Origin of the sequence: Mycolicibacterium sp. MU0053 (assembly GCF_963378095.1) — a bacterium.
Lineage (GTDB): Bacteria > Actinomycetota > Actinomycetes > Mycobacteriales > Mycobacteriaceae > Mycobacterium > Mycobacterium burgundiense.
Window position 1 is genome coordinate 2,275,973 of sequence record NZ_OY726397.1, and the last position, 112,747, is coordinate 2,388,719.

The window sequence follows — 112,747 nt, forward strand, 5'->3', positions numbered from 1 at the left end:
CGGCCCAGCGCTATCGCCGGTACCCCGCTGACGCGGTTGGCCGAGACCATCGGCGCCGGCCTGGCCGCCCCGTCGGCCGGGGCCGTCACCGTGACGGGGGTGACGCTGCGGGGCCAGGACGCCCGGCCCGGCGACCTCTTCGCGGCCCTGCCCGGATCGCGCGCGCACGGCGCCAAGTACGCCGCCGACGCGGTGGCCCGCGGTGCGGTGGCCGTGCTCACCGACCCGGCGGGCCTCGAGGCGCTGGCCGCCGAGCCGCCCGCACCGGTGTTGGTGCATCCCGACCCGCGATCCGTGCTCGGTCCGCTGGCCGCGCAGGTTTACGGGCGGCCGTCGGACCGGTTGGCGGTCATCGGCATCACCGGTACCTCGGGCAAGACCACCACGGCGTATCTGGTGGAGGCCGGCCTGCGCGCCGCCGACCGGCGCGCCGGTCTGATCGGCACGGTCGGGGTGCGGATCGACGGCACCGATGTGCCCAGCGCGCTGACCACTCCGGAGGCCCCCGCGGTGCAGGCGCTGTTGGCGCTCATGGCCGAGCGCGGCGTGGACACCGCCGTGATGGAGGTCTCCAGCCATGCGCTGTCGCTGGGCCGGGTCGACGGGGTGGACTTCGCGGTCGCGGGGTTCACCAACCTCTCGCGCGACCATCTGGACTTCCATCCCACGATGGCCGACTACTTCGAGGCCAAGGCCCGGCTGTTCGCGGGCGAATCGGGGCTGGCCGCGCGCCGGGCGGTCATCTGCATCGACGACGACGCGGGGCGGGCGATGGCGGCGCGCACCGACGACCCGGTGACGGTGAGCACCACCGGCCCCGCGGACTGGACCGTCACGGACATCCTGGTGCTCGGCGACGGCACCCAGGAGTTCACCGTCGTCGACCCGGCCGGCGTGCACCACCTGGTGGGGATCCGACTACCCGGCGCCTACAACATCGGGAACTGCCTGGTGGCGTTGGCGCTGCTCGATGCGGTCGGGGTGGCGCCGGAACAGGCCGCGCCCGGTTTGATCCGAGCCACCGTGCCCGGCCGGCTGGAACCGGTCGAGGCCGGTCAGGATTTTCTGGCACTGGTGGACTACGCCCACAAACCCGGCGCGCTGCGCGCGGTGCTGGAAACGTTGCGCGCCCAGCGCGGCGCGGGACGCGTCGCGGTGGTGTTCGGCGCCGGCGGCAACCGCGACGCGGGCAAACGCGCGCCGATGGGTCAGGTGGCCGCCGAACTCGCCGACCTGGTGGTGGTCACCGACGACAACCCCCGCGACGAGGATCCGGCGGTCATCCGCGCGGCGGTGCTGGCCGGCGCGCGGGCGGCAGGTGCAGCCGCCGAGATCGTCGAGGTGGGCGATCGCCGCGCGGCCATCGAGCACGCGGTGCGCTGGGCGCGCGCCGGTGATGTGGTGCTGATCGCGGGCAAGGGCCACGAGACCGGACAGACCGCGGCGGGGGTCACCGTGCCCTTCGATGACCGTGAACAGTTGGCGGCCGCGCTGGCGGCCCGACGGGAGCACCCATGATCGAGTTGTCGCTGGCCGAGATCGCCGAGATCGTCGGCGGTGAACTCGCCGACATCGATGCGGCCGCCGCGGCGCGGGTCGTGGTCACCGGCGCGGTCGAATTCGACTCGCGCGCAATCGGACCCGGCAGCCTGTTCCTGGCGTTGCCCGGGGCGCGCAGCGACGGACACGACTTCGCGGCCGCCGCGGTGGCCGCGGGCGCGGTCGCGGTGCTGGCGGCCCGGCCGGTGGGGGTGCCGGCGATCGTCGCGGCGCCCGTCGGGGCCGGTGATCGCAGCGCCGGCGTGCTGGAACACGACCGCGACGGCTCCGGTGCGGCCGTGTTGGCCGCGCTGGCCGCGTTGGCGGCCGAGGTGGCCCGGCGGCTGACCGCCGACGGGCTGACCATCGTCGGGGTGACCGGCTCCGCGGGCAAGACCTCCACCAAAGACCTTCTGGCCGCAGTGCTTTCGCCGCTGGGGGAGGTGGTCGCGCCGCCCGGCTCGTTCAACAACGAACTCGGCCACCCGTGGACCGTGCTGCGAGCGACACCGGCCACCGACTATCTGATTTTGGAGATGTCGGCGCGCCACCCCGGCAACATCGCGGCGCTGGCCGAGATTGCGCCGCCGCGCATCGCGGTCGTCCTGAACGTCGGCACCGCGCACCTCGGCGAGTTCGGCTCGCAAGAGGTGATTGCCGCTACTAAATCCGAACTGCCGCAAGCTATTCCGGAGACCGGCGTGGTGGTGCTCAACGCCGATGACTCGGCGGTCGCCGCGATGGCCGAGGTCACCGCGGCCCGGGTGGTCCGGGTCAGCCGGTCGGCGCCCGCCGACGTCTGGGCCGACCAGCCGACCCTGGACCCGATGGCCCGGCCCCGCTTCACGCTGCACTGGGACGACCGGTCCGTCGACGTGCAGTTGGCGGTGCACGGCGACCACCAGGTGTCCAACGCGCTGTGCGCGGCCGCCGTCGCGCTCGAATGCGGCGCCACCGGCGAGCAGGTCGCGGCGTCGCTGGCCGCGGCGGGACCGGCGTCCCCGCACCGGATGGCGGTGGCCGACCGGCCCGACGGTGTCACCGTCATCAACGACGCCTACAACGCCAACCCCGACTCGATGCGCGCGGGCCTGCAGGCCCTGGCCTGGATCGCCCGGGCCGGCGGCGCGAAGCGGCGCAGTTTCGCCGTGCTGGGCGAGATGGCCGAACTCGGCGAGGACGCGATTACCGAGCACGACCGCATCGGCCGACTCGCGGTGCGCTTAGATGTCTCTCGACTTGTCGTAGTGGGAACCGGGAGGGCTATGGGCGCCATGCATCAGGGTGCGGTCATGGAGGGATCGTGGGGCGCCGAGGCGACCCGCGTCGACGACACCAGGGCGGCCCTGGCGTTGCTGCGGGCCGAACTGGAACCCGGCGACGTGGTGCTGGTCAAGGCCTCGAACTCGGCCGGCCTGGCCGTGCTGGCCCAGACCCTGCTCGAGGACGCCGGATGAGGCTCATCCTGATCGCCGTCGGCATCTCGCTGGCGGTGTCGATTCTGCTGACGCCCGCGCTGATCCGGCTGTTCACCAAGCAGGGCTTCGGCCACGAGATCCGCGAGGACGGCCCGCCGAGCCACCAGACCAAGCGCGGCACCCCGTCGATGGGCGGGGTGGCGATTTTGGCCGGCATCTGGGCCGGCTACCTGGGCACCCACCTGGTCGGTGTGGCGCTGCACGGCGAGGGTCCGACGGCCTCGGGGCTGTTGGTGCTGGGCCTGGCCACGGCGCTGGGCCTGGTCGGATTCCTCGACGACCTGATCAAGATCCGCCGGTCGCGCAACCTGGGCCTGAACAAGACCACCAAGACCATCGGACAGGTCTCGGCCGCGGTGCTGTTCGGCGTGCTGGTGCTGCAGTTCCGCAACGCCGACGGCCTGACCCCGGCCAGTACGCAGCTGTCCTACGTCCGCGAGATCGCCACCGTCGCGCTGCCGACGCTGCTGTTCCTGTTGTTCGTGGTGCTGGTGGTCTCGGCCTGGTCGAACGCGGTGAACTTCACCGACGGCCTCGACGGGTTGGCCGCCGGCAGCATGGGCATGGTGAGCGCGGCCTATGTGCTGATCACCTTCTGGCAGTACCGCAACGCGTGTGCCACCTCGCCCGGGCTGGGCTGCTACAACGTCCGCGACCCGTTGGACCTGGCGTTGATCGCGGCCGCCACCGCGGGTGCCTGCATCGGCTTCCTGTGGTGGAACGCGGCCCCGGCCAAGATCTTCATGGGCGACACCGGTTCGCTGGCGCTCGGCGGCATCATCGCCGGGCTCTCGGTCACCAGCCACACCGAGGTGTTGGCCGTGGTGCTCGGTGCGCTGTTCGTCGCCGAGATCGTCTCGGTCGTCGTGCAGATCCTGGCGTTCCGCACCACCGGCCGGCGCGTCTTCCGGATGGCGCCGTTCCACCATCACTTCGAGCTGGTCGGTTGGGCCGAGACCACGGTGATCATCCGGTTCTGGTTGCTCACCGCGATCGCCTGCGGGTTGGGCGTCGCGTTGTTCTATGGCGAGTGGCTGACCGCGATCGGTGCCTGACGTGCTGGGCCCGTTGGTGTCGGGGGAGCGGGTGCTGGTCGTGGGGGCCGGTGTCACGGGCCGGGCCGCGCTGGCCGCGCTGCGCCGGCTGGACGCCCGCGCGGACCTCACCGACGACCGCCCTGCCGCGCTCGCGCCGTATGCCGCCGACGGCGTCGCGGTGATCGACCCCGGCGCCGCCGCGGCGCAGATCGCCGACTACGCGCTGCTGGTGATCAGCCCCGGTGTGCCGCCCAACGCTCCGGTGCCGGTCGCGGCAGCGGCGGCCGGGGTACCGGTGTGGGGCGACATGGAGCTGGCCTGGCGGCTGGATCAGTCCGGCCACTACGGGCCGCCGCGGCGCTGGCTGGTGGTCACCGGCACCAACGGCAAGACCACCACCACCTCGATGCTGCAGGCGATGCTGACCGCCGGCGGGCAGACCAGCCTGCTGTGCGGAAACATCGGCGACCCGGTGCTCGACGTGCTCGCGCAGCCGTCGCAGCTGCTGGCGGTCGAGGCATCGAGCTTCCAGCTGTTCTGGTCGGAGTCGGTGCGGCCGGCGGCCGGGGTGGTGCTCAACGTCGCCGAGGACCATCTGGACTGGCACGGTTCCCCGGCGCATTACGCCGCGGCCAAGGCCAAGGTGTTGACCGGCCGGGTGGCCGTCGTCGGGCTCGACGACCCGTGGGCGGCGAGCCTGCTGGGCCCCGCGCCCGCCCCGGTGAAGGTCGGGTTCCGGCTCGGTGCGCCGGGACCGGGTGAGCTCGGTGTCGTCGACGGCATGCTGGTCGACCGGGCGTTCGCCGACGGGATCGCGCTGGCGCCGCTGGATTCGATCCCGGTGGCCGGGCCCGTCGGCGTGCTCGACGCGTTGGCCGCGGCCGCCCTGGCCCGCTCGGTGGGCACCCCCGCCGCGGCGATCGCCGCCGCGCTCGCCTCGTTCACGGTGGGCCGGCATCGTGCCGAATTGGTGGCGGTGCGGGACGGGGTCAGCTATGTCGACGATTCCAAGGCCACCAATCCGCACGCCGCCGAGGCATCGATCCGGGCCTATCCGAAGGTGGTGTGGATCGCCGGGGGTTTGCTCAAGGGGGCGTCGGTGGACGCGCTGGTCACCGCCGTCGCCGACCGCCTGAGCGGGGCCGTGCTGATCGGCCGGGACCGCGCCGCGGTTGCCGAGGCGTTATCACGACACGCACCCGATGTACCCGTCGTTCAGGTTGTGACGGGGGAGGATGTTGGGGTGCCTGGGACAAATGAGTCTTCTGTGACTCGTGTGATTGACGCCGGGTCGCCCGGCGCAGCGGTGATGACCGAGGCGGTGACGGCCGCACGGGCGCTGGCCCGCCCCGGCGACACGGTGCTGCTGGCGCCCGCCGGCGCCTCGTTCGACCAGTTCAGCGGCTATTCCGATCGTGGCGATCGGTTTGCCGCGGCGGTTCGCGCGCTGACCGACGCCGGACAGTAGGCCCGCGCGATGGCGGCCAATGTGATGAGCCGATGGTGGGGCCGGGTACGTCCCGGGCGCGAGGACACCCCCGCCAAGACCTCGACCGTGGCGACGGCTCCGGTGCCGCGCACTCGGTTCGGGGCGTGGCTGAGCAAGCCGATGACGTCGTTCCACCTGATCGTGGCCATCGCCGCGCTGCTGGTCACGCTCGGCCTGGTCATGGTGCTGTCGGCCTCGGGCGTGCACTCCTACGACGCCGACGGTTCCCCCTGGTCGATCTTTGCCAAGCAGGTGCTGTGGACCGTCATCGGGCTGGTCGCGTTCTACATCGCGCTGCGGATGCCGGTCGCGCTGATGCGCCGGCTGGCCTTCCCGGGCTTCGCCTTCTCGATGGTGTTGCTGGTGCTGGTGCTCATCCCCGGTGTCGGCACCCTGTCCAACGGTTCACGCAGCTGGTTCGTGGTCTCGGGGTTCTCGATGCAGCCCTCGGAGCTCACCAAGATCGCCTTCGCGATCTGGGGTGCGCACCTGCTGGCATCGCGACGGCTGGAACGCGCCTCGCTGCGGGAGATGCTGATCCCGCTGATCCCGGCGGTAATGATCGCGTTGGCGCTGATCCTGCTCCAGCCCGACCTCGGCCAGACGGTGTCGCTGGGCATCATCCTGCTGGCGCTGCTGTGGTATGCGGGCCTGCCGTTGAAGGTGTTCCTCACCTCGACGCTGGCGGTCTTGTCCGCCGGGGCGGTTCTGGCGGTTTCGGCGGGCTACCGCAGCGCGCGCGTGCAGTCCTGGCTCGACCCGTCCGCCGATGCCCAGGGCTCCGGCTATCAGGCCCGGCAGGCGAAATTCGCGCTGGCCAACGGCGGCATCTTCGGCGACGGACTGGGCCAGGGTAGCGCCAAGTACAACTACCTGCCCAACGCGCACAACGACTTCATCTTCGCGATCATCGGCGAGGAACTCGGGTTCGTCGGGGCGATGGGGCTGCTGGGCCTGTTCGCGCTGTTCGCCTACACCGGCATGCGGATCGCGCGCCGCTCGGTCGATCCGTTCCTGCGGCTGCTCACCGCGACCACCACGCTGTGGATCCTGGGCCAGGTCTTCATCAACGTCGGGTACGTCGTCGGACTACTGCCCGTCACCGGTCTGCAGCTGCCGCTGATCTCCGCCGGCGGAACATCGACGGCAACAACGCTTTTCATCATCGGCGTGATGGCCAACGCCGCCCGGCACGAGCCCGATGCGGTGGCCGCACTGCGGGCCGGCCGCGACGACCGGATGAACCGGCTGCTGCGGTTGCCGCCGCCCGAACCCTATGTGCCGAGCCGGGTGGAGGCGCTGCGCGACCGGTTGCGCACCCAGAAGCCGGCCAGGAAGGCACCCCCGAAACCCGTCAAGAAGGGCGCGGCCAAGGGTAAGCAGAGCGCCCCGGCGCCGGCCCGGCGGCCCGCCAAGGCGCGGGCGGATGATCGCGGCGCGCGCAGGTCGGTGCATCATGGAGACGGTCAACGCCGCGCGAGGTCCACCCCGCAGGCGCGAAAGCAATCGGCTGCTGCGGGCGCGGGTACTCCCAAGCCCCGCCGGGCCAGAGCAACGGAAGGTCAGCGTTACGGGTGAAAGACTCGATCTCGGTAGTCCTGGCCGGCGGCGGGACCGCGGGTCATGTCGAACCCGCGATGGCGGTCGCCGATGCGCTGCGGGCCCTGGACGCCGAGGTGCGTATCACCGCGCTGGGCACCGCGCGTGGTCTGGAGACCCGACTGGTGCCCGAGCGTGGCTACGACCTCGAACTGATCACGCCGGTGCCGCTGCCGCGTAAACCCAACGCCGATCTGATTCGGTTGCCGCTGCGGGTTCGACGCGCCGTCCGCGAGACCCGCGCCGTGCTCGACGCGGTGCACGCCGACGTCATCATCGGATTCGGCGGCTACGTCGCGCTGCCGGCCTATCTGGCCGCGCGCGGGGGACTCACCGGCCGGCGCCGGGTGCCGGTGGTGATCCACGAGGCCAACGCCAGCGCCGGTATCGCCAACAAGGTGGGCGCGCGCACCGCGGCCCGGGTGTTGGCGGCGGTGGACGGATCGGGCCTCAACGGCGCGGAGGTGGTCGGGGTGCCGGTGCGCTCGACGATCACCGGCCTGGACCGGGCGGCGTTGCGCGCGCAGGCGCGGGCCCACTTCGGCTTCGCCCCGGACGCGCGGGTGCTGCTGGTCTTCGGTGGTTCCCAGGGCGCGGCGTCGATCAACCGGGCGGTGTCCGCGGCCGCGGCTGCGTTGGCCCGCAACAATATTGCCGTGCTCCACGCGCACGGCCCGAAGAATGTGCTGGACCTGCGCACGCCCGCGGCCACCGACGCCCCCTATGTCGCGGTGCCGTACCTGGACCGGATGGATCTGGCCTATGCCGCAGCCGACCTCGCGATCTGCCGGTCCGGGGCGATGACCGTCGCCGAGGTCTCGGCGGTCGGGCTGCCCGCGGTGTATGTGCCGCTGCCGATCGGCAACGGCGAACAGCGCCTCAACGCGCTGCCGGTCGTCAACGCCGGCGGCGGGGTGCTGGTCGCCGACGACGAGCTGACCCCGGAGTTCGTGGCCGACACCGTCGCGGGGCTGCTCACCGACGACGCGCGGCTGACGGCGATGACCGCGGCCGCGGCCGCGGTGGGCCATCGGGACGCGGCGACCCGGGTCGCCACGGTTGCGCTGGAAACCGCACGCTCGGCCCGGCCGCGGGTGCACCGATGACCGCGCAGCTGCCCGAGGAGCTGCGCCGGGTCCACATGGTCGGCATCGGTGGCGCCGGGATGTCCGGCATCGCCCGGATTCTGCTGGACCGCGGCGCGCTCGTATCCGGTTCGGACGCAAAGGAATCCCGTGGCGTGATCGCGTTGCGGGCGCGCGGCGCACTGATCGACATCGGACACGATGCGGGCGCCCTCGACCTGTTGCCCGGCGGCCCGACGGCGGTCATCAGCACCCACGCGGCGATCCCGAAGACCAACCCCGAGTTGGTCGAGGCGCGGCGACGCGGAATCCCAGTGGTGATGCGCCCCACCGTGCTGGCCAGGCTGATGGACGGCCACACCACCGTGCTGGTGTCCGGTACCCACGGCAAGACCACCACCACCTCGATGCTGATCGTCGCGCTGCAGCACGCCGGCATGGACCCGTCGTTCGCGGTCGGTGGCGACCTCGGTGAAGCGGGCACCAACGCCCACCACGGCAGCGGCGATTGCTTCGTGGCCGAGGCCGACGAGAGCGACGGTTCGCTGCTGGAGTACACCCCCGATGTCGCGGTGGTCACCAACATCGAGGCCGACCACCTCGACTTCTTCGGCAGCCCCGAGGCCTACACCGCGGTGTTCGACGAATTCGTGGACCGACTGACCCCCGGGGGCGTGCTGGTCGTGTGCGTCGACGACCCCGGCGCCGCCGCGTTGGCCGACCGGATGGCCGCTCGGGGGGTGCGGGTGCTGGCCTACGGCAGCCCCGGCGGGCGCGAATTGGCCGGCGCGCTGCTGTCCTGGCAGCAGCAGGGGACCGGCGCGGTGGCCGAGATCCAGTTGGCCGGGGAATCGCATCCGCGCGCGATGCGGCTGTCGGTGCCGGGTCGGCACATGGCCCTCAACGCGTTGGCGGCGCTGCTGGCCGCGATCGAGGCCGGCGCGCCCACCGAATTGGTCCTCGACGGGCTGGCGGGTTTCGAAGGGGTGCGGCGGCGCTTCGAATTGGTGGGCGCCGCCAACGGTATTCGGGTCTTCGATGACTACGCCCATCACCCGACCGAGGTGCGCGCGGTGCTGTCAGCCCTGCGCACGGTCGCCGAGCACAGCGGGGGCGGTCGGACACTGGTGGTGTTCCAGCCGCACTTGTATTCGCGTACAAAGACTTTCGCCACCGAGTTCGCCGACGCGCTGAGCGCCGCCGACCAGGTGTTCGTACTTGATGTGTATGCCGCCCGGGAGCAGCCGATCGTGGGGATCAGCGGTGCGACCATCGCCGGGCAGGTCAGCGCCGCGGTGCGGTATCTGCCCGATCTGTCGACGGTGGCGCCCACCGTGGCCGAGGTGGCCCGGCCCGGCGACGTCATCGTCACCATGGGCGCAGGCGATGTGACGATGCTGGGCCCGGAGATCCTGATCCAGTTGCAGGTGCGGGCCAATCGCGGCGCACCGGGCGGGACCGGAGCCTCCTGGTGAGCGGGCCCACCGAGCCGACGCCACCGGCCGAGGAGGCGGAACCGATCCTCGAGCGCGACGCCCAGCTGGACACCGGACCCGTCGCGCAACCGGCCGCCGAGGCGGCTGCCGAACCGCCAACCGCACCGGAGAGTGCCGAGGGCCAAACCGACTCGGAGGAAATCGATTTCGAGGGTCCGCGGCGGCGGGCCCGCCGGGAGCGCGAAGAGCGCCGGGCGGCCCAGCAACGCGCCCGCGCGATCGAGGACGCCCGCCGCGAGGCCAAACGCCGGGCCAGCGGACTCGTCCCGCCGGGGGCGCCCACCCCGCGCGGCAGGGTGCGCGGCCTGCGCGCGGCCCTGCTGACCACGCTGGTCGTCATCCTCGGGGTCGGCGTGGGGCTGATCCTGTACTTCACCCCGGTGATGTCGGTGCGCGACGTGCTGGTCGTGGGCACCGCCGAGGTGCCGGTCGAGGAGGTGACCGAGGTCGCGCAGGTCGCGTTGGGCACCCCGCTGCTGCAGGTCAACACCGGTGCGGTGGCCGACCGGGTGGCGGAGATCCGCCGGGTCGCCAGCGCCCGGGTGCAGCGCGAATATCCCTCGACGCTGCGCATCACGATTGCCGAGCGGGTGCCGGTCGCGGTGATGGACTTCCCGGACGGTCCGCACCTGTTCGACCGCGACGGCGTCGATTTCGCCACCGCGCCGCCGCCGCCGTCGCTGCCGTATCTGGAGGTCGCGACCCCGGGGCCGGCCGATCCGCCGACCCAGGCCGCGCTCGCGGTGTTGACCTCGCTGCGTCCGGAGGTCGTCGAGCAGGTGGGTCGGGTGGCCGCCCCGTCGGTGGCCTCGATCACCCTGACCCTGGTCGACGGCCGGGAAGTGGTGTGGGGCACGCACGGCCGTACCGAGGAGAAGGCCGAGAAGCTGGCGGCGTTGCTGACCCAGCCCGGACACACCTATGACGTGTCGAGTCCGGACCTTCCCACGGTCAAGTGAGACCGAAATTGCCTCCCGACACGTCGGCGCGCCTGCCGGACTAGCTGCCGCGACACCCATACCGTCTTGGTTACGCGGAACTACTTGACATAACTCTAAGCCTGTGGTTGAGGTTGAGGGTTTGCAGGTCAAGGGTTCTGCACCGAGTTCGGCACAACCCGTCCCATGGGAGGAAGACATGACCCCCCCGCACAACTACCTCGCCGTCATCAAGGTGGTCGGCATCGGCGGCGGCGGCGTCAATGCCGTCAACCGCATGATCGAACAGGGCCTCAAGGGTGTCGAGTTCATCGCGATCAACACCGACGCTCAGGCGCTGTTGATGAGCGATGCCGACGTCAAGCTCGACGTCGGCCGCGATTCGACCCGCGGTCTCGGCGCCGGCGCCGATCCCGAGGTCGGTCGGAAAGCCGCCGAGGACGCCAAGGATGAGATCGAAGAGTTGCTCCGCGGCGCCGACATGGTGTTCGTCACCGCGGGCGAAGGCGGCGGCACGGGCACCGGTGGTGCACCCGTGGTGGCCACCATCGCGCGCAAGCTCGGTGCCCTGACCGTCGGCGTGGTGACCCGCCCGTTCTCGTTCGAGGGCAAGCGCCGCTCGAATCAGGCCGAGATCGGGATCACCTCGCTGCGCGAGAGCTGCGACACCCTCATCGTGATCCCCAACGACCGGTTGCTGCAGATGGGTGACGCCGCGGTATCGCTGATGGACGCGTTCCGCAGTGCCGACGAGGTCCTGCTCAACGGCGTGCAGGGCATCACCGACCTGATCACCACACCGGGCCTGATCAATGTCGACTTCGCCGACGTCAAGGGCGTGATGAGCGGCGCCGGCACCGCGCTGATGGGCATCGGCGCCGCGCGCGGCGACGGTCGGGCGCTCAAGGCCGCCGAGATCGCGATCAACTCACCGCTGCTCGAGCAGTCGATGGAGGGCGCCCAAGGCGTGCTGCTGTCGGTGGCCGGCGGCAGCGACCTGGGGCTGTTCGAAATCAACGAGGCGGCCTCGCTGGTCCAGGACGCCGCCCATCAGGACGCGAACATCATCTTCGGCACGGTCATCGACGACTCGCTCGGCGACGAGGTGCGGGTGACGGTGATCGCGGCGGGCTTCGAGGCCGGTGCGCCGAGTCGCAAGCCGGTGGTGAGTCCGGGGGCCGCGCCCGGGTCGACCCAGCCCATCGCCGCCGGTAAGGCCGGCAAGGTGAGCTCACCGCTGTTCGACCCGGTCGACGCCGCGAGCGTGCCGCCGCACTCCAACGGCGCCACGGTCCGCGTCGGCGGCCCGGACGACGGCGGCATTGCCGACGACGACGTCGACGTGCCGCCCTTCATGCGTCACTGACGGGTGTTTCGCGTACGGCGCGTGCTGACCACGCGGGCTGGTGGCGTTTCGAAGCCGCCCTACGACACCTTCAACCTGGGTGACCATGTCGGCGACGACCCGGCCGCCGTGGCGGCCAACCGCCGGCGGTTGGCGACGGCCACTGGCCTCGGCATCGACCGGGTGGTCTGGATGAATCAGGTGCACGGCGTCCGCGTCGAAACCGTCGACGGCCCCCGGGCCGTCGCCGTCGACGACACCGACGCCCTGGTGAGCGCGACGCCACGGCTGGCGCTGGCGGTGGTGACCGCCGACTGCGTTCCGGTTCTGCTGGCCGATGCCCGGGCCGGCGTAGTGGCCGCCGCGCACGCCGGTCGCGTCGGTGCCCAAAATGGCGTGGTGCCCGAAACCGTGGCAGCGATGCTGCGCGCGGGCGCACATCTCGCCGATATTTCGGTGTTGCTCGGACCGGCGGTCAGCGGCGCCAACTATGAGGTGCCGGCCGCCATGGCCGACGAGGTCGAGGCGGCGCTACCCGGCAGTCGCACCGTGACCGCGCGGGGCACCGCCGGGCTGGACCTGCGCGCCGGAATCGCCCGTCAGCTCAAGGATTTGGGTGTGGCGGCCATTGACATCGACCACCGTTGCACGGTGGCCGACCGGAACCTGTTCAGCCACCGGCGTGGCGCTCCGACCGGTCGACTCGCGTCGTTGGTGTGGCTGGAATGACCGAATCAACGGGCCGTGCTATCGAGCTGGCAAATTCATTGGCGGCACTTCGAATTCGATTGTCAACGGCCGCGGAAAATGCGTCCCGCAAAGTCGAAGAAATTGAATTACTGCCAATTACCAAATTCTTTCCGGTAACCGATATTCAAATGCTGGCGGAGTTGGGGTGTCGCGCATTCGGGGAATCGCGCGATCAGGAGGCCCGCGCCAAGATCGAGGCGCTGCAGCGGGTGTGGGACTGGCCCGCCGACGCGCGTTGGCACATGGTCGGGCAGATCCAGCGCAACAAGGCCCGCTCGATCGCCGCCTGGGCCGCGACGGTGCATTCGGTCAGCAGCGCGCGGGTGGCCGCGGCGCTGGATCGGGGTGTGGCCGAGGCCCGTTCGGCCGGCCACCGCGCCGACCCGCTTGGGGTCTACGTCCAGATCAGTCTCGACGGCGACGTCTCGCGCGGCGGCGTGGATGTGCACCAACCCGCCGCGGTCGACGCATTGTGTGCGCAGGTCGACGCCGCGGCCGGGCTCGAACTCGTGGGGCTGATGGGCGTCCCGCCGCTGGGGGCGGACCCCGACGTGGCCTTCGCGGCGCTGGCGGCCGAATTGCGGCGGGTCCAGCGCAGCTATTCGCAGCGCCTCGGGCTGTCCGCGGGCATGACCGAGGATCTCGAAATTGCCGTCAAACATGGATCAACTTGCGTGCGTGTCGGTACCGCGCTTCTGGGTCCACGACCGCTAACGTCACCGTGAGTAGTCACTCCAGTCACATCTTCATCACAGGCACCAAGACTTTAACCCATCGAGAGGGTCCACGATGAGCGCACTTCACAAGGTCAAGGCCTACTTCGGGATGGCACCGTTGGAGGACTACGACGACGAGTATTACGACGACGACGACCGCGGTCCCCGCGCCGCCTACCCACGCCGCGAACGCTTCGACGACGGGTACGAGCGGGGTCGCTACCCGGAGCGCGACCACGAGTACAGCGACGAGCCCGAATACGCCGGCGCCTACCGCGGCGGCTACGGCGACGACGCCCGGTTCCGGCCGCGTGAGTTCGAACGTCCCACGCCGCCGCGCCTCGGCGCGCTGCGCGGCCCCACCCGCGGCGCGCTGGCGATGGACCCGCGCCGGATGGCGATGCTCTTCGAGGAGGGCAGCCCGCTGTCGAAGATCACCACGCTGCGGCCCAAGGATTACAGCGAGGCGCGCACCATCGGCGAGCGCTTCCGCGACGGCACCCCGGTGATCATGGACCTGGTGTCGATGGACAACGCCGACGCCAAGCGGCTGGTCGACTTCGCCGCCGGCCTGGCATTTGCGCTGCGCGGATCGTTCGACAAGGTCGCCACCAAGGTGTTCCTGTTGTCGCCGGCGGACGTCGAGGTGACGCCCGAGGAGCGCCGCAAGATGGCCGAGGCCGGCTTCTACGCGTACCAGTAGGGGCTGCCGGTAGGCTGACCGAGGCGTCGACCGACCGGTGTCGGCAGCATCACCACCTCGTCAGTAAGGTCACTCTCGGTTGAAGATCGTCTTCGAAATCCTGGGCTTTGCGCTGTTCATCTTCTGGCTGCTGCTGATCGCCCGAGTGGTCGTCGAGTTCATTCGCTCGTTCAGCCGGGACTGGCAGCCCAAGGGGCCCACGGTGGTGATCCTCGAGATCATCATGACCCTCACGGATCCGCCGGTGCGGCTGCTGCGTCGCCTGATCCCGCCGCTGAATCTCGGGGCCGTGCGGTTGGACCTGTCCATCATGGTGCTGTTGCTGTTGGCGTTCATCGGTATGCGAGTGGCGTTCGCCGCGGCTATGTAGTTGCCGTCGGCGGGCCGTTCCGGACTACTGCAAGCTCGGCAATATCGCAGCCGAGTAAGATTGAAATTCGCTCTTAATTATCGGGCTGCTTAGCTACCGACGGTTCTGGTGTGACAGGATGGGCGGTAGTTACAAACCGGGCTACCAAGTTCGTAGACCGTCCTAAACTTGTCAGATCGGTTGGACCGTCCAGACTCAAGGGGACAGATAATGCCGCTTACACCAGCCGACGTTCACAACGTCGCGTTCAGCAAGCCGCCCATCGGTAAGCGCGGCTACAACGAAGACGAGGTCGACGCATTCCTCGACCTGGTGGAAAACGAGCTGACCCGCCTCATCGAGGAAAACGCCGATCTGCGTCAGCGGGTCGCCGAACTCGATCAGGAGCTCGCGGCCGCCCGCGCCGGTGGCGGCGGACAGTCCACCCAGGCGGTGCCGCTGTACGAGCGCGAGCCCGAGCCCGCCCAGCCGGTATATGAGCCGCCGCCCGCAGCGGCTGCGCCGGCGGCCCCGCCCAGCGAAGAGGCCCACATCAAGGCGGCCAAGGTGCTGGCGCTGGCCCAGGACACCGCAGACCGGCTCACCGGAACCGCGAAGGCGGAATCCGACAAGCTGCTCGCCGATGCCCGCGCCAACGCCGACGCGATGGTCAGCGAGGCCAAGCGCACCGCGGAGACCACCGTCTCCGAGGCCAAGGCCCGCGCCGACGCGATGCTCGCTGATGCGCAGACCCGCTCGGAGACCCAGCTGCGCCAGGCTCAGGAAAAGGCCGACGCGCTGCAGGCCGATGCGGAACGCAAGCACTCCGAGATCATGGGCACCATCAACCAGCAGCGGACCGTTCTCGAGGGCCGGCTGGAACAATTGCGGACCTTCGAGCGCGAATACCGGACCCGGCTCAAGACCTACCTGGAGTCGCAGCTCGAGGAGCTGGGCCAGCGCGGTTCGGCGGCCCCGGTGGACTCGAGTGCCGGCGAGGGCAATTTCAACCAGTTCAACCGAGGCTCCAACTAACCGACCGGCGGGGAGTTTTCGATGTTGATCGTTGCGTTGGTATTGGCTGTCATCGGGCTGGCGGCACTGGTGACCGCGGTGGTGACCAGTAACGAGCTCATTGCGTGGGTGTGCATCGCGGCGAGCGTCATCGGGGTGATCCTGCTGATCATCGACGCGATCCGGGAAAAGCAGCGCACTGGCGGAGCAGAGCCCGAAGCGGCACCGGCCGACGAGGTGGCCGATCCCGACGCGGATTCCGTCGATCAGACCTATCAGACCTTCGACGCCGACTACCCCGACGAGGGCGCGGTCGGCGACAGCGCCGGCGAGGCCGGCCTGGAGGCCGGGACCGACACCGCGCTCGACACCTCCGACGAGAACAAGCCGACCAACCCCTAGCTCAGCAGCGCACGCACCTCGTCGTCGCTGGTCTGGTCGAAGTGCTCGTAGGACAGCCCGACCGCGAGGAACGGGCTCGGCGTGTGCGGACACACGAAGGCATCGGCGACATCCCGGAAGTCCCCGACCACGTCGGCGGGTGCGGTCGGCACCGCGATGACGACCCGGGCCGCTCCCTGATCGCGGGCATCCAGGGCCACCGCACGCATGCTGGCTCCCGTAGCGATGCCGTCGTCCACCAGGATCACCACCCGATCCCGCATCGCGGCGGGTCCTCGACCGCCCCGGTAGGCGGTCTCGCGGCGACGCAGTTCCCGACGCTCGGCCGCGACCACGGAATCGATCGTGTCGGGGGAAATCCGTAACGACCGCACCAGGGCATCGTTGAGCACCATCCGGTCCCGGGTGATCGCGCCGAGGGCGAGTTCCTCATGCCCCGGGGCGCCCAACTTGCGGACCACCGCGACATCGAGTTCGGCCCCCAAACCGCGGGCCACCTCGGCGGCCACCGGAAGACCGCCGCGCGCCAACCCCACCACCAGCGAGTCCGCGTCAGCGCGCCCGGCGGACTGCAGCGCCGCCAGGACGGCCTGACCCGCCTCGGCTCGGTTGCGGTAGCGCGGTCGGTGCATGGCGGGCGGCGAACGCAGTCGCTACTTCTCGACCGCGACCAACTCGGCGCCGCAGGTGCACCGGTATGCGCCCGCGGCATCCGGGCAGTCGCACGGCGCCTCGATCCGTACCCGACATCCGCAGCCCTCGTGCGCACACGTCAACACCGTGCCGGCCTCATTCGTTGACATCGAATCACCCTCCCTTACCGTTTGTTCGATCGTGCCTCACCCACGTTGCGCCGCGGGCGACTTTGGGATGCGGTCGAGAATTGGCTGCCAGGACCGCAGCGGCCGCAGCAGTTGGTTCTTCTTGTAGTGGTGCTCGCTCATCCGATGCAGGATGTCGTCGAGTGCGGCGACCGCATCGCGGATGTAGGGGCCCTTGTTGAGCATCACGCATTCGGCGCGTTCGCTCATCGCGGCGTCGCTGATCTCGGCCCGCGACGGGTTACCGGTCTTGGCGAGCTGCTCGAGCACCTGGGTCGCCCAGATCACCGGCAGATGCGCCGCCTCGCACAGCCACAGGATCTCCTCCTGCAACTCCGCGAGCCGTTCGTAGCCGCATTCCACCGCGAGGTCCCCGCGCGCGATCATCACCCCCACCTTGGGGCGGCGCATCGCGGTGATCAGCAGGCGCGGCAGATGCTCGAACGCGCTGGGCGTCTCGATCTTGAGCACCAGGCCCATCTCATGGGCACCGAGCCGGTCGAGCTCGCCGAGCAGCCGTTCGACGTCGCCGGGGTCGCGCACGAACGACATCTCGATGAAATCGGCGAACTCGGCGGCCACCGCGGCATCGGCGAGGTCCTGTGCGGTGGGCGCCGACGCCGACAGCGTGGAGTCGGGCAGGTTGATGCCCTTGTCGGCCCGCAACTTCGAGCCGCCCGCGCCCGCGTGGGTGATCCGGATCCGCAGTCGCTCACCGCCGTCGCGGTCGGTCACGGTGCCGGCGATCTTGCCGTCGTCGAACAACACCCGGTGACCGACCTGGGCGGCGTCGATCACCTCGGCGTGCGTGCAGCCGATCCGCGCCCTCCCGTGCGTCACCGGAGCCGGCCGGCAGTCCCGGGTCAGCTCCAGCACATCCCCGCGGCGCAGCCGCAGCGCCTGTCGGACCTGCGGCAGCTCACCGATCTCGGTGCGATCCCGGCCTCCCCGTACCCGCAGCCGGGTACCGGTGGCCACATAGGTGGTGTTCGGGACGGTGACCAGGCACCCGGCCGCCGCGACATGCTCCACGACCGTGAGCCGACGCCGGGAGCCACGGGTATCGCGCAGCATCAGCACATCGCCGGGCCGCCGACGGGCCAACCAGGCGCCCGCCACCGGGAGCACCGACATGCCCTCCACCGGCGCCGGGGCGGGATCCTGAATCGAGGTCAGCCACGCCCGCGCGGGTTCGACGACCCGGCCGAGGTCGTTGCGTCGCGGCCGCAGCTTGACCCGGCGCGGCCCGGATTCCAGCGGTCCCGTGCGGACCTTGGGTCCGGCCAGATCCGCCGCGACCAGACACGTCCGCCCGGTTTCCCGGGCCGCCCGCCGCACCTGCCCGGCGATGGCACGCCAGGTGTCGGGGTCGTCGTGGGCGCAGTTGATCCGCGCGATCTCCATGCCCGCCGCCACCAGGTCGCGCACCAGCGCGGAGTCGGTGGCCGCGGCCGAGGGCATGGTCACCATGATCCGGCTCGCGCGCTGTCGCGGCGCGGGCCCCAGCAACGCGGCGGCGTGCTTGGCCAGCAGCACCGCGCCGTCCCCGATCGGCACCGCGCTGTCCTGCGGGGCCGCCGCGTCCGCGCCGGACATCGCGGTCAGCGCGGCCCGCACGGCGCGCAGGGTGGCCTGCACGTGCGGTTCGCTGCGGCCCAGCGAGGACAACCCGAGCCGCGCGAGTCGGTGCTGGGTATCGCGCAGATCGCGGCGCCGAATTGCCAAGTAGTGCACCATGTTCCGGGCCGAGTCCTGATACTCGGGGGCGGCGCGGTCAATGAGGTCGGACCAGGCCGCCTCGCCCTCGGCGAGGTCATCGAGGAGGCCGTCGACGACATCGCGCAGGGCGCTGACTTCGGCTTCGTCGGTCATCCTTCGAGGTTAGCCGTCCCCGGCCGCGCGCGGTCCGGGCTCACGCGGGACCAATTTGGGATGTGAGGCACTAGTGACACCGCGGTCACGCTCGTGCAATCGGTGCGGAATTGCCGGCCAGTACACCTGAGGCAAGCAGCAGCGAACACCCGGAGGCAACATGTCAGCACTGTCGTTCACCCGTAACCGCGATATCGACGACTGGGACGCCGAAGACGTCGAGGCGTGGGAGGGCAAGGACGGCAAGGTCGCCGGGAAGGACATCGCCAAACGCAATTTGATCTGGTCGATCGTCGCCGAACACGTCGGCTTCTCGATCTGGTCGATCTGGTCGGTGATGGTGCTGTTCATGCCCGAGGACGTCTACGGCATCGACGCCGCGGGCAAGTTCTATCTGGTGGCGGTGCCGACCCTGGTCGGCGCGTTCATGCGGATTCCGTACACCGTCGCCCCGGCCCGCTACGGGGGCCGTAACTGGACCGTGGTCAGCGCGTTGCTGCTGCTCATCCCGACGGCGTTGACCTGGTACTTCATCACCACGCCCGGCACCTCCTACACGACGTTCATGGTGGTGGCGGCGTTCGCCGGCCTGGGCGGGGGCAACTTCGCCTCATCGATGACCAACATCAATGCGTTCTATCCGCAACGGCTCAAGGGCTGGGCCCTGGGCCTGAACGCCGGTGGCGGCAACATCGGGGTGCCGGTGATCCAGTTGGTGGCACTGCTGGTGATCGCCACCGTGGGCAACACCGCACCGGAGATCGTGTGCGCCGGGTACCTGGTCGCGATCAGCCTGGCGGCGCTGGGGGCGGCGTTGTTCATGGACAACCTGCGCAACCAGCAGTCCAACCTGGGCGCGCTCGCGGAGGCGTTGCGCCACAAGCAGTCCTGGGTGATGAGCTTTCTCTACATCGGCACCTTCGGGTCGTTCATCGGGTTCTCCTTCGCGTTCGGACAGGTGCTCCAGATCAACTTCCTGGCCGGCGGGGACAGCCCCGCGCAGGCCGCGCTGCACGCCGCCCAGATCGCTTTCCTCGGACCGCTGTTGGGCTCGATCGCCCGCCCGTATGGCGGCAAGCTGGCCGATCGGGTCGGCGGCGGCCGCATCACCGCCTACACGTTTGTCGCGATGACCTTCGCCGCCGGAATCCTGGTGGTCACCGGGATGCTCGACGACGCGGCCCCCGGCGCCCCGACGGGCGCCCAGATGAGCGCCTATGTGGCCGGATTCATCCTGCTGTTCATCCTCTCCGGAATCGGCAACGGCTCGACCTACAAGATGATCCCGTCGATCTTCGAGGCCAAGGCGCAGGATCGGGACGACCTGGACCGGGCCGGCAAGGCCGCGTGGTCACGCAGCATGTCGGGTGCGCTGATCGGATTCGCCGGTGCCGTCGGTGCCCTGGGCGGGGTGTTCATCAACGTCGTGCTGCGCGCCTCCTACGTCAGCGACGCGAAATCGGCGACCAACGCCTTCTGGGTGTTCCTGGGCTTCTACGTGGTGTGCGCCTTCGTCACCTGGTTCGTCTTCCTGCGGTTGCACCGCGCGCACACCGGCGAGCACATTGGCCGCTCCGATGGCCGCCCTGCCTCGCTGGCGGTGCGGTGACGCCGGCGGCAGCGCGCACCACCCGCACGGCCTGCTCCTATTGCGGGGTGGGGTGCGGGATCACCGTCACGACCGCGCCCGACCCGGGCACCGGGGCACCGGTGATCGCCCGGGTGGCCGGGGACAAGCTGCACCCGGCCAACTTCGGCCGGTTGTGCACCAAGGGCGCCACCCACGCCGAGCTGATGGCCGCCGACGGTCGGCTCACGACCGCGCTGGTGCGTCCCTCGCGGACCGCGGCGCCGGTGCCCACCCCGCTGGACGACGCGGTCGCCGAGGCGGCCCGGCGACTGCGGGCCGTCATCGACGAACACGGGCCCGACGCCGTCGCGCTCTACGTGTCCGGCCAGCTGTCGATCGAGGCCCAGTACCTGGCGACCAAGCTGGCCAAGGGATTTCTGCGCACCGTGCACCTCGAGTCGAACTCCCGGCTGTGCATGGCCAGCGCCGGAACCGGCTTCAAACAGTCGCTGGGCTCCGACGGCCCGCCGGGCTCCTACACCGACTTCGACCACACGGACCTGTTTTTCGTGATCGGCTCCAACATGGCCGACTGCCATCCGATCCTGTACCTGCGCATGCTCGACCGGGTCAAGGCCGGCGCCAAGCTGATCGTGGTGGACCCGCGCCGCACCGCCACCGCCGACAATGCCGATCTGTACCTGCCGATCCGGCCCGGCACCGACCTCGCGCTGCTGAACGGCCTGCTACACCTGCTGGTCCAGAACGGCGACACCGACCGGGAGTTCATCGCCGAGCACACGCAGGGCTGGGAGGCCATGCCGGAATTCCTCGCCGATTACCCGCCGCGGCGCGTCGCCGAGCTGACCGGACTGCCCGAAGCCGACATTCGCGCCGCCGCGGCCATGATTGCCGCGGCGGGGGACTGGATGACGTGCTGGACGATGGGTCTCAACCAGAGCACCCACGGCACCTGGAACACCAACGCGATCTGCAATCTGCATCTGGCCACCGGCGCGATCTGCCGCACCGGTTCCGGACCGATGTCGCTGACCGGGCAGCCCAACGCCATGGGCGGACGCGAAATGGGTTACCTGGGGCCGGGTTTGCCCGGCCAGCGTACGGTCGCCTCCGCCGCGGACCGCGAGCTCGTCGAACGGCTGTGGGAGCTGCCGGCCGGCACCATCCGCCCGGACGTGGGGCCCGGCACGGTCGAACTGTTCCGCCGGCTGTCCACGGGCGAGATCAAGGCCGTCTGGGTGATCTGCACCAACCCCGTTGCGACCGTGCCGAACCGGGACACCGTGATCGCCGGGTTGCGGGCCGCCGAGCTGGTGATCACCCAGGACGCGTTCGCCGACACCGCCACCAACCGCTATGCCGACATCGCGTTGCCGGCCGCGCTGTGGGCCGAATCCGATGCCGTGATGGTGAATTCGGAACGCACGCTGACCCTGCTGCAGCAGGCGGTGCCGGCCCGCGGTGCGGCCCTGCCGGACTGGGAACTGATCTGTGCGGTTGCCGACCGGCTGGGATTCGGGGCGCACTTCGACTACAAGTCCAGCGAGCAGGTCTTCGACGAGATCCGCCGATTCCACAACCCGGCAACCGGATACGACCTGCGCGGCGCCAGTTACGAGCGGCTGCGCGAGACGCCGCTGCAGTGGCCGGTGCCGCCCGAGGACGCCCGCGGTGGCGAGGCGGACCGTCATCCGATCCGATACCTCAACGACGGCGTCAGCCAGGACCTGTTCATCGATTCCGACGGCCACCGACCGCGACTGGCCTTCGCGACCCCCACCCGCCGCGCCGCGTTCCACCCGCGGCCGCATCTGCCGGCCGCTGAACTGCCCCACGAGCACTATCCGTTGGTGCTCAACACCGGTCGGCTGCAGCATCAATGGCACACCATGACCAAGACCGGGAAGGTGGCCAAGCTCAACAAGCTCAACGGCGCCCCGTTCGTGGAGGTCCACCCCGACGACGCCGCGGCCCTGGGCATCGCCGCCGGCGCGGCGGTGGCGATCCGATCGCGGCGCGGGCAGGCGGTGCTGCCGGCCGTGCTGACCGATCGGGTCCGGCCGGGAAACGTCTGGGCGCCGTTCCACTGGGACGACGCCGACGGCCGGGCACGCAACATCAACACGGTCACCAACGACGCCGTCGACGCCGATGCCCTGCAGCCGGAACTCAAGTACTGCGCGGTACGGCTCGAGCCGGTCGCCGAGAACCCCGTCGCCTCCTCGCCGGCCGTGGTCCCCGACACGGCGCCCGCGACCGGGCCGCTGCTGCTGTGGGCCTCGCAGACCGGCAACGCCGAGGAGTTCGCCGCGACCCTCGGCGGCCGGCTCGGCGGTGTGCGGTTGCGGACGCTGAACGAGACGGCGCTGGCGGACCTGCCGGACGCCGGCGAGGTCGTGATCGTCACCAGTACATTCGGCGACGGCGGCCCGCCGGATAACGGGGCGGACTTCTGGGCCCGGCTCGCCGCGCCGGCGGCGCCCGCCCTGGCGGGCGTGCGGTTCGCGGTGCTGGGCCTCGGCGACCGCGCCTACGCCGACTTCTGCGGGTACGCGAGAGCACTGGATGCCCGGTTGGCCGAACTGGGCGCCACCCGAGTGCTCGAGCGCGCCGAGCACGAAGTGCACGACGACGAGCCGCTGGGGCGGTGGGCCGACAAAATCGTTGAGCTGGTGGCGGATTCACCCAGCCCCGCGACCGGCACGGCGCCGCGCGCGCCCGCGCCGTTCACCCGCACCCGGCCGATCGCGGCGCCGCTGTGCGGCAACGCGCGGCTCACCCCGCCGACCGCGGCCAAGGAGGTCCGGCAGTTCGGCTTCGACCTCAGCGGCCACGACGTCGAGTATGCCGCGGGTGATTCGCTGGGCGTCTACGTCGCCAACAGCGCCGATGTCGTGGACGAGTGGCTCGCCGCCACCGGACTGTCCGGTGCGACCGGCGTCGTCGTCGACGGCGCGGAAACCGAACTGCGGCAAGCGCTCACATCCCATTACGACCTCTGCAAGGTGACCCCGAACCTGCTGGACTTCGTCGCCGAGCACAACCCGGACCGGGCGGTGGCCAAGCGGCTGCGTCGGCGCGATGTCCTGGAGAAATGGTTGGTGGATCGCAACGGCCTCGATGTGGTGCGGGAGTTCCCGGTGCGCGCCGAGGCCGAGCAGTGGCAGGACGTGCTGGTGCGGTTGACCCCGCGGCAGTACTCGATCTCGTCGAGCCCGCTGGTCAGTCCGGGCGAGGTGCAAGTGACGGTCTCGGTGCTGCGGTACCGCAGCCCCGAGGGCGCGCCACGCGGCGGGGTGGCATCGACCTACCTGGCGGAGCTGCCCGTCGGCACCGGCGTGGACGTGTTCCTGCAGCGGTCGCCGCATTTCCGCCCGCCGCGGGACCCGGCGACCCCGATGATCATGGTGGGGCCGGGCACCGGCATCGCCCCGTTCCGGGGTTTCCTGCAGGAACGGCGGGCGCTCGGGCACACCGGCGCCAACTGGCTGTTCTTCGGCGATCAGCATCGGGAGCAGAATTTCTATTACCGCGCCGAACTCGAGGACATGGTCGACGACGGTTTCCTCACCCGGCTCGATGTGGCGTTCTCGCGCGATCAGGCCAAGCGGGTGTACGTGCAGCACCGGATGCGCGCGGCCGGCGCGCAGCTGTGGCGCTGGCTGGCCGAGGGCGCCCATTTCTACGTGTGCGGGGACGCCGCCCGGATGGCCCACGACGTCGACGCCGCGCTGACCGACATCATCCGCGCCCACGGCGGCATGAGTGCGGAGGCCGCCCGGGATTACAAGCGCGAACTGATCGCCGAGAAGCGCTACGTGCGCGATGTGTACTGAGGATGCACGGGGTGTGATCGCGGCTTCGCCGCTCAACACTCTCCATCTGGGTGTCCGAGGGGGGACTTGAACCCCCACGCCCGTTAATAGGGCACTAGCACCTCAAGCTAGCGCGTCTGCCATTCCGCCACTCGGACATCGCCCGCCGCGACAGCTGCGCAGCGGGCAGCTAAGGCTAACGGATCGGGTTGCGTTGCCCCAAACCCAACCCCCGCATTCGCGGCGAGAACTGGTAGACAGGGCACTGTGACCCCGCCTAGCCCCGCCGTCGACGAGGTGGTCGACCTCGTCAGCACCCTGATCAGGTTCGACACGTCCAACACCGGGGTGCCCGAGACCACCAAGGGCGAGGCCGAATGCGCGCAGTGGGTGGTGCAGCAGCTCGAGGCCGTCGGCTACGAGTGCGAGTGCATCGAATCGGGTGCGCCGGGCCGGGCCAACGTCTTCACCCGGCTGCCGGGCGCGGACCGCACCCGGGGGGCGCTGCTGCTGCACGGGCACCTGGACGTCGTCCCGGCCGAGGCCGCGGACTGGAGCGTGCACCCGTTCTCCGGGGCCGTGGAGAACGGCTACGTGTGGGGCCGGGGCGCGATCGACATGAAGAACATGGTTGGCATGATGATCGCGGTCGCCCGGCACTTCAAGCGGGCCGGCATCGTCCCGCCGCGGGACCTGGTGTTCGCCTTCGTCGCCGACGAGGAGGCCGGCGGCAACTACGGCTGCAAATGGCTCGTGGAGCACCGGCCCGACCTGTTCGACGGGATCACCGAAGCGATCGGGGAGGTGGGCGGCTTCTCCCTGACGATCCCGCGCCGCGACGGTGGTGAGCGTCGGCTGTATCTGATCGAGACCGCGGAAAAGGGCATGCTGTGGATGCGGCTGACCGCGCGCGCCCGCGCCGGGCACGGCTCAATGGTGCATGACGACAACGCGGTGACGGCCGTGGCCGAGGCGGTGGCCAAGCTGGGCCGCCACCAGTTCCCGATCGTCATGCACGACGCCGTGGCCGAATTCCTGGCCGCGGTCACCGAGGAGACCGGCTACACCTTCGACGCCGACTCGCCCGATCTGGACGGCGCCATCGCCAAGCTCGGTCCCATCGCCCGCATCATCGGGGCCACCCTGCGCGACACCGCGAATCCGACGATGCTGTCGGCCGGATACAAGGCCAACGTGATCCCGGCGACGGCCGAGGCGGTGATCGACTGCCGGATAGTCCCGGGTCGGCAGGCCGCGTTCGAACGCGAGGTCGACGAGATCATCGGACCGGACGTGACCCGCGAATGGATCACCGCGTTGCCCTCGTACGAAACCACTTTCGACGGCGACCTGGTGGCGGCGATGAACTCCGCGCTGCTGGCCGTGGACCCCGAGGCCCGGACCGTGCCCTACATGATGTCCGGCGGGACCGACGCGAAACACTTTGCCCGCCTGGGTATTCGGTGTTTCGGTTACGTTCCGTTGCGGCTGCCACCCGAACTGGACTTCGCGGCACTGTTCCACGGCGTCGACGAGCGGGTGCCGGTGGATGCACTGAGGTTCGGCACCGAGGTGATGGAACACTTCCTGAAGAACTGCTAGGCCCGATACAACTCAACCAGAAAGGGACACCATGGCTTTTCCGTACAACCCGTATGACCACCTGCCGAAGCTGCCCGGTTTCACGCTCACCTCGACCTCGGTGACCGACGGCCAGCCCCTGGACAACGCCCAGGTCAGCGGACTGATGGGGGCCGGGGGAGAAGACGTGTCCCCGCAGCTGAGCTGGTCCGGCTTCCCCGAGGAGACCCGCAGCTTCGCCGTGACGGTCTACGACCCGGACGCGCCGACGGCCTCGGGATTCTGGCACTGGGCGGTCGCGAACCTGCCCGGCACCGTCACCGAACTGCCCGCCGGCATCGGCGATGGCAGCGAGTTGCCCGGTGCGGCAATGACGCTGACCAACGACGCCGGAATGCGCCGGTACGTCGGCGCGGCCCCGCCGGCCGGCCACGGGGTGCACCGCTACTTCATCGTGGTGCACGCGCTGCAGGTCGAGACGCTGGAGCTGGACGAGAACGCCTCGCCGGCCTACCTGGGTTTCAACCTGTTCATGAATGCCATTGCCCGCGCGGTCATCCACGGCACCTACGAACAGAAGTAACACCGCTCCCTTTTCGCGAGCGCCCGAGGTTCTGCGGGCAAACCCGGGCGCTCGCCGGGCCGGGGCGATACCGTAGCCGAGATGGTGGATGACGCACTTCGGGAGCGCCGGCTGTCGGTGATCCGCGAGCACATGGAAACCGAGGTCACCAAGGAGTTCGACCGCACGCTGGCGACCTTCAACGGCCATCCGCGCTACGAGATCATGGCCACCGGGCAGATCTTCGACGGCGCGGACGAGGTCATGGGCTACTACCTGACCACCCGCACCGCGTTCCCCGACCAACGCCACGAGAATGCGCGCTTCCACGTCGCGGACGACGCGGTGATCGTCGAATTCGACCTGCTGGGAACCAATCTGGGGGAGTTCTACGGGTTGCCCCCGACGGGGAAGTCGTTCCGGGTGCCGATCATCGCGGTGTTCTTCTTCGAGGGGGAGCGAATCGTCAACGAGCGCATCTACTTCGACTCGGCGAGCCTGGTCTCTCAGATCGGCCGCGCCGAGTTGCTGTCCGCCGCCGGGGACGGCGGGGGATGACGGTCCCTCACCTCAACCGCGGCTCGCCGAGCCCACCGCGTCGCTCAGCGAGGCGAAGCCGCCCGCCCGCAAACGCTGTGCCAGGCCGTCGTGAATGTTCTTGGCCCACCTGCCGCCGCCGTAGATGAAGCCGGTGTAGCCCTGCAGCAGGGTGGCCCCGGCCGTGATGCGTTCCCACGCGTCGTCGGGGGTCTCGATGCCTCCGACGCTGATCAGCACCAACCGCTTTCCCACCCGGGCGTACAGCCGCCGCAGCACCTCCAGCGAGCGGGCGGCCACCGGTGGTCCGGAGACCCCGCCGGCACCCAACTCGTCCACGCCCGGGGTGCGCAGCCCCGCGCGCGACACCGTGGTGTTGGTGGCGACGATGCCCGCCAACCCCAATTCCAGTGCCAGGTCGGCGATGTCGTCGATATCGGAGTCGGACAGATCCGGCGCGATCTTCACCAGCACCGGGGTGGTGGTCTCGGCCAACACCGCGGCGAGGATGGGCCGCAGCGTCTCCACCGCCTGCAGATCCCGCAGGCCCGGGGTGTTCGGCGAGCTCACGTTCACCACCAGGTAGGCGGCCAGCGAGCCCAGCAGGCGGGCGCTGGCCCGATAGTCGTCGACCGCCTGCTCCGGCGGCGTCACCTTGCTCTTGCCGATGTTGACACCGATCGGCACGTCCGGACGGTGCCGGGCCAACTGCAGTGCCAACTCGCCCGCGCCGTGGTTGTTGAAGCCCAACCGGTTGAGCAGGCCCCGGTCCGCGGGCAGCCGGAACAGCCGCGGCTGCGGATTGCCGGGTTGGGCCTGCGCGGTGACGGTGCCCACCTCGGCATAGCCGAACCCGAGCGCGCCCCAGGTGTGCAGACCGCGGCCGTTCTTGTCGAAACCGGCGGCCAGCCCCAGCGGTCCCGGAAACCGGACGCCGAAGACGGTGCTGGCCAGGATCGGGTCGGTGGGCGCGAGCATGGCGTGCAGTCGCCGGCGCGCGGGCCCCAGCGCGGTGGCCGAGCGCAACGCGGCGAACACCACCGTGTGGATGCGTTCGGCGGGCACCGCGAACAGGCCGCGGCGTAGCGTCTGGTACACCTACAGCTCCGGGATCGGATCGGCGTGCGGGTTGAGCACGCGGGACTTCTTGCGGCGCAACAAAACCCGACGGCTACCGTCGCTGTACAGGCGCACCTTGGACAGCTCCCAACCGCGATACTCGGCCTCGATCGACAGCCGGGTCGAGGCCGTCAGCCGGGTGACATCGGGCGGCAGCCGCAGCGGAACCCATTCGTACTCATCGGACAGGTCGACGTCCCACCCCACTGGAAGTCGGGTGCGGGCGGACCGGCGGGTCAACGCGAACCCGTCGCGTCGCCGATCACCTGAACCCCGGCGCCCGACCCCGACACCACGTACAGGGTGTCGGTCGCGGGGTCGTAGCCCAGGCTGTTCGGTTGCTGCACGGTCGGATAGCGGACCTTCTCGACGGGAATACCGGTGGACAGATCGTAACCAACCACGGAGTTGGCCGCCGTCTGCGACACCCACGCCAGCTGCGCCGACCCGGCCAGGCCGTACGGCGCGGAGGCCACCGGATAACGCTGCCGCATGATCAGCGGGTTCGCCGAGAACACCAGCAGTTCCTCGCCGCGGGTGTCGGCGACCAGGATCCGGCCCACCGGATCGGCGACGATCGTGGTGGCGCCGTCGCCGGCCCGCAGCGCCTGGGCGGCCTCGCCGTCGGCGTTGATCGCGGTCACCGAGGTCTGTCCCCGATCCAACACCACGGCGGTATCGCCCGCGGTGACAATGGAATCCACCCGCGCGAAGATCTTCCGCTGATGGCTCACGGTCGCCACCGAACCCGTGGTCGGGTCCAGGATGAAGATCGCGCCGTCGGCGCTGCCGAGCACCATGCGGCCGTCGGCGCGCCGCGCGATCGCGGTGAAGTCGGTCTCGGACTGATCGCCCACCTCGACGCGGGCCGTCGTCGCCGACCGATCCGCAGCGCCGATATCCACGATGAAGTAGCCACCGCGGGTCGACAGGTACACCTGCCCCTCGCCGTTGCCGGCCAGCGCGGTCGCCGGCCCGGGCAGTTCGATGACCCGGCCGGGCCCGCTGCCGCCGCCGAACACCGTGAGGACGGCCGGGGCCGCGGGTTCAGGTCCGGGGCTCAGCACCACGAGTGCGGCGCCGACCGCATCGAAGGTCGCGGCCTGCGGCGTTCCCGCCAGCGGCCGCACGACGCCCGCGGGCGGGTTCACCGCCGGCGGCGACACCGCGGGGGAGGCCGGCGGGATGGTCGGCGGGGCCACCTCGACCGCATCCTGCGAGCACGAAACGCCGCCCAGCAACGCCAGCGCGGTGATCACCGCGGCGGCCCGGCGCCGGACCGGCGGTTTGCTGGGGGCGGAGCTGGGAAACGACACGGGCAACTTTCGCTGGTGGGGCATCGGGCACCGACTCTATCCGCCGGGGTCGTCGACCCGGCCGGGCCCGGCGGTATGGTCGGCGCATGTCGTGGACCGCAGACCCCGGACCCGACGGGGAGTTCGTCGTCGAGGTCATCGCCACCGGGCTGCACGCCAGCGGGTTCGGCGCGCTCGGCGACGGCCGGCCCTTCGCGTTCAACGTGCGTGACCGCCAGGATCTGGTCGTCGAGGTCTACCGGCCGCGCCTGGTCGGCCCGGTGCCGCAGGACGAAGACGTGGTGGCCTCGCTCACCCGCAACTGCAAGGACATCGACCTGACCGACGAACGCAGCCTGATCGCGGCGGTACGCGACGCGGTCGCCGAGGCGACGGCCGGCCCGGCGCGCTGAGCGCCTCGGGCGACTCGTCACGTACGGTCGTCGGCGTGGAAGTGGCGGCGATGTCCTGGCTGCAGGTGGTGGTGCTGTCCATCGTGCAGGGACTGACGGAGTTTCTGCCGGTGTCGTCGTCGGGCCATCTGGCGATCACCTCGCGGCTGTTCTTCTCCGACGACGCCGGTGCCTCGTTCACCGCGGTCACGCAGCTGGGCACCGAGGCTGCGGTGCTGTTGTACTTCGCCCGGGACATCAACCGGATCGTGCGGGCCTGGTTCACCGGGATCTTCGACCGGACCCGCCGCGACAACCTCGATTACCGGATGGGCTGGTTCGTCATCATCGGCACCATCCCGATCTGCGTGCTCGGGTTGGCGTTCAAGGATGAGATCCGCACCGGCGCCCGCAATCTGTGGCTGGTCGCCACCGCGCTCATCGTCTTCTCCGTGGTCATCGCCGTCGCGGAGTACGTGGGGCGCCAGACCCGCCACATGGAGCAGCTGACCTGGCGCGACGCGGTCATCGTCGGCCTCGCGCAGTGCCTGGCGCTGGTCCCCGGGGTATCGCGGTCCGGCGCCACCATCAGCGCGGGCCTGTTCCTGGGCCTGGACCGGGCACTGGCGGCCCGGTTCGGTTTCCTGCTGGCCATTCCCGCGGTATTCGCCTCCGGGCTGTTCTCGCTGCCGGACGCGTTCGCTCCGGTCAGCGCCGGGATGAGCGCGACAGGTCCGCAACTGCTGGTGTCCGTGCTGATCGCCTTCGTGGTGGGATTGGCGGCGGTCGCGTGGCTGTTGCGCTTCCTGGCCCGTCACAGCATGTATTGGTTCGTCGGCTACCGCCTGGTGCTGGGCGCGGCGTTGTTGGTCCTTCTCGGAACTGGAGTGATGAGCGCGACATGACCGTAATCCTGCTGCGGCACGGCCGCTCGACCTCCAATACCGCGCACACCCTGGCGGGCCGCAGCGCCGGCGTCGACCTCGATGACCGCGGCCGCGAACAGGCCGCGGCCCTGGTCGATCGGTTGGCGACGCTGCCGATCAAGGCGTTGGTGCGGTCCCCGATGCTGCGCTGCGAACGCACCCTGGAGCCGTTGGCGGCCGCACTGGCGCTGGACCCGACCGTCGACGAGCGGATCAGCGAGGTCGATTACGGCGCCTGGACCGGCCGGGCCATCGGCGAGTTGGTGAAGGAGCCGCTGTGGAAGGTGGTCCAGCAGCAGCCCAGCGCCGCGATCTTTCCCGACGGTGAGGGCTTGGCCGAGGTACAGGCCCGCGCGGTGTCCGCGATCCGCGAACACGATCGGCTGCTGGCCGAGCAGCACGGCGGCGACGCGCTGTGGGTGGCATGCACCCACGGGGACGTGATCAAGGCCGTGGTGGCCGACGCGCTCGGCCTGCACCTGGACGGCTTCCAGCGCATCACGGCCGACCCGGCCTCGTGCAGCGTCATCCGCTACACCGCGCTGCGCCCGTTCGTGGTCCACGTCAACCACACCGGACCGGCGCTGGCCAGCGTCCTGAGCGCCCCGCCCGCGGCCGAAACCAACGGTGAGAACCCCGCGGCAGGGGACGCTGTCGTCGGCGGCTCCACGGACTGAAACCTGACCCGCCGGTGGCAGCCGGTATTTTGGAGGGGCCATGGCCCGAGCAATTCATGTTTTCCGCACGCCCGACCGCTTTGTGGCCGGGACGGTCGGTGAACCCGGAAACCGGACGTTCTACCTGCAGGCGGTCCACGACAACCGCGTGGTCTCGGTGATGATCGAGAAGCAGCAGGTGGAGGTCCTCGCCGACCGGATCAGCGCGCTGCTGGTCGAGGTCAACCGGCGGTTCGGGACGCCGCTGCCGCCGGAGACCGCGGAGGTGGAGGACCTCAGCCCGCTGGTGATGCCGGTGGACGCCGAATTCCGGGTCGGCACCATGGGCCTGGGCTGGGACTCCGAGGCCCAGACCGTGGTGGTGGAGTTGCTCGCGGTCACCGACTCCGAGTTCGACGCCTCGGTGGTGCTCGACGACGCCGAGGAGGGCCCGGACGCGGTCCGGGTGTTCCTGAGTCCGCAGTCGGCGCGGCAGTTCGCCAACCGGTCCCAGCGGGTGATCTCGGCGGGTCGGCCGCCGTGCCCGCTGTGCGACGAGCCGCTGGATCCCGAGGGCCACATCTGTGTCCGCACCAACGGCTACCGGCGCGCCGAACTCTTCGGGTCTGATGATGACCCCCAACCGTGAGCCCGCGGAAGTCCTGCAGCACGGAGAGCTGACGGTCCTCGGCAGGATCCGTTCGGCGAGCAACGCCACCTTCCTGTGTGAGGCCGAGCTGGACGGGCACCGGACGCACTGCGTGTACAAACCGGTCGCCGGCGAACAGCCGCTGTGGGATTTCCCCGACGGCACGCTGGCCGGACGCGAGTTGGGAACGTTTCTGATCTCGGCGGCGCTCGGCTGGGACATTGTGCCGCACACCATCATTCGATCCGGTCCGGCCGGTGAGGGAATGGTGCAACGGTGGGTGGACCAGCCCGAGCCCGAGCCCGACACCGAGTCCGAGTCCGAGCTGGACCTGGTCGACCTGTGCCCGGCCGATCAGCTGCCCGCGGGCTACCTCCCGGTGCTGCGCGCCCAGGACTACGCCGGCGCCGAGGTGCTGCTGATCCACGCCGATGACCCACGCCTGGCCCGAATGGCGGTCTTCGACATCCTGGTCAACAACGCCGACCGCAAGGGCGGCCACATCCTGTCCGGCATCGACGGTCAGGTCTACGGCGTCGACCACGGCCTGTGCCTGCACACCGAGGACAAGCTGCGCACGGTGCTGTGGGGCTGGGCGGGCAAACCCATCGACGACGCCGTCCTCGAGGCGGTCAGCGGTCTGCAGCGCGACCTCGACGGTGCGCTCGCCGAGCAGCTGGCCCCGCTGGTCACCGGCGCGGAAATCGCGGCGCTGCGGACCCGGATCCGCGAGGTGCTCGACGACCCGGTGATGCCCTCGCCGCACCGCTCGCGGCCGATTCCCTGGCCGGCCTTCTGACTCAGGCCGGTCGCCAGGTCAGGATTCCGCCGTCGGCCAGCTTGGACAGGTGCAGCTCGTCGTCGGTGACCAGGTAGGTCCGCACGAACTGCAGCGACGTGGTCACCTGCTCGTCCATCGACGGTTGCGCGCAGAACATCTCGGTGACGGCGATCGGGCCGAACGTCAGCGACCCCGAGGTGCCGTCGGCGCTGGGCTCGGCGGTATACGGGCTGGTGCCCCGGTTGCAGTCGAGCTGGAAGGACGCCCGCCCGTCGGCGCCGAATGCCACGGTGAACTTGCTGGGATCGGGCACCGAGGTGGGCTGCTGGTCGGCCATCGACTGGATCGACACCAGCTGCCAGCTGGTCCCCGTCAGGGTGCGGGTCGGCTGCTCGTTTGCGCAGGCCACCAGCGCCGCGGCGGCGGTCAGGATGATCGCGGCCGACTTCGCTGTTGTACGCATGTGCCGAATTTACCGACAGCCCAACCCCAGCTCAGCGCCACCACACTCATCGCGGATACTGACACGGTGACAGTGGCAGCCGGCAGCAGCACGAATCAGACGGATGCCGCCCTTGCCGCCGACCTCGCTGTCGACGCCGGCAAGCTGCTGCTGGCGGTGCGCGAAGAGGTGGGGTTCGACTATCCCTGGATGCTCGGCGACGCCGGTGACAGCCGCGCCAACACCCTGCTGATGCGGCGGCTGGCCGCCGAACGCCCCAACGACGCGGTGCTCTCCGAAGAGGCCCCCGACAATCTGCGCCGACTGCAGTCCGACCGGGTCTGGATCATCGACCCGGTCGACGGCACCCGCGAATTCTCCACCCCGCACCGGCCGGACTGGGCCGTGCACATCGCGCTGTGGCAACGCGTCGGCGGTCCCGACGGCCGCATCACCGACGCCGTGGTGGCCCTGCCCGCCACCGGTGAGGTGTTCCGCTCCGACACCGTGCAGGCCGCGCCCCGGCGCGATCCCGGCGCGCCGATCCGCATCACGGCCAGCGCCAACCGACCACCGGCCGTGCTGTACCGGATGTCCCAGTACGTGGACTTCGAGCTGGTTCGGATCGGATCGGCCGGCGCCAAGGCCATGGCGGTGGTCCGGGGCGACGTCGACGCCTACATCCACGCCGGGGGCCAGTGGGAGTGGGACTCGGCCGCACCGGGCGGGGTCATCCAGGCGGCGGGTATGCACGCCTCCCGGCTCGACGGATCCCCGATGCTCTACAACCGGCCCGATCCGTATCTGCCGGATCTGTTGATGTGTCGGGCCGAGCTCGCTGACGTGCTCCTCGGCGCGATCCGGTCGGCCAGTTGATGAGCGCCGGCGGAGCCCGAATAGAGTTCGAGGCTATGCAATCGTGGTCGGGGGCTTCAGTTCCGGAGTTGCCTGGGCAGGCACCGCAGTTGCGGCTCTACGACAGTGCGGACCGGCAGGTCCGTCCGGTCTCGCCGGGGCCCACTGCCACCATGTACGTGTGCGGGATCACCCCGTACGACGCGACGCATCTGGGGCACGCGGCGACCTACCTGGCGTTCGACCTCATCCATCGGATGTGGCTGGACTCCGGGCATCAAGTGCACTACGTCCAGAACATCACCGACATCGATGATCCGCTGTTCGAGCGCGCGGCCCGCGACGGCGTGCACTGGCGCGACCTCGGCGAGCGCGAGACCCAGCTGTTCCGCGAGGACATGAGCGCGCTGCGGGTGCTGCCGCCGCGCGACTACGTGGCCGCCACCGACGCGATCGACGAGGTCATCGAACTCGTCGAGAAGATGCTGGCCTCCGGCGCGGCCTATGTGGTCGACGACGCCGAGTTCCCGGACGTGTACTTCCGGGCCGACGCGACCGCGCAGTTCGGCTACGAATCCGGCTACGACCAGGACACCATGCGCGCCCTGTTCGCCGAACGCGGCGGCGATCCCGACCGGCCCGGCAAGGCCGACCCGCTCGATGCGCTGGTGTGGCAGGCCGCCCGCGAGGGCGAGCCCAGCTGGGATTCGCCGTTCGGTCCGGGGCGCCCCGGCTGGCACATCGAATGTTCGGCGATCGCGCTGACCCGGCTCGGCATGGGTTTCGACGTCCAGGGCGGCGGCAGCGACCTGATCTTCCCGCACCACGAGTTCTCGGCCGCGCACGCCGAATCCGTGACCGCACAGCGCCGTTTCGCCCGGCACTACGTGCACGCGGGGATGATTGGCTGGGACGGCCATAAGATGTCCAAGAGCCTCGGCAACCTGGTGCTGGTGTCGGGGCTGCGCTCCGACGGGGTGGATCCGGGGGCCATCCGGCTCGGGTTGTTCGAGGGGCACTACCGCGCCGACCGGTCCTGGAGTCCGCGGGTGCTCACCGATGCGCAGCAGCGGCTGGCGCGCTGGCGGGCCGCGGTCGCGCTCCCGGCCGGTCCGGCCGCCGCCGATGTGCTGGCCCGGGTGCGCCGCTACCTCGCCGACGATCTGGACACCCCCAAAGCGCTTGCCGCTCTTGACGGCTGGTGTACCGACGCGCTCGAGTACGGCGGGCACGACGAGCAGGCGCCGAAACTGGTGGCCGCCGCCGTCGACGCGCTGCTCGGGATCGCCCTCTAGCGTCCGAACCCCGGACTGCCGCCGGGACCGCGCCGACGCAGGTACCGCTCGAACTCGGCGGCCAGCGCGTCGCCGTCGATCTTGCCCAGCGCCTCGTTCATGTCGACCTCGGCGTCGCCGCGCTCCTCCAGGGATGCGACGTACTCGGCGACCTCGTCGTCCTCGGAGGTCATCTCGGTGACCGCCTGCTCCCACTCCTCGGCCTGCTGCGGCAGATCCGCCAGCGGCACCTCGATGTCGAGCACATCTTCGACCCGGCGCAGCAGCGCCACGGTGGCCTTCGGATTCGGCGGGTGCGACACATAGTGGGGGACCGCGGCCCAGAACGTCACCGCGGGGATGCCGGCGGCCACGCACGCGTCCTGGAACACCCCGGCGATCCCGGTCGGCCCCTCGTAGCGGGTCTCCTCGAGACCGAAGTACTCCGCGGAGTCCGACGAATAGGCCGCCCCGGACACCGGGACCGGCCGACTGTGTGGGGTATCGGCGAGCAACGCGCCCAGGATCACCACGGTGTCGACGTCCAGCTTCTCGGCGATGGCCAGCAGTTCCGCGCAGAACGAGCGCCAGCGCATGTTGGGTTCGACGCCGTGCATCAACACGATGTCGCGGTCGCTGCCGGGTGGGCGGCAGTGCGAGATCCGCATCGAGGGCCAGACCAACTCCCTGGTCACGCCGTCCAATTGGCGGATCACCGGGCGATTGACCTGATAGTCGTAGTAGGACTCGTCGTCGATGTCCATGATCTTGGCGGCTTCCCAGATCGCATCCAGATGCTCGACGGCATCGCTGGCGGCGTCGCCGGCATCGTTCCAGCCTTCAAAGGCCGCCACAATGATGGTCTTGTGGAGTTCGGGCAGATCAGCTCTGCGGGAATCCGGCGAGGTCACTTACCCAGCGTACGACGTTGGGTGCGTGCTGAGTGCGGGCGCGCGCAGGCCGCGGGGGAATGGCACCGATCCGTCGAGGTGACCGCCGCGAAAACGACTCCCGGGGCGTGGGGTGTTCAGACGAGGACCGGGTGACCACGTAGACTTTTTCTGCCGAGAGGCGTTGCAACGGTTAATCGGGGCCTGGCACCTTGATATCCGCCACGCTCGGCAGAGTCAAGGACGCCTTCCGTAACGGAAGGATGTTGTGTGAATACCACTGAGCAGCAGACATCTGAGTCCACCACGGTGCAGCCGAACACTCGTCCCGACTGCACCGAGGAACTCACGGCGGCACTGCGCCAGCGGATCATGGTCATCGACGGGGCCATGGGCACCGCCATCCAGCGCGACCGGCCCGACGAGGCCGGCTACCGCGGCGAACGGTTCCAGGATTGGCCCAGCGACCTGCAGGGCAACAACGACCTGCTCAACCTGACGCAGCCGCAGATCATCGAGGCGATCCACCGCGAGTATCTCGAAGTCGGCGCCGACATCCTGGAAACCAACACGTTCAACGCCACCGCGATCTCGTTGTCGGACTACGGCATGGCCGAGTTGAGCTACGAGCTGAATCACGTCGGCGCAGCGCTGGCCCGGGCGGCGTGCGACGAGTTCAGTACTCCGGAGCGGCCCCGCTATGTCGCCGGGGTCCTGGGGCCGACGACGCGGACCGCGTCGATCTCGCCGGATGTCAACGATCCGGGCGCCCGCAACATCTCCTATGACAAGTTGGTCGCCGCCTACCTCGAGGCCGCCAACGGCCTGGTCGATGGCGGTGCCGACATCATCCTCGTCGAGACGATCTTCGACACCCTGAACGCCAAAGCGGCGGTGTTCGCCATCGAGACGCTGTTCGAGGAGCGGGGACGCCGCTGGCCGGTGATCATCTCCGGCACCATCACCGATGCGTCCGGGCGGACGCTGTCCGGCCAGGTCACCGAGGCGTTCTGGAACTCGATCAGGCACGCCAAGCCGCTGGCCGTCGGACTCAACTGCGCCCTGGGCGCACCCGAGATGCGGCCGTACATCGCCGAGATCTCGCGCATCGCAGATACTTTCGTGTCCTGCTACCCGAACGCGGGCCTGCCCAACGCCTTCGCCGAATACGACGAGACTCCGCAACGTCAGGCCGCGTACCTCGCCGACTTCGCCGACGCGGGCTTTGTCAACCTGGTCGGCGGCTGCTGCGGAACGACGCCGGCGCACATCGCCGAAATCGCGAAGGTGGTCGAAGGCAAGCCGCCGCGTCAGGTGCCCGAGATCCCGGTGGCCACCCGGTTGTCAGGTCTGGAGCCGCTCAACATCGACGACAACTCGCTGTTCGTCAACATCGGTGAACGCACCAACATCACCGGCTCGGCGCGGTTCCGGAACCTGATCAAGGCCGAGGACTACGACACCGCGGTGTCGGTCGCTCTGCAGCAGGTCGAGGTCGGTGCGCAGATCATCGACATCAACATGGACGAGGGGATGATCGACGGCGTCGCCGCGATGGACCGCTTCACCAAGCTGATCGCGTCCGAGCCGGACATCAGCCGGGTCCCGGTGATGATCGACTCGTCCAAGTGGGAGGTCATCGAGGCGGGCCTGAAGAACGTGCAGGGCAAGCCGATCGTGAACTCGATCTCCATGAAGGAGGGCGAGGAGAAGTTCATCCGGGAGGCGCAGCTGTGCCGCAAGTTCGGCGCAGCCGTCGTCGTCATGGCCTTCGACGAGCAGGGCCAGGCCGACAACCTGGAGCGCCGCAAGGAGATCTGCGGCCGCGCCTACCGGATCCTGACCGAGCAGGTCGGCTTCCCGGCCGAAGACATCATCTTCGACCCGAACTGCTTCGCGCTGGCCACCGGGATCGAGGAGCACGCGACCTACGGCATCGACTTCATTGAGGCCTGCGCCTGGATCAAGGAGAACCTGCCCGGGGTGCACATCTCCGGCGGTATCTCGAACGTGTCGTTCTCGTTCCGGGGCAACAACCCGGTCCGCGAGGCGATCCACGCGGTGTTCCTGTTCCACGCCATCAAGGCCGGCCTGAGCATGGGCATCGTCAACGCCGGTGCGCTGGTGCCCTACGACTCGATCGACGCCGAGCTGCGGGAGCGCATCGAGGACGTCGTGCTGAACCGGCGCGAGGATGCGGCCGAGCGGCTGCTGGAGATCGCCGAGCGATTCAATAGCAACGACAAGCCCGAAGATCCCGCGGCCGCCGAGTGGCGATCCCTGCCAGTCCGCGAACGGATCACGCACGCGCTGGTCAAGGGCATCGACGCGCACGCCGAGGAGGACACCGAGGAGCTACGCGCCGAGATCGAGACCGCCGGCGGCCGTCCCATCGAGGTGATCGAGGGCCCACTGATGGACGGTATGAACGTCGTCGGGGACCTGTTCGGCGCCGGCAAGATGTTCCTGCCCCAGGTGGTCAAGTCGGCCCGGGTGATGAAGAAGGCCGTCGCCTACCTGCTGCCGTTCATCGAGGCGGAGAAGGAAGCCAACGGCACGTCCTCGGTCAAGGACACCAACGGCACCATCATCATGGCGACGGTCAAGGGCGACGTCCACGACATCGGCAAGAACATCGTCGGAGTCGTCCTGCAGTGCAACAACTTCGAGGTGATCGACCTCGGGGTGATGGTGCCCGCGAAGAAGATCCTGGACGCGGCCAAGGAGCACCAGGCCGACATCATCGGGTTGAGCGGTCTGATCACCCCGTCGCTGGACGAGATGGTCAACTTCGCTGTCGAGATGGAACGCGAAGGCCTGCAGATCCCGCTGCTGATCGGCGGCGCGACGACGTCGCGCGCGCACACCGCCGTGAAAATCTCCCCGCGTCGCAGCGGCGCGGTGGTCTGGGTCAAGGACGCGTCCCGCTCGGTTCCGGTGGCGGCCGCATTGCTCGACGACAAGCAGCGTCCGGCGCTGCTGGAGGCCACCGAGAAGGACTACGCATCGCTGCGGGAACGGCACGCCCAGAAGAACGAGCGGCCGATGCTGACGCTGGAGAAGGCCCGCGCGAACCGGACACCGATCGAGTGGGGCGGCTACACCCCGCCGGTGCCCGCCCAGGGCGTCGGGGTGCGGGAGTTTCTCGATTACGACCTCGCCGAGTTGCGCGAAGTCATCGACTGGCAGCCGTTCTTCAACGCCTGGGAGATGAAGGGCCGCTTCCCCGACATCCTCAATAATCCGGCTTCGGGTGAGACCGCCCGCAAGCTGTACGACGACGCTCAGGAGATGCTCGACACCCTGATCAAGGAGAAGTGGCTGACCGCCAACGGGGTGATCGGGTTCTTCCCGGCGAATGCGGTGGGTGACGACGTCGAGGTCTACACCGACGAGACCCGGACCACGGTGTTGACCACGCTGCACAACCTGCGCCAGCAGGGCGAGCACCGCGCGGGCATCCCGAACCGGTCACTGGGCGATTTCATCGCCCCGAAAGAAACCGGGGCCGCCGACTTCGTCGGCGCCTTCGCCGTCACCGCGGGCCTGGGCAGCCAGGACAAGATCATGGAGTTCAAGGCAGACCTCGACGACTACAGCGCGATCCTGCTGGAGTCGCTCGCCGACCGGTTGGCAGAGGCCTTCGCCGAACGGCTGCACCAACGGGTCCGCAAGGAGTTCTGGGGCTACCAGCCCGACGAGCAACTCGACAACGAGGCCCTCATCGGCGAGAAGTACGTGGGAATCCGACCGGCGCCGGGCTACCCGGCCTGCCCCGAGCACACCGAGAAGGCCACCCTGTTCGAGTTGCTGGACGTCACCGAGCGCACCGGCATCGAGTTGACCGACTCGATGGCGATGTGGCCCGGTGCCGCGGTCAGCGGCTGGTACTTCTCGCACCCGCAGTCGCAGTACTTCGTGGTCGGCAGGCTGGCGCAGGACCAGGTCGCCGACTACGCGCGGCGCAAGGGCTGGACGCTGCAGGAGGCCGAGCGCTGGCTGGCGCCCAATCTGGGCTACAACCCGGAGGACTGACCCCGCATCCGAGCGCAGCGCGGACCGTCGGTGTGCGATATCGTTGGCGCCCGGCCGGACAGCTGTGGATCGTTGCGCACGCCGGCGGCGCCACCGGTGCACAATGCAGCCATGTTCGAGGACGAGTTGGACGCCCTCTACGCGGGCCGGCCGGAAGATTTCGTCGCGCTGCGCAACGAGCTGGCGGCGGCCGCGAAGGCCCGCGGCGAACCGGACCGCGCCAGGCTGATCCGCGCGGCCCGAAAACCCACCGTTGCCGCGTGGGTGGTCAATCGGCTGGTCCACACCAATCCCGATGCCCGACGGGCCCTCACCGACCTCGGCGAGCGACTGCGCACCGCGCACACCGAGATGGACGGTGCGGCCATTCGGCGGCTGTCCACCGAACAGCGCGGACTGGTCAACGAGCTCGTGCGGGCTGGATTCGACGCCGCCGAGCTGCCGCGGCCGTCGGAGGCCCTGCTCGACGACGTGGCGGGCACATTGCACGCCGCCATCGCCGACGCGGAACTCGCCGCCCAGCTGGGCCGGCTGAGCAAGCCGCTGCGCTGGTCGGGTTTCGGCGAGTTCCTGGTGGGTGAGGTGGCTGAGGCCGAAAGTGCCATCCCGGACACCACGCCGGAGGAGGCGGCGGCGGATGCCTGCCTCGGGGCCAAGATTGCGCTCGCCGACGCCAAACGCGCACACACGGAGGCCGAACGAGCGGCGTCTCGTCTCCGCGACGAGCTCAGGGAAGCCGAGCACTACCTCGACGCGTTACGCAAGCAACTCCCCGTCGCGGAGGCTGAACTCGCCGCCATCACCAGCCGCCACGACCAGGCGGAGCAGCGCAGCCGCGAGGCCGCCCAAACTCTGAAAGACCTCAAGGCGCGGGTGCGAGAACTGTCGAGACAGTGATGCGTGTCAGGCAAACAGTTCGGCATTGCGCGCCGCCCACTGGGCCACCGACTCGGCCGGCGTGCCGGTCAGCTCGGCTACCAGGGCGTTGGCCTGCTGCGGTCGGTCGCTGCCCTTCGCGATCTCGTCGAGATACCAGCGCGCGTACTCACCCATGGCCGGACGCAACACCGCCTCACCGTCGGCGCGGCTGCACTGCTCGCACGTGACGTCGACCCCGATACCGACACCGACCTGCTCGGCGATCTGCGCGCGGTTCAGCGCCACCGGCCCGGTGATCGGATACACCTTCCCGTGGTGCGCGTCGCGGGGGTCGACCAGCAGTGTCGCCGCCACTCGGGCGATGTCGTCCATCGAGATCGGCGCCTCGACCACCGACGGATAGGGGTCGCGCACCGTGCCGGTGGTCCGGATCTGGTCGGCCCAGATGGTGAAGTTGTCAGTGAACTCGCCCGGCCCGAGCTGGGTGTGCGCCAGCCCCGACGCCGTGATCTTGTCGGCGTGTTCCTGCCAGTCGCCGGCACCGGACAGGGCCACCACGTAGTCCACCTTCGCGCTCCTGACCATGTCCAGTGTGGCGTCCAGCGTGGCCGGCAGCGGCGCCAGATACATTCGTTCCACGCCCTCGAGTGCGGCCGGCAGCGATTCGGGCGCACCGAGATAACCGGTGATCGTCGTCACCGTGTCGGGCAGACCCGCCTTGCGGGGGTTTTTGGTCAACGCCCGGATATCTTTGGCGCCCAGCTCAATCAAATGGTCCACGACGCGGCGCCCGATGTTGCCGGTGGCGCCGGTCACAAGTATCGCCATGCCCTCCACGGTAATCGGGGAGACCGACACCGCAAGGATTTCGACTTCGCATCCGGCGATGACACAATCGGGGCCATGCGTGCGGTGCTCTGGGACATGGACGGCACGCTCGTCGACTCCGAAAAACTCTGGGATTTGGCGCTGCAGGAGTTCTACCGGCAGCACGGCCGCGAACTCACCCCCGAGGTACGCACCTCGACGGTCGGTGGATCCAGCGATTCGGTCATCGCGATCCTCTACGCCGACCTCGGATTGGCACCCGACCCCGCAAAGATGGCGCACACCGCCGACTGGATGCACGACTACGTCGGCGAACTATTCGAGACCGGCCTGCCGTGGTGTGCCGGCGCCCAAGAGATGTTGGATGCGCTCACCGCGGCCGAGGTGCCGATGGCGCTGGTCACCAACACCCGCCGCGACCTCACCGAGAAGGCGCTCAACAGCATTGGCCGCCATTATTTTTCGGTGTCCGTCTGCGGCGACGAGGTGCCCAGCGGAAAACCGGCCCCGGACCCGTACCTGCGCGCGGCGCAGCTGCTCGGCCTGGATCCGGCGCACTGCCTGGCCATCGAGGACTCGGCGACGGGCACTGAAGCGGCCGAGGACGCGGGGTGCGCGGTTCTGGTCGTCCCCAACGAAGTGGTGGTGCCCGGCAGTCCACGACGCCGACACCTCGAGGCCCTGACCGATCTCACGGTCGCGGATCTGCGCGCGATGTACGCCGAGGTCGACGGCCGCGCGCGCAAGGCTGGTTAGAACGGCCTGTCCCGCGCGGCGGCAAGTGCTTAAATGTGAGGCAACTCACGCACTCGGCGTCGTCGGGAAGGGGATCGATGTCCCAGGGTCCGGAAGTTGACGCGGAATTCTCCAGCGGGCGCAGTGCGGTTCGGATCGCGTCCGTCGCTGCGTTGGGTGGTCTGCTCTTCGGCTACGACAGCGCGGTGATCAACGGCGCCGTCGATGCGCTGCAGAAGCATTTCGAGATCGGCAACGCGTCACTGGGTTTCGCGGTGGCCTCGGCCCTGCTGGGCGCGGCCGCGGGTGCGATGACCGCGGGCCGGCTGGCCGACCGGATCGGCCGACTCGCCGTGATGAAGATCGCCGCGGTGCTGTTCCTGCTGAGTGCATTGGGAACGGGGCTGGCGACCGACATTTGGATGGTCGTGGTGTTCCGGATCGTCGGCGGCATCGGAGTCGGGGTGGCGTCGGTGATCGCGCCCGCCTACATCGCCGAGGTGGCGCCGCCCCAGATCCGTGGCCGGCTCGGGTCGCTGCAGCAGTTGGCCATCGTGTCGGGCATCTTTTTGTCGTTGGCCATCGACTGGGTGCTGGCGCACCTCGCCGGCGGCTCGGATCAGGAGCTGTGGCTGGGCTTGGAGGCCTGGCGATGGATGTTCCTGATGATGGCCATTCCCGCCGTGGTCTACGGCACGCTGGCCTACACCATTCCGGAGTCGCCGCGTTATCTCGTTGCCACCCACCGGATTCCGGAGGCGCGCCGGGTGCTCACCCGGCTGTTGGGCACCAAGAACCTGGAAATCACCATCAATCGGATCAAGGAGACGCTGGAGCGCGAGGACAAACCGTCCTGGCGGGACCTGCGTAAGCCGACCGGCGGCTTGTACGCCATCGTCTGGGTGGGCCTGGGACTGTCGATCTTCCAGCAGTTCGTCGGAATCAACGTGATCTTCTACTACTCGAACGTGCTGTGGCAGGCGGTCGGATTCGACGAGAGCTCGTCGTTCACGATCACGGTGATCACCTCGGTGGTCAACATCCTGACGACGCTGATCGCGATCGCGCTGATCGACAAGGTCGGTCGCAAACCGCTGCTGCTGGTGGGCTCCTCGGGCATGGCGATCACGCTCGCCACCATGGCGATCATTTTCGCCAGCGCACCGCTGGTCGACGGTCAGCCCCGGCTCGAGGGCGCGACCGGGACCATCGCACTGATCGCTGCCAATCTGTTCGTCGTCGCGTTCGGGATGTCGTGGGGCCCGGTGGTCTGGGTGCTGCTCGGCGAGATGTTCCCGAACCGGATTCGGGCCGCGGCCCTCGGCCTGGCGGCGGCGGGCCAGTGGACAGCCAACTGGTTGATCACGGTGTCGTTCCCCGAACTGCGCAACTTCCTGGGTGCCGCCTATGGGTTCTACGCCCTGTGCGCGGTGCTCTCGTTCCTGTTCGTGTGGCGCTTCGTGCGGGAGACCAAGGGTGTCTCGCTGGAGGACATGCACGCGGAATTGCTGCGCGAGGGCAAGCCGACCGACGAGCCTCAGGTCACCTAGCGGTCCCGCCGATCGAGGGCATGAAAGAATCACTGCCCGTGAAGACGTTCGAGGAGCTGTTTGCCGAACTGGGCGAACGTGCGCGCACCCGACCCACCGGCAGCGCGACGATCGCCGCGCTGGACGCCGGCGTGCACACCATTGGCAAAAAGGTCCTCGAGGAGGCCGGCGAGGTCTGGATGGCCGCCGAGCACGAGTCCGACGAGGCGCTGGCCGAGGAGATCAGCCAGCTGCTGTACTGGGCGCAGGTGTTGATGCTCGCGCGCGGCCTGACGCTTGATGACGTCTACCGGAAGTTGTGACCGCCATGCTGCGAGTAGCCGTACCCAACAAGGGCGCCCTGAGCGAATCCGCCGCCGAGATCCTGTCGGAGGCCGGGTACCGCCGTCGCACCGACCCCAAGGATCTGACGGTCATCGACCGGGACAACAACGTCGAGTTCTTCTTCCTGCGGCCCAAGGACATTGCGATCTACGTGGCCTCGGGTGAGCTCGACCTGGGGATCACCGGCCGCGATCTGGCCGCCGAATCCGGGGCCCCGATCGTCGAACGGCTGGCGCTGGGCTTCGGCTCGTCCACCTTCCGGTACGCCGCGCCGGCGGGCCGGGATTGGGCGGTGGCCGACCTGGCCGGCAAGCGGATCGCCACCGCCTATCCCAACCTGGTGCGGAAGAACTTGTCCGATAACGGGATCGAGGCCACGGTCATCCGGCTCGACGGTGCGGTCGAGATTTCCGTCCAACTCGGCGTCGCCGACGCGATTGCCGACGTCGTCGGGTCCGGCCGCACGCTGCGCCAACACGATCTGGTGGCCTTCGGCGAATCGCTCTGCGACTCCGAGGCCGTCCTCATCGAGGCGGCCGACCGGCCGGCCGACCGCGCCCGCGATCAGCTCAAGGGCCGGGTGCAGGGGGTGGTGTTCGGTCAGCAGTATCTGATGCTCGACTACGACTGCCCGCGGTCGCTGCTGGATCGCGCGGCCGAGGTCACCCCTGGTCTGGAGTCGCCCACGATCTCGCCGCTGGCCGACCCCGCCTGGGTGGCGGTGCGAGCACTGGTGCCTCGCAAGTCCGTCAACACCACGATGGACGAGCTTGCCGCCATCGGGGCAAAGGCCATTTTGGCGTCCGACATCAGGTTCTGCCGCTTCTGATCGTGTTAGCGTCCCGGTGTGACGACGCACGTTCTGGTCCTCCTGCTGGCGCTGCTGATCGGGGCGGTCGCCGGGCTGCGGGCCTTCACCGCCCCGGCCGCGGTGTCCTGGGCGGTGGTTCTGCAGTGGATCAACCTGGACGGCACCTGGGCCTCCTGGCTGGGTAACTGGATCGTCGTCGCCCTGTTGACCGTGCTGGCCGTCGCCGAGTTGGTATCCGATCAGCTCCCCAACACCCCGAACCGCACCTCGGCGGCGCCCTTCGCGGCGCGACTGGTCACCGGCGCCTTCTCGGGTGCGGCGCTGGGCACGGCCTGGGGCTACACCTGGGGCGGCTTGGGCGCCGGGATGATCGGCGCGGTACTGGGCACCCTCGGCGGCTTCGAGTTGCGCCGCCGGCTGACCGACAAGGTGGGCATCGACCTGCCCGTCGCGCTGACCGAGGATGTCGTCGCGGTGTTGGCCGGTTTCAGCATCGCGGCCCTGACAGCGGCGCTGTGACCGAGCGCTTCGACGCGATCGTCGTCGGAGCGGGACAGGCCGGCCCGCCGTTGGCCGGGCGACTGACCGAGGCCGGGAAGACGGTCGCGGTAGTCGAACGCAAACTCGTCGGCGGCACCTGTGTGAACTACGGCTGTATCCCGACCAAGACCCTGGTCGCCAGCGCGTACGCCGCGCACACCGCGCGTCGCGGCGCCGAATACGGGGTGGGCACCGGGGACATCGCCATCGACATGGCAAAGGTGAAGGCGCGCAAGGACAAGATCATGCTCGACGACCGCCACGGTCTCGAGTCGTGGCTCGACGGCATGACCGGGTGCACCTTGATCCGCGGCCACGCCCGGTTCATCGGACCCAAGACCCTGCAGATCGACGGCGCCGACCCGGCCGTCATCGAGGCGGACCGGATCTTCCTCAACACCGGCGGGCGCGCCGTCGTCCCGGAGATTCCGGGCCTGGCGGACTGCGACTATCTGACCAACGTTGGGATACTCGAACTGGACACGGTGCCAGCGCATCTGGTGATCGTGGGCGGTAGTTACATCGCGCTGGAGTTTGCGCAGATGTACCGGCGCTTCGGTGCCGAGGTCACGGTCGTCGAACGGGGCGCGCGCCTGACCTCCCGCGAGGACGAGGACATCTCCGCGGCGATCAAGGACATCCTCGAAGCCGAGGGCATCAACGTCGTGCTCAACGCGGCCGATATGCGATTCGACCGGTGCGACAACGGGTTCGAGCTGACACTCGGCGCCGGCGCCGCACCGATTGCGGGCAGCCATCTGCTGATGGCGACCGGACGCCGACCCAACACCGACGACCTCGGACTGGAGGTGGCCGGGGTCGAGTGCGACGAGCGGGGCTACGTCAAGGTCGACGATCAGCTGCGCACCAGCGCGGATGGGATCTGGGCGATGGGGGACTGCAACGGCCGGGGTGCGTTCACCCACACCTCCTACAACGACTTCGAGATCGTGGCGGCCAATCTGCTCGACGACGACCCGCGCCGGGTGTCCGACCGCGTCATGACCTATGCGCTCTACATCGATCCGCCGTTGGGGCGGGCCGGGATGAGCGTGGATCAGGTACGACGGTCGGGCCGGCCGGCACTCGTGGCCACCCGACCGATGACCAGGGTGGGTCGCGCCGTGGAAAAGGGTGAGTCCCAAGGCTTCATGAAGGTGGTCGTCGATGCCGAGACCGAGCAGATCCTGGGCGCGGCGGTGCTGGGCGTGGGCGGTGACGAGGTCATCCACTCGATCCTCGACATCATGACCGCCAAGCTGCCCTACACCGCGATCTCGCGCACCATGCACATCCATCCGACGGTCAGCGAACTGGTGCCGACCCTGCTGCAGGATCTGCAACCGCTGAGCTGACTCAGGTGCAGCAGTTCGGATCCAGGACCACGCACAGCGCCTGCAGCGCCTCGGGGCGCACCCGGTGAAAGACGTTCATCCCGCGACGGTCCGAGATCACCAGTCCGGCTTTGCGCAGTTGACTCAGGTGATGGCTGACGGTCGATTCGGTCAGATCCAGCAGGGCGGCCAGCTCACCGCTGATCTCCTCGCCGGTAGGGGAGTTGAACAGGTGCGCGAGGATCTTGACCCGGGCCGGATCGGCGATGGCCTTCAAGCGCATGGCGATCTGCAGGGCGTCGTCGTCGCTGATCGGCCCGGCCGCCACCGGTGCGCAACACACCGGTGCGCTCATGTCGATCACGGGTAAGGCCTTGGGCATGGATCCATCTTGCCAGGGATATTGACATATATCAAAAAGGGGAGGATTCTGGCGATTGTCCGAAGTTCGATATATGTCACAATCCTCTCGAGGAGGTTCCCATGTCCCGGGTTCAACTCGCCCTCAACGTCGACGATCTCGACCAGGCGATTGCGTTCTACACCAAGCTGTTCAACACCGCGCCGGCGAAGGTCAAGCCGGGCTATGCGAACTTCGCGGTCGCCGAACCGCCGCTGAAGCTCGTGCTGTTGGAGAACCCCGGCCGCGGCGGCACCCTCAACCACCTCGGCGTGGAGGTCGGCAGCAGTGAGCAGGTGCACTCCGAGATTGCCCGACTGTCGGGCGAGGGGCTGTTCACCGCCGAGGAGATCGGCACGACGTGCTGCTTCGCCACCCAGGACAAGGTGTGGGTGACCGGACCTGCGGGCGAGAAGTGGGAGGTCTACACCGTGCTGGCCGATTCGGAAGAATTCGGCAGCAGTCCGCAGCACCTCGACCCGGAGGCCCAGGCGGCCACCTGCTGTGGCGGCCAGTCCGGCGCGGAGGACGCGGCGGAGGCGGCGGAGGCCGCCACCGCCTGCTGCTGACGATCACTGGCTCGACTTGCGCCCTGCTTCGACAACCATCAATATAGATGAATGTCGAAGCCAGGGTCGCGGGTCGCCGATGCGCCAGGCTGTCCGCCCGGGGCGCTGCTGCCGGAACCGCTGTCGGCCACCGCGGCGACGGAGATGGCGGTGAAGCTCAAGGCGCTGGCCGATCCAGTGCGCCTGCAGTTGCTCTCCGCGATCGCGAGCCGCGCCGGGGGCGAGGCGTGCGTGTGCGATATCGCGGTCGGGGTGGAGGTTTCACAACCGACCGTCTCGCATCACCTCAAGGTGCTGCGCGATGCCGGTCTGCTGACTTCGCAGCGTCGTGCCTCGTGGGTGTACTACGCGGTGGTGCCCGACGCCCTGGCCAGCCTGGCTGTGCTGCTCGGGGTGGCTGACCCGGTCGGGGCGCGCGGATGACCGCCGCCGCGCCGGCGGTGGTCGGCAGAATGTCCACCCTCGATCGCTTCCTGTCGGTGTGGATCGGTGCCGCGATGATCGCCGGCCTGCTGCTGGGGCGGTGGGTTCCCGGTCTGAACACCGTCCTGGAAAGCGTTCAGATCGACGGCATTTCGCTGCCGATTGCACTCGGACTGCTGATCATGATGTATCCGGTGCTGGCGAAGGTGCGCTACGACCGCCTCGATACCGTCACCGGTGATCGCAAACTGCTGCTGTCGTCGCTCGTGCTCAACTGGGTGTTCGGCCCGGCGTTGATGTTCGCGCTGGCCTGGCTGCTGCTGCCCGATCTGCCCGAGTACCGGACCGGGCTGATCATCGTCGGGTTGGCGCGGTGCATCGCGATGGTCATCATCTGGAACGACCTGGCGTGCGGCGACCGCGAAGCCGCCGCCGTGCTGGTGGCGCTCAACTCGGTCTTCCAGGTCGTCATGTTCGCGGTCCTGGGCTGGTTCTACCTTTCGGTGCTGCCCGGCTGCCTCGGCCTCGATCAGACCACCATCGACACCTCGCCGTGGCAGATCGCCAAGTCCGTGCTGATCTTCCTCGGCATCCCGCTGATCGCCGGATACCTGTCCCGGCGGATCGGCGAGCGAGCCAAGGGCCGCGACTGGTACGAGTCGACCTTCTTGCCGCGCATCGGGCCGTGGGCGCTCTACGGCTTGCTGTTCACCGTCGTGATTCTCTTTGCGCTGCAAGGCGAGCAGATCACCAGTCGCCCCCTCGACGTCGCCCGCATCGCGCTGCCGCTGCTGGCTTACTTCGCGATCATGTGGGGTGGCGGCTACCTGCTGGGCGCCGCGCTGGGGCTGGGCTACGCCCGGACCACCACCCTGGCCTTCACCGCGGCGGGCAACAACTTCGAGTTGGCCATCGCGGTCGCCATCGCGACCTACGGCGCGACCTCCGGCCAGGCGCTGGCCACCGTCGTCGGCCCCCTCATCGAGGTGCCGGTGTTGGTCGCCTTGATTTACGTCTCGCTGGCGTTGCGAAAGCGGTTCCGCGACGCCATTTCATCGAGCCCGCACCCGTCTGCCCCCGAACCTGGAGTCCGCCCATGACCGATCTCGCCATCGACCAGCAACTCGCACTGCGCACCGCCGCGACCCGGCTGCACGCCGAGTTCGCCGACACTTTCGGTACTGAAACCATCGAACGATTCCTGCACTCCTCCTATGACCAATTCGCCAGCCGCGCCACCATTCCCAACTTCCTGCCGCTGCTGGCCGAGCGCTTCGCCCGCCAACGCCTGCAGGCTTTGGCCCGGGTGGAAGGCAAAGTCAGCGACGGCAGACCCACCGTGCTGTTCCTGTGCACCCATAACGCCGGCCGCTCACAAATGGCCCTGGGTTTCTTCGCCCACCTCGCCGGCGACCGCGCTGTGGCCTGGTCGGGCGGGTCCGAACCCGGAAGCGAAATCAACCACGCCGTCATCGCCGCCATGCGTGAGGTCGGCATCGACATCACCGGCGAATACCCCAAACCCTGGACCGATGAGATCGTGCAAGCGGCTGATGTTGTGATCACCATGGGATGCGGCGACGCCTGCCCCATCTTCCCCGGGACCCGTTACGAGAACTGGGACTTGCCCGACCCGGCCGGACAAGACCTTGACACCGTGCGACCCATTCGCGGCATCATCGAGACCCGGGTACGAAATCTGCTGGCCGACCTGAACGTCGCTGTCGACTAACCGCAGCAGTGCTGACCGCGCCAGGCCTCCACGCCCTCGCGGGCGGCGACCGCGGCGATCACCAGTGCCGCAACGGAATCGCTCCACCACCAGCCGAACAGGCTGTTGAGCGCCAGGCCGGCCAGCAGGACCGCCGACAGGTACGTGCACAACAACGTCTGTTTGGAATCGGCGACCGCCGACAACGATCCCAGCTCCCGGCCGGCGCGGCGCTGCAGCCACGACAGCACCGGCATGATCGCCAGACTCAGGGCGGCCAGAACGATGCCGATCGTCGAATGTCGTGGCGGCTCGCCGACGCCGACCAACGACTGCACCGCGTCGACGGTGACATAGGCGGCCAGCGCGAAGAACGAAAATGCGATCACCCGCAGCGCCGTCTTCTCCCGCGACTCGTGATCGCGCCCGGCGAACTGCCACGCCACCGCGGCCGCCGAGGACACCTCGATCACCGAGTCCAACCCGAAGCCGATCAACGCGGTCGAGCCGACCCGTGCACCCTCCGGGATCGCCACCGCGGCCTCGATGATGTTGTAGGTGATGGTCGCGGCGACGAACCAGCGGATGCGCCGGGTCAGTAGCTGTCGCCTCGCCAGGTCCAACTCGGCCGCCATCAGCAGCACCCGTCCCCGGTGCCGATCGAACAGCAGCACTCCGGATCCACCGTCAGGACCAACCCAACGAGGTCGTCGAGGGCTTTGGCGATCCGGGCGTCGGCCAACTCGTAACGAGACCGGCGCCCCTCCGGCACCGCGACCACCAATCCACAACCGCGAAGGCAGGCAAGGTGATTCGACACAATCTGACGAGACACGCCGATTTCGTCCGCCAGATCGGACGGGTAACGCGAGGCCGTCCGCAGCGACATCAAGATCTGGGCCCGCGTGGTATCGGATAGGGCATAGCCGAACCGGGCCAACGCGTCGCGATGCATCACCGGCACTGTTTGCATGCCGGCCATAATACATATCTTTCTGAATTCAGAACATTATGGATCTAGCGCGGCTGCACCAACAGCGTCTGCGCCGAGGTGCCGATGAAACCGGAGTGGTCAAAGATCTCGGCCGTGGTCACGCCGAGGCCGTCGGGGCCGATGGAGCCGCGGGCCCGCACCGCGAACTCGTCACCGGTCGGCAGCCGATGCAGATGCACCGTGGTGTCGGTGTTCATGAAGATGAACTCCTCGGGGTTCAGCGCCGAGCCGATGCCGTTGGCCGAGTCGACCACCATGGCCAGTCGCTGCAGGGCCGTGGTGGGCTCGTCGTCCACCAAGGCGACTGTCGGTCGCAGCCAGAAGATCCGGGCGCCGGCCTCGTCCTGCTGACGCTGCCAGGCCACCGACTCCAAGTAGCCCGGGGCGTCCCACCAGAACTCCGGCAGCGGTATCGCCTCGTTGCGGACCAGCGGGGGATACCGGTCCGACGCCCCCGCGGAGGTATCGCTGGTGGCCAACGCCCACGCCGACACCCGGGCCACCGGTCGATCCGGATCGGCCACCGGTGCCATCTCCGCACAGACCAGGCTGATGCGCTTACCGGGACGCGGAACGAAGGTCCGGACCGTCAGCGGTACCACCGGGATCGCGCCGAGGATGTCGAGAACCAACCGCCCGATTCGCAGGCCCGAACCCTCGAGGTGGTGTTCGATTTCCCGGGTCAACAGTGCCAGCGGGGGAGAGCCGTGTTGGATTTCGGGGGTCCAGTTGCTGCGTGTCAGGTCGGTCGACTCGTAGGAGTCCGGCGACACCCGCCGGTAGTAGCAGGTCACGCGGCCACCACCGGCCAGCCGGGGTACGGCGGCGGCGTGCCGCCGAAGGCCGGACAGTGCGCCTGATGGCTGCACCAGTTGCAGAGCCGCGACGGCTTCGGCGGGAAATCGCCCGTCGCACCGGCTGATTGAATGGCACGCCACATCGCGATCAGCGTCTTCTCGAAGCGCAGCAGTTCCTCGCGGTCGGGCGTGTAGTCCAGCACTTGGCCATCAGCCAGATATACCAGTCGCAGCCGCGCGGCCAGCACCCCCCGCGATCGCAGCAGCGCGATCGCGTAGAACTTCATCTGGAACATGGCCTTGGCCTCGGCGAAGCCGCGGGCCTCCGGCGGGGCCTTGCCGGTCTTGTAGTCCACGACGCGCACTTCGCCGGTGGCGGCGACGTCGATCCGGTCGATGAACCCCCGCAACAGGGTCCCGTCGTCGAGTTCGACCTCGACGCGTTGTTCGCAGGAATCCGGATCGAAGCGGGTGGGATCCTCCAGCCGGTAGTACCCCGACAGCAGCGCCTGCGCCTCGGCCAGCAACTGCTCGCGTTGCTCGGCGCCGAACGCCTCGGCGAATTCGGGCTCCTCGGCCGCCAACAGCTCCCAGGCGGGCTGGACCAGCGCGAGCGCGGTCTGCGGATCGCGTTGCGGTGCCGGCAGCGCGTAGAGCTGTTCCAGGGCCGTGTGCACGACCGATCCGCGCGCCTGGGCGGCCGAGGGTGGCTCCGGCAGCCGGTCGATGGCCCGGAAGCGGTACAGCAGCGGGCACTGCTTGAAGTCGGCTGCCCGCGATGGTGACAGAGCGGGACGGTGCATACCCCGCAGCCTATGCATCGGCACTGACAAGGCATGGCAGGCTGATGAGCTGTGTCTGACGCAACCGGTCCCTTCCGCGTGGGTGACCGCGTGCAACTCACCGACGCCAAGGGGCGTCACTACACGATGCTGCTGAGCGAGGGCGGTGAGTTCCACACCCATCGCGGCGCCATCGCCTTCGACGACGTCATCGGCCAACCCGAGGGCTCGGTGGTGAAGTCCACCAACGGCGATCAGTTCCTGGTGCTGCGCCCGCTGCTGATCGACTACGTGTTGTCGATGCCGCGCGGCGCCCAGGTGATCTACCCGAAGGACGCCGCGCAGATTGTGCACGAGGGCGACATGTTTCCCGGTGCGACGGTGCTGGAGGCCGGCGCCGGATCGGGCGCGCTGACGTGTTCGCTGCTGCGTGCGGTCGGCCCGATGGGACGGGTGATCTCCTACGAGGTGCGCGCCGACCACGCCGAGCACGCGGTGCGCAACGTCGAGACGTTCTTCGGCGAGCGGCCACCGAACTGGGAGCTGGTACTCGCCGACCTCGTCGACTACCCAGCCGAGCCCGAGGCTCCGCAGGTCGACCGGGCGGTCCTGGACATGCTCGCACCGTGGGACGTGCTCGACACCGTGGCCCGCGCGCTGGTGCCCGGCGGGGTGCTCATCGTCTATGTTGCGACCGTCACCCAGCTCTCCAAGGTCGTCGAGGCGCTGCGCGCCCAGCAATGCTGGACCGAACCGCGGTCCTGGGAGACCCTGCAGCGCGGCTGGGACGTCGTCGGGCTGGCGGTGCGTCCGCAGCACAACATGCGCGGACACACGGCGTTTCTGGTGTCGGCACGGCGGCTGGCGCCGGGGACCGTCACCCCGACCCCGCTGCGGCGCAAACGCCAAGTCTGAGTCAGTCGTCGCTGCGGGTGAGACCGCGGCGCGTCGACAGCAACTCGATCTCGGGACGCGCGGCCACCAGCCGTTCGGCGGCGTCCAGCACGTCCACTACGTGTGCCCGGTCGCCGGCCACGGTCGAGATCCCGATGCCGGCCCGACGGTGCAGCTCAGCCGAGCCGGTCTCGCCCGCGGCGACGGCGAATTTGCGGCGCAGTTCGGCCACGATGGGCCGGACCACCGAGCGTTTCTCTTTCAGCGAACGCACGTCGCCGAGCAGGACATCGAACTCGAGCCAGCCGATCCACATGCCGCTCAACCGGGTGGCCCGGGCGCCTGTGTGGCCTGGCCGCCGAAGGCCAGCAGCAGTTCGGCGGTGTCGCGGGTCAGCTGCCAGCCGCCCGCGGTCGGTTGGAATTCCATCGGGAAGGTCAGCGGTCCGGACTCGGGCCGGACGGGCGTGGCGGTCACCGTCGCCCACACATTGCCCGGCTCGGTCTCGGACCAGGCCAGATCGCTGGCGGTGAAGGTGACTGGCAACAGGTGATTGTCGGCCAGCGCCTTGGTGAAGTCGTCGAGGACGTCGGTTTGAGCTGCGGTCGCGCCCTCGACGAGCGCAAGCTTCTCCGAACCGGGCACGGCCGGATCGGCCAAGCGGGCGAGCACGTCGGTCAACGCCGCCGCGTCGGGCAGCGGCGTGGCCGGGGCAGCCGGCTGCGCCGTGCTGGTCGCAGTGGTCGGGACGCGGGCCGGCTCGGCGGTGTCCTGCGAGCACCCCGACAGCCCGAACGCCGCCACGAAAATCGTGGCGGCGCTCAGGACTGCGGAGAAGCGGTTGTTCAACTCATCCGGCGAACATGGACAGCACCTGCGAGGCCGAACCCCGCGAGAGCTTCCAGCCGCCCTGGTTGACGAACGTGATGTTCTGCGTGGTGGATGCCATACCGGGCCCGGAGGCCGTGACGTTGGCGGTGGCCGCGCCCGGTCCGGCCGGTGCGATGTCGGCAATCGTGAAGTTCAGCGGCAGCAGGCCCTTGGCGACGGCGTTCTTCATCAGCCGGTCGGCGGTCTTGCCTTCGATGATCCCGATGCCACCCTCGACCAAGTAGCCCTTGCTGCCGAACGGCACACCCGGATTGGCCAGACCATTGAGCACGCCGTACAGGTCGCTGTCGGTCGGAACCGCGGCCGCGGGGTTCTGCGGCAGCGGCGCGCCGAAGACGGCGAGCTGAGCCTGCGGCGCCGGAGCGCTGGCTGAAATGGAAGTCACACCCGCGGCTGCGGCGCCGGCGATAACCGCGGCACCCGCAATGGCTGCCACGCCTGTGGCTAGGAATTTCATGGTCAAGGCGTCCTTTCGTTGCCGACTCAATCAGCAGAGGCTAACAGTGGGTACTGGTGTGTCGAATGGCTACACCACACACAAAGGCTGAATCGCCGGTAGCGTTGAAGTTGTTACTGCGCCAACTTTCGGTGCGGGAGAGGAGCGCAACATGAGTGAGTCGGAGCGTTCAGAAGAATACTCGGACGGCGTCGGCATGGGCATGTCCAGCGAGGATGCCGCCGAGCTCGAGCAGCTGCGGCGGGAAGCCGCGGTGCTGCGCGAGCAGTTGGCCGAGGCCGCGGGCAACCTCGGAAGCGCCCGCAGCGCACGCGATGTGCATCAACTCGAGGCCCGGATCGACTCGCTCGCCACGCGCAACGCGAAATTGATGGAAACTCTTAAAGAAGCCCGTCAGCAACTCCTCGCCCTGCGCGAAGAGGTGGACCGGCTGGGGCAGCCGCCCAGCGGTTACGGCGTGGTCCTCGACGTGGCCGACGACGAGACCGTCGACGTGTTCACCTCGGGCCGCAAGATGCGTCTGACGGTCTCGCCGAATATCGACGTCAACACCCTGAAGAAGGGCCAGACCGTCCGCCTCAACGAGGCGCTGACCGTCGTCGAGGCCGGCAACTTCGAATCCGTCGGCGAGATCAGTTCGCTGCGCGAGATCCTGGCCGACGGCAAGCGCGCCCTGGTGGTGGGGCATGCCGACGAGGAGCGCATCGTGTGGCTGGCCGAGCCGCTGATCGCCGCCAACGACCTGCCCACCGAGGTCGCCGAATCGCTGACCGCGGCCGAGTTAGAGCTGCGGCCCCGCAAGCTCCGGCCCGGGGATTCGCTGCTGGTCGACACCAAGGCAGGCTACGCCTTCGAGCGCATTCCCAAGGCCGAGGTCGAGGACCTGGTGCTCGAGGAGGTGCCGGATGTCAGCTATCACGACATCGGTGGCCTGACCCGGCAGATCGAGCAGATCCGCGATGCCGTGGAACTGCCGTTCCTGCACAAGGATCTCTACCGCGAGTACTCGCTGCGCCCGCCCAAGGGTGTGCTGCTCTACGGTCCGCCCGGCTGCGGTAAGACGTTGATTGCCAAGGCCGTGGCCAATTCGCTGGCCAAGAAGATGGCCGAGTTGCGGGGCGAGGAATCCCGGGAGGCCAAGTCGTACTTCCTCAACATCAAGGGCCCCGAGCTGCTGAACAAGTTCGTCGGTGAGACCGAGCGTCACATCCGGCTGATCTTCCAGCGGGCCCGCGAGAAGGCCTCCGAGGGCACTCCCGTGATCGTGTTCTTCGACGAGATGGACTCGATCTTCCGCACCCGCGGCACCGGCGTGAGCTCGGACGTGGAGACCACGGTGGTCCCGCAGTTGCTCAGCGAGATCGACGGCGTCGAGGGGCTCGAGAACGTCATCGTGATCGGCGCGTCCAACCGCGAGGACATGATCGATCCGGCGATCCTGCGGCCGGGTCGGCTCGACGTCAAGATCAAGATCGAACGTCCCGATGCCGAGTCGGCCCAGGACATCTTCAGCAAGTACCTGACCGAGGCCCTGCCGATCCACGCCGACGACCTCGCCGAGTTCTCCGGCGACCGGTCGCTGACGATCAAGGCGATGATCGAGAAGGTCGTCGACCGGATGTACGCCGAGATCGACGACAACCGGTTCCTGGAAGTCACCTACGCCAACGGTGACAAGGAAGTCATGTACTTCAAGGACTTCAACTCCGGGGCAATGATCCAGAACGTGGTGGACCGGGCGAAGAAGAACGCGATCAAGGCGGTGCTGGAGACCGGTCAGAAGGGTCTACGGATCCAGCATCTGCTGGACTCGATCGTCGACGAGTTCGCCGAGAACGAGGACCTGCCCAACACCACCAATCCCGATGACTGGGCCCGGATCTCGGGCAAGAAGGGCGAGCGGATCGTGTACATCCGCACCCTGGTCACCGGCAAGAGCAGCAGTGCCAACCGGGCGATCGACACCGAGAGCAACCTGGGGCAGTACCTCTAGGTGGCCGTGTAGGTCCGGTAGCGGTCCCGCGCCACCAGGGTCAGCCGCAGGTCGTCGATCAGTGGGTCGAGAAACTGCGCGCGATATTCGGCGTCACCGACGGCGCGGGCCGCGAGGTACATGAACGTCAACGCGGTCAAGAACATGGTGACCTGGATCAGGGCGTCCGGTATAGGCAGCGTCATGCCGAGCACCTTGCCGTCGGAGGGCCCGCCGTGGGTCCACGCGGCCAACAGTTCCGGACTGATCAGGATCAGACCGAACACGCAGAAGATCATCCCGGTGGCCACCGCGACGGTGAGCACCTGAACCAACTGCGACAACGCCACCACGTAGACCACGTTGAACCGTTCCGGCCCGGACAGCGGTACGCGACGCGGCCGGTCCGGCAGGTTCTCGAACGGCGTGCCCGCCAAGGCCTTTGCGTCTTCGGCGCTCTTGGCGGCGGGTTCGAGGATGGGCCGGACCCGGTTCAGGGTGTTCGACACGAGGAACACCGCCGCGATGGCGAACAGGAACAGCAGCGCGAACCAGAGGCGGGCCCGACTGATCGTGGACGCCATGGTCCACACCGGTGAGTTGAAGAACACCAGCACGGTCAGCAGCATCACCGGCAGCGCCCGCACCACCAGCGCGCCGATCGAGGCGAGATTGGCCAGGGTCATGCGGCCGGCCCAGCCCACGAAAGCGCCCACCCCCGTTGCCGTGCACAGCAATATCACCGCGATGACCACCGCGTCGAGCGCGATGTCGAAGAACACCAGCGCGGACGGCCCGCCGAAGACCGCGCCGAGTATCGCGGCACCCACCGCAACCGCGGAGGCGACGCCGCGCCACCGCGCGGGCTCGATGCGGTTCACCAGCCAGCCCGCGAGGGCCGCGGCCGGCAGCACGGCGACGACGACGAACAGGACGAACCATTCGGTGCGCGTGGGTGACCCGTCGATGTCGATGGTGTGTTGACCCGTGACGGCCACGATGAGGATCGACGACGCCATCATGACGCCGAACGCGGCGAGCGCGGGCGCCGATCGGGACCACACCCGACGCACCAGGGTGCCGGGCCGCAGCACGTAGGGCAGGCCGTGGCGCAGGAACCACCGTTCGACGGCGACGCGCTGGGCGGCCTCCGTGGCGGGCATCAGCGGCGTCCGGGGAGCGCGAAGTCGGTGGTCATCTCGCCGTTCACTCCACCCTGTCCGGCCGGACAGCGCAAGCATCGACACGGTTGGCGGGTGGGGGTGCTGCGCGGCCTCGTTCCGCGGCCGCTGCGCGGCCCTCTAGGCTGGGCCTTATGCAAAGGATCATCGGCACCGAGGTGGAGTACGGCATCTCGTCGCCGTCCGACCCGACCGCGAACCCGATCCTGACCTCTACGCAGGCGGTGCTCGCCTATGCCGCGGCGGCCGGAATTCAGCGGGCGAAGCGGACGCGTTGGGACTATGAGGTGGAGTCGCCGCTGCGCGATGCGCGCGGATTCGACCTGAGCAGGACCACCGGGCCGGCACCGATCGTCGACGCCGACGAGGTAGGGGCGGCGAACATGATCCTCACCAACGGTGCCCGGCTCTACGTCGACCATGCCCATCCGGAGTACTCCGCGCCCGAGGTCACCGACCCGATGGACGCGGTGATCTGGGACAAAGCCGGCGAGCGCGTCATGGAGGCCGCGGCGCGCCACGTGGCGTCGGTGCCCGGTGCGGTCAAGCTCCAGCTCTACAAGAACAACGTGGACGGTAAGGGCGCGTCCTACGGTTCGCACGAGAACTATCTGATGAGCCGGCAGACCCCGTTCTCGGCGGTCATCGCGGGTCTGACACCGTTCCTGGTGTCCCGGCAGATCATCAGCGGCTCCGGGCGGGTGGGGCTCGGCCCCTCCGGCGACGAGCCGGGATTTCAGCTGTCCCAGCGGGCGGACTACATCGAGGTCGAGGTCGGCCTGGAAACCACGCTCAAGCGCGGCATCATCAACACCCGCGACGAACCGCACGCCGACGCCGACAAGTACCGCCGACTGCACGTCATCATCGGCGACGCCAACCTGGCCGAGACCTCGACCTACCTGAAGGTGGGCACCATGTCGCTGGTGCTCGACCTGATCGAGGAGAACGTCGACCTGTCGGATCTGGCGCTGGCCCGCCCCGTGCACGCGGTGCACGTGGTCAGCCGCGACCCGTCGTTGCGCGCCACCGTCGCGCTGGCCGACGGACGTGAGTTGACCGCCCTTGCGCTGCAACGTATCTACCTGGATCGGGTAGCGAAGCTGGTGGACAGTCGCGATCCCGACCCGCGGGCCTCGCACGTCGTCGAAACCTGGGCCCACGTGTTGGATCTGCTGGAACGCGATCCGATGGAGTGCGCCGAGATCCTGGACTGGCCGGCCAAGCTGCGCCTACTCGAGGGCTTCCGGCAGCGGGAGAACCTCAGCTGGAACGCCCCGCGGCTGCACCTGGTGGACCTGCAGTACTCCGATGTCCGGCTGGACAAGGGTCTGTACAACCGGCTGGTGGCGCGCGGCTCGATGAAGCGTCTGGTCACCGAGCAGCAGGTGCTCGACGCGGTGGACAATCCACCGACCGACACTCGGGCCTACTTCCGGGGTGAATGTTTGCGGCGGTTCGGCGCCGACATCGCGGCCGCGAGCTGGGATTCGGTGATTTTCGACCTGGGCGGCGATTCGCTGGTGCGCATTCCCACCCTGGAACCGCTGCGGGGGAGCAAAGCGCACGTCGGAGCGTTGTTGGATTCCGTGGACAGTGCGGCCGAGCTGGTCGAACAACTCACGAACTGACTGCTATCCGGGGCAATGCGGTTATTGCCCGGTAGGGTGAAGAGACATCTGGCGTTGCACAGGAGGATTAGCGATGGCTCAGGAGCAGACCAAGCGTGGCGGTGGCGGCGGCGATGACGACGACGTCGACTCCGGCACTGGTGGCGGCCAGGAACGTCGCGAGAAGCTGGCCGGGGACACCGACGATCTACTCGACGAGATTGACGACGTTCTCGAGGAAAATGCCGAAGATTTCGTGCGTGCATACGTGCAAAAGGGCGGCCAGTGAGCTGGTCGTTCAACGCTCCCAATGATCGTCTGGCCCCTCAGTCACTCATAACTGACCTTTCGTCGTTTGCTGATCTGCTGCGCCGGCAGGCGCCGGATCTGCTTCCGAATGTCCGTGATGCGGTCGGGTCCGGTGCGGATTTTCCGCATGGCACCACGATCGTGGCGTTGAAGTATCCGGGCGGCGTGCTGATCGCCGGTGACCGGCGCTCGACGCAGGGCAACATGATCGCCGGCCGCGATGTGCAAAAGGTCTACATCACCGACGATTACACCGCCACCGGCATCGCGGGGACCGCGGCCATCGCCGTCGAGTTCGCGCGCCTCTATGCGGTGGAGTTGGAGCATTACGAGAAGCTCGAGGGTGTGGCCCTGACCTTCCCGGGCAAGGTGAACCGCTTGGCCACCATGGTGCGCGGCAACCTCGGGGCGGCCCTGCAGGGGTTCATCGCGCTGCCGCTGCTCGTGGGGTACGACCTGAGCGATCCCAACCCGCAGGGCGCCGGCCGGATCGTGTCGTTCGACGCCGCCGGCGGCTGGAACATCGAGGTCGAGGGATACCAGTCGGTGGGCTCGGGTTCGCTGTTCGCAAAATCGGCGATGAAGAAGATGTATTCACGGGTCACCGATGCGGACTCCGCGCTGGCCGTGGCCATCGAGGCGCTCTATGACGCGGCCGACGACGACTCGGCCACCGGCGGGCCGGATCTGGTGCGGGGCATCTATCCCACCGCGGTCACCATCGGCGCCGAGGGTGCCGAGGATGTGCCCGAGCAACGCATTGCCGAACTCGCCCGCGAAGTGATCGCCGGGCGGTCCCGCTCCGATACGTTCGGTCCCGACGACAACTCCGGGATCAACGCCGCGCCGCGAGGTGACGCATGAGCTTCCCGTACTTCATCTCGCCCGAGCAGGCGATGCGTGAGCGCAGCGAATTGGCGCGCAAGGGCATTGCCCGCGGGCGCAGCGTGGTGGTGCTGGCCTACGCCGACGGCGTACTGTTCGTCGCCGAGAACCCCTCGCGGTCCCTGCAGAAGGTCAGCGAACTGTACGACCGCATCGGTTTCGCCGCGGTGGGCCGGTTCAACGAGTTCGACAACCTGCGCCGGGGCGGCATCCAGTTCGCCGACACCCGTGGCTACGCCTACGACCGCCGCGACGTCACCGGTCGGCAGCTGGCCAACGTGTACGCCAACACGCTCGGCTCGATCTTCACCGAGCAGGCCAAGCCCTACGAGGTGGAACTCTGCGTCGCCGAGGTCGCCCACTTCGGTGAGTCGAAAGCGCCTGAGCTGTACCGGATCACCTACGACGGCTCCATTGCCGACGAGCCGCACTTCGTCGTGATGGGCGGGGTCACCGATCCCATCATCGCGGCGCTGAAGGACACCTACACCGAGAATGCCGAGCTCGCCGATGCCGTGCGGACCGCGGTCGCCGCGCTGCAGGCCCCCGAGGGCGACGCCGAACCGCGGGTGCTCGGCGCCGCGACCCTGGAGGTCGCGGTCCTGGAAGCCACCAAGCCACGGCGGGCCTTCCGACGCATTGTCGGACCCGCTGTGGAAGCGCTGCTGCCGCAGCAGGACGCGTGACTCAACCGGAATCATGGCGGGCCCGCTCGGATTTGATCCGCTGAGCCTGTTCGGCTCGTCGGGTGCGCTTACGTCTGGGCATCTGTAGGCCACGGTTCGCGATCGGCGCAGCCGGTCGGGTCGCGTCGGGTGCCGGCAGGGGCGCGGTGGTGGTGTCCCAGTGCGGAAACACGGCTTTACTGCCCGGGTAGGTGGTGTAGGTCTTCCCGGTGGGCGTGGTCCAGGTGATGGAGCCGTCCGGATGTTGGGTTTCGGACCATTCGCTCCAAAAAGTTTTGAGCAGGTGGTGTTTTCGGCAGAGGCAAGCCAGGTTGGACGGATGGGTCGGCCCGCCTCGCTCGTCGGGGATCGTATGGTCGACGTCGCAGATCTCGGCGGACGCGCTGCAGCCTGGGAACCGACAGGTCAGATCGCGGGCGCGGATGAACCTCGCCAGCTTGGCCGAGGGGCGGTAGCGCGGTTCGGCGGTCTGATCCGGGGCCCGCAGCGGGCTGATCTTGGCGCCGGCGTCGATGAGTTCGGCCAGCTGCGCCGGCGGGACCACTCCACCGCCCTGCAGCACCGCCGCGTAGTACGGATCCTTAGTCGGCGTGGCTTCCGGCTTGGCCGTGTGCGCGCTCTGGACGGCGCGCTCATCGGCGACCACGTGGATGACCACTGAGTCGGCCCGTGAATCGGTTCCGGCGCCGACACATTCGGGCTTGCCGCAGCGGCATGCCAGCCGATCGGAGCCGGCGAGAAGAGCTCCGACGGCATCGGAGCGCCGCTCGCCGATGGTGCGCGGATCGTCGGAGCACACGCCGCGGATCATCGCGCGCAGCCGACGATCGAAGAGCACAGCATCCGGGCTCTTGAGGCTGCCGTACAGCGACGAGGTCCCGGTGGCGTCGTCGGGCTTGCCGAATTGCACATCGCGATAACGGATGGCGGCGTTGTACTCATAGCGCGCCGACGGGTCATGTTCTTCGAGCACGGCGTCGATGGCGTTGTCCAGGCCCTTCTCCGAAAGTGGGCCCCACCGGGTGGCCTGGATGGCCAGCTCGGAATCGATGGTGGCCATCGCGTCGCTGTCCACCACCAGTCTGGTGCGCCACGCGATGGTGGCCGCGATGGCCAGCGAGATGGCACCCTCAGCCAGGCGTGCAGCGGTCCTGGGAAGGCGGGTGCGCAGGGCGTAGGCCAGGTGCATCTGGCTCGAGGCCCGGCGATGGCTGATGCCGAGCGCGGCGGCGATCTCGGCTGCGGCACTGTCCCACCCGTCGCAGGCCCACAGGCCACGCTCATCCTCATCGTCGCCCAGCCGGCGTTCCATCAGCTCGGCGATCGCCGCCAATCGTGTGGCTGCGGCCCCGCTTTCGGCGCGGGACCCCGCCTCGATGGCGGCCACCACGGCCGCATCGTCGGCGCCGGCCAACGATGCGGGTGAGGGCAGTGATTCGAACATGCTTTCGATGCTAATTGGGCTGGTGGTGGTGCGCCGCCCGGATCTGGCGGATTGTGGATGAAGGCGCAACTGTGGATAACCGGCGATGAGTTCCATCCACGGGGTAGGTCTGTTCCTGGGGACAGCCAACCGATCTAGGGGATTACATGCAGACACTCGAGGGCAAGGTCGTGCTGGTCACCGGCGGCGCGCGTGGGCAGGGCCGGGCGCACGCCCGCACGCTGGCACGTGCGGGCGCCGACATCGTCGTCTGCGATATCGCCGAACAGGTCGGGGGTCTCGATTACCCCCTGGCCTCGCCGGCCGACCTGCGCGAAACGATCGGCCTGGTGGAGTCCCTCGGACGACGATGCGTCGCGCTGACCGCCGACGTCCGCAGCCTCGCGGATATGCGGCGGGTGGCCGACGGGGCCGCAGAGGTCTTCGGCGGGATCGACATCGTCATCGCCAACGCCGGCATCGCCAGCTCGGCACCCATTGCGGAGATGAGCGAACAGCGTTGGCGCACAATGATCGACGTCAACCTCACCGGAGTCTTCAATACCTTCCGGGCGACGCTGCCGCGGCTGCTCGAGCGCGGTTGCGGGCATCTGATTGCGACGTCGTCGATCGTCGCTCGGACCGGCGCGGCCAACTCCGGCCACTATGCCGCGGCCAAGGCCGGGGTGGTGGCGCTGGTGCAGTCGCTGGCGCACGAGGTGGCCGAGCACGGCATCGTCGTCAACGCGGTGCTGCCGGCCGGCGTGAACACGCCGATGATCCACAACCCGACGACGTATCGGATGATCCGACCGGACCTGGAGAACCCCGGCCGCGCGGACGCCGAGGAGATGTTCGCGCAGGGTCGCCCGCGGCCCGGACTGCTGGAACCCGAGGATGTGGCAAACGCCGTGCTGGCTTTGGTGACCGGCCAGGTGCGCTGCCAGTCGGGGGAGTCGCTCACGCTGTCCAACGGACTGTTCTAGCCAGTCCGACTCTGGTGCCCTCGGTGAGACTCGAACTCACACTGGACGGGTTTTGAATCCGTTTCCTCTGCCAATTGGGATACGAGGGCAAGCACCGTTGGTGCGAGATACCACCTTAGATGATGCCCAAAACCGTGCCCGCGCTCGCCCATCGTTGAACCTCACGCGACAATGGGCGCTATGACCGAACCCCACGTCGACGGCAGCAAACCGCATCGCGTTCTCATCGCCGAGGATGAGGCGCTGATCCGCCTGGACCTGGCCGAGATGCTGCGCGAAGAGGGCTATGACGTCGTCGGGGAGGCCGGTGACGGCCAGGAGGCCGTCGAACTCGCTGAAGAGCTCAAACCCGACCTGGTGATCATGGACGTCAAGATGCCCCGTCGGGACGGCATCGACGCGGCAGCCGAGATCGCTGCCAAGCGGATCGCGCCGATCGTGGTGCTCACCGCGTTCAGCCAGCGTGATCTCGTCGAACGCGCGCGCGACGCCGGCGCCATGGCCTACCTGGTCAAGCCGTTCTCCATCACCGACCTGATCCCGGCGATCGAGCTGGCGGTGAGCCGGTTCGGCGAGGTCAGCGCGCTCGAGCTGGAGGTCGCCACGCTGTCGGAACGCCTGGAGACCCGCAAGCTCGTCGAGCGCGCCAAGGGCGTGTTGCAGGTCAAGCAGTCGATGACCGAACCAGAGGCCTTCAAATGGATTCAGCGGGCCGCCATGGACCGGCGCACCACGATGAAGCGGGTCGCCGAGGTCGTCATCGAGACTTTGGACAGCCCGGACGGCGCGGCGCCGACCAGCTGAGGCGCTTCTATAACAGATTGGTCACGAGGCCCCTAGCTGACGTCGTTGGTAACAACCACGCATTAGCGTCGAGTTTCGAATGTGCCCTGGGCGTCTAGGACAACTGATTAGGAGCGTTTCTCGATGAAGAATCGGACCCTCGCTCGCGTCTTCGCCGTGGCCGGCGTAGCTGCGCTCGCCATGACCGGCTGCTCAGCCGAGGAGAGCGATGACACCGCAACCGGTGACGGCGCGGAAACCACCACGGAGACCGAGGCCGAGGTCGCCTCGACCGAGTGTGAGCCGCCGCAGGCCACCGTCGGCGCGAATCCCGACACCAGCCCGCTGAAGTTCGGCACGCTGTTGCCGGAGACGGGAACGCTGGCGTTCCTCGGGCCGCCCGAGGTGGCCGCCGTGCAGGTCGCCGTCGCGGAGATCAACGACGCCGGCGGAGTGCTCGATCAGCCCGTGGGCCTGGTGACCGGCGACTCCGGTGACACCACCACCGACACCGCCAACACGACGGTGGACCGGGAACTCGCCGAGGGGGTCGACGTCATCGTCGGCGCGGCATCGTCGGCGGTCTCGCTGAAGGTGATCGACAAGATCGCCAGTGCCGGTGTGGTGATGTTCTCGCCGGCCAACACCTCCGATCAGTTCGTCTGCTACCCGGACAAGGGCATGTACTTCCGCACGGCGCCCACCGATGTGCTGCAGGCGCAGGCGCTCTCGCAGTTGATCACCGGCGACGGTGCGCAGCGCGTGGCGATCCTCGCGCTCAACGATCCGTACGGGACCGGCCTGGCCGCCAACACCGTAGAGAACCTGGAGACCGCGGGCATCGCGTCGGATCAGATCACCAAGATCATCTACGACCCGAATGCACAGTCCTTCAATGCCGAGGTGGACCGGGTCAAGGAGTTCAACCCGGACGCGGTCGCGGTGCTGGGCTTCGAGGAGACCGCCAAGATCGTGACCCGGATGCACGAGATCGGGATCGGCCCGTCGGACGGCATGCTGGTGTACGGCACCGACGGCAACATGGGTAACGCGCTCGGTGAGGGCGTGGCGCCCGGTCTGCTGACCGGGATGAAGGGCACCACACCGCTGACCGACGTCGGTCCGGAGTTCGAGGCGCGGCTGACTGCCGTCGATCCGGGGCTGGTCGACTTCAACTACGGCGGTGAGGCTTTCGACGCGGTGGTGATTTCGGCGCTCGCCGCCGAGCAGGCCAAGTCGACGGCCGGCGTCGATATCGCCGCCAACATCAACGCGGTCACCCGGGACGGCACCAAGTGCACGTCGTTCGTCCAATGCCGGGACCTGATCCGTGCCGGCGAGGACATCGATTACGACGGCGTCACCGGCGAGTTGGCGTTCGGGCCCGCCGGGGAACCGTCCGTCGGGTCCTACGGTCGACTCGAGTTCGGTCCGGACAACAAGCTGACGACCACCGATTTCATCGTCGTGCAGGGCTGATCGGCGACAAACACTGCGGGCCGGGCGTATTCGCCCGGCCCGCATTGGCTTTCGTGAGCTACTTCTCGCTGCGGCCGGCAAGCGTTCCCAGATACAGCTCGATCACTTTGGGGTCGTTCATCAGGTTCCGGCCGGTGCCGGTGTAGGCGTTGGTGCCCTGGTCCAGCACATAGCCGCGGTCGCAGATCTGCAGGCAACGCCGAGCGTTCTGCTCGACCATGATGACCGAGACTCCGGCGGCGTTGATCTGCTTGCAGCGGATGAACACCTCGTCCTGGAACATCGGTGACAACCCCGCGGACGGCTCGTCGAGTAGCAGTACCGAGGGCTCCATCATCAGCGCACGGCCGGTGGCCACCATCTGCCGTTCGCCGCCCGACAACGCACCGGCCTTGACCTTTCGGCGCTCGGCGAGCAACGGAAACAATTCGCTGACGAACTCGAATCGTTCGCGAAACTTCGCCGGGCGCAGATAGATCCCCATCTCGAGGTTCTCCTCGATGGTCAGCGACGGGAACACATTCTGGTTCTGCGGGACGTAGCCGACCCCCTTCGTGACGAGGACGTGTGCGGGGGCGGCCTTGATGTCCTCGCCGCGCAGCGTCACCGTCCCCGCGCGCACCGGGATCAACCCGAACAGTGTCTTGAGCAGGGTCGACTTACCGGCGCCGTTGGGTCCGATGATCCCCACGATCTCGCCCTCGCGCAGAAAGAAGTCGCAGCCGCGCAGAATGTCGACTTCCGGGAGATAGCCGGCGATGAGGCCGTCGGCGCGCAGCAAGGCGCCCTCGGCCAACTGATCGTGGGTGGCAGGGTCAGTCATCGGCACTGCCCTTCGGGTCGATGGCGGGCTCGGACAGGTCGCCGCCGGCCTCGATGGTGTCGGCGACGGCCTGCTCGATCTCCTCGGCCAGTTCGGCGGTGGCTCCGACCGGGTTGCCGTCCGCGTCGAATTCGAGCGCCTGATCGTGGTGGCTGCCCAGATAGGCGTCGACGACGGCGGGATTGTCGGCCAGTGCGCCCGGCGGTGATTCGGCGATCACCGCGCCCTGCGCCATCACCACGACCCAGTCGCTGATGTCGCGGATGACGTCCATGTCGTGCTCGACGAAGACCACCGTCATCCCTTGTGCGCGCAGTGTTTTGACGTGCTCGAGCAGGCTTTCGGTCAGTGCCGGGTTGACGCCGGCCATCGGCTCGTCGAGCATCACGACTTTCGGGTCGGTCATCAGCGCGCGCGCCATCTCGAGCAGTTTGCGTTGGCCGCCGGACAGCGAGCCGGCCATGTCGTCGGCCTTGGCGTCGAGCTTGAACCGGACCAGCATCTCGCGGGCGCGTGTGGTGATCTCGGCTTCCTGTTTGCGCCACCGGAACGGCAACAGCGAGCTGACGATCCGCTCGCCGATCTGCCCGGTCGCACCCAGGCGAACGTTGTCCAGCACCGACATCCGCGACAGCGCCTTGGTCAATTGGAACGTCCGTACCACTCCCTGGCGGGCGACGCGGTGCGGATGCTGGCGGCCCAGGTCGACGCCGTCGAGGGTCCAGGTTCCGGTGTCGGACCGGTCGAAGCCCGTGAGCAGGTTGAAGAAGGTGGTCTTGCCCGCGCCATTCGGGCCGATCAGTCCGGTGATGTGGCCGCGTTGGATTTCCAGATGCGCCACGTCGACGGCCTTGAGGCCGCCGAACGAGCGGGAAATATTGTCCACCACGATGATCGGATCCGGCTTGGCCGACCCCGGCTCGGCGCGGACGTAGGCGAAGGCGGGGCTGGCGGTCGAGTGGGTGCGGTCAGCCATCGAGTTGCACCTCCCGTTTCTTGCCCATTATTCCCTGCGGTCGGAACACCATCAGCACGATGATCAGGATGCCGAGCAGGACATAGCGCGTCGCGCCCACCTGGGCGTCGGTCAGGGGGAGCAGCGGATCGGGCCCGGAGATCGCCTGCCGCAACAACGCATCCGGGATGGCCAGCAGGAACCAGAACAGCATGGCGCCGATGACGGGCCCGAACACCGTCGCCGCGCCACCGAGCAGCAACGCGCCGAAGGCGTAGAACGTCTGAGATGTCGAGTAGAAGTCGGGATGGATCGACTTCGTCTGCAGCGCGTTGAAGACCCCGCCCATGCCGCCGATCACCCCGCCGAGCACCAAGGCCTGCAGCTTGTAGGCGAAGACGTTCTTGCCGAGCGCGCGGGCGGCGTCCTCGTCCTCGCGGATCGCCTTGAGTACCCGGCCCCACGGGCTGTGGGTCAGCAGGTAGACGAAGGCGCAGAGCACCGCCACCAGGGTCCAGCCGACGACCATGGCCCACAGGTCGTCGCCGACGAACTTCATGCCCAGCAGCGAGTACTGCTTGCTGGAGTCGAACGGACTGAATCGGGTGAAGGGGTCGGCAAATCCGTACAGCCCGTTGGTGGAACCGGTCACCGGGTTGGCCGCGGTGGATCGAAATATCAGCCGGAGCACTTCGGCGGTCGCGATGGTCGCTATCGCCAGATAGTCGGCGCGCAGCCGCAGCGTGGGAATGCCGAGGACGACGGCAAGCAGCCCGGCCGCGAGCAGGCCGACCAGGACGCCCACCCACAACGGCTGCTGGTACGTGACCGTCATGACGCCCACGCCGTAGCCGCCGAGCAGCGCGAAGCCGATCTGGCCGAAGTTCAGCAGGCCGGTGTAGCCGAAATGCAGGTTCAGGCCGATCGCCAGCAGCGCGTAGAAGATGGCCGACGGCCCGATGAGTTGAGCGAACGACGACTGCAGCGCGGTGAGGATGTCCATCGGTACCTCACCCGATCCTTTCGCGCGAGCCGAGAATGCCCTGGGGGCGGACGATCAGGATGAAGATCAGGATGAGCAGTCCGCCGATGTACTTCAGGTCGGGGTTGATCACCAGCGTGGACAGCTGGACCAGCAGGCCGACGATCAGGCACCCCAGCAGCGCCCCGTAGGCGGTCCCGAGCCCGCCCAGGGTGATGCCGGCGAACATCAGCAGCAGCAGTTTGAAGCCCATCTCCCATTGCACCCGGCCGCCGAGTTCGGACATGGCCAGCAGCACCCCGCCGAGTGCCGCCAGACCGCCGCCGAGGCACCACACGTAGGTGATCACCCGCTCGACGTTGATCCCGGAGGCCGCGGCCAGGTCCTTGTTGTCGGCGACCGCGCGCATCGCCTTGCCGACCTTGGTCTTCTGCAGCAGCAGCGCGACGGTCACCAGCACCACGACGCTGATCGCGATCGTCAGGAGGGTGATGTCGGTGACCGCGACCGGACCCCACTGGCGTTGGGCGCTGACGGGGTAGTCCGCGAACGCCTGGGTGCGGTCCGAGAACAGCATGAGGATCAGATAGCGCAGGGCGATCGCGAGGCCGATCGAGACCACCAACTGTGGAATCAATCCCACTCGTCGCTTGCGCAGGGGACGCCAGACGCCCGCGTTGTTGAGCCAGCCGACCGCGACGCCTGCCACGACGGCGAGCAGCGACGCGGCGATCAACCCCATCCCCATCGCGACGTTGAAGATCCACGCGAAGACCGCGCCGAGGGTGACCAACTCGCCGTGGGCGAAGTTGGTGAGGCCGGTGGTCCCGAAGATCAGGCTCAGCCCGATGGCGGCGACCGCGATCACCAGTCCGAACCGAAGGCCATCGATGGTCAACCGGATGACGCGTTCGTAGAGCGGGGTGGACATCCCGGTCCGCACCTCACCGAAGGTGAAGATGACGTTGTTGGTGCGGCCCGCGATCACGTCCCGGGTGACCGCGTGCTGCACGCTGACTCCCTCGGGCAGGCTCTCGGCGTCGACCTCGAAGGTGTGCGGTCCGATGGGCACCTGAAAAGTCCACCGGCCGGTGTCGTCCGACTCGGTGACGGCGACCTCGGTGCCGTCGGGGTCCAGCGCGCGTACCCGGGCGTCGGGGACGGGCGTGCCGGCGTTCACCAGCCGGCCCGAGACCGTCGCGGTCTCGTCCTCCTGGGCGCCGGCGGGACCGGCGCAGAGCAGACCCGCGAAGACCGCGACAATCAGCAGGAGGAAGCCACGCACTACGAAGTGTTTCCCGGGGGAGGGCAACCCCACTGACAAAACCTCCGTTGCGGTCGATCACGCACGGCCGGCGTGATGCGGCTTCCGGGACCCTATTAGGTTTCGGCGCTACCCGGCGCGCTTCTGGGATGTCAAATGTTTATCAGTTGTTGCGCGGGTGCGCCGGATAAGGCACCGCGAGTCGGATTGGCAGAATTTCATGCCAAGATGTCACTACTGCCACTTTCGGGGCGCGCATGGCCGCGCCAAGCTGGTGTTCATGATGGTGCTGATGCTCTTTCTCGGGATGCTGGTGGCGGTCTCGGTGGCGGCGGTTCTGGATCTGACGCCGGACACCCATCGTCAGGCCTCCCAGCACGGGGACCTCCAGTTCTGATCGACGGCCGCGCCGCGCGTCGGGTCGTTGGCTATGTTTACCCGTAGTCCGGCGAGGTGGAGGTCGATGTGCGCGGTGCCGTACGAGGTGTTCTTGCCCTGAGTGCGGCGGCCTGTGTCGTTCTCGCCGGGTGCGCGCAATCCTCTTCGGGCGAGCAGGCCGACGCCAGCGCGCTGCAGATCGTGGAACAGGTGCGCATCGACCAAAACGGCGATCAGGTGCTGCCCGAGACGACGCCGGCGCGGCCGCCGGCCAGTCCGGCAGGTGATGGCAGCGCCGTCTGCCCGCCACTGTCGCTGGCCACCGCCGCGACGCTGACCGGTCCCGATGCCGCGCTGGGCCGCGGTGTCACAAACGGCATCCAGTTGGCCGTCGACGACCACAACGCCGCCAATCCCGGGTGCCAAGTTCAATTGAAAACCTTTGACACCGAAGGTGATCCGGACACCGCACGGGAGAACGCGCAGCAGATCGTCGAAGACGCCTTCACCCTGGGGGTCGTCGGTCCGGGCTTCTCCACCGAGGCGATGGCCACCGGCGAGATCTTCGACCGCGCCGGCATGGTGGCGGCCACCCCGTCGGCCACCAGCGTCGCGTTGGCCGATCAGGGCTGGCGCACCTTCGTCCGCGGTCTGGCCAACGACGGCGTCCAGGGCATGGCGGTGGCCAACTACATCAAGAAGCAGTTGGGTGCCGGTGCGGTGTGTGTGGTCGACGACGGCACCGACTACGGCACGGGGCTGGCGCAGGCGGTGCGCGAAATCCTGGGGCCCACCGCCGATCCCGGCTGCGGTGTCGCGCTCGATGCCGGTGCTCCGGCGGACGCGGCGACCGCCATCAAGGAACGCAACCCGGATGCGGTGTTCTTCGCGGGTTACTACTCGCAGTCGGCGCCACTGGTACGCGCCTTACGCGATGCGGGGGTGACCGCCGACTTCGTCAGCGCCGACGGGAGTAAGGACCCCGAATTCGTCACGCTGGCAGGGGAATCCGCGCGCGATGCGGTGTTGTCGTGTTCCTGCGGTCCCGACCGGCCGGAGTTCGTGACGGCCTACACCGAGAAGTTCGGCCAAGCGCCGGGAACCTTCAGCGCCGGGGCGTACGACCTCGGGACGATCCTGCTGGCCGGGATCGATTCCGGCGCCAGGACCAGGCCGGCGCTGCTGGACTTCGTGCAGAACTATCGGGGCCGCGGTCTGGAACGCGAGTACCAGTGGGCCGAGAACGGGGAGCTCGCCAGCACGATGATTTGGATCTACAAGGTGCAGTGACCGCGCGTCAGCGCGCAATCCGAAAACGTTTCACCCGTGACGTGGCTCCGGAGACCAGTTCGACCCGGCTGGGGGCGACGCCGAAATGCTCGGCGAGCACCCGGATCACAGCCGCCGTAGCCTTGCCCTCCAGGGCTCGCTCGCGCACGTACACGGTCAATTGGTCCGTCGGGTCCGTCGCTTCCTCGACCAACGGACCCTTCTTGCTGCCCGGTTTGACCCGGACAGTCACCACCTCGTCGCGCTGCTCAGCGGGCAACGACGACGGATGAGCCGTGGCCGAACAGGCCCTGGTTGGCGGTGACGCCCACCGTCGCACCCTCGACCTGACGACCGGTGGCCTGACCCTTGAGTTGCCAGTTCAATTCGCAGACCTGGGCGATGGCCTGGGCGGGGATGGCTTCGCCGAAGCAGGACAGGCCGCCGGACGGATTGACCGGCACCCGGCCGCCGATCGAGGTCGCCCCGCTGCGCAGTAGTTGTTCGGCTTCGCCTTTGGCGCACAGGCCCAGGTGTTCGTACCAGTCCAGTTCCAGCGCGGTGGACAGGTCATACACCTCGGCAAGGCTGACGTCCTCGGGGCCGATGCCGGCCTCGGCGTAGGCGGCGTCGAGGATCTGGTCCTTGAACACCCGTCCCGGCGCCTCGACGACGGCGGTGGAATCGGTGGCGATGTCCGGCAATTCGGGCAGGTGCTGCGGGTAGCGCGGGGTCACGGTGGAGATCGCCCGCACCGACGGCACGCCATCGAGGGACCCGAGGTGTTTTTCGGCAAAGGACTTGCTGGCCACGATCAGCGCTGCGGCGCCGTCGGAGGTCGCGCAGATGTCGAGCTGGCGCAGCGGGTCGGCGACGACCGGGCTGGCGAGCACGTCTTCGACGGCGGATTCCTTGCGGTAGCGGGCGTTCGGGTTCTGTAGGCCGTGCCGGGAGTTCTTCACCTTCACTTGGGCGAAGTCTTCGGCGGTGGCGCCGTAGAGGTCCATCCGGCGCCGCGCCAGTAGCGCGAAGTAGACCGGGTTCATCGCCCCGATCAGATGGAAGCGTTGCCAGTCCGGATCGTTGCGGCGTTCGCCGCCGACCGGCGCGAAGGCGCCCTTCGGGGTGGTGTCGGCGCCGATCACCAGCGCCACCTCGCAGAAGCCGGCCAGGATCTGGGCCCGGGCGCTCTGCAGGGCTTGGGATCCGCTGGCGCAGGCCGCATAGCTGGAGGACACCGGAACGCCGTTCCAGCCCAGCTTCTGGGCGAAGGTCGAGCCGGCGATGAACCCCGGATAGCCGTTGCGGATGGTGTCCGCGCCGGCCACGAACTGAATTTGGCGCCAGTCCAGGTTGGCCTCGGCCAACGCGGCGCGAGCGGCCACCACACCGTATTCGGTGAAGTCGCGGCCCCACTTACCCCACGGGTGCATGCCCGCACCCAGGATGTACAGCGGTTCGGGTGTGCTCACGCGATCCTCCAGGCGTAGGTGCTGCGCTCGACGCCGTCGTCGTCGGTGTAGAGCGCCATGGTGGTGAGCTCCATCTCCATCCCGACCGAAAGGTCGGCGGCCAGGGTGCCCTCGACGACCTTGCCGAGCACGATCAGACCCTCGTCGGCCAGTTGCACCGCGGCGATCGCGAACGGCTCGAAGGGATCCGAGGCCGGATACGGCGCCGGCGGCGGATAGCGGTTCTCGGTGTAGCTCCAGATCGTGCCGCGCCGCGACAGCGGCACCAGATCCAGCGCGTCGCTGTCACATCCCGGGTTGGGGCAGTTGTTGGTCCGCGGCGGAAAGACATAGGTGGCGCACGCGGCGCACTTGCCGCCGATCAGGTGGGTCTCGCCGGCGTCGTCGGTGGCGAACCACCCCTCGATCGCGGGTTGGGTAGCTGCTGGCACGCGGTTCAGCGTACCCAGCCGCGCCCGCATTACTGAAACGTGTTCCAGTTATCGGGACGCGGGCCGGATCAGGCCACCTCCAAGGTTCGGATCTTCGGCCACAGGGTGTCCCAGCTCTCGGTGCGGCCGGTCAGCAGCCAGACCCCGATCTCGTCGCCGCCGCTGTCGAGGGTGTGGACCTCGGTGAAGTACGGACGCAGCCGATCCGGTCCCCCCTCGCCGAGGAACAACACCGAGTCGACCTCGGGCCCTGGCGGCGGGAAGTACCCATAGCTGCGGGTCGGACTGAATGCGGCGGGCAACCCGTAGGTGTTCGAGTAGCCGTCGATGTAGGCCGCGACGATGTAGGACTCACCGACGAGCGCGGTGCGCTGCCGTTGCTCCGGCGGCAGATCGGAATAGGCCGATGCCGCCTTCGCGGCGATGTTCTCGCCGATATCGGAGCGGGTCAGCGTGGCGCCCAGGTACAGCCCGCTCACCGCCAGGGCGACACTGAGCCCATAGGCCGGCCACACCGCCCGTTGCCACCGCGTGAGCCCCGCCTCGCGGCGCCGTTGCAGACCCAGCGCACCGACCGCGGCCAGGACGGCGAAGAAGCCCGCCAGGTAATACGGCCGGCCGGCCGTGATGACGAACAGTGCGTACAGCACGACGAAGGTGACGCCCAGGAAGCGGTAGGCGCGCAGCGCGGGATCGCGGGCCAGGCGGACGAGTCCGTACAGCGCGAGCGCGGCGGAGGCCACCCCGGCCCAGGCGATCAACTGCACCGCGATGCCGGGGCGGCCCCCGTAGAGCGGTCCCGCCTCGCCGGTCACCACCTCGGCCATCCCGAGCTGCGGCCAGCCGTGCCGCGCCTGCCACCACAGCGTGGGCGCAACAATCACCGCGCCCATACCGACGCCGCCCCACAGCAGCGGCCTGCGCAGCAGCTCGCGCGGCCCCACCGCGGCTACCGCGACCAGGAGCACCGCACACAGCAGCAGGACCTGGAACTTCGTCATCGCCGCGATGCCGGCGACCGCACCGAGCGCCAGCAGCAGTCGATCATCGCGGAGCCGGATCCAGCGCACCAGCAGCCACAGCAGGACCAGCCAGCTCATCGGCTCCAGGACGTACGGCGTCAGCCAGTGTCCGCCGACCGCGGCCCACAGGGCAGTGGCCTGCGCCGCGGCCGCCAAGGTCTGGGCACGTCCGTCGCAGCCGATCTCACGGGCGATCAGCGCGGCCAGCACCACCGCACCCATCGTTGCCAGGATCGCCGGGACCCGCAGCGCAACAATCGAATCGGTGAAAAGACTATCGCTGAGGGCGGCCAGCGCCGGGGTCAGCGGCGGCTGGTCGGCCGAGCCCCAGTCGAGGTGGCTACGGCCAATGGCCAACATGTACACCTCGTCGAACCAATAGCCGCGCCCCGCGACGGCGGCGCCGAGTTGCGCGATTCCCACCGCTGCGGTGATGACGGCCACGGCGCGCACGGCCAGCGGCGGCACATCGACGGACGGGGGCACGGGCGGGTTGTGTGTCGTTGATCTAGTCACCGCTGGGCCAGGGTAGTGCCGACCCGGGTGTCACCGCCGATGCCTAGAGTGGTGAACCGTGAGCCCTGCAGCGACGGACACCGCCCCCGAAACAGTGTCGACCTCGAAGCCCACGCTGATGCTGCTCGACGGCAACTCGCTCGCGTTCCGGGCGTTTTTCGCACTCCCCGCCGAAAATTTCAAGACCCGGAGCGGGCTCACCACCAACGCGGTCTACGGCTTCACCGCGATGCTGATCAACCTGCTGCGCGATGAGGGGCCGACCCACATCGCGGCGGCCTTCGACGTCTCGCGGCAGACCTTTCGCAAAGAGAAGTATCCGGCGTACAAAGAGGGTCGCTCCGCCACCCCCGATGAGTTCCGCGGCCAGATCGACATCACCAAGGAGGTGCTGGCCGCACTCGGCATCACGGTGCTGGCCGAGGCCGGTTTCGAGGCCGACGACATCATCGCGACGCTGGCCACCCAGGCCGAGAAGGAGGGCTACCGGGTGCTGGTGGTCACCGGCGACCGGGACGCGCTGCAACTGGTCAGCGACGACGTCACGGTGCTCTACCCGGTCAAGGGCGTCAGCGAGCTGACCAGATTCACCCCGGAAGCGGTGGTGGCGAAGTACGGCCTGACCCCGAACCAGTATCCCGACTTCGCGGCGCTGCGCGGCGACCCGAGCGATAACCTGCCCGGGATTCCGGGGGTGGGGGAGAAGACCGCCACCAAGTGGATCACCGAGCACGGCTCGTTGCAGGCGTTGGTCGACAACGCCGACACGGTCAAGGGCAAGGTGGGGGACGCGCTGCGCGCCAACCTGGCCTCGGTGATCCTGAACCGGGAACTCACCGATCTGGTCAAGGATGTGCCGCTGCCGCAGACCCCCGACACGCTGCGCATGCAGCCCTGGGATCGCGACCAGATCCACCGCCTGTTCGACGATCTCGAGTTCCGGGTGCTGCGCGATCGGCTGTTCGACACCCTGGCCTCCAGCGATCCGGAGGTCGACGAGGGCTTCGACGTGCGGGGCGGTCTGCTGGCCCCCGGCGAGGTGGTCGGCTGGCTCACCGAGCATGTCAACGACGGGCAACGCGCCGGGCTGGCCGTCGTCGGCACCCACCTGGCGTTCGACGCCGATGCGACCGCGCTGGCGATCGCCGCCGCGGACGGCGAAGGCGCCTACATCGACACCGCGGCGTTGACCCCGGAGGACGACGCCGCGCTCGCCGCCTGGCTGGCCGATCCCGCACGGCCCAAGACGCTGCACGAGGCCAAGTGGGCCATGCACGATCTCGAGGGCCGCGGCTGGAGCCTGGCTGGTGTCACCTCGGACACCGCGCTGGCCGCATACCTGGTGCGGCCGGGGCAGCGCAGCTTCGCCCTCGACGACCTGTCGCTGCGTTACCTGCGGCGCGAGCTGCGCGCGGATACCCCTGAGCAACAACAGCTCTCGCTGCTTGACGACTCCGATGGCGTCGACGACCAGGCGGTGCAAACCCTGATCCTGCGGGCCAGCGCCGTCGTCGACCTGGCGGCCGCACTCGACGAGGAGCTGGCCCGCATCGAGTCCTCGGCGCTGCTGACCGAGATGGAACTGCCCGTGCAGTCGGTGCTGGCCGCGTTGGAGACCCGCGGCATCGCGGTCGACCTGGACAAGCTGACCGAGCTGCAGAGCCAGTTCGGCAACGAGATTCGCGACGCCGCCGAGGCCGCGTACGCGGTGATCGGCAAGCAGATCAACCTGGGCTCGCCCAAGCAGCTGCAGGTGGTGCTGTTCGACGAGCTCGAGATGCCCAAGACCAAGCGCACCAAGACCGGTTACACCACCGACGCCGACGCGCTGCAGTCCCTGTTCGAGAAGACCGGCCACCCGTTCCTGCAGCATCTGCTCACCCACCGAGACGTGACCAGGCTCAAGGTCACCGTCGACGGGCTCCTGAACGCGGTGGCCTCCGACGGGCGCATCCACACGACGTTCAACCAGACGATCGCGGCGACGGGCAGGCTTTCCTCTACCGAGCCGAACCTGCAGAACATCCCGATCCGCACCGACGCCGGTCGGCAGATCCGCGACGCCTTCGTGGTCGGCGACGGGTACGCCGAACTGATGACCGCGGACTACAGCCAGATCGAGATGCGGATCATGGCGCACCTGTCCCGCGACGAGGGGCTCATCGAAGCGTTCAACACCGGCGAGGACCTGCACTCGTTCGTGGCGTCGCGCGCGTTCGGCGTCGGGATCGACGAGGTGACCGCCGAACTGCGGCGCCGGGTCAAGGCGATGTCCTACGGATTGGCCTACGGGCTTTCGGCGTACGGGCTGGCAGCTCAGCTGAAGATCTCCACCGAAGAGGCCAAGGCCCAGATGGACCAGTACTTCGCCCGTTTCGGCGGGGTCCGGGACTACCTGCAGTCGGTGGTCGATCAGGCTCGCAAGGACGGCTACACCTCCACGGTGCTGGGCCGCCGGCGTTATCTGCCGGAGCTGGACAGCAGCAACCGCAATGTGCGGGAGGCCGCCGAACGCGCCGCGCTCAACGCGCCGATCCAGGGCAGCGCGGCCGACATCATCAAGGTTGCGATGATCGAGGTCGACAAGGCGCTGCGCGCGGCAAACCTGAAGTCCCGCATGCTTTTACAGGTGCACGACGAGTTGCTGTTCGAGGTTGCCGCGGGCGAGCGGGAACAGGTGGACGCACTGGTGCGCGAGAAGATGGGCAGCGCCTACCCGTTGGACGTGCCGCTGGAAGTGTCGGTGGGTTACGGCCGCAGTTGGGACGCCGCGGCGCACTAGAGCCGGGATCATGAACGAACAGCGGATCGGTTACATCGCGCGGCTGGGCGCCGCGATGGCGGCCTCGAACTACCCGGTCACGATGGTTCGCCAGATGATCGGCCGTTCCTCGTCGGTGTATGGGCTCGACGCCACGTTCATCGCGTTGCCCAACCATGTTCAGGTCGTCGGTCCCGCCGCGGAGTCGGGGTCGGTGGTCAAGGCCGCCCACATCAGCGGCGACCTGCGCTTCGACCAGAACTTTCCCTTGGCGCGGCTGATCTCCGAGACGCTGCGCGGTCGAGTCGACCCGGTCGAGGGCGAAGCCAGGCTGGAACGGATACAGGCGGCACCCGCCCCGTATCCGAGCTGGGTGACCGTTCTGGGCTACGGGGTGTGGAGCGCGGGCCTGGCGCTGGTGTTGGAGCCGACCGCGATGAACGTGTTGGCGGCCACCGTGCTCGGCTTCATGGTGGGGCTGTTCTGGGTGGCCGGCCAACGCATTTCGGGTCTGGCCTATCTGGTACCGGCGATCAGCGCGTTCGCGGTGACGGCGATCTGCATCCTCGGCGCTCGCCACCTGGAGCTGGACCACGTCGGGTTGCGGGCGTTGATACCGCCGCTGGCGATGTTCCTGCCGGGTGCGGCCATCACGCTCGCAATCATCGAACTGACCTCGCGCGACGTCATCTCCGGCTCCAGCCGGCTCATCGCCGGGTTCGTCCAGATCGTCCAGCTGGCGTTCGGCATCGTGATCGCCGCCCAGGTGTTCGGACTCGATGAGAGCCAACTGAGTCCCGAGGCGATCAACAAGATCGGCCCGTGGGCCCCGTGGCTCGGTGTGGTGGTCTACGCGCTCGGGGTGATGCTCTTCATGGCGCCGCCGCGATCGTTCGTGCCCTGGCTGGTCCTCATCTGCTACATCGCCTTCGCCGCGCAGTTCCTCGGGGACCTGGTGCTGGGCAGCTATGCCAGCGGGTTCTGTGGGGGTCTGGCGCTGTCCGTGGCCGCGCTGGTGTTGTCGCGCCGGCGCGATTCACCGCCCGCCATCACGATGATCCTGCCGGGCTTTTGGCTGCTGGTGCCCGGATCGATGGGCCTGATCGGGGTGACCGAGATATTCGGCGCCGACGGTGACGATGCGTTACCCGCGACGCTGATCTCGATGATTTCGGTGGCCTTCGGCCTGCAGGCGGGCCTGGTGCTCTGGCGCGCGGTGCGGCGCCGGCCCGCGCCGTAGTCGGCCGGCCGCCCGCCCGGGAATAGCAGGGGCGGAGGCACTGTTGGTCGCAATTGCGAGACGGTATCGTCCGTAATTGATGAAAAGGAACTCTCCGATGGAACAACTCGACGACCAGCAGCGCCGGCGGCGGGCGCACGCCGCGATCGATCGGCTGCAGCACGCCCTGCTCGACCACGACATGCCGGCGTTCGCCGATGAATGGGCGCCGGACGGCACCATGTCGTTCCCCTTCGCACCGCCCGGCTGGCCGGAGCTCGACAGCCGCGAGGCGGTGCGGGCTTACGTGTCCGACTACACGCAGACCTTCGACGTCGCGGCCATCACCCGGCAGATCCGCCACGACACCGCGGACCCGGACACCGTGATCCTCGAGTGGGCGGTGAGCGGGCGCGTGCTCAAAACAGGCAATCCGTACGAGATCGCCTACGTCGCCGTCATCACCGTGGGTGCCGACGGCATCAGTGTCTATCGCGACTACTGGAATCCGCTGGCCGCCGGTGCGGCGCTGGGCGGGCTCGACGAGATGATGGCAGCCTTCAGCGTGGCGGGCGAGAAGTGAGGACGACGGTTCTCGTCCTGGGTGCCACCGGAACCACCGGAGCGGCCGTGGTCGAGGAACTGCGCCGATTTTCGGACCTGTCGCTCCGCACGGCCACGCGGGCGCCGGCGGCACCGACCGACCTCGAGCATCGCGTCTTCGACTGGTTCGACGCTGCCACGTGGCGCCCGGCACTCGACGGGGTCGACCGCCTCTATCTGTTGGCGCCGGTCGGTCACCCAGACCCCGTCACGGTGGTCGGCACGTTCGCCGAGCTCGCCGCGGCAACGGGCCTGCGTCGCGTCGTCATGCTCAGTTCGTCGGCGGTGGCCTCCGGGGACGCGGGTCTCGGGGCGGTCGACGCGCTGGTGCGCACAACCTTTCCCGAATGGGAGATCCTGCGACCGTCGTGGTTCATGCAGAACTTCGTCGGCAGTCATCCGCTCGCCGAAAGCGTCCGAGCGACCGGCGAATTCATCACCGCCACCGGGGACGGCAGGCTTCCGTTCATCGACGCCAGGGACATCGGCCGGTGCGCCGCCGCGCTGCTCGGCGCCGCGCGTAGCAGCACTGCCGAGCACGTCCTGACCGGTCCTGCGGCACTGAGCTACGACGAGGCCGCCGCGGTGATGTCCGAAGTCACCGGCCGGCGGGTCACCCACCGCGCCGTCGCCCCCGAACGCTACGTCGACCGTCTCGTCGCGGCCGGTCACGACGCCGAGTTCGCCGCCGGTCTGGTGGCTCTCGACGGGCTCGTGCGCGACGGTGAACAGGCGCGCGTCACCGACGCCGTCGAGCGGCTCACCGGAAGTCCGCCGCGCAGCTTCGAGGACTTCCTCCGCAGCCGGCGGTGGCCGTGAGTGCGGGGCGTCCGCGCGACGAACGGGTGACCGAGGCGATCCTGGCTGCGGTGTACAACGAACTCGCCGAGGTCGGCGTGCGCGGCCTCACCATGGAGGCCGTCGCCCGGCGGGCCGGCGTCGGCAAGAGCGCGCTGTACCGGCGATGGCCCTCGAAGGTCGAGCTGACCGCGGACTTGTTGCGGACGCTGAGCGTCACCGGTGCTCCGGCGCCCGACACCGGATCGCTGCGTGGTGACGTCCTGGTGCTGCTCGACGAGGTGCAGGCCTGGCTGACCGACCCGAAGGTGCGCTCCATCTATCCGGACCTGCTTGCCGAGGCGCAGCGCAATCCCGCCCTCGGTGTCGCGCTCATGGACCATGTCGGCCGACCCCGGCGGACCCGTGGGCAGACCGTCCTGGACCGGGCCGCGCAGCGCGGGGAACTGGCCGAAGAAGCCGATTGTGAACTGATCCTCGATGCGATCGCCGCGCTGGTGTTCTGGCGGGTGATCGCGCTGAGCCGACCGGTGACCCGGGCACATCTGCAGAAGGTGGCATCCCTGATCTGCGCCATGGCCGCCGGCGCGGGCGCAGCGGGCTCCGCCTCATGATCTCCCTGTCGTTCGGCCTGCCGGCCGGGCTGGTGCTCTGGCAGATCTTCGGGGCTCAGCGTGCCCGGTAGTCGTTGAGCCAGTGCAACGTCGGGGCGACGTGGGCCCGCGCCGCGTACACCCGGTAGGTCTCGTCGTTGCGGAGTTCGATGACGCGCTGGTCGCCGAATCCGCGGTCGATCCGATCCTGGGCGAACGCCAACTCGACGACCTGCACGGCGAAGTGCCGCACGCCCTTGGCGGCGGGCTTGCCGTGCTGGGCCGCTGCGGCGACCGCCACCTTGCGCGAACCCAGGGATCCCAGCCAGGTGGCTTCGTCGGCGGTCACCACCCCCGCGGCGACCATTCCGGGTAGCTTCGCCGCTACGACGCGCTGCTCGCGGCGTCGGCTGTGCACGGCGAGAACGATGGCCAGCGCGAAGATCGGCATCATCCACAGCACGTACACCCCGAAATAGGCCTTGGGACCCAGCAGCGCCGAGGCGTTCCACAGCCCGTGCAGCAGGACCGCAGCCAGATAGCCGGCCACCAGATATCCGACCTTCAGCACGGTGTGGCGCTGCTGCAGCGCGAGGTACACCGCGATACCGATGCACGTGGTGAACAGCGAATGCGCGAACGGCGCCATGACCAGCCGTAGGCCGGCCGTCGCCAGCGAGGCACCCATGGTCTCGCCGCTGGCGATGTAGAAGATGTCCTCCATCCAGGCGAACCCGGCCCCGACCAGCCCCGCGAACACCAGGCAGTCGGTCATCGAGTTCAGTTCGAGCCGGCGCACACCGGTCATCATCAACAGCAGGAACAGACCCTTGGCCGCCTCCTCGATGGCCGGCGCACCGATGGCGATGGTGAAGAAGCTGGTGGCCGATTCGGTGGTCGCGGTGGGATTGATCGCGTATTCGAACGCCACCTCCAGGAGCACCGAGATGACGATCGCCACCGAGGCGCCCCACAGGAAGGCCAGCACCAGTAGCCGCGGCGGTTCGGGTTCCCAGCGGTCCAGCCAGAGGTAGGCGCCCACGACGACGGTCATCGCGATCGTCGTCAGCACCAGCGCCAGCACCGCGCCACCCGGGTTGGTCGCGACGATCAGCACCAGGATCAGTGCGGTCAGGGTGCCCAGGGCGATGATGACCGCCAGCGGCGCGCCGACCTGGCGGATCTTGGTCGGCAGCGCGGGCGTCAGCGGTGGCACCGGCTGCTGCGGGAGCACGGGATATTGCACGTCAAGGAGGGTAGCGGTCCAGCGGCCGCGGCGTGGTCCAACGCGAGCAGGTTTGTCCAGCGTGTGCCCGGTCGAGTAGGCTCGGAGGGTACTCGTGTGCGTACGCTCACGCGGGTCGCCTGAGATCCTTCAGAAATACAGATCTACCAGCAAAAACAACTGTCCCTACGATTCAGCCTGTCCGGAGCAACCCAACAATATGCCAAGTCCCGTCGCAACCTCGCCGCAAGTAGCCGTCAATGACATCGGCTCGGCTGAGGACTTTCTCGCCGCCATCGACAAGACCATCAAATACTTCAACGATGGCGACATCGTCGAAGGGACCATCGTCAAGGTTGACCGCGACGAAGTCTTGCTCGACATCGGTTACAAGACCGAAGGTGTCATACCTTCCCGCGAGCTCTCCATCAAGCACGACGTCGACCCCAACGAGGTTGTGTCCGTCGGCGATGAGGTCGAAGCTCTGGTCCTCACCAAGGAGGACAAAGAAGGCCGCCTGATCCTGTCCAAGAAGCGTGCGCAGTATGAGCGCGCTTGGGGCACCATCGAGGAACTCAAGGAGAAGGACGAGGCCGTCAAGGGCACCGTCATCGAGGTCGTCAAGGGCGGCCTGATCCTCGACATCGGCCTGCGCGGCTTCCTGCCGGCGTCGCTGGTCGAGATGCGTCGGGTCCGCGATCTGCAGCCGTACATCGGCAAGGAGATCGAAGCCAAGATCATCGAGCTGGACAAGAACCGCAACAACGTGGTGCTGTCCCGCCGTGCCTGGCTCGAGCAGACCCAGTCCGAGGTCCGCAGCGAGTTCCTCAACCAGCTCACCAAGGGCGCCATCCGCAAGGGTGTGGTGTCCTCCATCGTCAACTTCGGCGCGTTCGTCGATCTCGGCGGTGTCGACGGCCTGGTGCACGTCTCCGAGCTGTCCTGGAAGCACATCGATCACCCGTCCGAGGTGGTTCAGGTGGGCGACGAGGTCACCGTCGAGGTGCTCGACGTCGACATGGATCGCGAGCGGGTTTCCTTGTCGCTCAAGGCAACTCAGGAAGATCCGTGGCGTCACTTCGCCCGTACCCATGCCATCGGCCAGATCGTGCCGGGCAAGGTCACCAAGCTGGTTCCGTTCGGTGCGTTCGTGCGCGTCGAAGAGGGCATCGAGGGCCTGGTGCACATCTCCGAGCTGGCCGAGCGCCACGTCGAGGTGCCGGATCAGGTTGTCACCGTCGGTGACGACGCGATGGTCAAGGTCATCGACATCGATCTCGATCGTCGCCGGATCTCGCTGAGCCTTAAGCAGGCCAACGAGGACTACACCGACGAGTTCGATCCCTCGAAGTACGGCATGGCCGACAGCTACGACGAGCAGGGGAACTACATCTTCCCCGAGGGCTTCGACGCCGAGACCAACGAGTGGCTCGAGGGCTTCGACAAGCAGCGCCACGAGTGGGAGGCCCGCTACGCCGAGGCCGAGCGGCGGCACAAGATGCACACCGCGCAGATGGAGAAGTTCGCTGCGGCCGAGGCCGAGGAACTGGCCCGTCCGTCGAGCTCCAGCTCGTCTTCGCGGTCGGATGAGTCCTCCGCTGGTGGTTCGTTGGCCAGCGATGCTCAGCTCGCCGCACTGCGGGAGAAACTGGCCGGCAGCGCGTAAGCCTGCTCAGACAGCAGATACATCCAGAACTCCCCGGCTCAGCAATGAGCCGGGGAGTTTTGTCTGTGCGGCCCCATTCATGCGTCGGTGCGCTTTTGACAATGATTTTCATTACCATGTTCACTGAGGGGCATGGTGACCTCCAAGCGACTCGTGGCTGCGCTGTCCGTGACCGTTCTCGCCGTCGGATGTGGGTCGGGAGGGCAGTCCGGAGAAGTTGCCACCGAACCTGCGCCGGTGCCGCGGGCGGCAGAGCAGTCGGTACCCACGCCGCGGCTGGTGCTCAGCTACGACGGCGGCTTGCTGGTCCTCGACGCTACGACGCTGGATCAAGTCGCCGACCTGCCGATACCGGGGTTCGTCCGGCTCAACTCGGCCCACAACGGCCGGCACATCCTGGTCTCCCAGTCCGACGGGTTCGCCGTCTTCGATACCGGCACCTGGACCGAGGCTCACGGCGACCACGGGCACCACTACACCGCCGCGCCCAGCCTGACCGAGGTGCGATTCGGTGGGGACAAACCCGGACACGTGGTGGCGTATGACGGCCGATTGACGTTATTCAGCGACGGCACCGGCGACGTGGAGGTGGTCGATGCGAAGGATTTACTTGACCGCGCCGTCGACGTCGAAGCGACCGCCGTGACGACCACCGAGCCGCACCACGGCGTGGCCGTCGCCCGTGCCGACGGCTCTGTGGTGCACAGCGTCGGTGATAGCGAATACCGTTCCGGCATAGCGATTCTCAACCCCGCCGGCCGCAAGATCGCCGGCAGCAATCAGTGTCCGGGACTGCACGGGGAGGCCACCGCGGCCGAGGGTGTGATCACCTTCGGTTGTCAGGACGGCGCCCTGCTGGTGCGCGGCAACGAGATCCAGAAGGTTCGCAGCCCTGATCCGTACGGGCGGATCGGCAACCTGGCGGGCAGCGCCGCTTCGCCGGTGGTGCTCGGCGACTACAAAACCGATGCGGACGCCGAACTCGAGCGCCCGCAACAGTTCGCCCTCATCGACTCGGCGACCGGAGAGCTCCGGGTGGTGCCGCTCGAGACCAGCTACAGCTTTCGGTCGTTGGCCCGCGGTCCCGAGGGCGAAGCGGTGATCCTGGGAACCGACGGTGCATTGCACGTGTTTGAGCCGTCGACGGGGACCCGCACCGGCCGCATCGAGGTCATCGACGGCTGGACCGAACCGGACGAGTGGCAGTCGCCGATGCCCAACCTGTACCTGCAGGGCGGGACCGCCTATGTCAGTGATCCGCGGGCGCGGCGACTGGTTGCCGTCGACCTGGCCACCGGCCGACTCCTCGCCGAGACCTCACTTGAGGAGCCCCCCATCGAGCTGACCGGAGTCCTCGGCTGACGCCCGATGCGGCGCCTGCAAGACTGTCAGTGTGCTGCGTATTGGATTGAGCGGTGGAATCGGCGCCGGGAAGTCAACGGTGTCCACGACATTCAGCGAGTGTGGCGGGATCGTCGTCGACGGTGACGTCATCGCCCGCGAGGTGGTCGAGCCCGGCACCGAGGGGCTGGCCAAGCTTGTCGACGCGTTCGGCAGGGACATTCTGCACGACAGTGGCCCCCTGGCCGGTGCGCTGAACCGTCCCGCGTTGGCCGCCATCGCCTTCAGCGACGACGAGAAGCGCGCGACTCTCAACGGCATCGTGCATCCGTTGGTGGCGCACCGGCGCTCGGAGTTGCTTGCCGCCGCGGCCGAGGCCCACGAGAGCCCAGTCGTGATCGAGGACATCCCGCTGTTGGTCGAATCCCAGATGGCGTCGATGTTCCCGCTGGTGGTGATCGTGCACGCGGATGTCGAGACCCGGGTGGCGCGCCTGCTGGAATACCGCGGCTTCAGCCAGGAGGACGCGCGGGCGCGGATCGCCGCGCAGGCGACCGAGGAGCAGCGCCGCGCGGTCGCCGACGTCTGGCTGGACAACTCCGGTAGCGCGGGCGATCTCAAGGAACGGGCGCTGGCCCTCTGGCATGAGCGGATCCTGCCGTTCTCGCACAACCTGACCAAGCGCCGGCCCGCCTACGCCGAACCGCGGTTGGTGCCGTCGGACCCGTCCTGGTCCGAACAGGCCGCCCGGATCGTGGCCCGGCTGAAAACCGCGGGCGGACATCGGGTGCGGCGCGTCGACCACATCGGTTCGACCGCGGTGCCCGGCCTCGACGCCAAGGACGTCATCGACATCCAGGTGACCGTCGATTCGTTGGCGACCGCCGACGGCCTCGCTGCGGCGTTCCTGGCCGCCGGCTATCCGGAGTTGGACGACATCACCGCCGATGTGCCAAAGCCCAACGGCCGCAGCACAGTTGCATCATTCGATCACAGCGATGACCCGTCGCTGTGGGGCAAGCGCTACTTCAAGTCCGCGGACCCGGGCCGGCCCACCAACGTCCACGTCCGGGTCGAGGGGTGGCCGAACCAGCAGTTCGCCTTGCTGTTCACCGACTGGCTTGCGGCCAATCCCGGTGTGCAGGCCGACTACGTGGCGGCCAAACGCCACGCCCACAACCAGGGCCGCGGCGACATCGGCGCGTACGCCGCGGCGAAAGAACCGTGGTTCCTCGACGCGTACCGCCGCGCCTGGGAGTGGGCCGACACCACGGGCTGGCGACCACGCTGATGACGTCGGATCTGGCCTGGTTCGCGATTGGTTTGATCGCGCTGGTCGCCGGGTCCGACTGGTTGGTCAAGGGCGGCACGCGGCTGGCGAGCCAACTTGGGATCTCACCGATTCTGATCGGGCTGACGGTGGTGTCGATCGGCACCAGCATGCCCGAACTCGCGGTGGGTCTGCGGGCAGCGGCCAGCGGCAACGGATCGCTGGCGGTCGGCAACATCGCGGGCACCAACATTGTGAACCTGCTGCTGATCCTGGGCCTCAGTGCCCTGTTGCGGCCACTGGTCTTTCAGTTGCGGACCCTGAAGCTCGATCTGCCGATGATGACGGCGGCCGCGGTCCTGCTGTGGTTGTTGGCCTCCGACGGCACTCTGTCGATGAGCGACGGTGCGGTGTTGACGGTCTGCGCGATCTTCTACACCGCGGTGTTGATCTACTCGGCCCGGCGCGAGAACCAGAGCGTGCAGGACGAATTCGCCGAGGAGTACGCCGGTCCGGTGGCGGGCGCGCCGGTACGGCGGACACTGCTGCGCGACGTGACGTTGTTGCTCGTCGGCATCGTGGTGGTGGTGATCGGCGCGGACTGGCTGGTTCGCGGCGCGGTCGGGGTCGCGCAGGACTTCGGGGTATCGGATGCCTTCATCGGTTTGACGGTGGTGGCGATCGGCACGTCGGCTCCGGAACTCGCGACCACGCTGGTCGCCACCTTCCGGGGCGAGCGCGACATCGCGATCGGAAACCTGTTGGGCAGCAGCGTTTACAACATCCTGTTGATCTTGGGTGTCACGGTGCTCGGCGCCGGGCGCGCCTTGCAACTGGATCCCACCCTGGTGCGCATCGACATCCCGGTGATGGCGCTGGTGGCTCTGGTCTGCATTCCGATCTTCCTCACCGGCCGGCGCGTCAGCCGGTTGGAGGGCGGCGCGATGGTGGCCGCGTACCTGGGATATCTGGCCTTCCTGGTGGTCGGGCAGATGTGAGTGGCTACATCGCGGGCTGGTCGACGGGCGCCTCGACCGGCGCGGCGTCGACGGGGGCGGCATCGACCGGGGCGATCAACGGTGCCCCGCACATCAACTTGCCGTAGTCGGGTTCGTCGTCGGCCGGGGTGAGCCGCGGTTTGATCCATTCGTCGGCCTGCGCGACGATCTGGTCGTCGACCAGGATCTCGCAGTGCAGGTTGGCGGAGTAGGGCCACTGAATGGAGATCTGCATGCCGGCCAGGTCGGCGTTCGACAGGACGGTGTGCGCCTCGAACATGCGTCCGGGCAGCATCGTCGGGTCGGCGCTTTGGACCTGGGTGTCGTTGATCTTGTAGGTGATCAGCGCGCCCCGCGAGACGCCGTCGACGCGGGCCCGGTAGGTGACGTTGTACAGCTCCGGCTCGAAGCCGGCCTGTCCGGCCGGCGGGGGCTCGGCCGCCGTGGGGTCCGGTTGCGGCTCGGCCGCTGCGGTCGCCGGCACGATCAGGGCGGTCCCGAGCGCCAGCAACGCCACGGCAGACGTTGCCTGTGCGAAATGGCTCACGTTCGCTGACATTACCGTCATTATCGCCACGACAGTTCGATGCCGTTACCCTGCAGCCACGCATGCAGATCGTGGCCGTGTTCGGCGAGGCCGGCGACGGCGCTCACCGCGCGACGAATTGCCTGTTCAGCGGCCTCCGCGGGCACCAGTCCGATGCGGTGGGCCTCGAGCAACTCATCCACGTCCACCACCTCGGTGCCCACGCCGGTGCGCACCACCAGGTCGATGTAGTGGTCTTCGGTTCGCCAGCAGTCACCGTCGACGGTGATCTCCGCGACGTCGAGATAGAAGTCCTGATCGCGTTCGAAACCGCGATTCCAGTGGAAGACCGTGACCCGCAGGCCCAGCGGCGGCAGCAACCATGACTCGAGATAGTGGAACTGCTCGCGGCCCGGTGTCGGCCGGGCCAGATACAGTCCGCCCCACCGCGCCAGCGTGTAGACGTCCACCGCACGGACGAAGCCCTTCGGATCGGTGTTGGTCCGCGCGGTCAGGTCGAAAACTTCGTGTTTGGGAGGGTGGATGCGCTCAGCTTAGTGCGGAAACGCGACCTGTCGGTGCCCGCGCTTACCCTGGTTGCATGGCCTTTGCAACCGAGCATCCCGTGCTGGCCCAATCCGAGTACCGCGCGGTGGAAGACGTGGTCCGCATCGGCGGTCAGTTCGAGGTCGTCAGCGACTTCGAGCCGGCCGGTGATCAGCCGACGGCAATCGAGGAGCTGGAACGCCGCGTCCGGACGGGCGAGCGTGACATCGTCCTGCTCGGTGCCACCGGCACCGGCAAGTCGGCGACAACGGCGTGGCTCATCGAACGGCTGCAGCGCCCCACCCTGGTGATGGCGCCCAACAAGACGTTGGCGGCCCAGCTGGCAAACGAGTTGCGGGAGATGCTGCCGCACAATGCGGTCGAGTATTTCGTGTCGTACTACGACTATTACCAGCCGGAGGCGTACATCGCGCAGACCGATACCTACATCGAGAAGGACAGCTCGATCAACGACGACGTCGAGCGGTTGCGGCACTCGGCAACCTCGAGCCTGCTGTCGCGTCGCGATGTGGTGGTGGTCGCGTCGGTGTCCTGCATCTACGGCCTGGGCACCCCGCAGTCCTATTTGGATCGCTCGGTCGAACTCAAGGTCGGCGACGAGGTCCCCCGCGACGGGCTGCTGCGGTTGCTGGTGGATGTGCAGTACACCCGCAACGACATGGCCTTCACCCGGGGGACGTTCCGGGTGCGCGGCGACACCGTCGAGATCATCCCGTCCTACGAGGAACTCGCGGTGCGCATCGAGTACTTCGGCGACGAGATCGAGGCGCTGTATTACATGCACCCGCTGACCGGTGATGTGGTCCGCCAGGTCGATTCCCTGCGGGTTTTCCCCGCCACGCACTACGTCGCGGGTCCCGAGCGGATGGCGCACGCGATCTCGTCGATCGAGGCCGAACTCGAGGAACGGCTCGCCGAACTCGAGAGCCAGGGCAAGCTGCTCGAGGCCCAGCGGTTGCGCATGCGCACCAACTACGACGTCGAGATGATGCGCCAGGTCGGGTTCTGCTCGGGCATCGAGAACTACTCGCGCCACATCGACGGCAGACCGGCGGGTTCGTCGCCGGCGACGCTGCTGGACTACTTTCCCGAGGACTTCCTGCTGGTGATCGACGAGTCACACGTCACCGTCCCGCAGATCGGCGGGATGTACGAGGGCGACATGTCCCGCAAGCGCAACCTGGTCGAGTTCGGTTTCCGGCTGCCGTCCGCGGTGGACAACCGGCCGCTGACGTGGGAGGAGTTCGCGCAGCGGGTGGGACAGACGGTGTACCTGTCGGCCACGCCGGGGCCCTATGAGCTCGCGCAGGCCGGCGGTGAGTTCGTCGAGCAGGTCATCCGCCCCACCGGCCTGCTGGATCCGAAGGTGATCGTCAAACCCACCAAGGGCCAGATCGACGACCTGATCGCGGAGATCCGGGCCCGCGCCGAGCGGGACGAGCGGGTGCTGGTGACGACGCTGACCAAGAAAATGGCCGAGGATCTGACCGACTATCTGCTGGAGATGAACATCCGGGTGCGCTACCTGCACTCCGAGGTCGACACCCTGCGCCGGGTGGAACTGCTGCGGCAATTGCGGCTGGGGGAGTACGACGTGCTGATCGGCATCAACCTGCTGCGGGAGGGCCTGGACCTGCCCGAGGTGTCGCTGGTCGCCATCCTCGACGCCGACAAGGAGGGTTTCCTGCGGTCGCCGCGCAGTCTGATCCAGACCATCGGCCGCGCCGCGCGCAACGTCTCCGGCGAGGTGCACATGTACGCCGACAAGATCACCGACTCGATGAAGGAAGCGATCGACGAGACCGACCGGCGTCGCGCCAAGCAGATCGCCTACAACGAGGAGCGCGGGCTGGATCCGCAACCGCTGCGCAAGAAGATCGCCGATATTCTCGACCAGGTCTACCGCGAGGCGGACGACTCCGACACCGTCGAGGTGGGCGGGTCGGGCCGCAACCGGTCGCGGGGTCGTCGGGCACAAGGCGAGCCGGGCCGGGCGATCAGCGCCGGCATCATCGAGGGCCGCGACACCGCCAACATGCCGCGCGCCGAACTCGCCGACCTGATAAAGGATCTCACCGAGCAGATGATGACCGCGGCGCGCGACCTGCAATTCGAATTGGCGGCGCGGATCCGCGACGAGATCCACGACCTCAAGAAGGAATTGCGCGGCATGGATGCCGCGGGTCTGAAGTAGCGGCGGTTGACCTGAACTTGCGTTGAGCTTCTAGATTGGTCCGGTGACCCAACCAGAGACGTCGCTGGCCGGCGGGAGCTGGCGCGAGCTGCTCGGCCGGAAGTACGTCGGCGCGTCCGCGGTTCTGGCCGGCGGCGTGTTGCTGTACGCCACCAACGAGTTCCTCACCATCAGCCTGCTGCCGAGCGCGGTCGAGGAGATCGGCGGTCAGCGCTACTACGCGTGGGTCATGACGGTCTACCTGGTGGCCTCGGTGGCGGGGGCTACCACGGTCAGCGCCCTGCTGGCTCGATTCGGACCACGGCTGGCGTACCTGGGTGGGCTCGCGGTCTTCGCCGGCGGCAGCACGGTTTGCGCCCTTGCGCCGAGCATGGAGATGCTGCTGGTCGGCCGGGTGGTGCAGGGCGCAGCGGGTGGGCTGCTCGCCGGACTGGGCTACGCGGTGATCAACGCGGCGCTGCCGCAGTCACTGTGGACCAGGGCCTCGGCGTTGGTGTCGGCGATGTGGGGTGTCGGGACTTTTCTGGGTCCGGCCGGCGGTGGGCTGTTCGCCCAATTCGGTTCGTGGCGCTGGGCTTTCGGTGCCCTGGTGGCCCTGACCATAGCGATCGCGGTGCTGGTGCCCATCGCGCTGCCCCGACGCTCACGCGGCCACGAGGTGGTCGCGATCCGGGTCCCGGTGTGGTCGCTGCTGCCGCTGGGCACCGCGGCACTGCTGGTGAGTGTCGCCGGCGTCCCAGAGAACAGCGTCTACACCGCCGCCCTGCTGGTGGCGGGAGGGGTGTTGGTTGCGGTGTTCCTGGTGGTGGACCGCCGCACCAAGGATTCGGTGCTGCCGCCCACCGCGTTTCGGCCGGGACCCTTGAAGTGGATCTACCTCACCCTCGGGGTGCTGATGGCGGCGACCATGGTGGTGATGTACGTGCCGCTGTTCGGGCAGCGACTGGCTCAGCTGGCGCCGGCCACAGCTGGGGCCCTCGGGGTGACCTTGGCGATCGGCTGGACGGTGAGCGAGATCGTCAGCGCCTCGGCCGACCGGCGCGCGCTGGTGGCGCGGATCGTGTTCGCTGCGCCGTTGGTGATGGCGGTGGGCCTCGCCGCCAGCGCTCTGCTGGTGCGCGACGGGATGGACGCCTGGCTGGTGCTGGTCTGGGGGCTGGCGCTGCTGATCGCCGGGGTGGGCATCGGGATGGCGTGGCCGCATCTGTCCGCGTGGGCCATGACCCGGGTGGACGACCCCGCCGAAGGGCCGGTCGCCGCCGCCGCGATCAACACCGTGCAACTGATCTGCGGTGCCTTCGGCGCCGGTCTGGCCGGCGTCGTGGTGAACGCGGCCGGCAGCGGCGACGCCGGTGCCGCCCGGTGGGTGTTCGGTGTCTTCGCGGTGATCGCGGCGGTGGGTTGCGTGGCGTCCTATGGGGCCAGTCGCGAGCGTCGGATCACGGTGAGTTAAACCCTGGGGTCGCCGGCGCGAAGCTGGCAGCCTCAATGGCAGTGCGGGTGTGGCTGAGTGGCTAGGCACCGGCCTGCAAAGCCGTTTACACGGGTTCGAATCCCGTCACTCGCTCGCATGAGGCTCAACCACTTCGGGAGTACGGGTCAAATCCATACGAGTTCTTTCGCCGATCGTTCGGTCCTGGTCGCGGGATCGTGTGCTCGCCATGGCGGGCTTTGGCCATATGGCGACGCGGTGGTTGCCGTCGAACTCGGTCATTCCCACGCCCGCCTCGTGATCGAGATGAATAGACCCCATTTGAATGCCCGAATACGATCGGCCCATCCTCATCGGAACCGATTGGCACTCAAGAACATGAAAGCGAACCGTGGTCGGCTATCCACCTCTGATCCATATCAGTGTTGCTGAGCTCATCGCGGCCGCCGGGAACCCCTGGGCCGTCGACGCCACGCTGCGCGCTGGGGATGCCGGCCAGATCGCCGAACTGGCCCGGACATTCCTTGACGCCGCAGCCTGCGCCACCGAGACCTGGAATGAGTTTCTTGCCGCTAGCGAGCGGTTCGAGCAGTCGTGGAACCGAGAGACTGGCGAATTTCCGATCAACGACTCGGCGGAACTACAGCGGGTCGCGCTGAGCCTGCGAGTACAGCAGGACGAGCTACCCCTTATCGGAGTCAGCCTGCAGAACATCGCCGCCGATCTCGCCGAGGCGCAAAGGATGTCTGATCTGAAAATTGACAAGCTCGACGGCCAGTTGCAGTACGTTGACATGTTGATCGGTGACGCCTTGGCCGCCGATGCCGACGCCGACGTGTCCGGATACGAAGACCGTGCCATCGAATATGCAAGCAGCACAAAAGAATCAATCGAACGGCACCGTGATGCATACGTCGACAAACTGCAGCAGGCCGAGGCGGCGCTCCGGTTGGATCACGGCTACGACCCAGCGGCGATCGAGGACGCCGACGGCGACGGTCAGGCGGGCCCAGAAGAGCGGGGTCGCACCGCCCGGGACCACTATGACGCCAATCAGCGCATCGCCGACGAGGCCCTGATCAACGCTCCCGGCGAGATGACCCAGGAGCGGGCGGAGGCGGCCGCTCGGCTGCGCGATTTCGCTGTTGCGGGCGATCTTGACGCTGATCAGGAAGCGCGCAAGCTGGCAGGGGAGCGCCTCGATGATTTCCGCATGGCACATTTTGTCGGCCCGCTGCCCACGGATCCGGTGACCGGCGGCGATGCCCGGACGCGCGCCCGGAACCGGTTGGACGCGCAGCGCCAACTCGAGCAGGGAAGGGTCCCACTAGGAGACGGTGGTTATCTCGACATCCGCCCCACCACACCGGATCAGGCAACCGGGCTCATGGACGTCGCCGAGCGCGACACCAGAGCTGCCGTCATCCAACGGGCCCACGATCAACTCCTCGTGGCGGGGATGTCCGGTAATGGGGCTCGGGACGTGGTCAAAAACATGTTGGCGCCCATCGGCCTCGTCGCCACCGGAGCCGAGACGTATGGCAAGAATGTATCGACGAACTCGCACGCCTTGCCCGCCGCGCTCTCCCCGAACGACGCGAAGGTGCTCGCCAAGATCGCCGGTCCGGTCGGAACTGTCGCCAACATCTACATGCTGGGAATGGCTTTCGAGGATCTGCGAGCGGGTGGAAGCGGCGAAGACTTCGGTAAGACCGCTGGTGGCGTCTTCGGTGGAATAGGTGCGGGTACTGCCACCATGCTCACCGCGGGATCCTTCCTCGGGCCGGGAGGAACAGCTGTTGCCGCGGTGGGGGCGGTCATCCTTTTCGGCGGCATAGGGCCCTGGGACGGCCTCGGCGGACTGGCCGGAAGGGCGGTCGGCCGACAGTTCGACCCGCCGAAATGATGAGAGTGCAGCTATGACTGGAAGGGTGACGAAGTGCAACTATCTCCGACATTGAGCGGCCTCGCCCTAGTCACGCTGGCAGTAGGAACCGTGACGAGCCTGGTTCCGTTCTGGAAATCCGCGACGCTGTCGCCTGACGCGATCAAGCGCCGTTGCTACTGGACAGGATCCGTGGCGACCGTCGTGTTGATTTTCCTTTCCGCATGGCCGGGCTGGCAGGAGGGACTCTTCGTGGCCATCAGCATGGGGTTGTGTCTGGTCGCGATCGCGTTTCGCTACACCGGCCACATCAAGATCCGCGGCAGGATCTACGGGTTGCCGCAATACCGCGGGCCTGACCGGCCGCCCGCGCTGGCGCGCGACCGCAATCAGCGACCCGAGCAATAACGATTCACCCACCCACCTGAAATACCAGCAAGCCGAACACCGCGAACAGCAGCGCCACCCGCACCGCGTGCAGACGGTCCCAGCGCCGCGCCTCGTCCCGCGAAACATCCGCGGCGCCAACCCATCGACCGATCCGGTTGTTGATCGGCACCATCAACGTCACCGTGATCAGGACGACGATCGCCATCAGCGCGGCCGCCGTCGTCTCGAGCCAGTCGCCGCCCGAGAGTACGGCCGCGGCGATCAGCGCCACCAGTGTGGCGACGTACCAAAACGGCATCGCCTTGCCCAACACCCTGGCGTCGTCGCTGCGTGCCTGGGCAAATGCGCCGTCGGGAAGCCGACCGAGAACCGGATGGGTGAAGGCCGCGACGGCGAACTCGACGCCGGCCAACGGGCCGGCCAGGACCAGGGCAATGACTTCGATGATTTCCCGCATGCCTCGACCGTCCACGTTATGCTGACAAAAAACAAGGTACTGACAAATTTGTCAGCATTAGGAGGGGTTGTGGCGGTATCGAAGAAGGGCGTCAACGAATGTCCCATCGACACCGCGCTGACGGTCATCGACGGCCGGTGGAAGGGCACCATCCTGTGGCGACTGCAGGACGGTCCGATGCGCACGGCGGAGCTGCGCCGCAGCATCCCGGACATCACCGAACGGATGCTCATCCGGCACCTGCGTGAGCTCGTCGACGCCGGCATCCTCGACCGCCACGACGCGAAAACCGTGCCGCCGTGCGTGCACTATTCGATCTCGGAATACGGCATGACCCTCGCGCCGGTACTGCAGAGTCTGTGCGACTGGGGCCGAATCCACATGGCCCGCAATATGTGAGCGATCGGCGCGCGCCGGAACCGGTGCTGAACCCGCTGCGATCCGCCGACTTGAACGAAGCCGGGTTGCTCAGCCTCGACGCGAACCGACCGTGTCGCGGATCAGCAGGGACAATCCCCAGCTGACCAACGACAGCACGATGGCCGCCCAGATCGCGGTCCACCAGAACTGGTCGATGTCCAGGCCCCAATGGGTGGTGTTCCGGGTGATCCACGACGTGATCCACAGCATCAGGGCGTTGATGACGATGTGGATGAGGCCCAACGTCAGGATGTACAGCGGAATGGCCAGCAACTGGACTATCGGCTTGATGAATGCGTTGATGACGCCGAAAATTGCGGCCACCACAAAAATGATGCCGATTTTCTGCCCGGCATTGCTACCGCCGACAAAATAAACGCCGGGCACCGCCAACGTGACAATCCACAAGGCAAAGCCGGTGAGCGCGGTGCGCAGGAGGAAGGATCCCATGGCGTCGATCCTGACACGCGCGGCGGTTCGGCGCGAGATTTTGCGCACGTGCTCGGCATTCGGTGGCACCGGTTACCGCTGTCCGGCAACGGGTTTCGACCCCGCCAGCCGGGCTGCGGTGGCGCCGTGGAATACTGTGCGCGGCAACACCATTGGTTCGCGCCGAGGCCAACCGCCCTGGTTGCGCCCACAGTCGCACCCGCGCTTGTGAGATGGACCATAACCGGGACGGCGGTGAGGCGGGCCGCGGCGTCGGATGCCGATGTCGGCAACCTCACCCGGGGTGTCGACGACAGCCCTTTTCCGCTGGTAGCGGGGCAAAATAACATGTGAGCGACGTGGCCGTGTCGCGAATTGCACCCATCGGTGCACGGGAACGGGTTACTGTCTCGTTTGGCGTAGTACGAAACCGGTAACACTCCGGCTGACAATTGGATTACGGGAGGCTATGGATGAGCGGCTACAAGACCGTGGTGGTCGGCACGGACGGCTCGGATTCGTCGTTGCGTGCGGTCGACCGGGCGGGCGCGCTCGCCTCGGGCCCGGACGCGAGGGTCATCATCGCGACCGCGTATTTCCCTTCGCACGATGACACCCGGGCCGCGGATGTGCTCAAGGACGAGGGCTACAAGACCTCGGGCAACGCACCGATCTACGCAATCCTGCGGGAGGCCAAGGACCGCGCCAAGGCCGCCGGCGCGACCAACATCGAGGAGAAGGCCATCGTCGGCGCTCCCGTCGACGCGTTGGTCGAGCTTTCCGAAGAGGTCAGCGCCGATCTGCTGGTGATCGGTAACGTCGGGTTGAGCACCATCGCAGGACGGCTGCTGGGCTCGGTGCCGGCGAACGTCGCCCGTCGCTCCAAGATCGATGTGCTGATCGTTCACACCACGAACTAGCTGTTACCAACCGCGCTCGCGCCATTCGCCCAACCGCGGGCGTTCGGCGCCGAGCGTGGTGTCATCTCCGTGGCCGGGGTAGACGACCGTCGAGTCCGGGTAGACGTCGAACACGCGGGTGCTGACGTCGTCGAGTAGCCGTTCGAAGTCGCCGGGCTGCCAGGTTTTCCCGACCCCGCCCGGAAACAGGCAGTCGCCGCTGAACAACTGGGTGACGCCGCCGACCGCGTCGCCGGACAGCGCCAATGCCACCGATCCCGGGGTGTGGCCCCGCAGGTGGATAACCGCAAACTCGAGATTTCCGACGGTGACGGTGTCGCCGTCGGCGAGGGTCCGGTCCGGGGCCACGGGCAGCGGCTCGGCGTCGAGGGCATGGGCCGCGGTCGGGGCGCCGGTGGCCTGCGCGACGGCCTCCAGGGCCTGCCAGTGGTCGAAGTGCTGGTGGCTGGTGACGATCAGGGACACCTGCGGGGCGTGCTCGCGGATGACTTCGAGCAGGGTGTCGGCGTCGTTCGCCGCGTCGATCAGCAGGGTTTCGCCGGTGGCGGTACAGGTAATCAAATAGGCGTTGTTGTCCATCGGACCAACGGACACCTTGACGACGGTGGCACCGGGCAGGCTGCGGCGTGCCCCGCTACCTGGTTCGACGTGTCCGGTGTAGGTATCGGCGATGACGGTCATGCTGGCCAGGCTACTGGCCGTCGGCGGCTTGTCGGTACCGGCACATAGCATGGATGCGACGTTCACAACCAGACGTCCACAAGTGAGGAGTCGGGCCGGGTGGCTGACCGCTTAATAGTCAAGGGTGCGCGCGAGCACAATCTGCGCAGCATCGACCTTGACCTGCCCCGTGATGCCCTGATCGTCTTCACGGGATTGTCCGGGTCGGGGAAGTCGTCGCTGGCGTTCGACACGATCTTCGCCGAGGGGCAGCGCCGCTATGTCGAGTCGCTGTCGGCCTACGCGCGCCAGTTCCTCGGTCAGATGGACAAGCCGGATGTCGACTTCATCGAGGGTCTTTCCCCGGCGGTGTCCATCGACCAGAAATCCACCAACCGGAACCCGCGCTCGACGGTCGGGACCATCACCGAGGTCTACGACTACCTGCGGTTGCTCTACGCGCGGGCGGGCACCCCGCACTGCCCGGTCTGCGGTGAGCGCATCGCCCGCCAGACCCCCCAACAGATCGTCGACCAGGTGCTGGCGATGGACGAGGGGTTGCGGTTCCAGGTGCTGGCGCCCGTCGTGCGGACCCGCAAGGGCGAGTTCGTCGACCTCTTCGAAAAGCTCAACACCCAGGGCTACAGCCGAGTCCGGGTCGACGGCGTCGTGCACTCGCTGACCGACCCGCCCAAGCTCAAGAAGCAGGAGAAGCACGACATCGAGGTTGTGGTGGATCGGCTGACGGTCAAGGCGACCGCCAAGCAGCGGCTCACCGACTCGGTGGAGACCGCGCTGAACCTGGCGGACGGCATCGTCGTGCTGGAGTTCGTGGACCGCGAGGAGGACCACCCGCACCGCGAGCAGCGCTTCTCCGAGAAGCTGGCCTGTCCCAACGGGCACCCGTTGGCCGTCGACGACCTGGAACCGCGGTCGTTCTCGTTCAACTCGCCCTACGGCGCGTGCCCCGAGTGCGTGGGCCTGGGCATCCGCAAGGAGGTCGACCCCGAACTGGTGGTGCCCGACCCGGACCTGACGCTGGCCGAGGGGGCCATCGCGCCGTGGTCGATCGGGCAGAGCGCCGAGTACTTCACGCGGATGATGTCGGGACTCGGCGACGCGCTGGGCTTCGATGTCGACACCCCGTGGCGAAAGCTGCCGGCCAAAGCGCGCAAGGCCTTGCTCGAGGGCTCCAGCGAACAGGTGCATGTCCGTTACAAGAACCGGTACGGCCGTACCCGCTCCTATTACGCCGACTTCGAGGGCGTGATGGCGTATCTGCAGCGCCGCATGGAGCAGACCGACTCCGAGCAGACCAAGGAGCGGCTGGAAGGTTTCATGCGCGACATCCCGTGCCCGGAATGTCAGGGCACCCGGCTCAAGCCGGAGATCCTGGCGGTCACGCTGGCCGCCGGGGACCGCGGCGCAAAGTCCATCGCGGAAGTGTGCGCCCTGTCGATCTCGGACTGCTCGGATTTCCTGAACGCACTCACGCTGGGTCCACGCGAGCAGGCCATCGCGGGTCAGGTCCTCAAGGAGGTGCAGTCGCGGCTCGGGTTCCTGCTCGACGTCGGGCTGGAGTACCTGTCGTTGGAACGCGCCGCCGGCACGCTGTCCGGTGGTGAGGCGCAACGCATCCGGCTGGCGACCCAGATCGGCTCCGGTCTGGTGGGTGTGCTCTATGTGCTGGACGAGCCCTCGATCGGGCTGCACCAGCGCGACAACCGCCGGTTGATCGAAACACTCACGCGCCTCAAGGAACTCGGTAACACGCTGATCGTCGTCGAGCACGACGAGGACACCATCGCGCACGCCGACTGGGTGGTCGACATCGGCCCGGCCGCCGGCGAACACGGCGGAACCGTGGTGCACAGCGGGACCTACGCCGACCTGTTGACGAACCCCGACTCCATCACCGGGGCGTATCTGGCCGGCCGGGAGAGCATCGAGATCCCCGAGATCCGGCGGACCGTGGACCCCGACCGGCAACTCACGGTGATCGGCGCCCGGGAGCACAACCTCAAGCAGATCGAGGTGTCGTTTCCACTGGGTGTGCTCACCTCGGTCACCGGGGTCTCCGGTTCGGGTAAGTCCACGCTGGTCAACGACATCCTGGCGGCGGTGTTGGCCAACAAGCTCAACGGCGCGCGTAATGTGCCCGGCCGGCACACCCGCGTCACGGGCCTGGAGCATGTCGACAAGCTGGTGCGGGTCGATCAGTCACCGATCGGGCGCACGCCGCGCTCCAATCCCGCCACCTACACCGGGGTCTTCGACAAGATCCGGACGTTGTTCGCGGCCACCACGGAGGCCAAGGTGCGCGGCTATCAGCCGGGCCGGTTCTCGTTCAACGTCAAAGGCGGCCGCTGCGAGGCGTGTTCGGGCGACGGCACCATCAAGATCGAGATGAACTTCCTGCCGGACGTCTACGTGCCCTGCGAGGTCTGCCATGGCGCCCGGTACAACCGCGAGACCCTCGAGGTGCATTACAAGGGCAAGACCATCTCCGAGGTCCTCGACATGTCGATCGAGGACGCCGCCGAGTTCTTCGCCCCGATCACCGGGATTCACCGCTACCTCAACACCCTCGTCGATGTCGGATTGGGGTACGTCCGGCTGGGCCAGCCGGCCCCCACGCTGTCCGGCGGCGAGGCGCAGCGGGTGAAGCTGGCCGCCGAGCTGCAGAAGCGGTCGACCGGGCGTACCGTCTACATCCTCGACGAGCCCACCACGGGCCTGCATTTCGATGACATTCGTAAGCTGCTGAAGGTCATCAACGGTCTTGTGGACAAAGGTAATTCGGTGATCGTGATCGAGCACAACCTGGACGTCATCAAGACCTCGGACTGGATCGTCGACATGGGACCCGAGGGCGGCGCCGGCGGCGGCACCCTGGTGGCCGAGGGCACCCCGGAGGAGGTCGCGGCGGTTCCCGAGAGCTACACCGGCAAGTTCCTCTCGGAGGTGCTGACCGGGCGGGCGGCGGCGGTGAAGGCCAAGAAGAAGCGGGCACCCCGCAAGCGCAAGGTCAGCGCGTAGCGGGCGGCTGCTTCGACAGCGGGGAGGGGAACCGGGCCGCGATCCGCGTTCCGTCCAACCACTCGGTGAGCTCGGCGGCCTTGCTGTGCAACAGTTTTTGCTCGTCGCGGCCGATGTCCTCCAGCGGCTGCAGTTGCACCCGCGCGTCGGCGTCCTGGCGCCAGCCGCCGACGACCCGCCCGTTCACCCACGCGGTCGGGCCGGCGTTGCCGTTGCGGTCGAACACCTGATCGCGATGCCCGCCGAGGTACCAGTCGCGCTGGGACCACCCCATGGTGGTGGGGTCCAGGCTGGGCAACAGTGCCGCCCACGGCTCCGGATCCGGTTCGGGTTCCAGGTCGTCAGCCAGTGCGTAACCCGGCGCACCGTGCAGGTCGACCTCCACCGCGTCGACGGCGGCCAGGGCCTGCCGGGTGGCGGTGGCGGTCGCGCCGAACCACCACTTGATGTCGGTGAGACTCGCCGGTCCGAATGCACGCAGCCAGGCCCGCATCAGTTCGGCGCGGGCCGGCTCGGGCGCGACCACCTCGACCGGTGACCCCAGCCAGGCGGCGGTGCCGGCCCAACGCGGACGGGAGGTCGTCCAGCCGCCGTCGTTGGGGCCCCGGACCAGCTGCGCCTCGGCGGCGAGAACCGTGAGTACGCGCGGTGCCAGGTGAGCTGCACCGCCCCAGCGTTTACCGGGAGCCGGATCGTAGGTCCCGGCCAATTCGGGTAGCGCCGCGCGCATTTCGCTCGCGGTGGCGTGGCCGTGGCGGCCGAGATAGCCGCGCACCGCGGTCGCAGCGGCGGCCAACCATTGCGCGCCGTCCTCGGCCACCCCGGCCTTCTCGACATCGGCGATCAGCTTGCGGCGCTCGTTGTCGGCCACCCGGTTGCTGGACCCCGCCTGCACCGTCGCCAGTCGTTCGACCGGAAACACCCACAGCGTGCGGCGCATCGCGAGGTGCTTGACCAGGCAGCGGTCCTCGTAGAGGGCGCGATCCAACTCGGCCACGGTGAAGTCGGCGACCCGCGACCACAGCGACAGATACGGCGTGGCCGGGTCGGTCGCGTGCCAGCCGACCAGAGCGGCCGTGGCGGCGGGGACGGCCGCGGCGGCCGACCGTGCGGCGACCGGGGCGGCGAGGAAGTGTCGACGGCCGAGACGCGCCTTGCGTTCGGCCGGTGAGAAGCTGCGCATCCGTCAGTCGGCGTCCGCGGAGCCGTCGTCAGTCTCGGCAGCCGGGTCGGCCGGGTCGCGCATCGAGGCGCGGATCTGCTCGAGTCGGTCGGCCGCGGCCCGCTGCCGGGCCTCGAATTGCTCCTCGACGCGGCGCGCCTCCGGTGTCTCGGAGCCGAGTTCGACCGCGCCGACGGAAGTGCCGTACCGCGTCTCGATCTTCTCGCGGACCGAGTCGAAAGTCGGTACCCCGGAATCGGTGTAGCCGGTATCGGCTTTCGGTTCCTCGACGGGGTCCGGGTCGCTGTGGGCGTCGGGCATAGTGTCACCGTACTCCGGCGCCGGCACGTTAACGCGGCTTGGCCAACGGGAACGGCAACGTCTCGCGGATGCTGCGGCCGGTGATCAGCATGACCACCCGGTCCACCCCCATGCCGAGACCGCCGGTGGGCGGCATCGCGTACTCCATGGCCTGCAGGAAGTCCTCGTCCAGCGACATGGCCTCGGGGTCGCCGCCGGCGGCCAGCAGGGACTGGGCCAGCAGTCGGCGCCGCTGTTCGACCGGGTCGGTCAGTTCGCTGTAGGCCGTGCCCAATTCGACACCCCAGGCCACCAGATCCCACCGCTCGGCGACACCGGGCTTGCTGCGGTGCGGCCGGGTCAGCGGCGACACCGAGGTGGGGAAGTCGGTGTAGAACGTCGGCGCCTCGGTCCGGTCCTCCACCAGATGCTCATACATCTCGAGCACGACTGCGCCACTGTCCCAATGGGTTTGGTAGGCGATACCGGCGGCGTCGCACAGCCGGCGCAGGGCGGACAGATCGGTGTCGACGTCGATCTGTTCGCCGAGGGCCTCCGACACCGCGTCGTGCACCGTCTTGACCGGCCAATGCCCGGCGATGTCCACCGGCTCCAACCGGCCGTCCGGGCGAGGCCGCAGCACCACCTGTTCGCCGTTGGCGGCCAGCGCGGCATTCTGGATGAGCTCTCGGCAACCGTCGATCCACACCAGGTAGTCGGCGTGGGCCTGATACGCCTCCAACAGGGTGAATTCCGGGTTGTGGCTGAAGTCCACCCCCTCGTTGCGGAACGCCCGGCCCAGCTCGAACACGCGCTCCACCCCGCCGACGCAGAGTCGTTTCAAGTACAGCTCGGGCGCGATCCGCAAATACAGGTCGAGGTCGTAAGCGTTGATGTGGGTGAGGAACGGGCGGGCGTTGGCGCCGCCGTGGATCTGCTGCAGGATGGGGGTCTCCACCTCCAGGAACCCATTGCCGAACAACGTGTCCCGAATCGCGCGGAGCACCTGGCTGCGGGCCGTGATCAGGGCGCGGGACTCGGGGTTGACGGCCAGGTCGACGTAGCGGGCGCGGACCCGGGCCTCCGGATCGGAGAGACCCTTCCACTTGTCGGGCAACGGCCGCAGGCATTTTCCGTTCAACCGCCAGCGCTGCACCAACACCGACCGGGTGCCGGTGTTGCTCACCCCCATCGTCCCGCTCACCTCGACCAGATCGCCCAGGTCGGTGGCGGCGGTGAAAGCCGACAGCGCGCTGTCGTCGTCCAGTGCCGCGCTGTCCATGAGCAACTGGACCTCGCCGGACCAGTCCCGCAGTTGGGCGAACAGCACCCCGCCGTAGTCGCGCAACCGCAGGAGTCGGCCCGCCACGGTGACCGCGGTACCGTCGGCCGCGTCGAGGGCCTCGGTGATGGTGTGGCTGGGCGGCCGACCGGGCGGGTAGGCGTCGACTCCGCGGGCCTGCAGTGCCGCGAGCTTGTTGATCCGGACCCGGACCTGTTCGGGCAGCACGGGTCCCGGGGCGTCGTCGAGGAGCGCGGCCGGCAGCCGGTCGAGGTCCGGCGCCGACCCGTCGTCGTGCAGGACGCCGGACGCGGCCAGCGCCGGTGGCACCGCGGGGTGCACGCCGGTATGCGCACGGGTGCGCCGGCCGAACGGCAACACCAGGAAGCCCTCGGCGATCACCGAGGCGATCCCCACCCGCGGGATCAACCGGGTGTCCTCGTAGCAGGCGTAGCGCGGCACCCATTCGGGCTGATACTTCATATTCGACCGATACAGCGACTCGAGCTGCCACCACCTCGAGAAGAACACCAGCAACGCCCGCCACCGCCGGGCGACCGGTCCGGCGCCCAGTTGCGCGCCCTGCTCGAACGCCGACCGGAACATCGCGAAGTTCAACGAGATTCGGCTGACACCGAGGGCCTCGGCGTGGGCGCAGAGTTCACTGACCATCAGCTCGATGGTGCCGTTGGGGGAACCGGGGGAGCGGCGCATCAGATCCAACGACACCCCGGTGCTGCCCCACGGCACCAACGACAGCATCGCCACGGCCTCGTTGTCCGCGGCGGGATCGCTGCGGACCGCCTCCACCAACAGACAGTCGGCGTCCGCCGGGTCGCCGAGGCGTCCCAGCGCCATCGAGAACCCGCGTTCGGTGTCGGTGTCGCGCCATGCGTCGGCGCGCTGCACCACCTGCGTCATCTCGTCGGCGGACAACTCGCGATGCCGGCGGATCCGGACCGACAGCCCCGCGCGCCGGGCACGGGTCACCGCCTGGCGGACCGGCTTCATCTCCGGGCCGGACAGCTTGTAGGTGTCCGGATGCAGGATGGCCTCGTCCCCGAGTTCCAAGGCATTGAGTCCGGCATCCCGAAAGACCTGTGCGGCTTGAAGACCGGCGCCCATGACGCCGGGTGCCCAGCCGTAGGACTCGCACAGCCGCAGCCATGCCGCCACCGCCTGCGGCCAGGACCGCGGATCGCCGATCGGGTCGCCGCTGGCCAAGCACACCCCGACCTCGACCCGATAGGTGATCGCCGCGCGGCCATCGGGGGCGAAGACCACGGACTTGTCGCGACGGGTCGCAAAATAGCCCAGCGAGTCGTTCTTGCCGTACACCGACAGCAATCCGCGGATCGCGGACTCATCCTCACCGGTGAGCGCATTGTCCGCGCGCTGCGAGCGGAACAACACGATGGCGGCGGTCATCAACGCCAGCGCCCCGAACAGCCCGAGCGCGGCGTTGACCATGACGTGCGGATGACGGCCGTCGAACACGCCGGCGTCCACCCCCGCGAAGGCGAAGACCCGGTTCGCGGCGTAGGGCAACCGCTCGGCCGGCTGCAGCGTGCCCGGGAACAGTTGCAGCAGTCCCCAGCCGGTGACGATGCCGATCGCCATCCCGGTCAGCAGCGCCGCCGCGGCCTTGAGCAACGCGCCCCGGCGCACCCTTGCCCAGAATTCGTTGCGTGCCAGCAGTAGAAAGACGATTGCGGCCAGGTGAAAGGCCAGCCCGATGACCTCGCCGATCTCTTCGCGGACCGACTCGGCACCGGTGGCCAGGTCGACGATGTTGGTGACGCCGGCCGCAACCATGTACAGCAGCAGGATCCACCAGGCGACCCGTTTGCGGGCCGCCAGGGCCGCGGCCAGCAGGGCAAGCACGAAGGCCCAGGCGAAGCTGGTGTCGGGGAAGTTGAAGAGGTAGTCGTTGACGAATTCCCGGGGGGCGCGGATGAGCCACCGGACCGGGTGGGACACGCTGGCGATCAGCGATAGCGTGGCGATGATGCCGATCGTCCAGCCGGCCGCTGCGGGTACCCAGCGATGGCGAGAAGATCCGCGCGTTATCGGCCCGGCAGCGAGGCTCATGTGCCGGAGGTTATTCGCTGCCGGCGCGGTTTGCGCGGTAGAACCGCGGACTGTTACCAGACCGGTCCGGTGTATTTCTCGCCCGGTCCCTTGCCCGGCTCCTCGGGGGCGGCGCTGGATTCGCGGAAGGCCAACTGCAGGCTCTTCAGCCCGTCGCGTAGCGGCCCGGCATGCGGCCCGAGGTATTCGACGCTGGCGGTGATCAGCCCGGCCAGCGCGGTGATGAGGCGGCGCGCCTCGTCCAGATCGCGATGGGGACTTTCCTCGGGGTCCGGGTAGGACAACCCGATCTTCTCGGCGGCGGCGCTCATCAGCATCACGGCCGACCGGGTGATCACTTCGACCGCCGGAATCTCGGCGAGTTCGCGCACGGCGGGGTCGGCGGGTTGGTCGGGGCCGGTGGCCTCGGGCACGATTCTCGGGTCATCGCTCATGCCTGCTAGACTGGCATGCGCGACCGTCTCGGCAACTGCCGGGACAGCAAGTGGAGTCCCGCTCCCACCGCTGACCTTCCGGGTTAAGCGGTCCGGTCACCGGCAGCCTAGCTGCCAGTTCCGCCCCGGTTTCACCTGGGCGGGCGGCTAGCCGCCGCGATCGGTCGGCATTCGGGCCCTGCTATTTGAGCAGGGCTTTTTGCTGAACTGGGTGGGGTTCCCGAGTGGACCACAACCAGGGAGGCCCCATCAGCACTGAGACCCGCGTCAACGAGCGCATTCGTGTACCTGAAGTCCGATTGATCGGCCCCGGCGGGGAACAGGTAGGCATCGTGCGCATCGAAGATGCACTCCGCGTTGCCGCGGATGCCGATCTCGACCTTGTCGAAGTAGCTCCCGATGCCAGACCACCGGTCTGCAAGATCATGGACTACGGCAAGTACAAGTACGAGACGGCACAGAAGGCACGCGAGTCTCGCAAAAACCAGCAGCAGACCGTCGTCAAGGAACAGAAGCTGCGTCCCAAGATCGACCCCCACGACTACGAGACCAAAAAGGGTCACGTCGTGCGCTTCCTCGAAGCCGGGTCCAAGGTCAAGGTGACGATCATGTTCCGCGGGCGCGAGCAGTCCCGCCCCGAGTTGGGTTACCGACTGCTGCAGCGCCTCGGCGCCGACGTGGCCGACTACGGCTTCGTCGAGACGTCGGCCAAGCAGGACGGCCGCAACATGACGATGGTGCTGGCACCGCATCGCGGCGCGAAGACCCGTGCGAAGGCAGCGCAAGACGCTGACGCGCCGAGTCAGCGACCAAGCGAAGCGGCCACGGCAGCAGAACCGCCGCCCACCGACACAGCAGAATCAACACAGAACTGAGGATCCATGCCCAAGGCCAAGACCCATAGCGGTGCTTCGAAGCGGTTCCGTCGCACCGGAACCGGCAAGATCGTGCGTCAGAAGGCCGGACGTCGGCACTTGCTCGAGCACAAGTCCAGCAGGCGCACCCGTCGTCTCGACGGCCGCACCGAGGTGGCGCCCGCCGACACCAAGCGCGTCAACGCGATGCTGAACGGCTGAGTCCGTTAGCCAGCTCGAACATTTCTGACTTTCTCGACCGAACGATAGGAACATCCAATGGCACGCGTGAAGCGGGCAGTCAATGCCCATAAGAAGCGTCGTGAAATCCTCAAGGCCTCGAAGGGCTACCGCGGACAGCGGTCGCGGCTCTACCGCAAGGCCAAAGAGCAGCAGCTGCACTCACTGACCTACGCCTACCGGGACCGCCGCGCCCGCAAGGGTGAGTTCCGCAAGTTGTGGATCTCGCGGATCAACGCCGCGGCCCGCGCGAACGACATCACCTACAACCGGCTGATCCAGGGCCTCAAGGCCGCGGGCGTCGAGGTGGACCGGAAGAACCTGGCGGAGATCGCCGTCAGCGACCCGGCGACGTTCACCGCCCTCGCCGAGGTGGCCAAGGCCGCCCTGCCCGAGGACGTCAATGCGCCGGCATCCAACGCTGGAGAGGCCGCCTGAGCCTGCCGGCTGAATCGGTACTGACTGAACGCTCGGCCCGTGTGACCGCGGCAGCAAAACTGCTGCGGCACACGGGCCGAAAGCGTGCTGCGCGCTTCCTGGCCGAGGGACCCAACCTCGTCGAGGCCGCGCTGGCGCGCGGCGTCGTGGCCGAGGTGTTTGTCACCGAGGAGGCCGCGGGGCGCCATCATGGGTTGCTGGCCGGCGCCGACGTCCCGGTCCGGCTGGTCACCGAGCGGGCGGCCAAGGCGCTGTCGGACACCGTGACTCCGGCCGGACTGGTGGCAGTCTGCGAATCGCTCACCGCCACGATGCCCGACGTGCTGGCGGCTCGGCCGCGGCTGGTCGCGGTGGCGGTGGGGATCTCCGAACCCGGCAACGCCGGCACCCTGATCCGGATCGCCGACGCGATGGGCGCCGGCGCGGTCGTGCTGGCCGGCCACAGCGTGGACCCGTACAACGGCAAGTGTCTGCGCGCCTCCACCGGGAGCATCTTCGCGATCCCCGTGGTCGTCGAGCCCGACACCGTGGCCGCGGTGAACGCGTTGCGCGACAACGGACTTCGGGTACTGGCCACCGCGCTCGACGCCGACGCAGAGCTGGCGGCGGTCGAGTTGACCGGGCCGACGGCCTGGCTGTTCGGGCCGGAGGCGCAGGGCTTACCGGCCGAGGTGGCCGCGCTGGCACAGCAGCGAGTGCGCATCGAAATGCCCGGCGGCGCCGAGAGTCTGAATGTGGCCGCCGCGGCGGCGATTTGCCTGTATCAGAGCGCGCGAGCGCACGCCGACTAGTTCAGGCCGCGGGACGACGCCCGCGGGCCGGTCGCAACGCCGCGAGCGAGAACGTCGTATGCACCAGCGAACCGGCGCGCTCCACCAGCGCCTTCGGGCTCGGTGGGATGGGCACCGGCGGCCGCGGGAACGGTGACTTGCGCTGCGGCGCATAGTGCATCGGCAACCCCTTGCGGTCGCGCGGGGGATCGGTGAAGAACGGCGCCTCCACCAGGGGAGCATCGGCCGGCAGCTGTCCGGCCGCCCGCCGATAGGCCGACAGGGCCCGCGGGTGCAGGCGGATCTCGTCGGGCACCGCCCAGAACGCGATCTCGACCGCCTTGCCGATCAGCCGTAGCAGCACCTCGTCGCCCGGGGTCCAGCGCATCCCGGCCCGCTCGCGGATCGCCGGGTCGAACACGCCGGCGGCGATCCAGCGCTGGGCGGCCAGCATCGGACGAAACATCTGATCCCACAACGGCGTCGGCATCAAGACGAACTTCGGCTTGGGGATCCGCATGGTCAAGATGTCCAGCGTGGCGGGGTTGATCTCGAGTTCTTCGCGGCAGGTGCGATCCCAGTACTCGCAGAAGTCCTCCCAGCTCTTCGGTACCGGCCGCATACTCATGCCGTACATCGCGTACCACTGCACGTGTTCGTCGAACAGTTGCCGCTTCTCGGCCTCGGTCAGTCCGCCGCAGAAGTATTCGGCCACTTTGATGATCAGCATGAAGAACGTGGCGTGCGCCCAGTAGAAGGTGTCCGGGTCCAGGGCGTGATAGCGGCGGCCCGTCGCGTCGGTGCCCTTGATGGTGTCGTGGAAACCCCGGATCTGGGCGCCGGTCTGGGCCGCGCGGTCACCGTCGTAGACCACGCCCATGATCGGATACACCGAGCGGGTGACGCGCTGCAACGGTTCGCGCAGCAGGATCGAATGGTCCTCCACGCCGGCCCCGAGCTGCGGATACATGTTCTGGATCGCCCCGATCCACACTCCCAGGATGCCGGTGCGGATGTCGCCGAAATACTTCCAGGTCAGCGAGTCCGGACCCAGCGGATCCGGCGTGTCAGAGGGCTTTGCATCGGCGGTGGTGGTCATCGGCCCTCCTCATCCGGTGGACAGGTGACCCCACGCTATATCTGACAACCGCTGTTGTCTACGGCTTCGGCGCGCGTGGTGGGTTCTGTTATCTACCCGCCGTCGCAACGCCACGTGCATGTGACTAGCGGTTCGGCCCGGCACGTGGAATCGCCGTCCAGGGCCGTTGGTCAGTTCTGGGGCGAGCACATACGCTGACCCGAGTGGAGCCCGAACCGCCTGAGGACGAGCTACGAGGGGCCGGCCGGGAACTCGACGGCGGCCGGCTCGACGAGACCGATCACCGCCCCGAGTTGGTGGCCCTCGTCAAGCGCGCGCGTCGGCTGCTGCCCGGCGATCCGGAGTTCGGCGACCCCCTGTCGACGGCGGGCCAGGGCGCCCCGCGAGCGGCCGCCCGCACCGCCGACAAGTTCCTCCGGGGACGCGATGCGGCCTCGCGTGAGTTGAGTCTGGCCGGTCTGCAGGTGTGGCAGGCGCTGACCGAGAAGGTGGCGCGGCGGCCGGCGAACGCGGAGGTCACCATTGTCTTCACCGACCTGGTCGGCTTCTCGGCGTGGTCGCTGACGGCAGGTGACGACGCCACCCTGCGCCTGCTGCGCCGGGTCGCGGCGGCCGTCGAGCCACCGCTGCTGGAACGGGGCGGCCACATCGTCAAGCGGATGGGCGACGGCACCATGGTGGTGTTCCGCAGTCCGACGGTGGCCATCGCCGCCGCCGTCCGGGCCCACGAGGCGCTCGAGCTTGTCGAGGTGGACGGTTACACGCCGAGGATGCGGATCGGGATCCACACCGGACGCCCGCAACGCATCGGGTCGGACTGGCTCGGCGTCGACGTCAACATCGCGGCCAGGGTGATGGAGCGCGGCACCCGCGGCGGCATCGTCGTCTCGGGAGCCACCCTGGAATCGGTCACCGGTGCGGATCTCGAGCAGCTCGGGGTGAGCGCCAAGCGGGTGCGCCGACCGGTGTTCGCGGCCCGGCCCAGCGGCGTCCCCACCGACCTGATGATGTACTGGCTGCGCACCCGCCGGGACGCCGGGGTCGACGGCGAGGGCTGAGGCTCAACGGAATTCGTCGGCGGAAGCCTCGACCCAGTCCGACCGCCACGACAGCGGAGCCGGGTCCTCGAGCAATTCCCGGGCATCAGCCACTCGTAGAGCTCGGCGTAGGTCCGGGTGCCGTGGCGTCCGGACCGCCGATTGAGCATCGAGGGGTCCAGTTCGGCGAAGCTGTCCAGGCCCATCGACGCCACCAGTTGCGCGGCGGTCTTGTCCGGCACGTGCAGGGCCTGGGCCAACCCGGGATCCTGGGTTGCGACTCCGGTGGGGCAGCGGTTGGTGTTGCACTTCAACGCCTGGATGCAACCGACGTCGCCCTTGGTCCCCTTGGCGCGCTCGTAGACCATGTCGCGGGTCTCGCGGTCGAATGGCGTGCAATCAGGTAGCGCACGTGCCCGATGATCGGGAAGGCCCGCAGGATGCTGTGCCGGGTTTGCAGCAGCCACCACGCGGGGTGGCCGAGGACGGCCGGCAACCCCAACAGGACGGCCGCGGCCATGACCCCGGCGACCAGCAATGACCTCAGCACGGCGCGAGGGTACCAACGGTCATCACCTATGATCAGCACTGGCGTCACACCGGTGTCGCAACTGTTGAGGAGGCTCACACCGAGTGGGTGACGAACTGGATTTGTCGGGCGAAGCACTGGACGCCGCAGTCGTCGCGGCCCAGCAGGCGTTCGAGGCCGCCGCCGACATCGATGCGCTGACCAAGGCCAAGACCGCGCACCTCGGTGACCGGTCGCCGTTGGCGCAGGCGCGCCAGGCGCTGGGCGGTCTGCCCAAGACCGAACGCGCCGATGCCGGTAAGCGGGTCAACGTCGCGCGCGGTGCGGCTCAGCAACTCTTCGAGGACCGGCTCGCGGTGCTGCGTGCCGAGCGTGACGCGGCGGTTCTGGTGTCCGAACGCATCGACGTCACGCTGCCGTCCACCCGGCAGCCCACCGGCGCCCGGCATCCGATCACCATCCTGGCCGAGCACGTCGCCGACACCTTCGTGGCGATGGGCTGGGAACTGGCCGAGGGCCCGGAGGTGGAAACCGAGCAGTTCAACTTCGATGCGTTGAACTTCGGCCCCGACCATCCGGCCCGCAGCGAATCCGACACCTTCCACGTGGCCCCGGAGGGCTCGCGGCAGCTGCTGCGCACCCACACCTCGCCGGTGCAGGCGCGCACCCTGCTGGCCCGCGAGCTGCCGGTCTACATCATCTCGATCGGTCGCACCTTCCGCACCGACGAACTCGACGCCACCCACACCCCGGTGTTCCATCAGGTGGAGGGCCTGGCCGTCGACCGCGGCCTGACCATGGCGCATCTCAAGGGCACCCTCGACGCGTTCGCGCGGGCGCTGTTCGGTCCGGAGGGCCGCACCCGGGTGCGGCCGCACTTCTTCCCGTTCACCGAGCCGTCGGCGGAGGTGGACGTGTGGTTCGCCAACAAGAAGGGCGGCCCCGGCTGGGTCGAATGGGGCGGCTGCGGCATGGTCAACCCGAATGTGTTGCGCGCGGCCGGCATCGACCCGCAGGAGTACTCCGGCTTCGCCTTCGGCATGGGCCTGGAACGCACGCTGCAGTTCCGCAACGGCATTCCCGACATGCGCGACATGGTCGAGGGCGACATCCGGTTCTCGCTGCCGTTCGGGGTGGGTGCCTGATGCGTCTGCCCTACAGCTGGCTGCGTGAGGCCGTGCGCGCGGGCGCGCCGGACTTCGACGTGACCCCCGCCGAACTCGAGCAGGCGTTGATCGGCGTCGGCCACGAGGTCGAGGACGTCATCGCGCTCGGCCCCGTCAGCGGTCCGCTGACCGTGGGCCGGGTGACCGAGATCGAGGAACTCACCGAGTTCAAGAAGCCGATCCGGGCCTGCAAGGTGGCGGTGGGGGAGTCCGAGCCCCGCGACATCGTCTGCGGCGCCACGAATTTCGTGGTCGGTGACACCGTGGTGGTGGCCTTGCCCGGCGCCACGCTGCCCGGCGATTTCCAGATCGCCACCCGCAAGACCTACGGCCGGATCTCCGACGGCATGATCTGCTCGGCCGCCGAACTCGGCCTCGGCAGCGACCAGTCCGGGATTCTGGTGCTGCCCGCGGGCACCGCAGACCCGGGCGCCGACGGCCTCGAGGTGCTGGGCCTCGACGATGTGGTGTTCGACCTCGCCATCACCCCCGACCGCGGCTACGTATTGTCGGTGCGGGGGGTGGCGCGCGAAATCGCCTGCGCCTACGACCTGCCGTTCGTCGATCCGGCCGA

At 68.4% G+C, this 112,747-nt stretch carries 112 protein-coding genes, 3 tRNA genes and 1 pseudogene (2 of these 116 cut by a window edge); 75 read left to right on the forward strand and 41 right to left on the reverse strand.

Going from position 1 to position 112,747, the window contains the following annotated elements:
* The 15 genes from RCP80_RS10460 to RCP80_RS10530 form a co-directional block, all read left to right on the forward strand.
* Positions 1-1,518: the 3' portion of a UDP-N-acetylmuramoyl-L-alanyl-D-glutamate--2,6-diaminopimelate ligase gene (locus RCP80_RS10460; protein ID WP_373693487.1), read on the forward strand. The gene continues 15 nt to the left of window position 1, outside the view; only the last 1,518 of its 1,533 coding nucleotides appear in the window; its start codon lies beyond the left edge, outside the window; the stop codon is at positions 1,516-1,518.
* Complete coding sequence (locus tag RCP80_RS10465; protein WP_308482257.1) at positions 1,515-2,996, forward strand: UDP-N-acetylmuramoyl-tripeptide--D-alanyl-D-alanine ligase; 1,482 nt, start codon at positions 1,515-1,517, stop codon at positions 2,994-2,996. The genes RCP80_RS10460 and RCP80_RS10465 overlap by 4 nt, the downstream gene beginning before the upstream one ends.
* On the forward strand, positions 2,993-4,072 hold the full coding sequence (gene mraY, locus RCP80_RS10470; RefSeq protein WP_308482258.1) for a phospho-N-acetylmuramoyl-pentapeptide-transferase: 1,080 nt from the start codon (positions 2,993-2,995) through the stop codon (positions 4,070-4,072). The genes RCP80_RS10465 and mraY overlap by 4 nt, the downstream gene beginning before the upstream one ends.
* Position 4,073: 1 nt before the next feature.
* Positions 4,074-5,522, forward strand: coding sequence for a UDP-N-acetylmuramoyl-L-alanine--D-glutamate ligase (murD, locus tag RCP80_RS10475; RefSeq protein WP_373693524.1), 1,449 nt, complete (start codon positions 4,074-4,076; stop codon positions 5,520-5,522).
* Positions 5,523-5,546: 24 nt separating this feature from the next.
* Positions 5,547-7,121 carry a putative lipid II flippase FtsW gene (gene ftsW, locus RCP80_RS10480; protein ID WP_373693525.1) on the forward strand — a complete coding sequence of 525 codons (1,575 nt, stop codon included), beginning with the start codon at positions 5,547-5,549 and terminating at the stop codon, positions 7,119-7,121.
* A complete protein-coding gene (murG, locus tag RCP80_RS10485) occupies positions 7,118-8,248 on the forward strand; it encodes an undecaprenyldiphospho-muramoylpentapeptide beta-N-acetylglucosaminyltransferase (protein WP_308482261.1) in 1,131 nt (376 codons plus the stop codon). The genes ftsW and murG overlap by 4 nt, the downstream gene beginning before the upstream one ends.
* Positions 8,245-9,702 (forward strand): UDP-N-acetylmuramate--L-alanine ligase, encoded by a 1,458-nt coding sequence (gene murC, locus RCP80_RS10490; RefSeq protein WP_308482262.1) that lies wholly within the window; start codon positions 8,245-8,247, stop codon positions 9,700-9,702. The genes murG and murC overlap by 4 nt, the downstream gene beginning before the upstream one ends.
* On the forward strand, positions 9,696-10,682 hold the full coding sequence (locus RCP80_RS10495; RefSeq protein WP_373693526.1) for a cell division protein FtsQ/DivIB: 987 nt from the start codon (positions 9,696-9,698) through the stop codon (positions 10,680-10,682). Before murC ends, RCP80_RS10495 begins: the two co-directional genes overlap by 7 nt.
* A 178-nt stretch (positions 10,683-10,860) precedes the next feature.
* Complete coding sequence (gene ftsZ, locus RCP80_RS10500; protein ID WP_308482263.1) at positions 10,861-12,027, forward strand: cell division protein FtsZ; 1,167 nt, start codon at positions 10,861-10,863, stop codon at positions 12,025-12,027.
* Between the two features lie 3 nt (positions 12,028-12,030).
* A complete protein-coding gene (gene pgeF, locus RCP80_RS10505; RefSeq protein ID WP_308482264.1) occupies positions 12,031-12,735 on the forward strand; it encodes a peptidoglycan editing factor PgeF in 705 nt (234 codons plus the stop codon).
* Entirely contained in the window at positions 12,732-13,481 is a 750-nt protein-coding gene (locus RCP80_RS10510) for a YggS family pyridoxal phosphate-dependent enzyme (RefSeq protein WP_308482794.1), read from the forward strand. The genes pgeF and RCP80_RS10510 overlap by 4 nt, the downstream gene beginning before the upstream one ends.
* 64 nt (positions 13,482-13,545) lie before the next feature.
* Positions 13,546-14,175 (forward strand): cell division protein SepF, encoded by a 630-nt coding sequence (locus tag RCP80_RS10515; protein WP_308482265.1) that lies wholly within the window; start codon positions 13,546-13,548, stop codon positions 14,173-14,175.
* Positions 14,176-14,254: 79 nt separating this feature from the next.
* Complete coding sequence (locus tag RCP80_RS10520) at positions 14,255-14,545, forward strand: YggT family protein (protein ID WP_308482266.1); 291 nt, start codon at positions 14,255-14,257, stop codon at positions 14,543-14,545.
* Between the two features lie 210 nt (positions 14,546-14,755).
* Complete coding sequence (wag31, locus tag RCP80_RS10525) at positions 14,756-15,559, forward strand: DivIVA-like cell division protein Wag31 (RefSeq protein ID WP_308482267.1); 804 nt, start codon at positions 14,756-14,758, stop codon at positions 15,557-15,559.
* A gap of 21 nt (positions 15,560-15,580) precedes the next feature.
* Complete coding sequence (locus tag RCP80_RS10530) at positions 15,581-15,940, forward strand: hypothetical protein (RefSeq protein WP_308482268.1); 360 nt, start codon at positions 15,581-15,583, stop codon at positions 15,938-15,940.
* On the opposite strand, the gene RCP80_RS10535 is transcribed toward RCP80_RS10530, so the two are convergent.
* From RCP80_RS10535 to RCP80_RS10545, 3 genes are read right to left on the reverse strand one after another with little or no spacing between them, the layout of a single operon-like run.
* Positions 15,937-16,572: a phosphoribosyltransferase gene (locus tag RCP80_RS10535; protein ID WP_308482269.1), complete on the reverse strand. Its 636-nt coding sequence runs from the start codon at positions 16,570-16,572 to the stop codon at positions 15,937-15,939. The two genes, RCP80_RS10530 and RCP80_RS10535, sit on opposite strands and share 4 nt — an antisense overlap.
* A 21-nt stretch (positions 16,573-16,593) precedes the next feature.
* Positions 16,594-16,743 carry a copper-binding metallothionein MymT gene (gene mymT / locus RCP80_RS10540; RefSeq protein ID WP_308482270.1) on the reverse strand — a complete coding sequence of 50 codons (150 nt, stop codon included), beginning with the start codon at positions 16,741-16,743 and terminating at the stop codon, positions 16,594-16,596.
* A gap of 36 nt (positions 16,744-16,779) precedes the next feature.
* On the reverse strand, positions 16,780-18,633 hold the full coding sequence (locus RCP80_RS10545) for a pyruvate kinase (protein WP_308482271.1): 1,854 nt from the start codon (positions 18,631-18,633) through the stop codon (positions 16,780-16,782).
* Between the two features lie 160 nt (positions 18,634-18,793).
* On the opposite strand from RCP80_RS10545, the gene RCP80_RS10550 reads away from it, so the two are divergent.
* Together RCP80_RS10550 and RCP80_RS10555 are read left to right on the forward strand one after the other, a co-directional pair.
* The gene (locus RCP80_RS10550) at positions 18,794-20,242 is read left to right on the forward strand and encodes a nitrate/nitrite transporter (protein WP_308482272.1); all 1,449 of its coding nucleotides are present in this window, start codon (positions 18,794-18,796) and stop codon (positions 20,240-20,242) included.
* Positions 20,239-24,060: a bifunctional nitrate reductase/sulfite reductase flavoprotein subunit alpha gene (locus tag RCP80_RS10555; RefSeq protein WP_308482273.1), complete on the forward strand. Its 3,822-nt coding sequence runs from the start codon at positions 20,239-20,241 to the stop codon at positions 24,058-24,060. The genes RCP80_RS10550 and RCP80_RS10555 overlap by 4 nt, the downstream gene beginning before the upstream one ends.
* A gap of 51 nt (positions 24,061-24,111) precedes the next feature.
* Here RCP80_RS10555 and RCP80_RS10560 read toward each other — a convergent pair.
* Positions 24,112-24,197: transfer RNA gene (locus RCP80_RS10560), tRNA-Leu, on the reverse strand.
* A gap of 109 nt (positions 24,198-24,306) precedes the next feature.
* Between RCP80_RS10560 and RCP80_RS10565 the strand changes: the two genes are divergently transcribed.
* From RCP80_RS10565 to RCP80_RS10575, 3 genes are all read left to right on the forward strand, one after another.
* Complete coding sequence (locus RCP80_RS10565; protein WP_308482274.1) at positions 24,307-25,641, forward strand: M20/M25/M40 family metallo-hydrolase; 1,335 nt, start codon at positions 24,307-24,309, stop codon at positions 25,639-25,641.
* 31 nt (positions 25,642-25,672) lie between these two features.
* Positions 25,673-26,203, forward strand: coding sequence for a YbhB/YbcL family Raf kinase inhibitor-like protein (locus tag RCP80_RS10570; RefSeq protein ID WP_308482275.1), 531 nt, complete (start codon positions 25,673-25,675; stop codon positions 26,201-26,203).
* An 81-nt stretch (positions 26,204-26,284) separates the two neighbouring features.
* The gene (locus RCP80_RS10575; RefSeq protein WP_308482276.1) at positions 26,285-26,740 is read left to right on the forward strand and encodes an ester cyclase; all 456 of its coding nucleotides are present in this window, start codon (positions 26,285-26,287) and stop codon (positions 26,738-26,740) included.
* Positions 26,741-26,752: 12 nt separating this feature from the next.
* Here RCP80_RS10575 and RCP80_RS10580 read toward each other — a convergent pair whose 3' ends face one another.
* From RCP80_RS10580 to RCP80_RS10590, 3 genes are read right to left on the reverse strand one after another with little or no spacing between them, the layout of a single operon-like run.
* On the reverse strand, positions 26,753-27,817 hold the full coding sequence (locus RCP80_RS10580; protein WP_308482277.1) for a quinone-dependent dihydroorotate dehydrogenase: 1,065 nt from the start codon (positions 27,815-27,817) through the stop codon (positions 26,753-26,755).
* Positions 27,818-28,078: a DUF5703 family protein gene (locus RCP80_RS10585; protein ID WP_308482278.1), complete on the reverse strand. Its 261-nt coding sequence runs from the start codon at positions 28,076-28,078 to the stop codon at positions 27,818-27,820. It lies immediately after the preceding gene.
* Positions 28,075-29,154, reverse strand: coding sequence for a YncE family protein (locus RCP80_RS10590; protein WP_373693488.1), 1,080 nt, complete (start codon positions 29,152-29,154; stop codon positions 28,075-28,077). The genes RCP80_RS10585 and RCP80_RS10590 overlap by 4 nt, the downstream gene beginning before the upstream one ends.
* An 86-nt stretch (positions 29,155-29,240) precedes the next feature.
* Here RCP80_RS10590 and RCP80_RS10595 point away from each other — a divergent pair, with 86 nt between their 5' ends.
* From RCP80_RS10595 to RCP80_RS10615, 5 genes are read left to right on the forward strand one after another with little or no spacing between them, the layout of a single operon-like run.
* A complete protein-coding gene (locus RCP80_RS10595; RefSeq protein WP_308482279.1) occupies positions 29,241-29,546 on the forward strand; it encodes a hypothetical protein in 306 nt (101 codons plus the stop codon).
* A 50-nt stretch (positions 29,547-29,596) separates the two neighbouring features.
* Complete coding sequence (locus RCP80_RS10600) at positions 29,597-30,430, forward strand: undecaprenyl-diphosphate phosphatase (RefSeq protein ID WP_308482796.1); 834 nt, start codon at positions 29,597-29,599, stop codon at positions 30,428-30,430.
* Entirely contained in the window at positions 30,427-31,128 is a 702-nt protein-coding gene (locus RCP80_RS10605; protein WP_308482280.1) for a histidine phosphatase family protein, read from the forward strand. Before RCP80_RS10600 ends, RCP80_RS10605 begins: the two co-directional genes overlap by 4 nt.
* Before the next feature lie 40 nt (positions 31,129-31,168).
* The gene (locus tag RCP80_RS10610) at positions 31,169-31,756 is read left to right on the forward strand and encodes an Rv2134c family protein (protein ID WP_308482281.1); all 588 of its coding nucleotides are present in this window, start codon (positions 31,169-31,171) and stop codon (positions 31,754-31,756) included.
* Positions 31,740-32,555: an Rv2133c family protein gene (locus tag RCP80_RS10615; RefSeq protein WP_308482282.1), complete on the forward strand. Its 816-nt coding sequence runs from the start codon at positions 31,740-31,742 to the stop codon at positions 32,553-32,555. Before RCP80_RS10610 ends, RCP80_RS10615 begins: the two co-directional genes overlap by 17 nt.
* Position 32,556: 1 nt before the next feature.
* On the opposite strand, the gene RCP80_RS10620 is transcribed toward RCP80_RS10615, so the two are convergent.
* Positions 32,557-33,000, reverse strand: a complete 444-nt coding sequence (locus tag RCP80_RS10620; RefSeq protein WP_308482283.1) for an META domain-containing protein — start codon at positions 32,998-33,000, stop codon at positions 32,557-32,559.
* 66 nt (positions 33,001-33,066) lie between these two features.
* Between RCP80_RS10620 and RCP80_RS10625 the strand changes: the two genes are divergently transcribed.
* Positions 33,067-33,855 carry a 3'(2'),5'-bisphosphate nucleotidase CysQ gene (locus RCP80_RS10625; RefSeq protein WP_308482284.1) on the forward strand — a complete coding sequence of 263 codons (789 nt, stop codon included), beginning with the start codon at positions 33,067-33,069 and terminating at the stop codon, positions 33,853-33,855.
* Between the two features lie 35 nt (positions 33,856-33,890).
* Positions 33,891-35,129 (forward strand): cysteine--1-D-myo-inosityl 2-amino-2-deoxy-alpha-D-glucopyranoside ligase, encoded by a 1,239-nt coding sequence (gene mshC / locus RCP80_RS10630; RefSeq protein ID WP_308482285.1) that lies wholly within the window; start codon positions 33,891-33,893, stop codon positions 35,127-35,129.
* Here mshC and RCP80_RS10635 read toward each other — a convergent pair.
* Entirely contained in the window at positions 35,126-36,019 is an 894-nt protein-coding gene (locus tag RCP80_RS10635; protein WP_308482286.1) for a PAC2 family protein, read from the reverse strand. The genes mshC and RCP80_RS10635 overlap by 4 nt on opposite strands.
* A gap of 249 nt (positions 36,020-36,268) precedes the next feature.
* Between RCP80_RS10635 and metH the strand changes: the two genes are divergently transcribed.
* Positions 36,269-40,033: a methionine synthase gene (gene metH / locus RCP80_RS10640; RefSeq protein ID WP_308482287.1), complete on the forward strand. Its 3,765-nt coding sequence runs from the start codon at positions 36,269-36,271 to the stop codon at positions 40,031-40,033.
* 111 nt (positions 40,034-40,144) lie between these two features.
* On the forward strand, positions 40,145-40,930 hold the full coding sequence (locus RCP80_RS10645; protein WP_308482288.1) for a hypothetical protein: 786 nt from the start codon (positions 40,145-40,147) through the stop codon (positions 40,928-40,930).
* Positions 40,931-40,936: 6 nt separating this feature from the next.
* Here the strand turns inward: RCP80_RS10645 and RCP80_RS10650 are convergent, their stop codons facing one another.
* Positions 40,937-41,740, reverse strand: coding sequence for an NAD(P)H-binding protein (locus tag RCP80_RS10650; protein WP_308482289.1), 804 nt, complete (start codon positions 41,738-41,740; stop codon positions 40,937-40,939).
* 75 nt (positions 41,741-41,815) lie between these two features.
* Between RCP80_RS10650 and RCP80_RS10655 the strand changes: the two genes are divergently transcribed.
* The 6 genes from RCP80_RS10655 (at position 41,816) to RCP80_RS10680 (ending at position 47,055) form a co-directional block, all read left to right on the forward strand.
* Positions 41,816-42,496 (forward strand): HAD family hydrolase, encoded by a 681-nt coding sequence (locus RCP80_RS10655; protein ID WP_308482290.1) that lies wholly within the window; start codon positions 41,816-41,818, stop codon positions 42,494-42,496.
* A gap of 77 nt (positions 42,497-42,573) precedes the next feature.
* Positions 42,574-44,025, forward strand: coding sequence for a sugar porter family MFS transporter (locus tag RCP80_RS10660; RefSeq protein WP_308482291.1), 1,452 nt, complete (start codon positions 42,574-42,576; stop codon positions 44,023-44,025).
* Positions 44,026-44,045: 20 nt separating this feature from the next.
* Entirely contained in the window at positions 44,046-44,327 is a 282-nt protein-coding gene (locus RCP80_RS10665; RefSeq protein WP_308482292.1) for a phosphoribosyl-ATP diphosphatase, read from the forward strand.
* A 5-nt stretch (positions 44,328-44,332) separates the two neighbouring features.
* A complete protein-coding gene (gene hisG, locus RCP80_RS10670; protein ID WP_308482293.1) occupies positions 44,333-45,178 on the forward strand; it encodes an ATP phosphoribosyltransferase in 846 nt (281 codons plus the stop codon).
* A gap of 18 nt (positions 45,179-45,196) precedes the next feature.
* A complete protein-coding gene (locus RCP80_RS10675) occupies positions 45,197-45,679 on the forward strand; it encodes a DUF4126 family protein (RefSeq protein ID WP_308482294.1) in 483 nt (160 codons plus the stop codon).
* The gene (locus RCP80_RS10680; protein ID WP_308482295.1) at positions 45,676-47,055 is read left to right on the forward strand and encodes an FAD-containing oxidoreductase; all 1,380 of its coding nucleotides are present in this window, start codon (positions 45,676-45,678) and stop codon (positions 47,053-47,055) included. Before RCP80_RS10675 ends, RCP80_RS10680 begins: the two co-directional genes overlap by 4 nt.
* Position 47,056: 1 nt before the next feature.
* Here RCP80_RS10680 and RCP80_RS10685 read toward each other — a convergent pair whose 3' ends face one another.
* The gene (locus RCP80_RS10685) at positions 47,057-47,416 is read right to left on the reverse strand and encodes an Rv2640c family ArsR-like transcriptional regulator (RefSeq protein ID WP_126333615.1); all 360 of its coding nucleotides are present in this window, start codon (positions 47,414-47,416) and stop codon (positions 47,057-47,059) included.
* Between the two features lie 101 nt (positions 47,417-47,517).
* Between RCP80_RS10685 and RCP80_RS10690 the strand changes: the two genes are divergently transcribed.
* Genes RCP80_RS10690 through RCP80_RS10705 form a run of 4 tightly spaced genes read left to right on the forward strand, consistent with a single transcriptional unit; the run spans position 47,518 to position 50,158 of the window.
* Positions 47,518-48,003: an ArsI/CadI family heavy metal resistance metalloenzyme gene (locus tag RCP80_RS10690; RefSeq protein WP_308482296.1), complete on the forward strand. Its 486-nt coding sequence runs from the start codon at positions 47,518-47,520 to the stop codon at positions 48,001-48,003.
* Between the two features lie 51 nt (positions 48,004-48,054).
* Positions 48,055-48,426 (forward strand): ArsR/SmtB family transcription factor, encoded by a 372-nt coding sequence (locus RCP80_RS10695; protein ID WP_308482297.1) that lies wholly within the window; start codon positions 48,055-48,057, stop codon positions 48,424-48,426.
* Positions 48,423-49,526 carry an ACR3 family arsenite efflux transporter gene (gene arsB, locus RCP80_RS10700; RefSeq protein WP_308482298.1) on the forward strand — a complete coding sequence of 368 codons (1,104 nt, stop codon included), beginning with the start codon at positions 48,423-48,425 and terminating at the stop codon, positions 49,524-49,526. Before RCP80_RS10695 ends, arsB begins: the two co-directional genes overlap by 4 nt.
* The gene (locus tag RCP80_RS10705) at positions 49,523-50,158 is read left to right on the forward strand and encodes an arsenate reductase ArsC (RefSeq protein ID WP_126333619.1); all 636 of its coding nucleotides are present in this window, start codon (positions 49,523-49,525) and stop codon (positions 50,156-50,158) included. Before arsB ends, RCP80_RS10705 begins: the two co-directional genes overlap by 4 nt.
* Here RCP80_RS10705 and RCP80_RS10710 read toward each other — a convergent pair.
* The 4 genes from RCP80_RS10710 to RCP80_RS10725 are packed head-to-tail and all read right to left on the reverse strand — an operon-like array spanning position 50,155 to position 52,731.
* Positions 50,155-50,772, reverse strand: a complete 618-nt coding sequence (locus RCP80_RS10710; RefSeq protein ID WP_126333620.1) for a cation efflux transmembrane domain-containing protein — start codon at positions 50,770-50,772, stop codon at positions 50,155-50,157. The genes RCP80_RS10705 and RCP80_RS10710 overlap by 4 nt on opposite strands.
* The gene (locus RCP80_RS10715; protein ID WP_308482299.1) at positions 50,772-51,110 is read right to left on the reverse strand and encodes an ArsR/SmtB family transcription factor; all 339 of its coding nucleotides are present in this window, start codon (positions 51,108-51,110) and stop codon (positions 50,772-50,774) included. Before RCP80_RS10715 ends, RCP80_RS10710 begins: the two co-directional genes overlap by 1 nt.
* 44 nt (positions 51,111-51,154) lie before the next feature.
* Positions 51,155-51,925 (reverse strand): thioesterase family protein, encoded by a 771-nt coding sequence (locus tag RCP80_RS10720; RefSeq protein WP_308482300.1) that lies wholly within the window; start codon positions 51,923-51,925, stop codon positions 51,155-51,157.
* Positions 51,922-52,731, reverse strand: a complete 810-nt coding sequence (locus RCP80_RS10725) for a RecB family exonuclease (protein ID WP_308482301.1) — start codon at positions 52,729-52,731, stop codon at positions 51,922-51,924. Before RCP80_RS10725 ends, RCP80_RS10720 begins: the two co-directional genes overlap by 4 nt.
* 51 nt (positions 52,732-52,782) lie before the next feature.
* On the opposite strand from RCP80_RS10725, the gene RCP80_RS10730 reads away from it, so the two are divergent.
* Entirely contained in the window at positions 52,783-53,625 is an 843-nt protein-coding gene (locus tag RCP80_RS10730) for a tRNA (adenine-N1)-methyltransferase (protein ID WP_308482302.1), read from the forward strand.
* A gap of 1 nt (position 53,626) precedes the next feature.
* Here the strand turns inward: RCP80_RS10730 and RCP80_RS10735 are convergent, their stop codons facing one another.
* From RCP80_RS10735 to RCP80_RS10745, 3 genes are read right to left on the reverse strand one after another with little or no spacing between them, the layout of a single operon-like run.
* Complete coding sequence (locus tag RCP80_RS10735; RefSeq protein WP_308482303.1) at positions 53,627-53,920, reverse strand: DUF503 domain-containing protein; 294 nt, start codon at positions 53,918-53,920, stop codon at positions 53,627-53,629.
* Between the two features lie 5 nt (positions 53,921-53,925).
* A complete protein-coding gene (lppK, locus tag RCP80_RS10740; protein ID WP_308482304.1) occupies positions 53,926-54,453 on the reverse strand; it encodes a lipoprotein LppK in 528 nt (175 codons plus the stop codon).
* Position 54,454: 1 nt separating this feature from the next.
* Entirely contained in the window at positions 54,455-54,952 is a 498-nt protein-coding gene (locus RCP80_RS10745) for an MTB12 family secreted protein (protein WP_308482305.1), read from the reverse strand.
* Between the two features lie 151 nt (positions 54,953-55,103).
* Between RCP80_RS10745 and arc the strand changes: the two genes are divergently transcribed.
* A complete protein-coding gene (gene arc, locus RCP80_RS10750) occupies positions 55,104-56,945 on the forward strand; it encodes a proteasome ATPase (RefSeq protein ID WP_308482306.1) in 1,842 nt (613 codons plus the stop codon).
* Here the strand turns inward: arc and RCP80_RS10755 are convergent.
* A complete protein-coding gene (locus RCP80_RS10755) occupies positions 56,942-58,087 on the reverse strand; it encodes a hypothetical protein (RefSeq protein WP_308482307.1) in 1,146 nt (381 codons plus the stop codon). The genes arc and RCP80_RS10755 overlap by 4 nt on opposite strands.
* A 152-nt stretch (positions 58,088-58,239) precedes the next feature.
* Here RCP80_RS10755 and dop point away from each other — a divergent pair, with 152 nt between their 5' ends.
* The 4 genes from dop (at position 58,240) to prcA (ending at position 61,595) form a co-directional block, all read left to right on the forward strand.
* The gene (dop, locus tag RCP80_RS10760) at positions 58,240-59,736 is read left to right on the forward strand and encodes a depupylase/deamidase Dop (protein WP_308482308.1); all 1,497 of its coding nucleotides are present in this window, start codon (positions 58,240-58,242) and stop codon (positions 59,734-59,736) included.
* A gap of 73 nt (positions 59,737-59,809) precedes the next feature.
* Entirely contained in the window at positions 59,810-60,004 is a 195-nt protein-coding gene (locus RCP80_RS10765) for a ubiquitin-like protein Pup (RefSeq protein ID WP_308482309.1), read from the forward strand.
* A complete protein-coding gene (prcB, locus tag RCP80_RS10770) occupies positions 60,001-60,888 on the forward strand; it encodes a proteasome subunit beta (RefSeq protein ID WP_308482310.1) in 888 nt (295 codons plus the stop codon). Before RCP80_RS10765 ends, prcB begins: the two co-directional genes overlap by 4 nt.
* Positions 60,885-61,595: a proteasome subunit alpha gene (gene prcA, locus RCP80_RS10775; RefSeq protein WP_308482311.1), complete on the forward strand. Its 711-nt coding sequence runs from the start codon at positions 60,885-60,887 to the stop codon at positions 61,593-61,595. The genes prcB and prcA overlap by 4 nt, the downstream gene beginning before the upstream one ends.
* Position 61,596: 1 nt before the next feature.
* Here the strand turns inward: prcA and RCP80_RS10780 are convergent, their stop codons facing one another.
* Positions 61,597-63,039 (reverse strand): HNH endonuclease signature motif containing protein, encoded by a 1,443-nt coding sequence (locus RCP80_RS10780; RefSeq protein WP_308482312.1) that lies wholly within the window; start codon positions 63,037-63,039, stop codon positions 61,597-61,599.
* 146 nt (positions 63,040-63,185) lie between these two features.
* On the opposite strand from RCP80_RS10780, the gene RCP80_RS10785 reads away from it, so the two are divergent.
* Entirely contained in the window at positions 63,186-64,004 is an 819-nt protein-coding gene (locus RCP80_RS10785) for a mycofactocin-coupled SDR family oxidoreductase (RefSeq protein WP_308482313.1), read from the forward strand.
* Between the two features lie 12 nt (positions 64,005-64,016).
* Here the strand turns inward: RCP80_RS10785 and RCP80_RS10790 are convergent.
* Positions 64,017-64,093 (reverse strand) — tRNA-Leu (locus tag RCP80_RS10790).
* 91 nt (positions 64,094-64,184) lie between these two features.
* Here RCP80_RS10790 and RCP80_RS10795 point away from each other — a divergent pair.
* Both RCP80_RS10795 and RCP80_RS10800 read left to right on the forward strand, forming a co-directional pair.
* The gene (locus tag RCP80_RS10795) at positions 64,185-64,808 is read left to right on the forward strand and encodes a two-component system response regulator PdtaR (RefSeq protein ID WP_308482314.1); all 624 of its coding nucleotides are present in this window, start codon (positions 64,185-64,187) and stop codon (positions 64,806-64,808) included.
* Positions 64,809-64,931: 123 nt separating this feature from the next.
* The gene (locus RCP80_RS10800; RefSeq protein WP_308482315.1) at positions 64,932-66,266 is read left to right on the forward strand and encodes an ABC transporter substrate-binding protein; all 1,335 of its coding nucleotides are present in this window, start codon (positions 64,932-64,934) and stop codon (positions 66,264-66,266) included.
* Between the two features lie 58 nt (positions 66,267-66,324).
* Here RCP80_RS10800 and RCP80_RS10805 read toward each other — a convergent pair whose 3' ends face one another.
* The 4 genes from RCP80_RS10805 to RCP80_RS10820 are packed head-to-tail and all read right to left on the reverse strand — an operon-like array spanning position 66,325 to position 70,311.
* Positions 66,325-67,089, reverse strand: a complete 765-nt coding sequence (locus tag RCP80_RS10805) for an ABC transporter ATP-binding protein (RefSeq protein ID WP_308482316.1) — start codon at positions 67,087-67,089, stop codon at positions 66,325-66,327.
* Positions 67,082-68,065 (reverse strand): ABC transporter ATP-binding protein, encoded by a 984-nt coding sequence (locus RCP80_RS10810; RefSeq protein ID WP_308482317.1) that lies wholly within the window; start codon positions 68,063-68,065, stop codon positions 67,082-67,084. Before RCP80_RS10810 ends, RCP80_RS10805 begins: the two co-directional genes overlap by 8 nt.
* Complete coding sequence (locus RCP80_RS10815) at positions 68,058-69,047, reverse strand: branched-chain amino acid ABC transporter permease (protein ID WP_308482318.1); 990 nt, start codon at positions 69,045-69,047, stop codon at positions 68,058-68,060. Before RCP80_RS10815 ends, RCP80_RS10810 begins: the two co-directional genes overlap by 8 nt.
* Before the next feature lie 7 nt (positions 69,048-69,054).
* On the reverse strand, positions 69,055-70,311 hold the full coding sequence (locus RCP80_RS10820) for a branched-chain amino acid ABC transporter permease (protein WP_308482319.1): 1,257 nt from the start codon (positions 70,309-70,311) through the stop codon (positions 69,055-69,057).
* A 199-nt stretch (positions 70,312-70,510) separates the two neighbouring features.
* On the opposite strand from RCP80_RS10820, the gene RCP80_RS10825 reads away from it, so the two are divergent.
* Together RCP80_RS10825 and RCP80_RS10830 are read left to right on the forward strand one after the other, a co-directional pair.
* On the forward strand, positions 70,511-70,687 hold the full coding sequence (locus RCP80_RS10825; protein WP_308482320.1) for a hypothetical protein: 177 nt from the start codon (positions 70,511-70,513) through the stop codon (positions 70,685-70,687).
* Between the two features lie 68 nt (positions 70,688-70,755).
* Entirely contained in the window at positions 70,756-71,958 is a 1,203-nt protein-coding gene (locus RCP80_RS10830) for a branched-chain amino acid ABC transporter substrate-binding protein (protein WP_308482797.1), read from the forward strand.
* A gap of 7 nt (positions 71,959-71,965) precedes the next feature.
* Here RCP80_RS10830 and RCP80_RS10835 read toward each other — a convergent pair whose 3' ends face one another.
* Genes RCP80_RS10835 through RCP80_RS10850 form a run of 4 tightly spaced genes read right to left on the reverse strand, consistent with a single transcriptional unit; the run spans position 71,966 to position 75,348 of the window.
* Positions 71,966-72,217, reverse strand: a complete 252-nt coding sequence (locus tag RCP80_RS10835; RefSeq protein WP_308482321.1) for a DUF167 domain-containing protein — start codon at positions 72,215-72,217, stop codon at positions 71,966-71,968.
* A complete protein-coding gene (locus tag RCP80_RS10840; RefSeq protein WP_308482799.1) occupies positions 72,207-73,370 on the reverse strand; it encodes a lipid-transfer protein in 1,164 nt (387 codons plus the stop codon). The genes RCP80_RS10835 and RCP80_RS10840 overlap by 11 nt, the downstream gene beginning before the upstream one ends.
* A 35-nt stretch (positions 73,371-73,405) precedes the next feature.
* Entirely contained in the window at positions 73,406-73,870 is a 465-nt protein-coding gene (locus RCP80_RS10845) for a Zn-ribbon domain-containing OB-fold protein (RefSeq protein WP_308482322.1), read from the reverse strand.
* 38 nt (positions 73,871-73,908) lie between these two features.
* Positions 73,909-75,348, reverse strand: coding sequence for a glycosyltransferase family 39 protein (locus RCP80_RS10850; protein WP_308482323.1), 1,440 nt, complete (start codon positions 75,346-75,348; stop codon positions 73,909-73,911).
* Positions 75,349-75,496: 148 nt separating this feature from the next.
* Between RCP80_RS10850 and polA the strand changes: the two genes are divergently transcribed.
* The 5 genes from polA (at position 75,497) to RCP80_RS10875 (ending at position 81,373) form a co-directional block, all read left to right on the forward strand.
* Positions 75,497-78,160: a DNA polymerase I gene (gene polA / locus RCP80_RS10855; protein ID WP_308482800.1), complete on the forward strand. Its 2,664-nt coding sequence runs from the start codon at positions 75,497-75,499 to the stop codon at positions 78,158-78,160.
* Positions 78,161-78,170: 10 nt separating this feature from the next.
* Positions 78,171-79,379: a threonine/serine exporter family protein gene (locus RCP80_RS10860; protein ID WP_308482324.1), complete on the forward strand. Its 1,209-nt coding sequence runs from the start codon at positions 78,171-78,173 to the stop codon at positions 79,377-79,379.
* 97 nt (positions 79,380-79,476) lie between these two features.
* Positions 79,477-79,941, forward strand: coding sequence for a nuclear transport factor 2 family protein (locus RCP80_RS10865; protein WP_308482325.1), 465 nt, complete (start codon positions 79,477-79,479; stop codon positions 79,939-79,941).
* Entirely contained in the window at positions 79,938-80,780 is an 843-nt protein-coding gene (locus tag RCP80_RS10870; RefSeq protein WP_308482326.1) for an NmrA family NAD(P)-binding protein, read from the forward strand. The genes RCP80_RS10865 and RCP80_RS10870 overlap by 4 nt, the downstream gene beginning before the upstream one ends.
* Complete coding sequence (locus tag RCP80_RS10875; RefSeq protein ID WP_308482327.1) at positions 80,777-81,373, forward strand: TetR/AcrR family transcriptional regulator; 597 nt, start codon at positions 80,777-80,779, stop codon at positions 81,371-81,373. The genes RCP80_RS10870 and RCP80_RS10875 overlap by 4 nt, the downstream gene beginning before the upstream one ends.
* A 55-nt stretch (positions 81,374-81,428) precedes the next feature.
* Here the strand turns inward: RCP80_RS10875 and RCP80_RS10880 are convergent, their stop codons facing one another.
* Positions 81,429-82,598, reverse strand: a complete 1,170-nt coding sequence (locus RCP80_RS10880) for a PrsW family intramembrane metalloprotease (protein WP_308482328.1) — start codon at positions 82,596-82,598, stop codon at positions 81,429-81,431.
* Positions 82,599-82,797: 199 nt separating this feature from the next.
* Here RCP80_RS10880 and rpsA point away from each other — a divergent pair, with 199 nt between their 5' ends.
* The 4 genes from rpsA (at position 82,798) to RCP80_RS10900 (ending at position 87,852) form a co-directional block, all read left to right on the forward strand.
* The gene (gene rpsA, locus RCP80_RS10885) at positions 82,798-84,243 is read left to right on the forward strand and encodes a 30S ribosomal protein S1 (RefSeq protein WP_308482329.1); all 1,446 of its coding nucleotides are present in this window, start codon (positions 82,798-82,800) and stop codon (positions 84,241-84,243) included.
* A 132-nt stretch (positions 84,244-84,375) separates the two neighbouring features.
* The gene (gene aztD / locus RCP80_RS10890) at positions 84,376-85,605 is read left to right on the forward strand and encodes a zinc metallochaperone AztD (RefSeq protein WP_308482330.1); all 1,230 of its coding nucleotides are present in this window, start codon (positions 84,376-84,378) and stop codon (positions 85,603-85,605) included.
* 31 nt (positions 85,606-85,636) lie between these two features.
* Positions 85,637-86,875, forward strand: coding sequence for a dephospho-CoA kinase (gene coaE, locus RCP80_RS10895; protein WP_308482331.1), 1,239 nt, complete (start codon positions 85,637-85,639; stop codon positions 86,873-86,875).
* On the forward strand, positions 86,875-87,852 hold the full coding sequence (locus RCP80_RS10900) for a calcium/sodium antiporter (protein ID WP_308482332.1): 978 nt from the start codon (positions 86,875-86,877) through the stop codon (positions 87,850-87,852). Before coaE ends, RCP80_RS10900 begins: the two co-directional genes overlap by 1 nt.
* A 4-nt stretch (positions 87,853-87,856) precedes the next feature.
* Here RCP80_RS10900 and RCP80_RS10905 read toward each other — a convergent pair whose 3' ends face one another.
* On the reverse strand, positions 87,857-88,399 hold the full coding sequence (locus RCP80_RS10905; protein ID WP_308482333.1) for a hypothetical protein: 543 nt from the start codon (positions 88,397-88,399) through the stop codon (positions 87,857-87,859).
* Between the two features lie 20 nt (positions 88,400-88,419).
* Positions 88,420-88,923, reverse strand: coding sequence for a ribonuclease FAU-1 family protein (locus tag RCP80_RS10910; protein ID WP_308482801.1), 504 nt, complete (start codon positions 88,921-88,923; stop codon positions 88,420-88,422).
* A 56-nt stretch (positions 88,924-88,979) separates the two neighbouring features.
* On the opposite strand from RCP80_RS10910, the gene uvrB reads away from it, so the two are divergent.
* The 5 genes from uvrB to RCP80_RS10935 all read left to right on the forward strand — a co-directional run bounded on the left by uvrB (position 88,980) and on the right by RCP80_RS10935 (position 94,864).
* Positions 88,980-91,139, forward strand: coding sequence for an excinuclease ABC subunit UvrB (gene uvrB / locus RCP80_RS10915; RefSeq protein ID WP_308482334.1), 2,160 nt, complete (start codon positions 88,980-88,982; stop codon positions 91,137-91,139).
* Positions 91,140-91,182: 43 nt separating this feature from the next.
* Positions 91,183-92,592 (forward strand): MFS transporter, encoded by a 1,410-nt coding sequence (locus RCP80_RS10920; protein ID WP_308482335.1) that lies wholly within the window; start codon positions 91,183-91,185, stop codon positions 92,590-92,592.
* Between the two features lie 43 nt (positions 92,593-92,635).
* Positions 92,636-92,706 (forward strand) — tRNA-Cys (locus RCP80_RS10925).
* 256 nt (positions 92,707-92,962) lie between these two features.
* Positions 92,963-94,477 carry a putative alpha/beta hydrolase gene (locus tag RCP80_RS10930; protein WP_308482336.1) on the forward strand — a complete coding sequence of 505 codons (1,515 nt, stop codon included), beginning with the start codon at positions 92,963-92,965 and terminating at the stop codon, positions 94,475-94,477.
* Positions 94,478-94,510: 33 nt separating this feature from the next.
* Positions 94,511-94,864, forward strand: coding sequence for a hypothetical protein (locus tag RCP80_RS10935; RefSeq protein ID WP_308482337.1), 354 nt, complete (start codon positions 94,511-94,513; stop codon positions 94,862-94,864).
* A gap of 4 nt (positions 94,865-94,868) precedes the next feature.
* Here the strand turns inward: RCP80_RS10935 and RCP80_RS10940 are convergent, their stop codons facing one another.
* On the reverse strand, positions 94,869-95,303 hold the full coding sequence (locus RCP80_RS10940; protein WP_308482338.1) for an anthrone oxygenase family protein: 435 nt from the start codon (positions 95,301-95,303) through the stop codon (positions 94,869-94,871).
* Positions 95,304-95,372: 69 nt separating this feature from the next.
* Here RCP80_RS10940 and RCP80_RS10945 point away from each other — a divergent pair, with 69 nt between their 5' ends.
* Positions 95,373-95,702, forward strand: a complete 330-nt coding sequence (locus RCP80_RS10945) for a winged helix-turn-helix transcriptional regulator (protein ID WP_308482339.1) — start codon at positions 95,373-95,375, stop codon at positions 95,700-95,702.
* A 69-nt stretch (positions 95,703-95,771) separates the two neighbouring features.
* Here the strand turns inward: RCP80_RS10945 and RCP80_RS10950 are convergent, their stop codons facing one another.
* Positions 95,772-96,173, reverse strand: coding sequence for a phage holin family protein (locus tag RCP80_RS10950; protein WP_308482802.1), 402 nt, complete (start codon positions 96,171-96,173; stop codon positions 95,772-95,774).
* Positions 96,174-96,625: 452 nt separating this feature from the next.
* On the opposite strand from RCP80_RS10950, the gene RCP80_RS10955 reads away from it, so the two are divergent.
* The gene (locus tag RCP80_RS10955; protein WP_308482340.1) at positions 96,626-97,072 is read left to right on the forward strand and encodes a universal stress protein; all 447 of its coding nucleotides are present in this window, start codon (positions 96,626-96,628) and stop codon (positions 97,070-97,072) included.
* A gap of 3 nt (positions 97,073-97,075) precedes the next feature.
* Here the strand turns inward: RCP80_RS10955 and RCP80_RS10960 are convergent, their stop codons facing one another.
* Entirely contained in the window at positions 97,076-97,753 is a 678-nt protein-coding gene (locus RCP80_RS10960) for an MBL fold metallo-hydrolase (protein WP_308482341.1), read from the reverse strand.
* Between the two features lie 99 nt (positions 97,754-97,852).
* On the opposite strand from RCP80_RS10960, the gene uvrA reads away from it, so the two are divergent.
* Positions 97,853-100,771 carry an excinuclease ABC subunit UvrA gene (uvrA, locus tag RCP80_RS10965; RefSeq protein ID WP_308482342.1) on the forward strand — a complete coding sequence of 973 codons (2,919 nt, stop codon included), beginning with the start codon at positions 97,853-97,855 and terminating at the stop codon, positions 100,769-100,771.
* Here the strand turns inward: uvrA and RCP80_RS10970 are convergent.
* From RCP80_RS10970 to RCP80_RS10985, 4 genes are read right to left on the reverse strand one after another with little or no spacing between them, the layout of a single operon-like run.
* Positions 100,761-101,954 (reverse strand): winged helix DNA-binding domain-containing protein, encoded by a 1,194-nt coding sequence (locus RCP80_RS10970; RefSeq protein ID WP_308482343.1) that lies wholly within the window; start codon positions 101,952-101,954, stop codon positions 100,761-100,763. The two genes, uvrA and RCP80_RS10970, sit on opposite strands and share 11 nt — an antisense overlap.
* A gap of 3 nt (positions 101,955-101,957) precedes the next feature.
* Positions 101,958-102,254 carry a hypothetical protein gene (locus tag RCP80_RS10975; protein WP_308482344.1) on the reverse strand — a complete coding sequence of 99 codons (297 nt, stop codon included), beginning with the start codon at positions 102,252-102,254 and terminating at the stop codon, positions 101,958-101,960.
* A gap of 28 nt (positions 102,255-102,282) precedes the next feature.
* Entirely contained in the window at positions 102,283-105,606 is a 3,324-nt protein-coding gene (gene lysX, locus RCP80_RS10980; protein WP_308482345.1) for a bifunctional lysylphosphatidylglycerol synthetase/lysine--tRNA ligase LysX, read from the reverse strand.
* A 53-nt stretch (positions 105,607-105,659) separates the two neighbouring features.
* The gene (locus RCP80_RS10985; RefSeq protein WP_308482346.1) at positions 105,660-106,040 is read right to left on the reverse strand and encodes a DUF1844 domain-containing protein; all 381 of its coding nucleotides are present in this window, start codon (positions 106,038-106,040) and stop codon (positions 105,660-105,662) included.
* A gap of 224 nt (positions 106,041-106,264) precedes the next feature.
* Between RCP80_RS10985 and infC the strand changes: the two genes are divergently transcribed.
* Genes infC through RCP80_RS11005 form a run of 4 tightly spaced genes read left to right on the forward strand, consistent with a single transcriptional unit; the run spans position 106,265 to position 108,363 of the window.
* Positions 106,265-106,915 (forward strand): translation initiation factor IF-3, encoded by a 651-nt coding sequence (infC, locus tag RCP80_RS10990; RefSeq protein ID WP_308482347.1) that lies wholly within the window; start codon positions 106,265-106,267, stop codon positions 106,913-106,915.
* Positions 106,916-106,921: 6 nt separating this feature from the next.
* On the forward strand, positions 106,922-107,116 hold the full coding sequence (rpmI, locus tag RCP80_RS10995) for a 50S ribosomal protein L35 (RefSeq protein WP_308482348.1): 195 nt from the start codon (positions 106,922-106,924) through the stop codon (positions 107,114-107,116).
* Between the two features lie 57 nt (positions 107,117-107,173).
* The gene (gene rplT / locus RCP80_RS11000; RefSeq protein WP_308482349.1) at positions 107,174-107,572 is read left to right on the forward strand and encodes a 50S ribosomal protein L20; all 399 of its coding nucleotides are present in this window, start codon (positions 107,174-107,176) and stop codon (positions 107,570-107,572) included.
* 2 nt (positions 107,573-107,574) lie between these two features.
* Positions 107,575-108,363 carry a TrmH family RNA methyltransferase gene (locus RCP80_RS11005; protein WP_308482803.1) on the forward strand — a complete coding sequence of 263 codons (789 nt, stop codon included), beginning with the start codon at positions 107,575-107,577 and terminating at the stop codon, positions 108,361-108,363.
* Position 108,364: 1 nt separating this feature from the next.
* Here the strand turns inward: RCP80_RS11005 and RCP80_RS11010 are convergent, their stop codons facing one another.
* A complete protein-coding gene (locus tag RCP80_RS11010; RefSeq protein ID WP_308482350.1) occupies positions 108,365-109,441 on the reverse strand; it encodes an oxygenase MpaB family protein in 1,077 nt (358 codons plus the stop codon).
* Between the two features lie 293 nt (positions 109,442-109,734).
* Between RCP80_RS11010 and RCP80_RS11015 the strand changes: the two genes are divergently transcribed.
* Positions 109,735-110,499: an adenylate/guanylate cyclase domain-containing protein gene (locus RCP80_RS11015; RefSeq protein ID WP_308482804.1), complete on the forward strand. Its 765-nt coding sequence runs from the start codon at positions 109,735-109,737 to the stop codon at positions 110,497-110,499.
* Positions 110,500-110,502: 3 nt separating this feature from the next.
* Here RCP80_RS11015 and RCP80_RS11020 read toward each other — a convergent pair.
* Positions 110,503-110,810, reverse strand: a pseudogene (locus tag RCP80_RS11020) (glutamate synthase-related protein); the annotation flags it as partial.
* A gap of 80 nt (positions 110,811-110,890) precedes the next feature.
* Here RCP80_RS11020 and RCP80_RS11025 point away from each other — a divergent pair.
* From RCP80_RS11025 to pheT, 3 genes are all read left to right on the forward strand, one after another.
* Positions 110,891-111,019, forward strand: coding sequence for a hypothetical protein (locus RCP80_RS11025; protein WP_308482351.1), 129 nt, complete (start codon positions 110,891-110,893; stop codon positions 111,017-111,019).
* A 92-nt stretch (positions 111,020-111,111) separates the two neighbouring features.
* Positions 111,112-112,152, forward strand: a complete 1,041-nt coding sequence (gene pheS / locus RCP80_RS11030; RefSeq protein WP_308482352.1) for a phenylalanine--tRNA ligase subunit alpha — start codon at positions 111,112-111,114, stop codon at positions 112,150-112,152.
* Positions 112,152-112,747, forward strand: the 5' end (the start) of a protein-coding gene (gene pheT, locus RCP80_RS11035) for a phenylalanine--tRNA ligase subunit beta (RefSeq protein WP_308482353.1). The gene runs 1,900 nt beyond the window's last position; the window shows 596 of its 2,496 coding nt (coding positions 1-596); the start codon lies at positions 112,152-112,154; the stop codon falls past the right edge of the window. Before pheS ends, pheT begins: the two co-directional genes overlap by 1 nt.

What these genes read in the sequence shown, in the direction of transcription:
- RCP80_RS10600 (WP_308482796.1), top strand. Translation starts at nt 29,597, where the DNA reads ATGTCCTGGCTGCAGGTGGTGGTGCTGTCCATCGTGCAGGGACTGACG.
- RCP80_RS10685 (WP_126333615.1), bottom strand. Translation starts at nt 47,416, where the DNA reads ATGCCCAAGGCCTTACCCGTGATCGACATGAGCGCACCGGTGTGTTGC.
- RCP80_RS10840 (WP_308482799.1), bottom strand. Translation starts at nt 73,370, where the DNA reads ATGCACCCGTGGGGTAAGTGGGGCCGCGACTTCACCGAATACGGTGTG.
- RCP80_RS10705 (WP_126333619.1), top strand. Translation starts at nt 49,523, where the DNA reads ATGACCGATCTCGCCATCGACCAGCAACTCGCACTGCGCACCGCCGCG.
- mraY (WP_308482258.1), top strand. Translation starts at nt 2,993, where the DNA reads ATGAGGCTCATCCTGATCGCCGTCGGCATCTCGCTGGCGGTGTCGATT.
- RCP80_RS10970 (WP_308482343.1), bottom strand. Translation starts at nt 101,954, where the DNA reads ATGCGCAGCTTCTCACCGGCCGAACGCAAGGCGCGTCTCGGCCGTCGA.
- RCP80_RS10765 (WP_308482309.1), top strand. Translation starts at nt 59,810, where the DNA reads ATGGCTCAGGAGCAGACCAAGCGTGGCGGTGGCGGCGGCGATGACGAC.
- RCP80_RS10655 (WP_308482290.1), top strand. Translation starts at nt 41,816, where the DNA reads ATGCGTGCGGTGCTCTGGGACATGGACGGCACGCTCGTCGACTCCGAA.
- RCP80_RS10955 (WP_308482340.1), top strand. Translation starts at nt 96,626, where the DNA reads ATGAGCGGCTACAAGACCGTGGTGGTCGGCACGGACGGCTCGGATTCG.
- uvrB (WP_308482334.1), top strand. Translation starts at nt 88,980, where the DNA reads ATGGCCTTTGCAACCGAGCATCCCGTGCTGGCCCAATCCGAGTACCGC.
- polA (WP_308482800.1), top strand. Translation starts at nt 75,497, where the DNA reads ATGCTGCTCGACGGCAACTCGCTCGCGTTCCGGGCGTTTTTCGCACTC.
- RCP80_RS10960 (WP_308482341.1), bottom strand. Translation starts at nt 97,753, where the DNA reads ATGACCGTCATCGCCGATACCTACACCGGACACGTCGAACCAGGTAGC.
- RCP80_RS10690 (WP_308482296.1), top strand. Translation starts at nt 47,518, where the DNA reads ATGTCCCGGGTTCAACTCGCCCTCAACGTCGACGATCTCGACCAGGCG.
- RCP80_RS10805 (WP_308482316.1), bottom strand. Translation starts at nt 67,089, where the DNA reads ATGACTGACCCTGCCACCCACGATCAGTTGGCCGAGGGCGCCTTGCTG.
- prcA (WP_308482311.1), top strand. Translation starts at nt 60,885, where the DNA reads ATGAGCTTCCCGTACTTCATCTCGCCCGAGCAGGCGATGCGTGAGCGC.
- RCP80_RS10665 (WP_308482292.1), top strand. Translation starts at nt 44,046, where the DNA reads ATGAAAGAATCACTGCCCGTGAAGACGTTCGAGGAGCTGTTTGCCGAA.
- RCP80_RS10695 (WP_308482297.1), top strand. Translation starts at nt 48,055, where the DNA reads ATGTCGAAGCCAGGGTCGCGGGTCGCCGATGCGCCAGGCTGTCCGCCC.
- RCP80_RS10975 (WP_308482344.1), bottom strand. Translation starts at nt 102,254, where the DNA reads ATGCCCGACGCCCACAGCGACCCGGACCCCGTCGAGGAACCGAAAGCC.
- RCP80_RS10845 (WP_308482322.1), bottom strand. Translation starts at nt 73,870, where the DNA reads ATGCGGGCGCGGCTGGGTACGCTGAACCGCGTGCCAGCAGCTACCCAA.
- mymT (WP_308482270.1), bottom strand. Translation starts at nt 16,743, where the DNA reads ATGTCAACGAATGAGGCCGGCACGGTGTTGACGTGTGCGCACGAGGGC.
- RCP80_RS10610 (WP_308482281.1), top strand. Translation starts at nt 31,169, where the DNA reads ATGGCCCGAGCAATTCATGTTTTCCGCACGCCCGACCGCTTTGTGGCC.
- murC (WP_308482262.1), top strand. Translation starts at nt 8,245, where the DNA reads ATGACCGCGCAGCTGCCCGAGGAGCTGCGCCGGGTCCACATGGTCGGC.
- RCP80_RS10865 (WP_308482325.1), top strand. Translation starts at nt 79,477, where the DNA reads ATGGAACAACTCGACGACCAGCAGCGCCGGCGGCGGGCGCACGCCGCG.
- RCP80_RS10535 (WP_308482269.1), bottom strand. Translation starts at nt 16,572, where the DNA reads ATGCACCGACCGCGCTACCGCAACCGAGCCGAGGCGGGTCAGGCCGTC.
- RCP80_RS10650 (WP_308482289.1), bottom strand. Translation starts at nt 41,740, where the DNA reads ATGGCGATACTTGTGACCGGCGCCACCGGCAACATCGGGCGCCGCGTC.
- RCP80_RS10550 (WP_308482272.1), top strand. Translation starts at nt 18,794, where the DNA reads ATGTCAGCACTGTCGTTCACCCGTAACCGCGATATCGACGACTGGGAC.
- RCP80_RS10615 (WP_308482282.1), top strand. Translation starts at nt 31,740, where the DNA reads ATGACCCCCAACCGTGAGCCCGCGGAAGTCCTGCAGCACGGAGAGCTG.
- lysX (WP_308482345.1), bottom strand. Translation starts at nt 105,606, where the DNA reads ATGAGCCTCGCTGCCGGGCCGATAACGCGCGGATCTTCTCGCCATCGC.
- rplT (WP_308482349.1), top strand. Translation starts at nt 107,174, where the DNA reads ATGGCACGCGTGAAGCGGGCAGTCAATGCCCATAAGAAGCGTCGTGAA.
- rpsA (WP_308482329.1), top strand. Translation starts at nt 82,798, where the DNA reads ATGCCAAGTCCCGTCGCAACCTCGCCGCAAGTAGCCGTCAATGACATC.
- RCP80_RS10715 (WP_308482299.1), bottom strand. Translation starts at nt 51,110, where the DNA reads ATGCAAACAGTGCCGGTGATGCATCGCGACGCGTTGGCCCGGTTCGGC.
- RCP80_RS10660 (WP_308482291.1), top strand. Translation starts at nt 42,574, where the DNA reads ATGTCCCAGGGTCCGGAAGTTGACGCGGAATTCTCCAGCGGGCGCAGT.
- RCP80_RS10570 (WP_308482275.1), top strand. Translation starts at nt 25,673, where the DNA reads ATGGCTTTTCCGTACAACCCGTATGACCACCTGCCGAAGCTGCCCGGT.
- RCP80_RS10815 (WP_308482318.1), bottom strand. Translation starts at nt 69,047, where the DNA reads ATGGACATCCTCACCGCGCTGCAGTCGTCGTTCGCTCAACTCATCGGG.
- ftsZ (WP_308482263.1), top strand. Translation starts at nt 10,861, where the DNA reads ATGACCCCCCCGCACAACTACCTCGCCGTCATCAAGGTGGTCGGCATC.
- RCP80_RS10795 (WP_308482314.1), top strand. Translation starts at nt 64,185, where the DNA reads ATGACCGAACCCCACGTCGACGGCAGCAAACCGCATCGCGTTCTCATC.
- RCP80_RS10950 (WP_308482802.1), bottom strand. Translation starts at nt 96,173, where the DNA reads ATGGGATCCTTCCTCCTGCGCACCGCGCTCACCGGCTTTGCCTTGTGG.
- RCP80_RS10725 (WP_308482301.1), bottom strand. Translation starts at nt 52,731, where the DNA reads ATGCACCGTCCCGCTCTGTCACCATCGCGGGCAGCCGACTTCAAGCAG.
- RCP80_RS10530 (WP_308482268.1), top strand. Translation starts at nt 15,581, where the DNA reads ATGTTGATCGTTGCGTTGGTATTGGCTGTCATCGGGCTGGCGGCACTG.
- RCP80_RS10545 (WP_308482271.1), bottom strand. Translation starts at nt 18,633, where the DNA reads ATGACCGACGAAGCCGAAGTCAGCGCCCTGCGCGATGTCGTCGACGGC.
- RCP80_RS10510 (WP_308482794.1), top strand. Translation starts at nt 12,732, where the DNA reads ATGACCGAATCAACGGGCCGTGCTATCGAGCTGGCAAATTCATTGGCG.
- RCP80_RS10900 (WP_308482332.1), top strand. Translation starts at nt 86,875, where the DNA reads ATGACGTCGGATCTGGCCTGGTTCGCGATTGGTTTGATCGCGCTGGTC.
- RCP80_RS10595 (WP_308482279.1), top strand. Translation starts at nt 29,241, where the DNA reads ATGTCGTGGACCGCAGACCCCGGACCCGACGGGGAGTTCGTCGTCGAG.
- RCP80_RS10515 (WP_308482265.1), top strand. Translation starts at nt 13,546, where the DNA reads ATGAGCGCACTTCACAAGGTCAAGGCCTACTTCGGGATGGCACCGTTG.
- ftsW (WP_373693525.1), top strand. Translation starts at nt 5,547, where the DNA reads ATGAGCCGATGGTGGGGCCGGGTACGTCCCGGGCGCGAGGACACCCCC.
- RCP80_RS10800 (WP_308482315.1), top strand. Translation starts at nt 64,932, where the DNA reads ATGAAGAATCGGACCCTCGCTCGCGTCTTCGCCGTGGCCGGCGTAGCT.
- RCP80_RS10575 (WP_308482276.1), top strand. Translation starts at nt 26,285, where the DNA reads ATGGTGGATGACGCACTTCGGGAGCGCCGGCTGTCGGTGATCCGCGAG.
- mshC (WP_308482285.1), top strand. Translation starts at nt 33,891, where the DNA reads ATGCAATCGTGGTCGGGGGCTTCAGTTCCGGAGTTGCCTGGGCAGGCA.
- arsB (WP_308482298.1), top strand. Translation starts at nt 48,423, where the DNA reads ATGACCGCCGCCGCGCCGGCGGTGGTCGGCAGAATGTCCACCCTCGAT.
- RCP80_RS10860 (WP_308482324.1), top strand. Translation starts at nt 78,171, where the DNA reads ATGAACGAACAGCGGATCGGTTACATCGCGCGGCTGGGCGCCGCGATG.
- rpmI (WP_308482348.1), top strand. Translation starts at nt 106,922, where the DNA reads ATGCCCAAGGCCAAGACCCATAGCGGTGCTTCGAAGCGGTTCCGTCGC.
- dop (WP_308482308.1), top strand. Translation starts at nt 58,240, where the DNA reads ATGCAAAGGATCATCGGCACCGAGGTGGAGTACGGCATCTCGTCGCCG.
- hisG (WP_308482293.1), top strand. Translation starts at nt 44,333, where the DNA reads ATGCTGCGAGTAGCCGTACCCAACAAGGGCGCCCTGAGCGAATCCGCC.
- RCP80_RS10465 (WP_308482257.1), top strand. Translation starts at nt 1,515, where the DNA reads ATGATCGAGTTGTCGCTGGCCGAGATCGCCGAGATCGTCGGCGGTGAA.
- RCP80_RS10785 (WP_308482313.1), top strand. Translation starts at nt 63,186, where the DNA reads ATGCAGACACTCGAGGGCAAGGTCGTGCTGGTCACCGGCGGCGCGCGT.
- RCP80_RS10735 (WP_308482303.1), bottom strand. Translation starts at nt 53,920, where the DNA reads ATGTGGATCGGCTGGCTCGAGTTCGATGTCCTGCTCGGCGACGTGCGT.
- RCP80_RS10605 (WP_308482280.1), top strand. Translation starts at nt 30,427, where the DNA reads ATGACCGTAATCCTGCTGCGGCACGGCCGCTCGACCTCCAATACCGCG.
- aztD (WP_308482330.1), top strand. Translation starts at nt 84,376, where the DNA reads ATGGTGACCTCCAAGCGACTCGTGGCTGCGCTGTCCGTGACCGTTCTC.
- RCP80_RS10755 (WP_308482307.1), bottom strand. Translation starts at nt 58,087, where the DNA reads ATGCCCGCCACGGAGGCCGCCCAGCGCGTCGCCGTCGAACGGTGGTTC.
- RCP80_RS10985 (WP_308482346.1), bottom strand. Translation starts at nt 106,040, where the DNA reads ATGAGCGATGACCCGAGAATCGTGCCCGAGGCCACCGGCCCCGACCAA.
- RCP80_RS10745 (WP_308482305.1), bottom strand. Translation starts at nt 54,952, where the DNA reads ATGAAATTCCTAGCCACAGGCGTGGCAGCCATTGCGGGTGCCGCGGTT.
- RCP80_RS10645 (WP_308482288.1), top strand. Translation starts at nt 40,145, where the DNA reads ATGTTCGAGGACGAGTTGGACGCCCTCTACGCGGGCCGGCCGGAAGAT.
- RCP80_RS11010 (WP_308482350.1), bottom strand. Translation starts at nt 109,441, where the DNA reads ATGACCACCACCGCCGATGCAAAGCCCTCTGACACGCCGGATCCGCTG.
- RCP80_RS10620 (WP_308482283.1), bottom strand. Translation starts at nt 33,000, where the DNA reads ATGCGTACAACAGCGAAGTCGGCCGCGATCATCCTGACCGCCGCCGCG.
- RCP80_RS10780 (WP_308482312.1), bottom strand. Translation starts at nt 63,039, where the DNA reads ATGTTCGAATCACTGCCCTCACCCGCATCGTTGGCCGGCGCCGACGAT.
- wag31 (WP_308482267.1), top strand. Translation starts at nt 14,756, where the DNA reads ATGCCGCTTACACCAGCCGACGTTCACAACGTCGCGTTCAGCAAGCCG.
- RCP80_RS10825 (WP_308482320.1), top strand. Translation starts at nt 70,511, where the DNA reads ATGCCAAGATGTCACTACTGCCACTTTCGGGGCGCGCATGGCCGCGCC.
- RCP80_RS10710 (WP_126333620.1), bottom strand. Translation starts at nt 50,772, where the DNA reads ATGGCGGCCGAGTTGGACCTGGCGAGGCGACAGCTACTGACCCGGCGC.
- RCP80_RS10810 (WP_308482317.1), bottom strand. Translation starts at nt 68,065, where the DNA reads ATGGCTGACCGCACCCACTCGACCGCCAGCCCCGCCTTCGCCTACGTC.
- arc (WP_308482306.1), top strand. Translation starts at nt 55,104, where the DNA reads ATGAGTGAGTCGGAGCGTTCAGAAGAATACTCGGACGGCGTCGGCATG.
- RCP80_RS10940 (WP_308482338.1), bottom strand. Translation starts at nt 95,303, where the DNA reads ATGCGGGAAATCATCGAAGTCATTGCCCTGGTCCTGGCCGGCCCGTTG.